Source organism: Paenibacillus rhizoryzae (assembly GCF_059686995.1).
On the sequence record NZ_JCAALT010000008.1, the window covers coordinates 230686 to 346028 of the forward strand.

Sequence of the window (115343 nt, forward strand, 5' to 3'; positions counted from 1 at the left end):
TGCTGCGAGTTTGTTGCTGCGCCTGTCGATTCGTCGTTCGTGTTCGTATTCTTGGCGTTGTCCGAGCAGCCAGCCAGCAGCCCTCCGGTTAGAAGCACCGAGCCTAATACCAAAGCCGTACTTTTTCTAAACTTCATCCTTTCATCCCCCTAACAAAATAGTGTTTCGCTCGAGCTGCAATGTTTACATGACTTATACTAGGGGACATGAATGGAATTGAGGATGTACATATCTTCACGAGTATGTGTTATTCATCACTGCAATGACAGCGTTTACACGAGCTTCCGATACTCGCTTGGCGTTACGCCGGCGACCTTCTTGAACAGCTTGGTGAAATGCGGGTAATCCGGATAGCCTACGCGTTCGCCAACCTCATAGGTTTTGAGCTGTTTCTGCTGGCTCAGCAGCTGCTTGGCTTGCTCAATCCGGTATTCAATCAGGTAGGAGATGAACGACTTGCCTGTCTCCTGCTTGAACATATTATAGAAATGCGTGACGGAGATATTGAGTACCGAGAGCAGTTCATCAAGCTTAAACTGCGGATCGGCATAACGAGCCTGAATAACGGCAATGGCCTCGTGAATGGCGGAGTGCTTCCCCCAATTTCGGCTGCCTCTTACTTGACCCAGCTCATGAAGAAGCATGTCATGAAAGTCCTGAATCATCTCAGAGAGCTGCTCTCTCCAAACAAGCTCGAAGGCAAGCGGCGTGCCCCGCTCTTCCGATTGATGCCGGATGGCGGCAGCGGTATCGAGCAAGCTCTCTTTCTTCTGCTCGTCGGGCAGTTCATAGCTCAGAATCATCCGCACGACCTCTTGGGCCGCTGCTTTCACGCCGGGCTCGTCCACCTTCCAAATCAGCTCGAACAGCCCTCCGGATGCTTGCAGGCATTGGAACATCAGGTCGCTCTTCGTATGGCAGCACTCGATTTTCTCCCGATGCTTCTCGTAGAGTCCGGTCATAAGCTCTTTAACGGCGGAGACGCGAATCGGCTTTAGTATATAATCGGCTACGCCATATCGCAGCGCTTCCCGCGCATAATCAAACTCGCCATAACCGGATAGAATCACAATCTCCGGCTTCCAGCCCTTCTCGTGTATAGCGCGGATCAGCTCCAGCCCGCCCATGACGGGCATGCTGATATCCGTAATAATGACATGCGGCTGTTCGCGCTCCGCCAATTCCAGCGCTTCTTGACCGTCCATTGCATCCCCCACAATGACGAAATCGGGATGCGTATCGGTTAATATTTTGCGCATGCTCAGCTTGATCATCGGTTCATCATCAACCAGCAAGATGCGGTAGCTCATCGGTCATCTCCTCCTTCGATTTCGCCTGCAGCGGCAGCACCAATTGAATCGTCGTTCCGTTCTCGTCCGAAGCGGCAATATACAGGCCAAACGGTTCTCCGAAGAGCATCCTCAGGCGTGAATGTACATTGTGAAGCCCGATCGATAGCGAGCCCTCTTGGGGATTGAAGCGATTCGATGAGTCGGCTTCATTTTGCGAGAAAGCTGCATTGTAGCGCTCCATCACTTCAGGCGGCATTCCATTGCCGGTATCCGTGATCTCTAGCACGAATCGATTGCCATCCACGATATTGCCCGCAATTCGTATCGCGCCGGGACGGAGCTTGTGGCGTTCATAGCCATGCTTGAAACAGTTCTCTACAATCGGCTGGAGCGTCGAACGCACGGCCGGAATCGAAGCCGCTGTTGCACGATCAACATCAATGCGGTACGTAAACGTTGGATACCGCTCGGACTGAATCGCCAGATAAGCTTCAATATGCTGGATTTCATCAGCCAAATGCACGCCGCCGTTCGGATTTTGCACATTGTAGCGGAACATGTCTCCCAAGGAGACAATCATATTGCTAATCTTCTCGTTCCCTTCCACGATGGCATTGGAGTTAATAAATTCAAGCGTGTTATATAGAAAATGAGGATTGATCTGCGCTTGCATCGCATGCAGCAGCGACTCCTTCTGCTTCACTTCAAGCTCTTTCTCCCGTAGCTCTGACACATGCACAATTTCAATGAGCCGTTTGATTTCCTCGACCATTTTATTAAAGCCGCGATATAAGCTGCCAATTTCGTGTCCGCCCTCATTCGGTGCCTTCACGGTGAAATCGCCCATCTCCGCGCTCTTCATGAGCTGCAGCAGCTTCACTAGGGACTTGGTAATCGAGTACACAACCCCGCTGGCAGCCAACATCGACAGCAGGAAGAGCAATACCAGCACCACAATCGAGATCCGGCTTACGGTCACGATCGATTGATTCAGCTCCGATAGCAGCACCTCGGAGATCAAAGTCAAATCGGTGCGGTCCGAGCGGATAAACACGACCAGCTTCTTGCCTTGATCCGTGTTCATCGTGAAGGTGCCGCTTTGCTTCGTGCCCATCTCCTTCAGATAGTTAGCCGGGACAACCTGCGACAGCTGCTCATCCTGAGGATGATAGATGACTTGATTGGCGGAATCGGCTACCCACACAAAGCCTGTCCGCCCAAGCTGCACCTGCTGAATGATGTGCACCATCTCGTCGCGCTTGAGGTCCACGATGAGCATCCCCTGCTTCATCGTGCTTTGCGGCGGATTAAACTTCATCGCCATCGCCACTACCCGGGTACTCGGCGTCCCTTCGAAACCCATGACGCGGAATTGGCCCGGAGACTTCAGCCGTTTGAGATAGAGCGAATAACGCTGCTCTGCCAGCATAAAGCTGGAGCTTGAAGTCGCTTTAACTCTATCGGAGATAAGCGAGATCCCCTGAATATCCTGCCGGTTCATGACGATCTTGGCAAACAGCTCTTTCTCGATGCGATAAGAAAGCTCATAGCGTTTAATGGGGTCATCATCCTGATTGTTGAGGAATGCCCCTGTCAGATCGCTCGCCAGCATCGGCAGCATCGTCCGCTGCACTTCCGTGAAATAGGTTTCCAAATGCAAATTGACCTGGTTCACCATCTGGATGCTGGAATCTACCGCGTTGTTCTCAATGACCTGGTAAGTCCGTTCATACCAAATCCAGCCGAGAATCGGCAGTGGAAAGTAGAGAAATATCATAATGAATAGCAGCTTCTTCTGAAGTGAAATCGGCTTCAATCGCTTCATGGGTAACCCTCCGATAAGGACGGCCGCCGCCGTCTTAGACGCTGATCGCGAGATCAGTCGATATGATGCATGAACAAAGAAATGATTAGAATTTGAATATAATCGATAATCTATGAAAGCGCTATACGTAATCAATTGGGCAGCGGGCCTCTCCGGACTGGGCATAACTGGAATGTTCATCCGCCCCTACCCATACAATGATGGATGAGTCAAAAGTCTGCGCGCTGCCTCTGCGGCGGTGCCCTTCAAACGGTGGGATGAGCTGAAATGGCAGATACCATTGTGTTGTTCCCGCATCGTACATGGGAAACGTTTCCTTATCGTGCAATCGTTGAATCCGCCGGCCGCGGGCGGGATGTCTATGTTGTCTCTTCGGCGGCTGCAATGACGGGTGCTCCGGAGAGTTATCGCACCATTGCGCCGGAGGCGCTTGCCGATATTCCGTGGGCAAGTACGGCTGCGATCGTTACGCACCCCTGCTGGATTTATGAGATTGCCGGCAGGCAGCCGAAAGCTTTGATTATGCTTCTCCCCGCTGAGCTTGAACAAGGGGATGAAGCTTATTTGCACTGCCGCGACGCCTTGTGCGCGGCGGCTTCGCTTGTCATGGTCGGCTCGGAGCCCTTCTACTTCGAGCAATGGTTTCGGCGCGGCCGCGTCTTCATGCAGGATGGCATCGACACGGCGGCGGATGCGATTGCCGCCGCAGCCATCAGCGATGCGATTAGCGGGAAGAGCGTTGCTTCGCTGGCGAGGCTGCAGCTGCTGCGCAGATGCGATTTTCGCGAGGAGCAATCGAAGGTGCTGCTGCCTTCGGCGATGCAGACTTTTTTTCAAACGGTTTATTCCTATTTGCTTGGTGACGCCGATAAGGCCGAGCAGTTGGGTAAGGCAGCGTTCGAGCGGGCGATCTTCACGGGTGATTCCGGTGCGATTACGACTTATTTTCGCTTCTTGTCTGCCGTCAGGCTGCTGCAAGGACGGATTTCGGACGCGATAGATACGTATGGGATCAGCGTAGTCACCGATCACGAACGCGACGCTTTCTCGGAGCTGGTCGGATTGCTGGCGGCAGGCAGGGATAAGCTCGCCTCGGCGTTGCTCTATCGGCTGAATGACGATTTCCGGCATGCCGCCGAACTGCTGGAGCTGCTTGTTGGCAGCAGCGATCCGGATACCGATGCCAGGAGACGCGCAGCGGAGCTGTTAGTTGAGGTTTATTTGCTAAGCGGACGGCCTGACGCGGCTTTACCTCTGCTGGAAACGTCGCCCGGTAATGTACAAAGCCGTTTGAAACGGCTGCAACTGGAAGGCACCGTTCTTGCGCTGCAAGGAGAGCGGCATGCTGCCGTGCACGCGATGCTGCAAGCCGCTATGACCGGTATGGAACCGCTAAAAGCAATAGCAGAGCTGGCCGCAGTCGACTATAAGGCCCACCAGCTGGCAGAGGGGGAATATGCGTGAGCGATGATGTGCCTCGGCCACTTCGTAAGGCAAGCGGCAATAAACTGACGGCTATGATGCAGGTTCGAAATGAAGCCGGTCGATATCTAGAGGCCGCACTAGCCGACTTGTCCGACTTTGTCGATGAGATCGTCATCGTCGACGATGCGAGCGATGACGGGACGCCGGATATTTGCAGCTCGTTCCCTAAGGTGAAATTGCTGGTGCGGCTGGAGCAGCCGCTGTTCGGTCAGGAAGCGCGGTTACGCCAATTGCTGTGGGAAGCGGTCTTGCGGACAGAACCGGATTGGCTGCTGTCCATCGATGCGGATGAATTTTTTGAGCGGAAAGCCAAGTCGCAGATTCGGGCGCTCATCGACCAGGATCGGTACGACTGGGTTGCTTTTCGCATGTACGATTTCTGGGGCTCGCTCGCTTACTATCGGGACGACCCGTTATGGCAGCTGCACAAACGGCATACGATGATGCTTGTCCGCTATTTGCCGCTCTACTCGTACTTCTATCCGGCTTGGGATCATCATGTGCCGCGTCTGCCGCTTTCCTGCTCGCTACTTACAGGTTTTCAATCCGAGCTTCGAGTCAAACATTACGGCTGGGCCGGGGATGACGCGCAGCGAAGGGCCAAATATGACCGTTATATGCAAAATGATCCCCTCGGCAAATGGGGCAGCTTGGAACATTACGCCTCCATTCTCGACCCCCACCCCCATCTTGTGCGCTGGCAGGAGGATGAGGAAGGCGGTGGAAAAGCATGAGGACGGTTACTATTCTGACGCATAGCTACTTGAATGGTTATTCGGAGGGAGAAGCTTATTCGAAGCCGTTCGGAGGCGGCTTGGAGCGGTATATTTTCGACTTATGCGGCGTTATTCAGGCGCGAGGCTGGCGTGCCGTCGTGTATCAGCTGTCGTATTTTCGCAGTTTCGAAACGACCTATAATGGCGTGGCCGTGCGGGGTTTTGCCTATGAACTGAATGATATTGCGGGGGCATTCGAGCGGATGGCGGCCGAGGCTGAGGGGCTTATTATTTATGGGAGCTGCCTGTGGCATCCGATTCGGTATGTACCGGGCAGTATTGGCATTTGTCACGGGGTCAGCTGGGATTGGCATGATATGAGCGAAGTGGTCAAAGCGGATGTCGCAGTGATGATTCAGCGGGCGGTCAGAGGCTTGGAGCGGATTGTGACCGTCGATTCGCATTTCCAGACGTACTGCCGCTCCTGCTGCTCGTATGATGATGCGGAGCGGCTCGTGCTGCTGCCGAATGCGGTGGATACGGCGTGGTTCACGCCGAGGGGTGAGCTGGAGGATGACTTGGAGGACGAGGAACCGCTGGATAAGGAGCCGGAGGATGAGGCGGATGCGGAAAAGGTAGTGCGGCTGGGAATTGTGACTGAGGAGGACGGCGAGCGAGCATCGGAGGATCGAGATGGGGGTTTAGCGTTAGAGGATGCCGATCGCACCGGAAGCGGTGCGGAAGCGTCGAGTGACGGCAGGGATGAAGGTGCAGCGGCGAGCACGAATGAGCCGATAAAGGCTGCCATACACCTATTTCTTCAGCCTGAGTCTATTTCTCGCAGGCTGCGACTACTCTATCCAAGGCGGCTGAGCTACGAGCGCGGCATCGTGCCGATGATGCTCATTGCCGATCGACTGCTGGCTGAGATGCCGACGCTGACCGTGGAGTTTGCAGGCGAGCTTGTCGAAGGCACGCCGGTGGCGCTGGCTTTCTACACCTGGCTGAAGAGTCACCCTAACCGCGATCGAATCGTGCATCACACCTATGCTTTTTCATCTGTTCGGGATGCTTATCGCGCTGCGGATGTCGCCGTCATTCCGACGGTATACTCGGAGGGAACCTCCCTCTCTTGCCTGGAAGCGATGAGCTGCGGCGTTGCCATTGTCGCCACTAATGTCGGCGGTCTCAACGACCTTATTACCGATGGCTTCAACGGACGCCTTGTCCCGCCAACCGAGAATGCCCTGTATACAGCTGTACGTGAACTTCTCATGGATAAGGAACTGAGACAGCGGTACGGGGCGGATGCGCGGCGCACGGCATTCGCATTCGATATCGGCAGATGGCAGCAGCGGTGGAGTGCCTTGTTGGAGGAACAGTTTGATCGGCGGGACTCAGGTTACTGAACACTACTCCGGCATCGCGATAAACCTTTGAAATTCTAACGAATCCCACAGGCCTTATTCACTTCAAAACCATCGATTTGAAAATCTAACGAACCCTACAGGCCTTATTCGGTCAAAAACCCGCGCAATTCTACCCATTTCGGCTAAATAAGACCTCTGTGGTTTGTTAGCATTTTAAAGATGCCTATTTCTCCAAAATAAGGCCTCCACGGTTCGTTAGCGTTGAGAGGGTGTGAGCACGAAATCATAAGCCGCGACACCATCGAGATTTGCAGCCACCTAAGTGTCGTCACGGCGACCCTCTCGATATAGATAATAAGGAAGCAGCCCGGATCGATGATCCGGGCTGCTTCCTTCATTTCATGCTTATGCCGAGCAGCAAATTATTTCGCGGCCTGCTCGCCGCCGCCTGTTCTTGGCTGGTATTGATGGCTGACCGAGGCTTCCTCGATATCGCCCGCAGCCCAATGATTATCCGGAACGTCCTTCCATGGGGAATGCGCGATTCCGTAAAGCGGGCCTCTGCCCAGTACGCGGTTTATGATGGTTACCGCTTCGGCGCGCGTGAGCGTGCTGCCCGGATGGAACGTACCGTCTGCATAACCTTTTAGATAGCCTGCGCTTTGAGCGGTCTTGATGGCCGCTTCGGCCCAGTGGCCGACCGTATCGGAATAACCTGCTCCTGCAACCTGGTTCTTCGGAGCGAAGCTCGCCGTGATCGCAGCCATCTCGGCACGGGTTACCGGCTGCTCCGGCTTGAAGCTGCCATCCGCATAACCGTGCATCGCTCCCATACGCGTCACTTTTGCAATCGCGTCGGCTGCCCAATATCCGGACTTCACGTCAGCGTACGCACGGCTGCTCTCTGTCTCGGACTGCGTGGAGATGCGCGACAGAATCGTTGCCAACTCTGCACGGGTGATGCTGCCGCTTGGCTTGAACAAACCGCCGTCGTAGCCCTTCACGTAAGGCGCATGTGAGAAAACAGGTGAATCGCCTGCGATCTTCATCAGCGCGAACGTACTGAACCTGTTCGTCGTAAATTGAATGCTGCGTACGCCGTTAATCGTCGTCAGCGTACCTTGCTTGAACTCAGTTGTGCCGTCGCTGTGTTCAATGTACACGCCAAGCCGCGCCAGATTCGCTTCGCTGATGGTTGCATCCTCGATCGGAAGGACAAGCGTGACCTCGCGATTTTGCAAATTCGTCTCGATTTCAACCGGATGACCAAGCAGCGTCGCTTGGCTGCCGCCGGCTGCCGCAATCACGATCTTCGCGCTATTCGCGCGTTTCTCGAGCTCCTTCCCTTTATCCGCTGCTTTCACAGGAACGAGGTTAAAGTAAGCATCGTCTTTGAAGTCCTTCAGCGAAGCGTTCGGAATTTGAACCGTTACGCCATTCGCCGCAAGCTTCACGCCGAGTGTGCTCTCCGAGAGCTGGCTAATCGTTTCTTTCGGCAGCGTGATGCTCGTTAAGGAGACTTCATCCTTCGATACCGGAACCGAGATAATGATAGATTTGTCGCCCGCGGTTTTGGCTTTGTCGATTAACGCTTTCGCGTTGTCGCCGGATAAGTTCACTTCATCCTTGACTGTACCGTCAGGCAGTGTCGAATGCACGACGTTGATTGCGCCCGGATCCGTGTATCCGCCGCCACCGCCACCGCCGCCGCCGACCGGACCAGGGGAACCGGAATTCGCGGAAATATTGAATTTGAGCGCATCGACAAGCATAAGCGCGCCAGATTTCTTAACGACTTTCAGCGTGTGAGCGCCGTCTGTCAGCGACGAGATGCTGAACAAGCTGATCATCGCGTTCCGGGTTGCCGAATTTGCGCTCACAGCCGCCTTCAGTTCGCCGTCAATAAAGACAGCCATGTTGCCTTGCTCCGGTCCTGTCGGGGACAACAGCTCGACCCCTGTGCCCGTGAACTGATATTGGAAGAAATCGTCGTTTGCTGCTGTCACGTGCACATCATTGGCATTGTCACCGGTGAATGCGAACGTCAGCTTCGTCGTACCGACCGGCTGAGCCGCCAAGTACGCCTTCTTAATCGTGACTTGATTTCCTGCAATGCTATAATCAGTGCCGTTCACGAGCGTGTACGCGCCGTTTGAGATTTCCTTCAGGCTGCCGATGCTGCCAAGAACGTTCACACTCACGTCGGCTTGCGCGGCGATGTTCTTGTCGAAATCGGCAACGGATACATCGATTAGATCTGTTAAACGCACTTTCAGCGCATCGAGCAGCATGAATTGGCCGGACTTCTTAACCGCCTTCAGCGTATGGATACCCGGTGTCAAACCCGATACCGTATAGACGGTCTGCTGCGGCTTGTTGCTCGCATTGGCTTCATACGTGCTGACCGTTTTGTCGAGTGCGCCATCGATGTAAATTTCCACATCGCCTTGGCCTTTATCAACCTCGGTAATGTACGAAATTCCCGTTCCGTTGAATGTATAAGTGAAGAAACCGCCGTTCGTTTCGAGATAGTGCACGTCTTTGTTATAGTCGTCAAACGGGCGGCCGGTGCTGCGGTTCCATGAGCCCGTAAATTTAATATCCGGGTTATCGTCGTTGATCATCGCATAGCGTCCGGGCGAAGATGAATTGATGACGTTGATGGCCAGCGTCTGCGGACTGCTCACGCTAAATGCAAAGGTCAGGTTGGTCACGCCGACCGATAGTTGCTGCAAATACGATTTTTTGATCGTCACGAGACCGTTTGCGATCGTGTAATCCGTCCCCTCCGTCAACGCATCTGCGCCGTTCTTGATCGCGGTCAGACTGTTGCCGCCGCCAAGCGTCAGCGTCGTCGTGACGTCGGCCTGGGCCGATGTTTTCAAATCGAAGGTCGCGGATAACGTGCTGAGCGAGGTACCCGTAACCGCGATCGATATCGACTGCGTATCGCCGCCGGCAAAGCCGAAATTCAGCACGGCCGATTGGCCGGAAGGCTGCTGCATGAGATAGCTTTGCTTGATCGTCACGTCGCTGCCGTTAATCGAATAATCGGTATTGGCTGCAAGCGGTGCCGCTCCGTTCTTGATGCCCGTCAGCGTGCTTGCTCCATACGGCAGATGGACCGTAATATCAGCAGGCACGTCCTTGCTGAAGCTGGATGCGGACGGCTGGTCAAGAAGTGAGTCCGTCGTGACCTTCAGCGCATCAAGGATAAAGTAATATTGGCCGTTGCCATTGCGTACGACGCGAATGGTATGCGCGCCCGGTGCCAGGTCGGTCTTGCTGAAGACGGCGTATTGGCCAGCCTGCGGCGTACCTTCGGTATCCACCGTTACAGCCGCATCGCCGTCGACATATACGTCCAGCTTGCCGTTGCTGCCGCCTTTCTCGGACCACAGCTCAATTCCGGTGCCGTTAAAGCTATACGTGATTTCGGGCTCTGTCCCATTATTGGGCTCACCGTAATGAACGTCGTTCATATAATCGGACAGTCCGTTCCTGCCGCTGCTATAGCCCCACTTGTTGGTATAGGAAATGGCCGGATCATTGTCGTTGAGTATGACCGTGTGCGATACTGCCGCAATGCCAACATCCGAAGTGGACGGCTGCGAATTGTCGCCATTATCCGCATCTTGCGTAATGTTCGCAATCGGGGCAGCGGACGAATCCGTTACAGCGATGGACAGATCCTCTGCATCGCCTGCCAGCTCTTTGCCGCCGTTGCGGGTCCATGTGCCCGTATAACGCATGCCCGTATCGTCGTCATTGACAAGCGAAGTTCCGGCCTGTGCCGTTACCTTAAACAATCGCGAAGCATGCGGCTCAAGCGTAACCGGACCGAAGCCTGTCTCAAAATTGCCCAAATCCTTATGCGCCCACAGATCACGGACGGAAGCAGCGCCAGTAAGGCCGATATCCTTCCAGTTCACGTTCACCGCGGCTGCCTTGTTGCCGAGATTGTACAATGCGACCGTATATGTGCCGTCACCGTTATTGGCATACCATACCTGCTGATTGGTAGACATGGATACCGGATGCGCCGGGTGGCCCGCCTGATTGACGGCGATAACCTCGTCGTTCGTCAGCAGCTCAAGTCCGTAATCATCCAGATTGCTGAGATCGTCACCGGTATAGAGCTGCGCGGAAGAAGCGGACCACAGCGTCATTGCCGTCTGCCGTTCGTCCTTCGTCAGCCCCGATGTCATCCCGTTGCCGATGTCGATGGAGTCGAAGTCGTTCCAGCCGCCGGGACCTGCATCCCGCCACCATAGCGCGGCATCCGGGAATAAGCGGGCAATGTTGGCCCACTGCGTCATGCCGATTTCGCGGTCGTAGGATTCAACATCCCAGTCTACGCGCCAGCCGTTTGCGTATTTCTTCCAGAAATCCACGTAGTTATGATCGAGGGCCCATGAAAGCTCGAACCAAATATGGCGTTTGCTAAGCGCCTCAGACCACGCTTTAACATCGTCCCGCGCGTCAATCGACGTGTCGTTATGGCCGGAACCCGGCGTAACGCTGTCGAACTTCACGAAGTCCACGCCCCACGCAACCAGCTGGTCCGCGACGGAATCGACGTATTTCTGCGCGCACGGATTGCTGAAATCAACCTTATAGCCCATGCCCCAGTAATCCGCAGTCTTGTGAGGCGTTACGGCGATATCGTTAACGAAACAATCCGTCGTGCCATAAACCGGAATCCGCGTAGGCGAATCAATGGCACCGGGAGAGATACCCGGGATCATGTAAATCCCGATTTTCTGCCCGTTGGCATGGACATACTTGACGAGATTCTCGAATCCGCCCGGATAGAGCGTCGTACTTGGAACCGGACGTCCATATTCGTCCATGCTGCCGTTCCAGCCGGCATCAATATTAATATAGTTATAACCGTGCGACTGCAGCTTCTCGTGCATCGCATCGGACATTTGCTTGATTTTCGCCTCGGAAACCCAATTTCCCGACGGACCATCATATACCTGCATGCTGTAGCTGCTCCAGCCCATGTACGGCTTCAACGCTAATCCATTGTCGGCTGCTTCCGCCACGTTGGCGTGCGGAGGCAAATAGCCGATCTGCGCGACGGCGATAATAGCTAAGAGAAGGCTCAGCCAGATTTTTCTTCGGCGCTGCAATTTGTTTTTCATTTCCTTCAGTCCCCTTTGTCATTAGAAAATAGGCTCTTGCTGCACCGACGGCATTCATCCGCGGTTATGTACGGCGAGCGGACGCTGCCATTCCCCCTTTCTCCCGATATGACACCTTGCATGAGCGACGACGACAACCGTGATAGCCAATCTGAAAGCGCTTTTATTGCTCGGTAAAAAAATCGCTGCCAAGCTTCCAGCAGCGGATAACGATCAGCTTAGCTTGTATGACAGCGCTTTCCACACGACCGATTATATAAGAACGGTTCACGGCGGAGATAGGTACACTTCCGTCTAAAACCGTACGAATTGTCCGATTACAGGGGTACAAATCATCCCCCGCAGGGCCTCATTTGCTGTTTTTGCGGTGGCTTTCACCCTCCGATCCTCATTCTCTACGGCTGACGAAACGCGCGGACGGCAGCGTATAGCCGTTGGCTGGCCGAGATTAAGCGATTCTCGGACAATCAGCAGCCGGCATATCGGGATGGGGGCGGCTTGTACAACGTGAATGCCGGAATCAAGCCATGCTTCGGCGCGGATTCAGGGCCATCGAGGGGCGATCGAGCAACTACCGAGAGTTTATGCTCCCTGTAAATCTAACGAACCGTAGGGGGCTTATTTGCTCTAAAATGTTTGTTTTGACATTCTAACGAACTCTACAGGCCTTATTTACTCCCTAACCCGTGCTTTTCTGCTATGTTTGGCTAAATAGGGCCTCTGTGGTTCGTTAGAATTTTGGAGGTGCTCATTTCCCCAAAATAAGGCCTCCACGGTTCGTTAGAGCCGCGAGGAGCTAGGGAGACGCTGAAGAGGTGACCGGGAAATCTGAAGGATGCTGCTGTAAAGTGACTGCGGGGGAACTTTCGAGGGATTGTCATTGGTGTCGAGAGAGTGTCGAGAGAGTGTCGAGCGACTGTCACCGAAACTATCGAGAGGCTGTTGAGCAAAAGTCACCAAGCGGCTGACGAGAATTTATGCTCCCTGTAAATCTAACGAACCGTAGGGGGCTTATTTACTCCAAAATGTTCATTTTGACATTCTAACGAACCCTACAGGCCTTATTTACTCCCTAACCCGTGCTTTTCTGCTAAGTTTGGCTAAATAAGGCCTCTGTGGTTCGTTAGAATTTTGGAGGTGCTCATTTCCCCAAAATAAGGCCTCCACGGTTCGTTAGAGCGGCGAGGAGCTAGGGAGACGCTGAAGAGGTGACCGGGAAACCTGAATGATGCTGCTGCAAAGTGACTGCGGGGGAACTATCGGGGGATTGTCGAGCGGCGATTGAGCGACTGGCATTGGGTAACTATCGAGAGAGTATCGACACCGAGAGACTTCAGACCATCACCGAGAGACTGCTGAGTGACTGTCGAGTGACTGGTACAGAGAAACTATCGAGAAACTGTAGAGCAATCGTCGTCACCAAGCGACTTCAGAGCGACTGCAAGCGACAGGTCCGCAGCCGGTTAACAAAACAACGGGCTGACTTTAGTTCGCAAGCACAGTGGTCCCAACCAGCAGCTCGAGCATTTCCTCGCTGCGAAGCTGGGGCAGCAGCTCCGCGCCGCAATATGCCCTCGCCCGTGCGGCAAATGCGGCGGCAAGCCCCGCCGCTGCAGCTCGCTGCTGCCATGGGCGCGCGCCCGCGACACCGGTCGCAGCGGCAAAACCATCCGCCGCTGCCCGCCAATCGCCGCCCAAGGCGGCGGTCCAACCATCGGCTAAGCAGCGCTGCGCCTCCGCCACCGGTGACCGCGCCGTCACAGCAGCCGGTCCGCCCCATGCCTCAAGCAAACCTAGCCCTTCGCCCTGCCAAGCGAGCCAGATACTTCTGAGCAGCGGCCTCACAGCAGCAACGGCACCGCCAAAGGCACCAGCAGCCGCACCCGAATGCCGATCCGCCTCACCTCGCCAGAGCGCCCCAATAGTCTCCATCTCATATTTGTCCAAACCGAGATCACTAAGTATGGCTTCCATCTCGCCTAATAGATACCGATCACCAGCCGCGGACGACCCGCTTTCTGAAGAGGCGTCCGTTAGCCATTCTAACGCTTGCCGCCAATGTCTCCGAATCGGGACATGCAGCAGTCCCAGCAGCACTAGCCGCCGCCAAGCCGGCCAGTAATCCGGCTTATGTGCAAGCGCCGATACATACGCCTGCGCCGCCTCCTCGAACCGATACAGCCGCTCCAGCGCAATGCCTCCCATATAGCGTGAGCGATACGTCCCTGCACCTTCGGCGGTCGAATAATAAGACGGTACCTCGCCTATAGATGACGCGGCTACCGCACATCCAAGCGCGGCCTCCGCGTCGTCGAGGTCAAGCAGCACCTCACCTCTGGCAGCATGCATATCCGCGAAATCCGGATAGCGCAGCGCTCCAACCTTAGCGTACCGCGCGGCTTCCCCCGATCGGCCTACAGCCCTGCACCCGTGGATGATTTTGAGCAGCAGATCGGAGCCATAACCTTGATCCTGCACAATGGCCGCATCCACAAGCGGTTCCAACCACGCCAGCGCCTCGCTGTACCTGCCGGCTGTAAATAACTCCGTTCCCGCCGCATAACGCAGAAGCGGATCGTTCGGTTCATTCGCTAAAGCAAGCGAAAGCAGCCGCCCATTACGAGCAAATTTCCTTCGCTCCGCAATAATTTCATCCCGATACCCTTCATGCCAAATTTCAATGCCGGAAGCAAGTCCAACACTCTCCTCGCCCCCGAGCTCGATCATGCTCGATGCCGCTTCTTCGTGGATAATACCGCGGAAACGAACCCGTTCATCCTTGCGAAATAGCCTGCATACCGCGTCCGTCACGACACTTATGGAGCCCGATCCCGAGCTGCCCCCTACCCAGCTATGCAGCTTGACGTAGTAACCCCACTTGGACGAGTCGGCAAGCAGGGCCGCCCACCTCTCCATCGAGGCGACCGCTAATCGTTCATCGGCGTCCAGCACCAGAATCCATGGCTGCCCAGCCGCGGCAAGCGAAATATTTCGAGCCGCGGCAAAATCGTCCTGCCACGCAGACCGCAGCACTTTGGCACCGCAAGCTTCCCCGATGGCAATCGTATCGTCCGTGGAGCCGGTATCTACCACGATCATTTCCGCGACATACGGTGCCGCAGAGCGCAGACAGTCCGCCAGAAATCGGCTCTCGTTCCGCACAATCATACACAGGGAAACGGGCAGCATCATCGCGCTCCTCCCGCTAAACGAATCTCGCCGCTCTACCATCGCTAATGATCACTCCCGGCCGGCAGCAGCAAGCGAATGCTCTGAGCAGCTTGTATTTGAGAAGAAGCATCACCCTGCTGCAGCCGGCTCAGGTGATAATCCGCAAGTCCGCACAGTGCCTGTACAGAAGCACGAATTCCCTTCTCAGAACCCGAGCCATCGAAAGCGGCAGGCGGTTTCACATCTAGGTATTGTCCGATTATGGACCTCACCTTTTCATTCACTTGCTCAGCTTGTAACGACGACTTCTCCCGATCCCGCAACATCTCACTGCTTCGCAGCAAAAGCGGCAGCCAACGAACCGCAGAATCCGGATACTGCTGCTGATCTCCAGCTTCATGTAGCCACGACGCAACAGCCGAAAGCTCCGCCGCGAACGCCGACCCCGTCACGGCCCCCTTATGGCCAAGCCCATTCTCCAGTAGCAAGCATGCCTCCGCCAATGCACGCCAAGGCATTAACACAGCACGTTCCTCGTCTGACGCCACCTCAAGCCGATAGTCCAGCCATTGCTGCAAGGCGCCGTAACAGCCGTGATTCAGCATGATACCCGCCAGCTTCGTCGCCGCCTGAGGTGAATCCACGATAAACCGTTCTTTTGCAAAAGCAGCCAGCTGCTCCGGCCCACTCGCAATGCGCATCATATGGCACAACCGCTGAAGCGGCAAAAGCAAGCTCCCCCGATACCGAACCGCTTCCGCATACCAATGGGCCGCTGTCTCGAAATCAAGCTCCGCTTCATGCATCGAGCCCAGCCAATAAGCGGATTGATACGAGCCCATCCCATCCTCCGTATGATACATCGCCGGCGCACGCCCGATATGAATAGCCGCTGCGAACGCTTCAGCCGCCCTGCGCCATTTGCCGAGCACTGCAAGACTTACCCCTTTGGCATGCCACAAGTCCGGGTAATCCGGATACCAGATCAAACTCTCCTCCAGCAGCGCCAACGCTTCCTGCCATTTTCGAAGAGCTTGCAAGCCATGAACTTCATGCTTCACAAGCAGATGTGCATAGCTTAATGATGCATAATCAATTCCTTCCCTTGCTCTGCGAAAAGCACCAACCGCTTCCTCCACTTCACCGCCGCGAAAATATTCCACGCCAAGGTTATACCAATTAAACCGATTATCCGGATCTTCCTTGATCGCTTGCTCCAGCAGCTTGCGGTTGCGTTGCAGTTTGTTTTTGGCAGCGACGACTTCTCGTTTATACCCATAGTGATGAATAATGACATCGCTGATATGAAACCTCGCCTGCGGCGTATGCTGCGTAATCGGACCGGCAATCTGCTCATGAATGCGTCCCTCGAATCGGTAACGCGGGTCGTTGCGAAACATGCGCAGCACAGGATTGATAGTCGCACCTTCACTCCGGCCGTCGCTCATGTAATTCCAGATGTTCAGAAAAAAGCCCGTAATCTCCGGCTCCAGCGCAAGCAGACGAAGCTGCCTGCCGGTTGCCTCGTCCAGCTCTTCATCCGCATCGAGAAATAACACCCACTCGCCTTGGGCGCGGCCCAACCCCTTATTGCGTGCAGCTGCAAAATCCCCCGTCCACTCGCTGCGCACAACAATCGCACCATACTTCCGCGCAATGGCAACCGTAGTGTCCGTCGATCCCGTATCCACGACGATTATTTGATCTACGACACCTTGCACGCTTTGCAGGCAGCGCGGCAAATCCCGGGCCTCGTCTTTGACAATCATGCACAGTGTAATTAAAGGCTTCGATTTAACCGGCTTGGACATGAGCCCGCCTCCTTTGTGCGGCGCTGAACCGCGTCCGCCAGCCTGCTACCTGCACACGGGTCAACGCCGTACCGATTTGCTCCAAATCCGAATGCGGCCAGCCGCCGCCAAATTGCTGCGATTGCGAGGAAGCAGCAGCGGCCCATGGCAGCAGCGCTTCCCTGGCCAGCGACAATGAACAGGCAGCTGCGCCAAACCGCGCCCGCTCCGGTGCCGCACCATGCCGCAGCGCCTGCTCGAATAAGGACAACGCCTCGCCGTACAGCTGTTTCCCATAGAGAATTTCACCTAAGCAAAATAACTCCGTTGCCCGCAGCTGCCTGCTCTCCATAGCAGATAGCAGCAAACCAGCCGCCGCATGGGTATAACCGTTCAGGTATAACCGTTCCGCATACCCTTCCCGCAGCTCGGACCCGGCTTCTTTCAGCTTGCCTGCCAATGGCAGCATGCCAAGCTGAAGCGCACGCTCCAGCAGCAGACTCGCAATATCAGCCCGCAGGGACAATCCGCTGACTGTTCCCGCCAGGAACCCATCCATTGCAAGCAGCATCGCTTCCAGCTGCTGCACCTCAGAATCCGCGCTGCCATGAAGCAAGCTGCGCAGCTCCTCATGGAGTGCCCCACCTTCAGTCCAGCAGCAAAGTGCCGCATCCACGCAAAGCTCTAACCAGTACGGCTCCGTCGATGACAGCAAAGGTTGCTGCTGCCCGCCTTCCTCGCTCGCGCCATCCGCGACCCCGAGCGCTCCCAGCAGCACCGCCCGCGCTTCGCCCGCGTGTCCGGCGCCGGACAAACACGCCGCGTACTCGCGCGCGTCCGAGGGCGCGAGCGGCTGCGCCGCGCGCCATAGCGGCAGTGCGGCGGCATACGCGCCTATGCCGCCAAGCACCCGGGCCTGCAGCGCCAAATCCCCCGGCGCCGCAAGCCCCACACTCGAAGCCAGCGCTGCGCGTATGGCTTCATCGCGCTCGCCCGCGGCCTGCTGCTGCTCCGCCCAGCCGGCCAGGGCAGGGCCAAACCGCGGCGCCTCACGGGCGGCCGCCGCATACAAGCGCTGCGCGCTATCGCCCCGGCCGAGCGCCGCCTCGGCCGCGGCCAAACCGCAGCGGGCGCGATACGTCCCCGCGCCCGCCTCTGCCACATACCGGGCGGAGGCAGACCCCGCCGCCCCCGCTTCCAGCGCCGCCTCGTAGGCGCTGCGCGCTTCCATGACGCGCCGCTGGCGCATCAGGCTGTCGCCGTAGAGCAGGTGCACGTCAGGGTAGTCCGCATAGCGGTCGACCTCACGATGCAGCAGCGCGGCAGCTCCGCCGGCATCATCCAGCGCAAGCAGCGCCTTCGCCCAGTCCCGGATCAGCACGGGGCGATACGGCGCTTCTGCGCGCGCAAACAAATAAGCCAAAGAGAACGCCGTGCAAGCATCCTTTGGCTTATGCAATTGGCAAAGCGTAACGCCTTTGTTATAAAGGTGAAACGGATCATCCGGCTGCAGCTGCAGCGCTTTTTCGATAAGTCGTAAATTGCGCTCCGCCTTCCCCTTACGTGCAATGATTTCAGGCATGTACCCGTCATGCTCCAAAGTCAGCCTGCAAAGTTGTCCGTCAACGGCAGTGGGACTTGAGCCCGGGTGGACAAGCTGCTCATGAATAACGCCTTGATAACGCAATCCACGATCCGCCCGGAATAGCCTCACGGCTTCGTGGCTGACCGTCTCTCCGGTCTCGCCGCCGAACCGATTCTCAATCGTCACGCGGTAAGCATCCGTATGGGCTGCGCGCAGCAGCTCCCGAAGGTCTGTCCGCTGCACACCCGCTCTAAGATACTCATCCGCATCCAGGACAAGCACCCATATCGTACGAGCCGCATCCAGCCCGGCATTACGGGCCGCAGCAAAATCATCCTCCCACGCCTGATGAATAACCCGTGCCCCGTACGTTTCCGCAATAGCGGCCGTACGATCCACAGAGCCGGTGTCCGTAACGATGATTTCGTCTGCAAGCCCCTGCACGCTTCGAAGACAGCGTCCAAGAACGTCCTCTTCGTTGCAAGCGAGGACATGAATGCCGAGCAGCATGCGATCACACTCCCGTTCGTTGCATTAAGTGCCTTGGCCGTTAAAGAATACATCGATCGTCGTTGGATTTCCGGCAGATGCTGATTTGTAGGCCAACCGCGTATATTTGAGGAACCGCTGCGGCACTAGGACATCTACGCTGCCTACGGAAATCCCTGTCGACGTATCGACATCCGCGTACCAGTTGGAACCGTCAGCGCTGATTTCCACGCGTGCATCGGCTTTATTAGGTCCACGGTTGTACACGAAGAACGAATACGTGCCAAGCACGCTGGTTGTCACAGCATTCAGCGCCGTATAGGCAGTTGCCGTTGTAAGCAGCGGATTGGACAGCTCCATGAAGCTCTTCTGCGAAATCGAGGTCACGCTGCTCAGTGTACCTGCTGTAATCGTCGCTCCCATTACGCTGGTGATCGTACCGTTAAGCAGGTTCGTCAATGTCCCGGCTGTAATCGTTGCTCCAAGCACGCTAGTGATCGTACCGTTTAACAGGTTGGTCAGTGTTCCAGCCGTGATCGTTGCGCCCATCACACTCGTGATTGTACCGTTAAGCAGGTTCGTCAGCGTTCCGGCTGTGATCGTCGCTCCCATTACACTCGTGATCGTACCGTTTAACAGGTTCGTCAATGTGGTCAATGTTCCCGCCGTGATTGTCGCTCCCATTACGCTTGTAATCGTGCCGTTAAGCAGGTTCGTCAGCGTTCCGGCTGTAATCGTTGCCCCTAGCACGCTGGTGATCGTACCATCTAACAGGTTGTTGATCGTTCCGGCCGTAATCGTCGCTCCCATCACGCTGGTGATCGTACCGTTTAACAGGTTCGTCAATGTTCCAGCCGTAATCGTCGCTCCCATTACACTCGTGATCGTACCGTTTAACAGGTTATCAATGGTACCCACCGAAACCGTTCCGCCCGAGATGGTGACCCCGGAGATACTGCTGATGGTACCGTCCAAAATAATATTCAGTATATGACCGGCCGAATCGGTTGCTACCGCTCTCGCGGTTTCAGTGTCATCATGACCAAATATCAGCGTCCGGAGGTTGTCCGGATTCGGGTTAAAGCTTGAAAAGTTCGGCATCGCTGTTCACTCTTTCTTTTCCCAAAATTACCTGCAGCGCTTTCTGCAGTACTCGTCTTCACCTTGCCTTCTGTGATTGAAAATAAATACAGAGCTTGGTCGGTTTACCGGGCTGCTCCGACTTGACCGCAAGCCGCGCATACCGAAGAAATCTGGATGGCACGATGACGCCCATCCCTTTTATCTCCACAACCCCTTCCGTCTCGACTACATAATCCCTCCCGTTAGGACCAATCTCAAGCAGAACGGCTGCAGGCTCGCAGCCATCGTTTACAATGGCATACGAATAGACCGTTTTATTGGATGTGTCCTGTGAAGGCAATGGAACAAAGTCGTCCGTCGTCTCGACATTCATAAATGTGCGCTCCGAAAACACCCCATTCTTGGAGGGTCGGCACTTCTTGCTGCCTGTCGATTGTCGATCGCTTTGGTTATATACACCGTCCCGTTTGGAGCATGGAAGAAGTAGAGGCTTGCTTCCCTTGGTACGGCGCCGCGAGTGCTTGCTGCTCATGACATCTTCCCCTTAGCAATAACGCTTCTCTACTCTATGTACATCCGGCAAGGAATGAAACGGCGACTGTCCTTGAAGTGGCAGACAAAAGCCTATTCTCTTAAAATCCATATTAATCTAGGGGCAGAGCACGCGCCCGTTTCATATAATGGTATAAACATCAAACTCCGTCAGTCTGCCAATCTGCCAAATAAGAGGTGCTGCATGAACAATTACAACGTGTTTAATACCGAACATAACCCCATCTATATGCAGCAAAATAACCCCTACACCTCCCCCGGCGTTAACGAAAGCCCGGAGGCCGATGCCGCCAAGAGCGGCTTTCTCTTTATTCTGAGCACCGGCAGTACAAGCGTGGGCTCGGGAAGCTCCCTTCTGCTGCAAGCGGCGAATCCAAATGGCAGCGGGAAGAAGCTTTACATTTCACGTATTACGGGCGGAACGACTGCCGCAGCAACCTTAACGATTGCTTCAGGGGGAACGATTACCGGCGGTACGACGCCGCCCCCTTTTAACGCTTTGTTCGGAAGCTCTACGACGAGCGTTGTCACTACCAAGCAAAATACCGGCTCACTTGGCGGCACCCCAACCACCTGCACGGTTCTTCAGGTTACTTCCGGGCTCTTCGTCCTTGATTTCACTGGCTCGCTTATCGTGCAGGCCAACCAGACGATTTCCGTTACGCTCGGTACGGGCACCTTGACAGGGGCGCTAAATTTAACCTGGTGGGAGGTATAAAATCCGCTTATGCCCAATCATTTCGTATTCGACCAATCGAACAGCAGGTTCTACGGCCAACTGACCAACACCTACGTGTCGCCGGGAATCAACACGCCCCCCGACTACGGAGCGGCGGTGTCCGCACGTGAATTTATAGCAACGTTCAATAACTCTTCAACGCTCAGTATATTAGGCGGTACGGTTATCGCAACCCTTCAAATCTCCAATCCCAATGCCAGCGGCCGAACGCTCTATGTCTCTCGTATATCAGGCGGTGTCGGCGTTGGCCTTAGCTTACTTTCTTCCTTCAGCGGCTCCTTGACGATGACGAGGGCAGCCACAATAAGCTCCCCCTCCACCTTGACTCCCTTCAATACGCAGTTCGGCAATTCAGCGACCAGTGCCATGACGGCGAGATCCTCCACAAGCGCCGCCTCCGGGGGGACAGCCTTCCTTTCATTGCCGCTCAACCCCGGTATGTTTTCTTTCGACTATGTGGGCGGACTAATCGTGCCGGAGAATCAAAGCATTTCCATTACGGTCAGCAGCTCGCTCACCGTAGCGGGCACGCTTACCTCCTTCGCCAACATTTCTTGGTGGGAAGCATAACGCCTGCTGCCCGTTTCCCGGGAAATAATCGCTGCGCCCAGGATATAAAAAAGAAGACCATTTCAGCCTCTATGCAGCGCTGAAATGGTCTTCTTTATGATTAGATACAAGCTTATAATTGACCGCAAGACTGCTCATGAACAGCTGTGGTCAGCTTGCGAAGCTGTTCTCGAAGCTGGGTAATTTCCTCGGTAGGCATGTTGGTCTGGCAGAACACGCGCTCCGGAATCGATACCGCCTTCGTCTTCAGCTCGCGTCCTTGGTCGGTCAATCGGACGATGACGCTGCGCTCATCCTCAGGATCGCGCTCCCGTCGAATGAGTGTCATCCCTTCGAGCTTCTTTAAGAGCGGCGTGAGTGTGCCGGAATCCAGGTACAGCCGGTTTCCCAGCTCCTTCACAGGTACGCCGTCCTTCTCCCAGAGCGCAAGCAAGGTTACATACTGAGTGTACGTAATGCCTAGTTCATCCAAATACGGGCGATACAGCTTCGTTACTTCGCGGGCGCAGGCGTAGAGGGCGAAGCAGAGCTGATTGTCGAGCTCCAGCTGAGCACCTTTTTCCATTGCAGTCTTCCTCTCTGCGGCTTAGGCTAGCAAGCCAATCTATACTGAATAACACAATTAAATTGCATGCAATTTATGTCGTTAGAATACCAGTTGCCGCAGGTACTGTCAACTGCTACACCGCGCCTTTCCGATGGGAAAGAAGTAATTCCGAAATGGCTTGATGCCCGCTGCGTCTCGCCCATGCCAGCGGCGTTGCCCATTCCGGCACATCTGCCGGCTCGATCGCCGCTCCTTTGCGAAGCAGGTAAGCCGCCATCTCGACTTGCCCGTACTTGGCCGCCCAGCCAAGCGGAGTCGTATTATATTCCTCGTCCACGGCGTTAAGCTCAGCACCATAGCGAAGCATCAGATCGGCTAGATCGGTGTCGCCCTTCTTGGCGGCCAAATGCAGATAGCTGATACCGAGCCAATTCCGAACGTTCGGATCCGCATCATGACGAAGCAGAAGCTCCACCATCTCCTGGTCTGCATAGCTGAAGGCATACACCATATAATTGCTGGCGTACCAAGGTCCGTTCAGCTCGACATTATGCCGCAGCAGCAGCTTTACGATGTTGGTGTATCCGCAGCTTGCCGCCTGGGCGAGCGGTCCGTAGTCGCCATCGTTGGCAGCAGCCGGATTAAGCGCGAGCATTTCGCCAACCAAGTCGATGCGGCCTATTGCGCAGGCACCGGTCATCGTGACGGTACCGCCATGTTCATAGAGCAGCTCTAGCAGCTCCTGTGCGCCTTTCTGCATGGCGGCAAACACGGCATTGCCCGATGCATCGATCTCTGCGTTTGGATTCGCTCCATGCGCAAGCAGCAGCTTCACGCATTCGGTATGGTCGCCTCTGACCGCCGCATAGAGGGCCGCTCCGCCCGGTGCATCCCGCTCAGGCAGGTTCGGGTCGGCGCCACCGGCGATCAGCATGCGCACAACCTCTGCATAGCCATGCTTGGCCGCATAATAGAGCGACGATCGGCCCGACGTGTCTGTGGCATTGGCCAGCTGTGGATCCTGCGCCAGTTGCTCCTTCACTCGCATAGCGTCGCCCACGGCAGCCGCGACGAAGATATCGTAAGGGATTCCTTTTCCAATGAGATACCCCAGTAAGAAACGTTGATCCCGAATCGTATTCGAGGGCAGGTCGCGATTGCCTCTGTAGAAATAATCGCCTTCCATCGCCAGATGGACAGCCTGACTCCCGTCGGCTCTTCGCGCATGAATATCCGCGCCGCGTGCCAGAAGCAGGTCGATCAACTCCAGCTGCCGTGTCATTACAGCCCAGTGCAGCGGCGTGTTGCCACGTTCATCACCAGCATGAATCGTCTCCGGATGCTGCTCGAACCAGGCCAACAGTTCATCGCGGTTGTAGGCGCGAATAAGCCCCGCCGTTACATCGCCGATCGGCTGCACTTGAAGCGTGCGCTGAAGATGCTCGCGTAGCAGCTCCGCGATCTCTGCGTAACCGCGATCCTGCGCCTTCTGCAGCAGGGAGTCCTGCCAGCTTAGAACAGGCTTGTCCGCAGCATCTGCGCCATAACGGAGCAGAAGTGCTGCCGTATCCAGATGGCCTTCCCGGACCGCGACATGCAGAGGCGAGAAGTACCCCCAATTACATTTGGCCAAATCAGGATCTTGCTGAAGCAGTTCTTCTACCATCGAGGTTTCTCCGGCTGCGCACAAATCAAACATTCGTCTTATGGATTCAGGCATCGTTATCGTCATTGGGCTTACCCCCGTCGCATGAGTTTAAGATACGATTGAAGCATTGCGATTCTCCAGACTACAATCATCCCGAAGGCAAGCACGAAGAACAGCGCTCCCGTTTGCGGGATACTGACAGCTTGCTCCACTAGATCATGAACGAGCAGACGTACGATAAGAAGGCCGAGCAGAATGAAAATAAACATTTTGGACCGTTTCAATACGATCGTGTCCCCAACCCTCTCCAGCTTCGAGGTACGGATGAGCGGATAAGCGAACAATACCGCTCCGACGGCAAAAGCGGTAATGCCCCATAACCACGGCACATGCGTAACCGGTGCGACAAACATCAGGAAGCCGGTCGACATGCCGATCGGCGGAATAATGATTTTGCGCATTGTCGTTGGCCGATTGCTAGCGCGCAATCGCAGGAACATTACGGCTATGCCTGAGAGCAGCGTGACTACAATGGACGCCACGTGAGGGAGAGAGAATGATTGAGGGAGAAAGCTCATGTGGACGCAGCTCCTTTATTTCCGGCTGTTTCAAGAAGACGACGAATGACTTCATTCGGGCTATTCCGTGCAACTCTTCTTAGAAAGCGCTTGTTTTCTCTAATCCTACCCATTTTACTGCTGGGTTGCAAATAGATCGCGATGCACCTTCACGACCGCCTTGCGGATCGGAATATCTTGTTCGACCGAGCAGTTGGGTCTGTGAATATCGGTCGGAAACAAGACAACGAAATCACCCGGCACCATATCAATCGTATTCTCGTTATGTACTTCATCATAGAAAGCGATGTCCTGCGTCTCATAGCGGTCGTCTGTAATGGCCTGCTCCTCCGAAACTTTGGCTACTCGCATCCGTTCGCGGCCGCTAAGCAGCAGCTGAATGTCCGTATGCAGCCTATGCGTCTCCGGCTTCACTTCGCGCCAATCTCTCGTTACGGGCTCGTTAATAAGCAGAAACATGCCAGGCTCGCCAAACTCATGCCGCCCGGCAGGAAGCTCGTCCAGATCCATCTGCTGCAGCTTTTCTATCGCACGGCGCACCGGCGCGGGGAACGTATGCTGCTCCCGCTCCCAATTCGTTAAATCGCTGAATATCATAGACGTTACGCCCCCTCTACGATTGATTTCACCCGGCCGACATCGCCGGTTTGCAGACGCACTTTAATCCCATGCGGATGGTTGGGCGAGTTCGTCAAAATATCCTTTACGATGCCGCGGGTTGTTTTGCCTGTTGCTTGATCCTTCTTCAATACAATATCTACAGTAAGCCCCGGACGGATTGCAGAGCGTTGTTGTCCATTTGTACTCATGGTTCGTTACGTACTCCTTCAAACGTTGGATTTATTGCTCCCATCATATGCCAGTGAATGAGTGAAGTAAAGATTTTCGCTGCAGCGATGCAAGAAAGGATTGACAGTGAGAATGAGAATTACTATCATTGTTGTAGAGCACGATAACACCACCAGAGAGGTCGGGAACAGGGCGGATGAAAAAGATCAAGTACTGCTGCAGGAACTTCAAGCACGGCTCCAAGTCTGTTTTCAAAACCTTAAAGCAAGAATTTCCCGACTTGAAGCAGAAGAAGAAGGATTGCCTTAGCAACTGCAAGCTGTGTTCCAAGCAATGCATGGTCATGATCGGAAAATCGGAAGTCGTTGTAGCCCCGACAGCAGAAGTGTTGTATGCCAAGCTAAAACACCGGATAGGCTGATATGGCATAGTATGGTAATATAGGAGACGAAGTAGTCCATACTCCTTAGCGGAGTTTGGTGCTTCGTCTCTTTTTATTTTATAATATAGTTGGAAAGGGAGGTGCGGCCGATGATGAACGACACACTCAGCCAAGCTTTGAACGATCAAATGAATTTCGAGTTTTATTCTGCGCACGTGTATTTGGCAATTGCCGCTTACTGTTCCGGAGAAAGCCTCGACGGTTTTGCGAATTTCTTTATTGTTCAAGCCGAAGAAGAACGCTTCCACGCGATGAAGATGTACAAGTATCTGAACGATCGCGGAAAACGCGCTACACTGATCGGCATGAGCACACCTAACAATGAATATAGCTCCATCCTCGATGCCTTCCAGCATGCTTACCAGCATGAGCAGGAAGTTACTAAGCGGATCTATCACTTGTCCGACCTTGCGATGAATGATCGCGAGCATGCGACGATTCAGTTCCTCAAATGGTTCATTGATGAGCAGGTAGAGGAAGAGTCGATGTTCGACAGCATCATTAACAAGCTGAAGCGAATCGACACGGATAGCAATGCCTTCTTCATGCTCGACAACGAGTTTGCACAGCGGACATTCGTTCCACCGACTACGGCTTAAGCATGGTTGGAAAAAGTGGCTGAACAGGGGTATCCCCCCGCTCAGCCACTTTTTTGTATTCACTTAATCGCCGCGTGAGGCGGCAGTTCGAACCTCGGGCCACTTGCTGTCCGATGTCCGATGACCAACTAACCACTATCCGGCAATCGGCCACTCGCCACTCGCGACCAACCACCAGCCTCTCGCTACCACACGATCCGATGACCAACCATCGACCACTGGCCACCTACTCCTGTCCAAGCGGCAAACACTGCAAATCCCAACTTTCACAAACCCCGGGAATTCTAACGAACCCTAGGGGCGTTATTTCAGCAAAATAACCCGATTCAAAATTCTAACGAACCCTACAGGCGTTATTTGGCCGAAAAGTGCCCTTAGCCGCCTCATTTCCCCTAAATAGCGCCACTACGGTTCGTTAGAATCCATTAGAGGTGATTTTCGAGCAAATAAGGCCTGTACGGTTCGTTAGCGCTTAAACATGGCGACAAGAGCGTGCATTCCAGCGCTGCACAGACACTCCACATAGAGAAAGCCGTCTCCAAAGTCGCGAAGCGCATTTTGGAGACGGCTTTTTGTTGGTTCTAACGACGACGGTTAGTCAGGATCGTCACTGCGAACCTAGGCAGCACCAGCTGGCGGCGCCAGCGGGACGGCTGCTTGAGCAGTCGGTACAGCCACTCGACGTTCAGCTTCTGCCAGATTACCGGCGCGCGTTTCACCTTGCCCGCGATGACATCCAAGCTGCCGCCGACACCGAAGGCGATCTTCGCATGCAAGCGGCTCTTGTGCTTGTAGATCCAGCGCTCCGCATTAGGTGCGCCAAGCGCTACGATCAGCACATCCGGACGTTTCTGTCCGATATCGGCGACAAGCGCTTCTTCCTGCCCGTCCTTGAAGAAGCCGTTATGTCTGCCGACAATGGTGACGCCTAGGTATTTGCTCGCGATGATTTCAGCCGCTTTCGCGTTGGTCTGCTCGTCCGCCCCGACGACATAAAGCGTGAAATGATGCTGCTTCGCTTCTTCGAACAGACGGATCAGCAAATCATAGCCCGTTACACGCTCAGGGATATGTTCGCCCTGCCATTTAGCGGCAAGGACTACACCGATGCCGTCCGGCGTAATGATATCCGCTTCATCCACGATTGCCTGCAGCTGCTTCTCCGAACGTGCAGCCATGACAATCTCCGGGTTCGCTGTAATCAGATGAAATAACGGCTTATCCTTCGCCGCGATTTGCGCTTGTACGAGCGCCACCGTATCCGAAAGCGTCCGCTTCGAGAACGGAACGCCCAATATATTGACTGTATTCATCCTACACCTTCCTCTATACGCTCATGCTGTCTATTATTGTAGCACAAAGCCGAAATCGGTTGAAACCTAGCGGAACAGCCCGGCAATCCATCTGATAAAGTCGCCCACAATCGGCACAAGGCCAAATCCGTGCTGACCGATGGCGACAATGCCATAGACGCGTTCACCGATCGCTACCACGCCAAGAACATGCTGACCAATGGCGACGGCTCCAAGCGCATTTTGACCGATCCCTACCGCACCGACAGCAGACTCGCCGATAGCCACCGCCCCGATCGCCAGCTCCCCAATGGCTACAGCCCCTGCAGACAACCCGCCTGAAATGGCCACTGCGCCAAGCGCCAGAAGCCAGCCTACGGCCACGGCTCCTACCGAAATGACGCCGACTGAGACCGCCCCGCCGGCCACAAGCCCGATCGCCACATCGCCGAGTGCGATAACGCCAATGGCGACTTTAGGTTTGCCCTTGCCAACGCTTGTCCGAATGCTGATGAATGGGAGCTTTGCAGTAGGCCACTGGTAGTCGATTTCTTCTTGCCCATTGCCCCTTATGTATCTGTTAAATCGAAGCAATCGCTGCCACTCAAACATGAATGCGCACTCTCCTCGCTTATCCGATTATTATCCGTTCTGCCTGTACCGAATGATTCAAGCTGTTATCCCAAGCGTATAATAATTTAAGAAGCGCAACAAGGATGAAGCGTGAAATATTGCGATTTCATGCTCACAGAAAGTAGATGATTCGTTATGAACCTTAAATCACTGCTATACGGGACCCTAGTGACTCTATTGATGGCCTCGGTCTTGCTATCGGGCAGCGGGAAGCAAGGCATCTATATGTCGAACGCGGCTGCTAGCAGCGAGCCGTCTGCTAAGCAGCCATCCGAGAATAATATAAACCAACAGCCGGCGAAGGAACCCGTTCCAGACGCAGATAACAGCGACACCGCTGCTTCTAACAGCCCAAACTCTCCGAAGGTTATAGCAAGTAACGAAGCCTTTAAAGTCTATGAACCGGCGGAAGAGAGCATTGTCGGAAAATCGTTCGTCGTGAAGGGGCAAGCCCGCGTCTTCGAAGCGGCTTTCAGTTATTCGTTCGAGGATGGACATAACGTCCTTGCCGAAGGGAATGTCGTGGCGGATCAAGGAGCACCGGCATGGGGGAATTTCGAGTTCACCGTTACACTCGCAAGGGCGCCAACCAGTCCGACTGGCGTGCTGACGATCTATGAATCGAGCGCAAAGGACGGTTCGCACATCCATAAGCTGAATTTGGCTTATCACTTCGAGGACGGCTTAGTGGAGCTCGATAACTAACGTAAAGAGCCGTTCAAGACTGCGCGCCAGCGCGCCATGTTTTGAACGGCTCTCTTGCTCTAATGGCCCGGCTGTGTGGCAATTTGCCACCGGACGCCATACTTGTCCTCGATACGTCCAAACATACTCCCCCAGAACATCCGCTCAAACGGCATGATGATTTTGCCGCCATTCCCCGACAGATTGTTAAAGGCATCCTCCGCTTCTTCCTCGGTCTCGAACTCCAAAGTAAGGTCAATCCCATTGCCGCGATTGATCGGCCCCGCATCCGCCATATAGAAGAGGAGACCCGCCGCCTGCAGCACCAAATGCATAACCCTGTCTTTATCCTCCTCAGAAGAGCCCGGCATCATTTCGCCGTACGTTTGCTGGCTTATAATCTCGCCGCCAAGAGCTTCTACATAGAACTTCGCCTGTTCAAGTGCTTGCTCGCTGTACAGGTATGGACGAAGTTTCGTCATCGTAATCGATCCCCCTTCAATTGCGGTTTCACTGAAACCGATGCCTGCCTTGTACCATGAGTGTACCAAATCCACCTGATCTCCGCTATTCGACGCGGTGAATCCAGAATCGTTTGACGACATTGCCGTGTGCTTCCGTGAAGCTCGATTCGAATCGCCCGCCATTTCGCAGAATCGTGCGTTCCGATCCGATATTATCATGATCGCAGATGACCAACACTTCGCGCAGGCCGAGTGCATCCGTCTTCTGGAGCGACAAGGCAAGGAGCTGTGACGCGTAGCCCTTGCGGCGCTCTGAAGGGATGATGCCATACCCAATGTGTCCGCCGCTCTCAAGCAGCTTCTGATTTAACCGGTGGCGGATATTCGCCGCACCGACGACATGTCCGGCTTCGTCCAGCAGCCAATAGGTGGAATGTGGCACCCAGCCTTCAGGCGTGTTCTCCTCTTTATGGGCGTCATTCAATTGAGAGATATATGCCGCAAAATCGCTCGGATCTTGGCTCACCACCCAAGGGACAATATCTTCCCCGCTCTCGATCCATTCCCGGTAGAACGCCAAATAAGCTTCCTGCAAAGCAGTTGACGGCTTTACTAACTGCACCATTGTTCCCACGCTCCTCTATAGAAAAAGAAGCAAGGCAGCGACAGTATATCGTCTTATGCCTTGCTTCATCGGTTGATTATGAATGGATCTTAACGCGACCCTTTGCGCTGCGGACGACCGCCCGAGCCTTGTTTCCCGCCGCCGCTGCGGCCGCCTTTGAAGCCGCCGCCCGCGGACGGTCGGCCGCCTGAGGACGGTCGGCCGCCACCCGAAGATGGTCTGCCGCTCGAGGAAGACCGGGCGCGGTTCTTATCGCCGCCCCCGTTCGGGAATTGCGGTGCGCCTGCACCGCGGCTGCCGAATTCGCCGCCGCGGCCGGTTCCGCCGCGCTGCGGGGAATCCCCGCGCGAAGCTGCTGCGCCGCCGCCGAACTCGCTGCGCGGTGCCGAAGCGCCGCGGGATTCGCCGCGTTGCGCAGAACCGCCACGGCTGCCGCCGAACTCACCGCGTGACGCCGATGCGCCACGGGATTCGCCGCGGGATGCCGAAGCTCCGCGACCGCCGCCGAATTCGCTGCGGCCAGCCGATGCGCCGTGTCCGCGTGACGAGTCGCCGCCGCGACCACGCGATGCGTCGCCACCGCGCCCGCCGGTGCGCTCAGCTGCGCCAGCGCCGCCGAATTCGCTGCGGCGCGCGTTGTCGCCGCGTCCGCCTTCTTCGCGGGACGGCGTGCTGTAGCGCCCGCGTCCTGCCGGCGCCGCGCCATCGCGCGAGCCTGCTCCGCCGCGTCCGCGCGGTGCTTCCGCTCTTGCCGCGCCCCATTGCGGCGCCTCTTCGGCACCGCGTACGCCCGCTCCGCGCGATTCGCCGCGCTTCGCCGCTCCACCGTACGCGCCGCCGCCTGAGTTGGCCTTGCGGCTGTCGATGTTGCCTCCGAAGCCGGATCTGCTCTTGCGGCCTTCCTGGCCGGAACGGCCGCCCTTAGGCGCCCACTTGCCGGAAGCCGACTGGCCTGACGTTCCGCCTCTGCGGCCGGAGCCGCCGGATTTGCGTTCGCCGCCTTGGCGGTCCGGCATATCGTCCATCACCGATGTGCGAATCGGTGCACCGCCGCGATTCTTCTCGCGCGGAATCGGCTGATTGATGCCTTTCTCAATGGCAGCAAGCTCCAAACGATCATGCGGAGATACAAGGGTAATCGCAAGACCATCTTCGCCTGCACGGCCTGTACGGCCGATCCGGTGAATATAGCTCTCTGCATTCTCCGGAATGTCGAAGTTGAATACATGCGTAATCCCTTCAACATCAAGGCCGCGTGCCGCAACGTCGGTCGCAACCAGCAGATGGATCTTCGCATCGCGGAACTTTTTCATAACCTGCTCGCGTTTCGATTGCGTAAGATCGCCATGCAGCTCGTCGCTGTTAAAGCCATTCTCTTGCAGGAATTCGTTAAGCGCGCTTGCCCGCTTCTTCGTACGGACGAAAATAACGCCCAAATACGGGTTGTACTCGCCCAAAAGCCGCTGCAGCTGCTCCATCTTGTCTTTCGCGCCGACTTCAACCGTCAGCTGGCGAATCGCCTTCAACGTCACTTGCGGTGCACGAACCGTGATGTCCTTCGGTTCGATCATGAACCGCTGCGCCAGCGAGCGCACGCCGCCCGGCATGGTAGCCGAGAACAGCATCGTTTGCTTGCGGTAAGGCATTTGGCTCAAAATTTCCTCTACTTCTGTCAAGAAGCCCATGTGCAGCATTTGATCGGCCTCGTCGAGCACGAGCATTTTGACCGAACCAAGCTTCACTGTGCCTCTGCGAATATGATCAAGCAGCCTGCCCGGTGTAGCAACAACAATATGAACCGCACGCTGAAGCTTCCGCAGCTGCGATTCCACATCTTGTCCGCCATAAACGGCCAGCACGCTGAATTCGTCCTTCGTTGCAAGCCGTTTCTTAAGCTCTGTCGTAATTTGCAGCGCTAGCTCACGCGTCGGCGTAAGGATGAGACCCTGCAGATCTTCGCGCTCCGGTCTGATTTTCTCCAGCATCGGAAGCAGGAACGCGAGCGTTTTGCCCGTACCTGTCTGTGCCTGACAGATTACGTCGCTGCCCTGCATAATAACGGGTATTGCGCCTTCTTGAATCGGTGTCGCTTCATGAATTCCTTCATTGCGCAGCGACTGCGACCGTTCCTTGGCAATACCTAATTGTTCAAAACCTGCCAATACATCCACCTCTTTTAGTTATAAAAACCTTCCCGTTCGAAAACCGGCATTTCTATCGTACCACATTACGGACATGCTCATGTACCGATTCTTCCCATTCCCAGTAAAAATGTCGCTTCCCGACCATTTTTCTCCATTGTTTATCCTTATTTTGTCCGTATCGCACGCCAGCCAACCTAACCATTACGACTCGTAAGGAGCCTTTTGAGCAAAATAGTTCGGTTTCAGCTCGGTGTCCTCATATCTATTGTGAAAAATAGCCGTTGTCGCCGGGGAAAGCGGCGGAATCAACCAAGACCATCGTCCGGTCGGCGTTCGGCCGTTTCGCTGTTCCTTCTCTGTAAACAGAGCGAACTGCTTGCTCGCGGTATGGTGATCGACGATCGTTACGCCTTGCGCCTTATAGGAGTGCAGCACCGCTACATTCAGCTCTACGAGCGCCCGGTCCCGCCACAAAGTGCTCTCTCTGGTTGTATCCAGCCCCATTAATGCGCCTACTGCCGGCAGCATGTTGTATCGGAATGGATCGGCGAGATTGCGCGCGCCGATTTCGGTGCCCATATACCAGCCATTAAACGGAGCCGCCGTATAATGAAGACCGCCGATTTCAAGACGCATGTTCGAGACGAACGGAACGGCGTACCATTTTAGCTGCAGCTCTTCGAAAGCCGGATAATCAGGGTGGACTAGCGGCACCTCAAGAACGATCTCGCTTGGGATGTCGAACCACTCCGGCGGCCGCGAGCCGACTTGGATCACAAGCGGCAGTACGTCGAAAGCAGTTCCGGAACCGCGCCAGCCCATCTCCGTGCACGTTTGCGTGAGGGTCAGCGAAATCGGATCGCCCAGAACGGAGCCATCCTCCATCCGGTAGCCCGCGTAACGGATCAACTGATCGTTCCAGATTCGGATATGAGGCGAGTCGGCGTCCGTGCATGGGGCGAAAACGGTAATAGAAGGTAATATTTTGCCTCCGCCTGTGGCATATTCAATATGGCGAAAAACCGCTTTGGCTATTTCGGCCGCGGTGGTCGCATCTCGCGCATCCTGCACGGACAACGAATCCCAAAACAGCCGGCCGATGCACCGATTGCTGTTGCGCCATGCCAGCTTAGCCCCGAAGGCAAGCTCCTCCAAGGTATGCGTATACGTCCCGGTAGCCGCGATCTCCGCGGTAATCACCGCTATTCGTGCCGCTGTCGTCTGCTCAGCAATAGCCAGCTCGCTCCCGACTTGTCTGATGAACGCCTCAGCCTCCTGAAGCAGCTCTACATTACTCATGATTGTCTGTTGATTCTGCATAACTTCTCCTTGCCTGCCCGATGATTAGTTATCTCTATTATAACGGATTCGCAAGACGAATTCCCGTTTCCCAGCTTGTGGAAGGAATTTCACTTTCAAAATGTAAGTGGCAGGGGTATACTGAGGCTGAGCTTACTGTTGAATTGCTGTTTTAGATATTCAAATTTGAAGGAGTGGAGCATGTTGAACCGATTAGCAGAACCTTTTGCGCTGAAGAGTCTTTCTCTCAAAAACCGCATCGTTATGGCGCCGATGTGCCAATATTCCGTAGAAGCGAAGGACGGTACGCCTAACGAGTGGCATTATATCCACTACGTGACTCGCGCCGTTGGCGGTACGGGTCTCATCATTATGGAAATGACCGATATCGAGCCCGATGGCCGCATCACCGAGCGCTGCCTCGGTCTATGGACGGATGAGCAGATCCCGGCTTATCGCCGGATTATTTCGGAAGTGCATCGTCAAGGCGCGAAGATCGGCATTCAAATTGCCCATGCCGGCCGTAAGGCCGATGAAGCGGTAGAACCGGTTGCTCCTTCCGCTATCGCATTCAGCGATGCCTACCGTACGCCGCGCGCGCTGACGACCGATGAAGTGAAAGCTATGGTGGTAAAATTCCGGGAAGCGGCTCGCCGAGCGGTAGAAGCCGGAGTCGATACGATCGAGCTCCACGCCGCTCATGGCTACTTAATCCACCAATTCCAATCACCGGTGACGAACCGACGTGAGGATGAATACGGTCAGGACCGCCCACTATTCGGCGTGGAAGTTATTCAGGCTGTAAAAAGCGTCATGCCTGCTGATATGCCGCTAATCGTGCGGATTTCCGCAGCTGAATTCTCGGAGGGCGGCTACAAGGTAGAGGAAGGCATTGAGATTTTCCGGCGCTATCAAGAGGCCGGCGCCGATATCTTCCATGTCTCGAGCGGTGGCGAAGCCCCGGTTACCGGCGCCAATCGCCCGGCGATTTATGCCGGTTATCAAGTGCCGCTTGCCCGCGCAGTGAAAGATGCGCTGAATGTGCCGGTCATCGCCGTTGGCTTGCTCGATGAGCCGAAGCTGGCGAATACCACCATCGCGCACGGCAACGCGGATCTCGTGGCCGTGGCCCGCGGCATGCTGCGCGACCCGTATTGGGCGCTGCATGCGATTCAAGCGGTAGCCGCGAAGGGCTCCAGCGAGGCAGAGGCGTTTCTTCCGCGCCAATACCAGCGCGGCTATTAAGACGGCGGACTAGTTGGTATGAAAATGATAAACAAGCTGAATGCGGAGCATTATGTGTGGGGCGACGTGTGCGACGGCTGGCATTTGGTCAAAACTGACCGGCTCAGCATCATCCACGAGCGGATGCCCGCCGGTGCCAGCGAGGTGCGGCACTATCACGAGCAGTCCCGGCAGTTTTTCTTTATGCTGTCGGGCACGGCGACGCTTGAGGTCGACGGCGTGCCCGTCGTCCTCTCCCCACAGGAAGGGGTCGAGGTGCCGCCGCTGACCCCTCATCAAATGCTCGGCTCCACCACCGAACCGGTGGAGTTCCTCGTTATTTCATCGCCGACCACGCGCGGTGACCGCGTGACGGTCTAGATGGTTGTGAAAAAAGCTGAGAAGGTGAGCGTTTGCGCCTTCTCAGCTTTTTGTGTTTTTGTGGTTTGGGTCGGCAGGGTATGGTGCTCCATCCCAACTGATTTCCGTTAAACGGCATACCAGTCCAAGAAATTCGTAGGATGAGCTCGCTTCGTCACGACAGCCAGCTCGTTAAGCGGTATATCCGCTATCGATGCTCCAAACTAGCTAATTTCTGCGCCGTAAGCGGCATATCCGCTTAAAGTCTATGACATGCGCATGTTGAGCTCATTTCGACCCGTGAACCGACTCGATAAGCGGCATATCCGCTTACATGTATCATTCTGTCTCGAAACAGAGCTGAGAGCCGCTTTTCCCGACTCTCACCGCCCAACTAAGCTACCCGCTCAGCGCGTTCCGAACCGCGAGAATATACTTCGCCTGATCGAGCGGGTTGACGCCGCGCCGTTGGCGCGACACGTCAACGTCCGGCGGGCATTCGCGATAGCCCGCGAAGAAGGTCGTGAGCGTGCCGCGGCCTTTCGTCATGGAGCCGAGGCGTGCCGGGAAGTCGAGCGTCGTCGCGACGGGCAGCGTGCCCTCCAGCTCCATTCGCTCTTGGCGCACGATAGGCGCGTCAAACTCGCCGCGCATCAGGACGAGCTCGTTCATCAGCTTGCCGCCGTACTCCTCCGGCACGGAGAGCCGAAAACGAAGCAAAGGCTCCAGCAGCTTTGTTCCCGTATTCGCAAGACCATTCATCATGCCCATTGGCGTTGCAATGACGAAGTCGAGCGGATGCGTATGCCACACATGATGCTCGCCTTCGATTAATGTGACGCGCAGATCCGTCACTTCCCAGCCGCGCAGACCCTGCTGCAGCGCTTCCGGTACGCGCCTCGCCACCTCGTTCTGATAACTCTCCAGCAAACGTTCGTTGCGAACAAGCGACTTATAAACGAGCCCGCTTCCCCGCTCGCCCGGTTCAATTGCAAAACGCAGGATCGCCCAGCAAGGCTTCGGCATCAAATACGCGACATACCCTTCGCCAACCGATGCAGGCGTTTCTTTATAAATAACCGATGGCGCGCCGAAGCTGACGTCTAGCTTAAATCGACTCAGCAAGATGGAGGTCAGCACCTCCATCTGAATCGGCCCCATTACCTTCAAATGCAGCTCCCGTTCATCCTGCAGCCACTGCAAATCGAGCAGCGGATCCTCATCCGCAAGCTCCTGAAACGCCGCAACGACAGCCGGATACTCAGCCTCGTTCTTCCATTGCACCTGCACGGTGAGCAGCGGCACTGCAAGCCGTTTCTCTCCCGGCACGCCCTCAGGCGCGCCGATGACATCGCCGATTCGCGCGCGGCTCCACCCATACACAGCCGCGATATCGCCAGCCTTCAGGACGCCGATATCTTCGGTTTTCTGCCCGGTCACACGCCGAATTTGCGTCACTTTATCCTGCATGTCCCGGCTGTAATTAAGCACCGTATCGCGGTTGCGGATAACTCCTTCGAAGAGGCGGACATACGCGATTTTGCCCATCACAGGGTCTCGCTCCATCTTGAAAATCACACCCGAAACCGGAGCCTCCTCCGACCCGCTCGGAGCCGGCAGATACGTCAAAACCGCATCCATCAGCTCCTTCACGCCAATCCCGCGGTTCGATGCACCGAACAGAACCGGAAACAGCGTGCTGCGATGAACGCCTTCGACGAGCACTCGTCCAAGCAGCGCGTCATCCACAGCCTGCCCTTCAAGGTAGGCATCCAGCAACGACTCGTCCTGCTCAGCAGCCGCTTCCACCAGCATGCGCCGATATGGCTCTGTCCACGGCTGCTGTACCGGCACCTGCTCGTCCAACACCGACACAGAACCCGCAAAATCCGCCTCCGCTCCAATAGGCGCCGCAACCGGCACCGCCTGACGCGACAGCAATCGCTGCAGTTGACCTAATACTTCCAGAGCATCCGCTCCTACTCGATCCATTTTGTTGATATAGATAAGTGTTGGAATCGATAGATCGCGCAGCGCCTGCCAGATCACTTCCGTCTGCGCCTGCACGCCTTCAACAGCCGATACGATCAGAACCGCACCGTCCATGACACGAAGCGATCGCTCCACCTCAGACAGAAAATCGACATGGCCGGGCGTGTCCACGAGATTAATCGGCGTATCCTTCCATGCAAACCGCGTTACTGCGGCACGCACCGAGATACCCCGCTCCCGCTCGACATCCAGCCAATCGGTCTGTGTTGTTCCCGTATCCACGCTGCCCAGCGCGCGAATATGCCCGCTCTGATAGAGCATCTGCTCGGTCGTGGTCGTTTTGCCTGCATCGACATGAGCAAATATGCCAACATTACGCATCTTCGCGCTCATAGCTCCCTAATCTCCCCCGCTGTTAGCCCTTATCGTCGTAATAAACATGATCGGCTGCCAGTAATGCGCCGCCTTCTATAGTGAAAATGCCAAAGGAATATTGCTTCTGTCTGCGTTTATCTGTCGGCGAGCCCGGATTAAACAGCAGCACACCGCTTCGCTCCCGAATTAGCGGAACATGAGAATGCCCAAACACAATCACGTCCACACTGCCCTGCTCGAAGGACCGGTACGCATTCGTTTCCGTATCCTCGCGCTTGCCCGCGCCCAGGTGACCGTGCACCAAGCCGACACGAAGTCCGCCAACATCAAGCACTTTGCGGTGGCCGAATTTGGCGATAATCTCATCTCCGTCATTGTTGCCCGCCACGCCCTCCGTCCGAGCATACGCGCGCAGCATATCCCAGACCGACAACGTCATCCAATCCCCCGCATGCAGAATGGCATCCGCATCCTGAAGCTCCTGAATCAACCGATCCGGCAGCTTCTTTGCCATTCGTGTCATGTGCGTATCCGAAACAACGACTACTTTCATGTCCTCCACTCACCCTTCACTTTGGCATGGTCAACCACAACGCCGCTAGTGTCTTCCGTCTAAATCTTATTACCTTCATTATTGTGCAAAAGCACCCTGTATTCAACAATAAACAATTTTATTCTTGTAACCTGACATGAATATGCCGCAAATAAAATATTCCATCCTTAACCCCTTCAAATCGCACAAAAAACTGTCAATCACCCCTTGTTTCGTGTTAGATTATATTACATATAAAGCATTTGCTTGCTCACAGTCCGTTTAGGAAAAGGAGAGAATGCTATGTTCAACATTAGGCGTTATTCTACCGCAGACCATGACGATATCTGGCGGCTTCATCTTCTTGTTATTTCCGCAGCAGGCGTAGAACCGACTCATCAGCATTATCATGATATTTTCCATATCGACGAGCAGTATCTCGAGAGCGGCGGCGATTTTCTTGTCGGAACGGGTCAGAACGGCGTCGTAGTAGCGATGGGCGGACTCAAGAAGCTCGACGAAGAGACCGCTGAAATTAAACGGCTGCGCGTCCATCCGAACTTTCAGCAGCGCGGCTTTGGTCAGATGATGCTGACGAAATTGGAGCAGCGCGCGAAGGAGCTCGGCTTCCGCCATATTTATTTGGACGCTCTAACGAACCAGCTAGGCGCCAAAAGGCTGTTCCTTAATAACGGCTACGCCCATCGAGGCGCTTCCGTCATCGACGGCTTCTGGATCAATGTCTACGAGAAATCGCTCACCGAGGCTAAATAAAATAGAGTAATAATAAAATCGCTCAAACCGCTGGGCTTATCTCATCGTTACCTCCTAATAGAACGACTATTTCGAGGAGGAAGATCGATGAATAAAGCAAGAAGGTTTGGGCTATTTTTGCTGACATTAACGGTATGTCTGGCCATGCTGCTCCCTGTGCTAAATGCATCAGCAGCGGAAAGCTCCCCAGCGGTTACAACGGATGCGGACACGGCTGCTAAGCTTGGCCTGTTATTAGGCGACGGCGACGGTGTGTCCGCCGCTTATCTCAGCAAGACGTCCACAAGACTCCAGGCTGCTATTATCTCGTTACGTCTTCAAGGAAAACTAACCGAAGCACAAGCATTTACAGGAACAGGCAACTTTAAAGATGCTTCTCTCGTAAGTAAAAGCAACCAAGCTATTCTGGCTTATTTGAACGCTCACGCAGAGCTCGGCTGGAACGGTACGGGCAACGGCAGTTTCAATCCCCTCGTTTCCATCACCGCGCAGCAGTTCTACAAAGTGCTGCTTGAAGCGCTGGGCTACAAATCCGGCACAGCTTTCCAATACAGCGCTACTTTCGCTTTCGCTAAAGGAAAAGGGCTGAAGAACATTGCCGGCGCGGCTGAGCTGACCAATGCCGATATCGCCACAGCACTGATCGAAGCATTAAACGCATCGAACGCAAAAGGCGCTACACTGTTCGCTCAATTGCAGCAGGCAAATGTCATTGCCGCTTCTGCCGTATTGCCAACAGGCGAGCATATCGGAGTTGGCGCTACGGATAAGCTCGGCTCCTACTTAACCGACAGCAAAGGCCGCACACTCTACTACTTTACGAAAGACGCTGCTAATCTGGAGTCCTGTCAAGCCGGCTGCCTGCAAGCATGGCCAATCTTCCATGCGGATCAGCTGCAAATCCCTACTTCCCTGAACGCGGCTGATTTCGGGATGTACATGCGCGCAGACGGCACGATGCAAACGACGTATAAAGGATGGCCGCTTTACTATTTTGCCAAAGACATGGCTCCCGGCGATGTAAATGGCGAGGCTGTCGGAGGCGTATGGTTCGTAGCCAAATCCGATTACGCCGCTATGCTCGGCACCTCCACGACTCTAGGTAACTACTTAACCGATGCAAACGGACGCACCCTGTACTATTTTGACAAAGATACAGCTGGCAGCAGCGTTTGTGAAGGCACTTGTTTGGCCAACTGGCCGGCTTATCTCGCTACCGGTGCAAATGCGCCTACCGGCGTTGCAAGCTCTGATTTCGGCACGATTACCCGCACGGATGGCAGTAAGCAATCCACATATAGAGGCTTCCCGCTCTATTACTTTGTCAAAGACTTGGCGCATGGCGATGTTAACGGACAGGGCTTGAACAAGGTTTGGTATGTTATCGATCCTGTTGCTTTCAAAGGCACGACTGCCAGCGCAGAAGTCAAAACCTATCACGTAGACATCAAAGAATATTCCTTCGGTACCGGCCCGCTGACGGTGGAAGCCGGCTCCAAGATCGTCTTCACCAATTATGACGATATGAAACACAACGCAGTTGCGGTCGACGGCAGCTTCAGCACCCCGTTGTTAGCGAAGGGCGACACGTTTACCATTACGATCAGCAAACCGGGTACGTATGATTATTTCTGCGAGCCCCACAAGAAGTTCATGACGGGCCAAATTATTGTGAAATGAGTGAAGTCTTATGCAGAGGAAAACGAAGAGTAACCGAGTAGGAGCGAGGTGGAACAAGGGCTATCTGTCAGCCGCCTTGTGTTTGCTGCTTTGTCTGTTGGCGTCTGCTTGCAGCAGCAATCATACTGCCGCTACGCAGAATCACGACAATCACGGCGATATGGTGATGAATGATGCACCAGACTCGTCTAACTCCGGTGAGGACAGCTCTGTTAACGCCTCGGCAGACAACAGCTCAATAGCACAGCCTGACCCCGCAACTGATGATACACAAGCAGACGACAAGGGCGGTAACGCTTCAACGGATGGCGGAACTGCCCCGGCTACAGGGCCCAAGACGGACGATTCGAAGGCCGCGACAAAGCCTGATGATGACAATACAGCTCCGGAACCGGCAACCGATGATAAAGGCGGCACGAAAGGCGATTCTTCGGACGATACGCAAAAAGATGACTCGAAGACCACGACGCCTGCCGCCAAGCCAACGCCGAAACCGGCAACGAAGCCGGCCGCGAAACCGGAGACGAAGCCGGCTCCAAGCACAACGACGACGAAGCCCGATAAACCGGCTGCGGGCGATTCGAAAGCCGAAGTGAAGAGCAAAACCTATGTGGTCGAGATTAAGGAGTTCGCTTTCACCGTAAGCAGTCTGACCATCCGCCCGGGCGATTCCGTGAAATTCATCAATCGGGATAAGGTCAAGCACAGCGCCACGGCAGATGATGGCAGCTTCGATACAGGTCTCCTCGCCCTCGATGAAGAGAAACTAGTCACCTTCGACACCGAGGGAGAATTTTCGTACTACTGCTCGCCGCATCCGGCGATGCAGGAAACCATTATCGTTTCTGCCAAATAACTTTCTACCGGACAACGTTTTGCAGGGTAGCCGCAGCTTAGGCGGTTACCCTCTCTGCGTTAGTTTGGTACACTTATGATTAATTATCGACGTCTGTTCTGGAGGCTTGCCGGTATGCACAATCTTGCTGATCATGAATTGATGCTGCTCATCAAAGCCAAGCAGCACAAGGCGCTGTCTGTTCTATACGATCGTTACGCGGCACTTGTGTATTCGTTCGCCTTGAAGTCGCTGAAGGATGAACAGTCCGCAAGGGACATCACGCAGTCCGTGTTCATGCGGCTGTGGGCGACCGAGTCGGACTACAACCCGGACAAAGGCCGTTACACCAGCTGGCTGCTGACCGTAACGCGAAATATGACGACCGATTGGCTGCGCAAACAGCGGCGTATTAACGCTCCGCTTGTTCCCTATGTGCCGGAGGAGCTCGAGCGTATTCCTGATGCTGCCGTTACTTCTCCTGAGGAGAGCGCAGAGCGCCAATCACTCAAAGCGCAAATTCGCAGCGCCTACCGCCATCTATCCTCGCAGCAGATTTTGCTGCTGGAGCATTTCTACTGGCAGGGGTACAGCTTAAGCGAGCTCGCTGCTGCCTATAATCAACCGCTCGGTACCGTGAAGAACCGATTGCATCAAACACTCAAAATATTACGCAGACATTTGCCGGCAGAAGAGGAGGGATTGTGATGGAGAATAAAGATACATTGCCAGCATCCCCTTGCGAGCTGTGTCTGGAATACGTCTCCGGCGCATGCAACGAAGAAGAATCGCTCGCTTTCGAGCTTCATCTCCCTCACTGCGACGCCTGTCAGAAGGAGCTGCTGGAATTGCGCACAGCCTGGGAAGCACTGCCTACCGATATTGAATGGATCGAGCCGCCTCAAGATCTGAAGCAGCAAGTGATGGATGCCGCGCTTGCGGTCCGACCGGAGGAAGTGACGCATCGCGACGAACCTGCAGTCAATCGCATCGCGGAATGGCGGCCAAGAAAGCCCAGAGCTCGCTTTGGCAAGCTGCTCCCCGCCCTGCTGACCGCTTCAACCGCAGGAGTCGTGCTGCTGTCCATATGGAATATCCAGCTGCGCCATGAGCAGCAGATTGCGCCGCTCCCGGTAGAGCAGGCGCTGCAAGTATCCGCCGCCCAGATCAGCGAGCTTGTTCCGCTGAAAGCGCAAGGCCCGCTCGCCGGCAAGTCCTCCGGAGTTGCCTGTATTGTCGATAACGGCCAAAGCCGGCAGTTCGTCGTGTATTTGTTCGGTGCGGCAGCAACCAAAGGCGCAGAAGCCTACCAGGTCTGGCTCGTTAAGGACGGTGTCCGTACGAGTGCCGGTACATTCCGTGTCGGCCAAGCGGATCGCGGAATCGGCCTGCTCGCGATGCCTATCTCCTCGGCGAAGCTCGATTACGACAGCATCGGCATTACCATTGAGCCCGATGATAAAGGCAATCAACCGCGCGGCGCGAAGGTGTTTGGATCCATCTGATCTTCATTAGCACGCAGCACACGGTAGTTAAGCCACTCCGGCGGCAGAAGCCGGTTATACTGGGGCTGCAGGTAGCGGTCGTCGATCAACAGCAAGCTTCCGCGATCATGCTCCGAGCGGATAAGACGCCCGCCCGCCTGCAGCACTTTATTCATACCGGGATATAGGAACGCATAATCAAATCCATTGCGGTCAGTCCGGTCGAAGTAAGCCTTCATGATGTCACGCTCAAGTCCAACCTGCGGCAGTCCGACGCCTACAACAACAACGCCCGTAAGCCGATCCCCGACAAGATCAATTCCCTCAGAGAAAATGCCGCCCATTACCGCAAAACCAACCAGCGTTTCCCCCGAACCTTCCTGAAAAGCAGCCAAAAAACCTTCCCGCTCCTCCTCCGTCATCCCCGGTCCCTGCACCATGGTCCTCACCGAACTCGAACTCGAATCCGAATTCGAACCCAAGCTTGAATCAATAAGCAATTGATATTGCTCATACGCATCATTCATATAGGCATAGGACGGGAAGAAAACCAAATAATTGCCCTGTTTCTCCTGTGTCACCTTCGCGACGAGCGCGGCAATCGGAAATTTCGTCCGTTCCCGATCCTGATAGCGGGTAGATAATGGCGCAATCGTCACTTCCAGCTGGTCCGCCGAGAAAGGGGATGGAATGACAATGCTATAGCTCCCCTCGCTCTCACCGGCGCCTAGCATATCCATGTAGTAGTTCAGCGGCGTCAGCGTAGCCGAGAAGAATACCATCGCATGATATCCCTTGCTCATCACCCCAAGCAGATGCGAAGGATCCAAGCAGAACAGCTTCGTACGCATATCTCCCCGCAAGGACTCTGTATAGGCTACGAATCGCTCATCGAACAGCTCCGCAATACGTACGAAGCTTTGACTGCGAAAATACAAATCAAGTAGTTGCGGATTCACGCTGCCCCCAGCCGGTGCAAGCAGCTCCTTCTCTGCCGCCGCCGCAAACTGCTCCACCAAGCCAACAAGCGGCTCCGGCAACGACTCTGTCACCTCTTGCCGCTGTTCCCCGAGTGCTTTACGCTGCGCAATGTAGTATTGATTCACCGCTTTGGCCGCGCTGTGCACCTCGGCGTTTATGCCTTTGAATGCCCGCTGCATCTCTAGGAAGTCTGCTTTACTCAGCTCACTCGAATACATTTCCCGTGCCCGATCCACAAGGTTATGCGACTCATCGATCAGCAGCGCCGTTTGCCGTTTCTGCTCCTCGAACATGCGCTTCAAGCTGACACGCGGATCAAAGACATAGTTATAGTCGCAGATCATCGCATCTGCTCCATAAGCCGCATCCAGCGCGAATTCGAACGGGCAGACCCTATGCTTACGCGCATATACTTCCACCACTTCGCGAGTGATGAGCGTTTCATGCGAGCGCAAATCAAGCAGCGCCTCATTAATCCGGTCGTAATAACCGTCCGCGTATGGACAATGCTCCTTCGAGCATCGAACTTCCTCTTGAAAACAAATCTTCTCCTTCGCCGTCATGGTGACCACCTGCATATGCAGGCCGTTTGACTGCAGCAGCGCAAAAGCCTCTTCCGCCGCTGTGCGCGTAATCGTCTTCGCCGTTAAATACACGAAACGCTGCAGCAGTCCCGCCCCGATCGCTTTCACGGACGGGAAGATCGTAGAGATCGTTTTGCCGATGCCCGTCGGAGCTTTCGCAAACAGTTTATGGCCTTCGGCGATCGTCTGATAAACAGCACCCGCCAGCTTCCGCTGTCCTTCCCGATAGGCGGAAAACGGGAAAGCGAGCTCCTGAATACTGCGGTTTCGAAGCTCCTTATGCCGCACTTGCTGCGCAGCACACGCATAAAAAGTTCTTACCATTTCGTAAACGAACTGCGTAAGCTCCTCATAAGTAACCCGCTGTAGAAATCGCCGCTCTTCCTCGCTCTCCACTTGCACATACGTCAGCTGCACCGCCAGCTCCTGAAGCCCCCGATCCTTGGCAATAATATAGGCGTAGCACTTAGCCTGTGCCCAGTGAACCAGGTATGTATGGTCGATCTCCTCGGGTACCCGACCGGAGGTCGACTTAATTTCATCTATAATAAGGCCGCCATCATCTTCGGCGACGAGCAGCCCATCACAGCGTCCATCAATGACAAAGAGAAGATCATCCATGGCGATCTCCGTGCTTACATATACTTCCTTCTGATCTTGTTCGCCATATTGCTTCTGGATGCGTTGATGCGCCTTCGTACCTTCCGTCATCGAGCTCATCACATGGAACCCTGATTCAATGTCGCCGCTCCGATACGCATATTCCACCAAAGCACGGACAGACAGCTGTATATGATCTCCCATGGCATCTCCTTCAAGCCGATCGAATCGAACATTTGTTCCTTAATTGTACCATCTAACCCCGTATACGCGCAAAAAAAAGCCGTCCCTGCAAGGGACGGCTAATTTTTTGAGCTTTTTAACGAATTGTTGTTGTTCAATGCCGGCAGCATTTTCATGCTTTTTACCATAGGCGTATGATGCACATGGCAGGAAGGAGCAACATCGAAGGCGAAGTTATCGCGCATCCAGCTTTTGCAGCCTTCTGTCTCACAGCTCCAAATGGCTGTGTTCTCTTCAGGGATATCCTCCACGATTTTCTTGCGATTATACAAGGCGCATCCCTCCCGGAATTATAAAAAAACTGCCCTCAACTTTCGTTAAGGGCAGTTTGTTGTTGTTCGCTATAAAACTACAGTTTTACAACGTTTTCTGCTTGTGGTCCACGGTTGCCTTGAACAACGTTGAACTCAACGCGTTGGCCTTCGTCAAGGGACTTGAAGCCTTCGCCTACGATTGCGGAGAAGTGTACGAATACATCGTTGCCGCCTTCAACTTCGATGAAGCCGAAACCTTTCTCTGCGTTAAACCATTTAACTGTTCCTGTTTGCATTAGGAAAACCTCCAAAATTAAATTAACATGTACTTTTTATTCGTTTAGCAAATAAAAAAATCACACATTGAAAAAGGTACCATCTCGCTTTATGACAACCCTTTTCAATATGTGAATTCAGGTCTTTTCTTACTAAGATCATATTAGCATATCTATATGTGAAAAGCAACGTGATTCCATTTCTTAACTGTTATTGTCTGGATTGTTCTTCACCTGGTCATTTGCAAAGTGCAAGCTATTTCGCTTGCCCTCTGCTATTATGACCGGCACTTGCTTCTTCCATACGCAAATTTACAAAAAATTTACGAAACCATTTAACGAACGTAAACGACTAAACTTGATCGTTATAAGATCTTGATCTCCGCGTTATTTTATCCCGAGTGCCTGCAGTTCCTGATCGACGCGCTGCTTCAGCGCCTTCTTCTCCGAGTCCTCGAGGAATGCCGCATTTACCCCATTGCGAATGATTGTGGCCAGTTCCGCGTCCGTAAAATCAAACTTCTCCGAAACAATCCGGTATTCGCGTGTTATATCAGTACCCGAAACGCTTGGGTTATCCGTATTGAGCGTGACGATCAGCCCTTGCTCGAAATACTCGCGGATCGGATATGCATCCCAGTCCGCAACGGCTTTCGTCTGGATGTTGCTGACCGGGCACATTTCAAGCGGAATGCGCTGCTCCAGCATCATCTGGAGAATTGCCGGGTTCTCCCGCAAGCGAACACCGTGTCCGATCCGCGACGCTCCCAGATTCTTCACGGCTTCATATACATTCTCCGCTCCTGCGGCTTCACCCGCATGAATCGTCACAGGCAATGACCGCTTGTGAGCCAGCGCGAACACTTCGCGAAACAGCTCCGGCGGGAAAGACGCCTCGTCCCCTGCCAAATCAACGGCAACCAAACCGCGCCCGGCATATTGGGCCGCCGCTTCGATCACTTCAAGATTATCTTCTCGGCCATGGTGACGCATGCAGATCGCAATGGCTCGGCCTTTAATGTCAAACTGCTGTTCGGCCCGCTTCATGCCCTCAATAACATGATGGATGGTTTCCTCCGGCCGCAGCCCGCGAAGTCTGTGCAACTGTGGCGCGAAGCGCACCTCGATATAGCGGCAATTGTGAGAGGCAGCTTGCGCCAGCGTCTCATAAGCTACACGTTCCAGTGCAGCACCCGATTGCATGAACCGAGTCGTAAAAGCAAACTTGCTTAAGTACTCCGGCAAACTGCGGCATTCATCGTCAACCTGCATATATGGAATCAGCCCTGCCGCATCGCCCGCAGGCAGCTCGATGCCTTCCGCTGCAGCGATATCAAGGACGGTGGCTGGCAAGAGACTTCCGTCCAGATGAACATGAAGATCTACCTTCGGCAATGGATGCCATCTATTCATACGGTTGTTCATCCCTTCTCTATGTAGTGAACATCATAGGTAACGCAAATCGCTGCACCATTGTTGCTGCTAGTGTCGCCCTGTGGCAGAGATTTGATAATAAGACAGCATATTATACCGAAGAGTGGAGGAATTTGTCGATTCATGACGAATTGATAACGACTGGTTATTATTTCCCCCTTACTGCTTGAGAGGAGTTCTGCACCCTTGTACAACTTAAATGACGACACGCAATTGCGGTACACGACTCCCCGCAGGACATGGTTTATACTGCTTCTCAGTGCGCTTGTTCTTGGCAGTTGCTTCTGGTGGATCACCAATGCCTACAGCCGCTGGCTGCATAATGAAGTGTATCACGATGCATCCGTGGAGCTGTCGGCCAACGCCTCGTCGCTAACGCTGGCTCTCGAGCGCAGGCTGCTGCTCTCGGACGGACTTAAAGCATTTGTTGATACTTCTCTGATGGACTCGCATACGCTGGATGCTAACCATTTTAACAGTTTCGCCAAAAGTTTCATCGGTCCTATCCAGGGCATTCGCAATTTATCCGTCTATCCCGGCGGCATCGCTGAATACGTCTATCCGCTTAAAGGCAATGAGAACGTCATTGGGCTTGATCTCTTTAACCATTCCAATCCTGATATCCGCAAGAATGCACTGCGCACGCAGCATCTGAACGCCAAGACGATCGTCGGTCCATTCGAGCTTACACAGGGCGGGCTCGGGCTATTGTCCAGACAGTCCATCTTCGTAGAACGTGAATTCTGGGGTTTCGTCTCCATCGTACTCGATGTACCGCCGATTCTGGAAGAGGCCGGTCTGACGAAGGTGAACAAGGGCATTGACCTGGCTGTAAAAGCGGGCAAAGATGTGATCAACGGCGATGCAGGGCTCTACAATCGGTCCCCGCTGCTGGAGAAGGTATATCTGGCTGAAGGCAACTGGGAGATTGCCGCTCTTCCTAATAAAGCGAAGCTAAGCGCGATTGATACGAAGGTCCAAATTATCCAGACGATTTTCCTCCTGGCCTTGATCCTGCTTATCTACTTCATTTATATTCAATTGACCCAGAAACATAAGCTGCAAGTGATGGTGAACGAACGGACGAATAACCTGACGCGCACCAATCAGCAGCTGGAAGCAACCTACGAGGAACTCATTGCTACTGAGGATGAGCTGCGAACCCAGTATCGGCTGCTGGAAGGCACCGAGCGATCTCTTCGTCAAATGGCTTACCGCGATACGGTAACCGGGCTCAAGAACCGGGTTTTCTTCCAAGAACGACTCGAGGAAACGATCGTATCGTCCAGCAATAAGAATCGCCGCTTCGCGCTGCTCTTCATCGATCTGGATCAATTCAAGCTCATCAACGACATGCTCGGCCATTCCTACGGCGACTTGCTGCTTAAGGAAGTCGGCGAGCGAATGACGATGCTGCTGACCAAAGGGGAATCGTTCTCGCGGATCGGCGGCGATGAATTCACGATTATTTTGCCCTTTCTGAAGGATCTCGCGCATTTGCACCATATGGCGCAGCAGGTCGTGAACTTGTTCCAGCAGCCATTCGTCCTGCAGGGGATGGAGTATTATGTGACAGCAAGCATCGGCATCACGGTCTTCCCGGAACATAGCGAAGATGCGGAGCTACTCATGAAGTATGCGGATGCGGCGATGTACCGTGCGAAAGAAGAGGGCAAGAACAACTACCGGATTTATGACGATACGCTGAATGCCGATGTGCAGGAGAAAATTTATATCAAGAACAGCCTGCGGCGCGCCCTTGAGAATAAAGAATTCGAGATTTACTACCAGCCGCAGCTGGAGATTAAGACGAGAAAAATCATCGGACTAGAAGCACTCATCCGGTGGAATCATCCGAAACGCGGGCAAGTATCGCCGGCCGTTTTTATTCCGATCGCGGAAGAATGCGGCTTGATTGAACCTATAGGAGAGTGGGTCCTGCGTACGGTGTGCGCGCAGAGCAAGGTGTGGCAGGACTCCGGCGCTGAGCCTATTCGGGTCGCTGTGAACTTGTCCGCCCGCCAATTCAACCAGCGGAACAAGCTGACAGAGCTTATTAAATCGATTCTGGCGGAGACCGGACTCGATCCCGCCTATCTGGAGCTGGAAATTACCGAGAACCTGGCTATGCAGGATGAGAACGCGGTAGCCTTGCAGGAGCTGCGCAATCTCAATATTACGATTTCCATCGATGATTTCGGGACGCATTACTCCTCGCTCAGCTACCTGAAGCGACTGCCAATCGACAAAATCAAGATCGACCGCTCCTTCGTAAACGGCATCTCCAAGGAGCCGAAGGATGAGGCGATCATTCTCGCGATTATGCTGATGGCAAGCCATCTGGGCCTAACGATCATCGCTGAAGGCGTTGAAACGACGGACCAGCTGTTCTTCCTGCAGCAGAACCACTGCCATGACATTCAAGGCTTCCTGTACTATCCGCCGCAGCAGGCGGATACGATTCTTCGCATCCTGAACAGCCATTCGCCGGATAGCGTGCTGGCAGCAGAGAAGAAGTAAGCTGGTATGTAGTAAAAGAAAGAGCAGCTCTCGGCCGAGAGCTGCTCTTTTCGGTGTATTAGCTCGTATGCGCCGGTTTGTTGCTCTACGGGCTACTCTTTCGCTCATTCCATCAACTTTGCACCGGTTTGTTGCTCTATGTGCTACTCTTTCGCTCATTCCATCAACTTTGCGCTGGTGTGTTGCTCTATGTACTACTCTTTCGCTTATCCCGCCGATGGCCGCTAGAGCATATGCGCCGGAGCGGCGGTGTTCGCCGTCTCGACGCGGTTGCGGCCCAGATGCTTGGCGCGGTAAAGCGCTTCGTCCGCGTCCCGGAACAAGACGGCCGCATCCTGCGCCGTGTCCGGGTACCGTGCGATGCCCATCGACAGCGTGACAGGCCTTCCAACGGGACTGTCCGTTTCTTCCATGACGGTACGCAGATTCTGTGCGTAGACCATCGCCGTCCCCAGCCCCGTTTCCGGCAGCAGCACGACAAATTCTTCCCCGCCATATCTGCAGCAAATATGGGTATCCTCGAACTGCGCCCGCATGTTGGCCGCCAGAAACCGCAGCACTTCGTCGCCCATTTCATGGCCGTACGTGTCATTGACCTGCTTGAAATGGTCCAGATCCAGCACCATGATGACAAAAGGCATCTCTTCCGCAATCCATCTGCGGATATAGAGGTCCATCGTGCGCCGATTATACAGTCCGGTAAGCGGATCGGTTTGTGCCTCCTGCGACAAATGATCGAATCTGCTGCGAATTTGCCTGACGGCCAGTACGAACGCCCGGTGCATCGCATTGGCTTCGCTGTTCCAGGAATGGATGCGCGGCACCTCATCGCGTACCGATTTGTTGGTCAACACGACAGAGGCATAATTAGCGAGCTTCGTCAGCGGCTCGGACATTTTACCAATGAGCCAATAGATGACCAGCAGCAGGAGCGCCAGAATCGGAGCCATATAAAGCGCAACCCTGAGAATCGGACGCTTGGACGCCGTTAAGATGACAGCTGTCGGGGTCTGCGTGACCACGCCCCAACCGGTCTCTTTCATATAGGTATAGCTTGCCAGCATATCGACCCCGCGCGAATTGACGATCCGTTTCACGCCGCTGTGCCCAGAGAGCATCTCTGCGAAGATCGGATTCACGATATCGCGCTCCCCGATACGGCTCTTATCCGGATGATACAGCATCGCGCCGGAGGCACTGACCACGTAGGCGTAAGTACCGTTACCGGACTGTGCGGCATCACCAAGAATCGTATTCAGCAAATTCGTCTCATGCAGACGGATCGTGCCGCCGATGTAACCCAAATATTCACCGCCAGCCCCCCATAGCGGATGACTGACCATAATAATCAATTGATTCGCCGCACTAATATAAGGCTCCGAAATAAGCGGCTTTCGTTCCTTCAGCGCTTGCTTGGCGCCATCCGTTTCAATGGTTTTGCCCTTGAGCCCTGTATCCGTTTCCGATGCAATGCTGATCACTTTGCCGGTTTTATCGACCACGACGACCGCTTTGTACATCGGGTTCGTTTGTAGAATCAGCTTCACCTGCTCGTCCAGGTCAGGACGGTCCAGCCCGCCCTTCGCGATATGCTCGGCATTGTACTTGAGGTTCTTCTTCATCGAAGCGAACAGCTCATTGACCGTTTCGCTGATCTTAGTCGTATACATATGGTTAAGCTGGAAGCTCATCGTCATCAGCGAGTTCTTCTCATTGCGGTAGCTGATTAGCAGACTGATTCCCAGTGTAATCAGTACGGATGCAACGATGAGTACGCTAACCATGGTTCGTATCGAAAATCCCTTAGCTCGGAGCATGCACATGCCCCCTTTCAAGCTGATGAGATATTATTCGACAAAAACCGCCAAAGTTCCTGCATCTCGCACACCCTCGCAAAATAAAAACCGCTCCCTGCAAAGCAGGAGAGCGGCGACCATATATTACGTATGCGTTTTCAACTCCGGAGCTGAATCTTCTCCAGCAGCTCTTCCCGCTCCCAGCTTACGAACTGATCCTCCCAAGCTACGTGGTATAAGCCTTCCCCGGCTTCCATTACGGTACCTCTCGTGCCATCCAGCAAGAACACAACGCAATCTCCGACCTCGAACATCGTTATCACCCCAGTCTGAAAACGATTCCGTGACCACCTTTCGGATATTCCCACTTGATGTTCTGATGCGGACAGCCGATGCGGCAGCTCCCGCATTCATGACAGCCTTCATAGCCGACATGCATGCGGATCTCCTCCCATTTGTACACCTCGGCTGGACAGAAAATGGTGCAGATTTTGTCCGGACAGCTCGACATGCACACCTCGGCATCGAGTACGGTCAAATGCGATTTCGTATCCGCATTAAACCGGAGTAAGTACTGTTTCTCCTCGATGGACTGCCCTTTCGCCAGATCGCTCATTTCACTTCATCACCTTCCAGGCCCGGTACATATCCCGCGCGATTTTCACCTTCTCTTTCGTCGTGCCGATATCCCGCCATATCTTCTTCTGTTTCTCCCGTTTGGAGGTGCCGTCTACCGTGAACATTTGGCTGGCCGCACGGTTCATCATCGGGATGTACTGCTCGAAGAATTGCGGGAATTTGTCAAAATGATGCGTGGAGTCTTTGTACTTCTTCAAGTCCTTCCCAACAAAGCTGCCCATCAGCGATGCCTTGTAATGTTCGAGGAACGCCTCCGAGAAATCTCCGGCTTGCTTCGCCAGCACGACCGTCTCCGCGGCCAGGCGTCCTGACGTCATCGCCATATTGGAGCCCTCGCGATGAATGGCATTGACGAGCTGCGCCGCGTCGCCAACGACGAGCACGCCGTTGCCGACCACCTTCGGCATGGAATAGTAGCCGCCCTCCGGAATGAGGTGGGCGAGATACTCCTGCGGCTCCGCGCCTTGCACAAACGGACGGATCATCGGGTGATTCTTGACATAATCGAGTAAGTGGTGAGGCTTTAGCTTATGCTTGATCATGCCCGAAAGTAACGTGCCCACACCAAGACTGAGCGTATCCTTATTCGTGTAGAGGAATCCGGTGCCGAGAATGCCTTTCGTGGCATCGCCGAACAGTTCAATCGTGCAGCCCTGCCCTTCCTCCAAGTTAAAGCGGTCCTCGATGACCTTCTTATCCAGCTTCAAAATCTCCATCGTCGCCAGCGCCACTTCATCCGGTTTAAACTCTTTGTGGAAGCCGAGCGACTTGGCCAGCAGCGAGTTCACGCCATCGGCGAGCACGACAACGTCGGCATAAAGCTGACCGTCCGGGCGGTCGGTTTGAACGCCCACGACTTTGCCGTTCTCAACAATGCAGGAGAGGACAACCGTCTCATTGATGAGCAGCGCCCCTTGCTCCACCGCTTTGCTCGCGAACCACTGATCGAACTTGGCCCTTAGCACGGTGAAATTGTTATAGGGCTCGCGTGCCCACTCCAGCCCTTTATAACCGAACGTTGTAGCCGATTCTTTATCCATCATCATGAAGCGCTGCTCCACGATGGGCCGTTCTACCGGCGCTTCCTTATAGAACTCCGGTATGATATCCTCCATCATCTGCCGATACAGCACGCCGCCCATGACGTTCTTCGAGCCGGGATACTCCCCCCTCTCGAGCAGCAGCACCTTCACGCCCGCCTTCGCCAGCTCGTAAGCGCAGGCAATTCCGGCAGGCCCCGCGCCTACGACGATACAATCAAACTTCTCAGGCATAGTTACTCTCCTTCCCAAGCGCAAGCTTGAACTGCTCGATCAGCAGCGGCACGATTTCGAAGGCATCACCTACGATGCCATAGTGGCAGGATTGGAAGATTAGCGCGCCGGGATCCTTGTTAATGGCAATAATGAGGCCGGAATTCTGCATGCCCACAATATGTTGAATCGCCCCTGAAATGCCGATGGCAAAATAAATCTTAGGCGTCACCGTCACGCCGGTCTGCCCGACCTGATGATGGTGGCCGACCCAGCCGGCCTCCACTACATCCCGGCTTGCACCGACTGCCGCGCCGATGACATCCGCAAACTCATGGATGAGCTGGAACCCGGCCGGGCTGCCAAGCCCCTTACCGCCGGCGACGATAATATCCGCCTCGTCGATCCGTACCGTCTGCACGGTATTGCGCACGATCTCGAGCACCTTCGTCCGCACATCATCTTCATGCAGCTCGATGGATTCCTCAATAACCGTACCTTCTCGAGTTGTGTCGCGAGGAAGCGCCCGCACCACCTTCGGCCTTACCGTGGCCATTTGCGGCCGGTATTTCTTGCATAGAATCGTCGCCATGATGTTGCCGCCGAAGGCGGGGCGGCTTGCGAGCAGAAGACCTGTGTCCTCTTCCACGTCCAGCTGCGTAGTATCGGCGGTAAGGCCTGTCGGGAGGTCCGTGGCGACAGCGCTTGCCAAGTCCTTACCCGTCGACGTTGCGCCATAGAGGATAATCTCGGGCTTGTATTTCTCCGTACAGGCGAGGAGCGCCCGCATATACGTTTCGGTACGGTAATGCTTGAAAATCGGGGCGTCGTAGACATAAACCTTATCCGCTCCGTAATAGATGGCTTCCTGTGCAAGCGCGCTCACCCCATCGCCAATAATAACGCCGGCCAGCTCGGTTTTGCGTTTATCCGCCAGCTGCCTGCCCGCGCCCAGCAGCTCCCGCGCCACGGGTACGATTGCGCCGTCCTTGATCTCCATGAACACCCAAATCCCGCGGTACTCCTCGAAGCTCATGACGATTCCCCCTTCGCTTGGAACAGTTCCTTCTTCTCCAGCAGCACGCCGATCAGCTGGTTCACCTGCTCGGCAGCGGCGCCATCCAGCATTTGTCCGCCCTGCGGTTTCTGCGGCGCCCAGACCGACGAAACGATCGTCGGCGAGCCTTTCAGACCAAGCTGCGCCTTATCCACATCCTCCAGCTCATTTACGGACCAAATGAACGGATTATATCTGGCTGCCCGCAGCATGTTCGGCATCGTCGAGTAAGGAACCTCGTTAATGTCCTTCTCGACCGAGAATAGACATGGAAGCGTCGAGGAGATGACTTCGTAACCGTCCTCCAGCTTCCGTTGGAGGATCGCGATGCCCTTCTCCTTGTCGATCTCGACGATCTTCTTCACCGAGGTGAGCGGGGGGATGTCTAGGCGCCGCGCGATGCCCGGTCCCACTTGGCCGGTATCGCCGTCTATCGTCATCTTCCCGCAGATAATAAGGTCGATCGGCTTTTCCTTGGCAATTTTGTTAAGCGCTTTCGTTAATGCGTAACTCGTGGCCAGCGTATCCGCTCCGGCGAAAGCCCGGTCGGAAATCATATACCCCTCATCTGCGCCAATCTCGATGCATTTGCGAATCGCTTTGACAGCCGGCGGCGGACCCATGGTAAGCACCGAAACCGTTCCCCCGTAGCGCTGCTTCAGCCGAACCGCTTCTTCAACCGCATGCGCGTCATAGGGATTCAGAATCGCCGGCGCGCTGGCACGATCCATCGTGTTGGTTTTGGGGTTCATCTTGATGATTTTCGTATCCGGCACTTGCTTAATGCAGGCGACAATATGAAGCATCCCTTCAGCACCTCTCGTCTAAATACTAAAATATATAAGAGACAGCCCCAGAAAATGCCTGTCACACAGGAAAGGCTTGAACATTATTGTTCAAGCCTTGGTGAATCCCCACCAACTACCCACGCACCCCAATGCAATCCTACATAAGCTATGTTGTGCATGAATCTCTTTGCGGCCTTCTCTCGGAGGGCTTCTTTTTTTTGTACATAACGCTTCGAAACGATGAAGAGCACCAAGACAACGCCTTGTAATCTTCGATAAAGATTACTTCGGCGCATAGATGGATTTGATATGCCGGATATTCAATAATGTGCTTCTTCCGCCCGCACCGATGAAGTCGATGATGCCGCCGCTCACCTTCTTGATGACGCCCAATTTTGCGGATTGTCCGCCAAGATCGATAACGACCATGTTGCCTTCTTCTTCCTTGCACCGTTCCTCGAAGCTTCTTGATAGAGCGGGCGGCAACGGCTTCATCGAAGGTGTATCTGCGCTTCGGGCGTACGGGAGATGAGAAGTCGGATAAGGAATAAGCCATTTCAAATGATGCAGCGAAACATAAACCGCGTTATAGATGGGTGAGCAGATCACCAGATAATCGTCCATAATGCCTTGCAGGAAGCCATGCATCGGCTTGCTGCCGCTGACGCAGATTTCGACGAACATGCCCTTCGCTTCCTGCAGCACGGTGAGCAGCGAAATCGAATCGGCGAGCAGCATCGCGCTCGGCTCTCCTTGTTGATTATCCGCATTGTCGTCCGAAGCATCCGGATTCAAATTGTGCACATGGATCGTCGGAATATACATATACCGCTCTTGATGATAGAGAACCAAAATATCCGGACCTACATCGATTAATTTTCCCGCTAACTGTTGCTTCCCCGTCACCTCCACAATCACTTTCTCCGCAAGATAAGGTATCAATTGATTCAAGCTAGTCCCTCCTTTACATTTCTATTTGGTTTGGCTTGTCTGGTCAAAAAATCCAACCTACCCAGTACGTTAACAGGACAAGCGTGAACAGCACCGTTACCGGAATAACGAGTACAGTTATCTTTATATACTGGGACCAATTGAATTTCACACCGCCTCTTCGGATGATATGCATCCACATAATGGTCGCCAGCGTACCAATCGGCAGCAGAAGCGAACCGATGTCACTGCCAATAACGCTGGCCAGATAAGAAACTTTTAGCGTAAGCGGATCCAGACCCATATTCGTTAGAGTCAGCGTTCCGACCATTAAAGCCGGATGGTTATTAAACAGGTTGGACATGATGCTCATCAGCACACCCATCAGCACGCTGGCATGCAATAAGCTGCCTGTGACAAGCGGCTGCAAGTAAGCAATCAGCCACTCCGTTAATCCGATGTTGCGCAGCCCGTAAATGATCACGTACATGCCAAAGGCAAAGATCAAGATATACCAAGGGGTTTTCTTCAACATATCGACAGGCGGTATTTTGAGATAAATCCAGCGCCAAGCCAGCAGAAAAGCCGATCCGATGACGGCCATTACCGCAACGGGAAAATGGAGATACGAAGCAACGAACAGGCTGATACGCACACAGAAGACGAAAATAAGCACATTGCGCATAAACTTGCCGTTGTAGCTCTTCTTAGGTGTGTCCCCTTTGAGCGGATGGCTGCCGGGCGTCGATTTCCACGGCTGAATTTCAGGCAGCTTCTTCGGAAGCGTTCGGTAGAAGATTACAAACAAGAGAAGAGACATGAACGCCAGCCCAATGATTGCCGGCACGAACATCATTGCCGTTTGCATGTAAAGGTCCATATGCACAATCTTGAGCGCGATCAGATTGACGATGTTGCTTACCCCGATGGGAGCGCTGGAGGCTGTTGCGATCAGAGCACCTGAGAGGAGATAAGGTATTTTCTGATGGTTTTTGAGCCCCATATTCTTGAGCAGCATCAACAGAATCGGTGTAGTAATCAGAATACTGCCGTCATTATTGACGAAGAGTGTCATGAGAAAACAGAACAAATTCGTAAGCCAAAAGAGACGAATACCGGAACCTCGCGCCTTTCGGGTTAGGATTTCGGCCGCCCAGTTGAAGAACCCGAAGCTCTCCAGCACGATAGCCATGACAATGGTCGCTATGATGGTAATTGCGGCGCCATAGATCGTTTCCGTGATACTCCCTAAGTCTCCAAGTGAAACTGTACCCGTAAGCATAACGATAAACGCACCAACCGATGCCGGAATCGCTTCATTCACGTTCGGACGCCAGAACATAAAACCGATGGTTAGGAAGAACGTACAAACTGTAATGATTGCCATTATGTCGTGCATGTCTTTACCTCTCTTCAAGAAATCGTTTCTCTAGTCTTTCATTCTCCTTTCGAGCCGAATAGAAACGCCATTGCTCGCGATGCTATTTTCATAGATTCCTCCTCTGCATGCCCGTAACTGCAGCGCTGTACTGTATATATATGTACAAGGCAGATGGCTCGTACTGGACAATACCCCCGAATCTATGAAAACCATCTCCTATCAACACTTGATAGATATCCCTGAATGGCAGATGCCGGGAATAGATAATTGCCCATCGCCTAGCGCCATCGACGCATGACTTCCGAGTGAGCCAGCCTCGGGCTGATTGGACAGCAAAAAAGGCGGTTCAGGTTAAATTCCTGATCCGCCTTTTTGTTTGGTTTGTATTTGCTGCACTTGCTAAACCATGTAGATCTCTGGGCAAGCTTCTTGCACCTTATTCGCCGCTTTCGCTGCCATGTAGATCTCTGGGTATGCTTCTTTCTCCATATTCAATGCTTTTTCAGCCATGTAGATCTCTGGGGGAGCTACTTGTGTTGCTCTGGATGCTACTCTCTACTCAATCCCATCGCTTCCCAACCAATGTGTTGCTCTGGAAGCTACTCTTTGCTCAATCTCACTACTTTTCAGCCAATGTGTTGCCCTAGGCGCTACTCTTTGCTCGATTCCACCGCTTTTCCGCGTATGTGTTGCCCTGGATGCTACTCCTTACGCGATCCCACCATTTTTCAGCCAAAGTGTTGCTCCAGGAGAGTCTTTTGTGAATATGCGGACCCGTTACCGAGAAGCCCTCTACTTAAGTACGGTCCAACCTGCGAAACTTCGGAAAATGAATCGTCACCGCGGTATACACGCCTTCCTCCGACGCGATCGACACTTCATGCCCGAGCTTCGCGGCCAGCTGCTTGACCAGATACAACCCCATCCCTGTCGACTTCGTATGAATGCGCCCATTCGAGCCGGTGAACCCTTTATCGAACACGCGATGCACTTCTTCTGGCCGGATGCCAATCCCGGTATCGCGAATGACCAGCCGTCTCTCCCTGCTGTCTTCCTCATAGAATGCCGCCACTTCCCCGCCCTCAGCGGTGTACTGCAGCGCATTGGCCATAATCTGATCGATCATGAACGCCAGCCACTTGCTGTCACTGGCGACGAACATTTCTTCGCTCGGCGCGAGCAGAAACCGGATGCGCTTCGTAATGAAGAGCTTCGCGTATTTCTTCACGCTTCCTTTTACGACTGCCGAAATACCAATCTCGTTTATAAAATAATCCTTGGAGAACGAGTCAATCCGCGAATAGTACAGCGCTTGTTCGACGTAGCTGTCGATTTTGTTCATCTCATCCTCCAGCTTATCAACCAGCTCATCGACCGGCTTATCCTCACTGCCCGACAGCAGCAGCTTGCTTGCGGTAATGGGCAGCTTCACCTCGTGGATCCAGGACATGACAAAGTCCTGATGATCCTTCATCTCCAGCTGCACCTGCTGAAGACGTTTGACGTAGGTCTCCTGCTGGCTGCGAAGAAGCGCGAAGTAAAGCGATTGCGCTTCATTTTGCGGATCCGGCAGCGCTTCGAACCGCTCCAGTTCGCCGCTATGGATCAGCTCCGACAGCTCCCTGTAGAAGGAACGCCGATAATAGTAGCCCGCCACCACATAGATGATGGCGAACACGAGGCAGCTTCCATCGATGTAGACTACGTCACTCCATCCGTTGCCGCTGACGATCAGCATGACGGTCACGAACAGCAGCACAACCGCAAACCAGCTTAAATAATAACGCTTGTCCTTCAAATAAGAGAGAAAGGTCATTCGATCATGTACCCCTGCCCTTTCCGGGTCGCTATGAAGTCTTCTCGGCCGAGTTCAGCCAGCTTCTTGCGAAGTCTCACGATATTGACGGTCAGCGTATTGTCGTCAACGAAGCTCTCGTCCTCCCACAAACTGCGCATCAGCTTCGTTCGGCTGACGATGGACCCTTTCTGCCGCATCAGCAGGCTCATAATGACGAATTCCGTCTTCGTCAGTTCCGCTTTCCGCTCGCCTTGATACAGGGCTCCGTCCTTCAAATTCAGGACAATGCCGCCATGCTCGATGGCGCTCGTTTGTGCGTCCATGTAGGTATACGTTCTGCGCAGCAGCGCGTTAATCTTAGCAATGAGCACGTCGGGGTGAAACGGCTTCTGAATAAAATCATCCCCGCCCATATTCATGGACATAATCATATCCATAGGGGTATTGCGCGAGGAAATAAAGAGGATAGGCACCTTCGACACGGCGCGGATTTCGCTGCACCAGTAGAAGCCATCGAAGACCGGCAAATTAATATCGAGCAGCACAAGATGCGGCTCCTCGCGGGCAAACCGCCCCATGACGTCTTGGAAATCGACGATAGCCGCCGTCTCAAACCCCCACTTGTCCAGCGACTCGCAGATCATCTCCCGTATAGTCGCGTCATCCTCGACGATCATGATTCTCAACGTAGCCTTCGCTCCCCGCAATGGTTTCTTCCCTCATGTTACCTTCGGTCCGAAGAGGAAGCAACCAACCTGACAAATCTGTAAGGTTACCGGCGGAAGCTGTAAGCTTGAGCTAGGGATGATTCCTGTACAATAGAGCTATACCCGGTGCGATGAGCGCCTAATGGAGAGGACAACGGACAATGAAGACCATTCTGGAAGCAACAACGATTCGCAAAGTGTACGGTGCCAAGAGCAACATCTACACGGCGCTGCAAAATATTGATTTAACGGTCCAAGAGGGCGAGTTCGTCGGCATTATGGGTCCGTCCGGTTCAGGCAAAACAACGCTGCTGAACCTGCTGGCCACGATTGATCAGCCGACCTCGGGCGATATCGTCATCGATGGACAGTCGATTCTGCGGATGAATGAGGCGCAGCTATCGGCGTTTCGCCGCAGCAAGCTCGGATTTATTTTTCAAGATTTCAATCTGCTTGATACGCTGACGGTGAGGGAGAATATTATATTGCCGCTAGCGCTGTCTAAGGCGAATGCCGCAGATATGGAGCGCCGTGCCGAGGAGGCAGCCGCCACCTTCGGAATTGGAGCGATCCTCGATAAGTATCCGTATCACATCTCCGGCGGCCAGAAGCAGCGGACCGCCGCCGCCCGCGCGATGATTACGCGGCCAAGCTTGCTGCTGGCGGATGAACCGACAGGCTCGCTGGATTCGAAATCGGCGGCCGATTTGCTGGATAGTCTGAAAGGGCTGAATGAACAAGACCGCGCGACGATTCTCATGGTGACGCATGATGCGTTTGCCGCGAGTTACTGCAAACGGGTTATTTTTATAAAGGACGGGACGTTATTTACAGAGCTGGCACGCGGATCGATGCCTCGCAGTCAGTTCTTCAAGAAGGTGCTTGATGTGCTGGCCGTGCTTGGAGGTGGCTCCGGTGACCTTGTTTAGTTTGGTCAAGAAGAACCTGCTTGGGAATGCGCGCAGCTATTTGCTCTATTTCATCTCCCTGGTCTTAAGCGTCGTTATCTACTTCACGTTCGTTTCTCTCATGTACAGCAGTGAAACCCAGGCTTCGATGGAGCTTCAGGGGGGAATTGACAACATCTTTCTGGGTGCCTCTGTTCTGCTTATTGTGTTCGTAGCTGTGTTCATCTGGTACTCAAACGGCTTCTTTACGAAGCGGCGAAAGAAAGAGGTCGGCCTATACACGCTGCTGGGCGTCCGCAAGCGGACCGTTGGGCAGCTGCTCTTCTACGAGAATCTCATGCTTGGCGCAGCCGCGCTTGCCGCAGGTATCCTGCTCGGGACGCTGCTCTCCAAGATGTTCACGATGATCTTCCTTAAGCTGCTCGACTCCGCCGTGGAGGTCAGCTTTCATTTCTCCGGCGCAGCGACGGCCAACACCATCATCGTCTTTATGATTCTTATCCTGCTCGTGTCTGTGCGAGCCTACCGCCTTGTCTATCGGTTTCAATTGATTGAGCTGTTTCAGGCCGAGAAAGAAGGCGAGCATGCCCCGCGCACTTCGCTGGTTGCTGCAATAGCAGCAGCGTTATTGCTGGCCGGCAGCTATTGGATCGTATTTGAGTCGATCACGACCACCGCGGAGATGGGGCGAAATTTACTCCTGTTCGTAGTTGGCCTCATTGCCGGTACCTACCTGCTGTTTCGTTCCGGCATCGTACGGCTCCTGCAGCTCGCGAAGCGCAACAAATCCCGCTACTACGCAGGGATGAACCTCGTTGCTGTCTCGCAGCTTGTGTACCGGATGAAAGGCAATACGCGCACGCTGACCATGATTGCTCTGCTGAGCGCCATGACACTAAGCGCCGTCAGCACGGGGTACATCATGTATACGGGCAACGGGCAAGCCGCTGAGGAAGCAGCGCCTTTCAGCTATAGCTGGATCAGCCGCGCAGAGCTCAATACACCGGCGGCCGCACTCATCGAGGCCGACAAGGAGCATCCGGTTACGGCCCATATGCAGCTTCCGGTCATCCGCCTTCATGCGGATTTTTCCAAGCTTGCCTATATTCCCGGCGGGTTCGAGGCTACGGAGATGCCGATCAAGGTGATGTCCGCCCGCACGTATAATGCCGCGGCGGAAGCACTTGGCTTCCCGGCTGCCGCTGCCTCGCTGAGCGATGATGAGGCGGCAATCGTTCGCCCGCGCTATACGTCGGATCTTGCTCCATCAAGCTTCATTGGGCCAACGACATTGCATGCCACAGGGCAAGACAACCAAGGAACGGAGACCACGCTCGATTTGTCGATGCTCCTGGATCATCATATGCTGCGCTGGAGCTACCCCGACCTCACGATTGTAGTGAGCGACAACCGGTTTGCCGACCTGGCGAAGATCACCACGCCTATCGCTTACGAGGTCTACAAGGTGAAAGGCGAACGCCAGACCGGTGAGACAACCAAAGCATTGCTGGCACTTGCCGGTCCCCGGACCGACGCCGATGCTGAAGTCCATATAAGCGCGAATGATGATACGGAGATGTCTCCGTTTTATACGGTTTATCGGGAAGGGCTCGAGGGAAGCGGACTCATCCTGTTTATACTCGGTTTCCTTGGCCTCGTCTTCCTGGCAGCTACAGGTAGCATTATCTATTTCAAGCAGCTGACAGAAGCCTACGCAGACCGTGAACGATACGCCATTCTTCGTAACATCGGCGTTAGCCGGCATGAAATTCGCCGAACGATCGCGGTTCAAACGCTGTTTATCTTCGCCTTGCCGCTCATCGTCGGCATTGCTCACAGCGCCATGATTCTGAAGGTGCTTGCAAGCATCAATCTCATCGCGGCCAGCTGGACTGCGGTCGGCACCATGGCAGCTTACATCGTCATCTATGCGATGTATTACGTGTTCACGGTTGCATCCGTGAATCGGATTGTAAACAGCCGCAGCAGCTAGCAAAAAGCCCGCTCCTCGAATAACGAAGAGCGGGCTTTGCTGTATGCCTGTGCCTGTGGTGTTCCGGTTTATTTCATAAAGCCTACGAATTGCAGCCAACGCTTCAGCACAACCGCCGCTTCTGCACGGGTTGCATTGGCTTTCGGCGCGAATGCTCCTTCATGATTGCCTTGAAGAATGCCTGCGCCTGCAGCCTGTGCCACTGCATCCTGAGCCCAGCCTGCAATGCTGCCTTTGTCTGTGAAGGCGAGCGACGCTGCAGCGGATGGTTTGCCCGCAAACTTCAGCGCGCCGGCCAGCATGACAGCCATTTCTTCGCGCGTAATCGTTGCGTTCGGAGCAAAGCTGTCCTTGCTGCGTCCGGAAACGATGCCTGCTTCCACAACGGCATGAACCGCGCTTGCGTACCACTTGTCAGCAGGCACGTCTGCAAACGCAGCAGCCGTATCCGCCATTTCAAGACCGAGTGCTCTGGCCAGCATCGCGGCAAACTCCGCGCGCGTAACTGTGCTGCTAGGCGAGAATGTGTTTGTGGAAGTGCCCTTCACAAGCAGTGCCGAAGCGAGCAGCTCGATTTCTTTCTTCGCCCAATGCGTGTTCACATCGGCGAATGTTTTGGGCGATACTTGAACGATCCCGTAGAAGCTTGCATGAGGAGCCTTAATGACGGCTTCTACAGTGCCTTTGTCATTCGTCACCGTTGCCGGGATGAAGGACAACTCGCCTGTAGCAGGATCAATGAGAACGGCCATAAACGGCTTGCCTGTTCCCTGACCTTCTACAACGATTGTTCTGGTTACATAAGTGCTGCCGAAGCTTGTGATCTCTTCGGACTTACCGCCTGCGGTTGCAGTCACGGTAAAGTTAACGACACCTACAACATTCATGTTGTTCGCTTTCGCGCTGTCGTTAATATGCTGCCGTTGCTCCGTTGTAGGGGCAGTCATCGAAATCGATACCGTCATGCTGCTTAGATCGGAACCAAGCGATTGCGCAAGCCCAATAAAGTCAACCGAGTGAAGAGGTAAATTAAAGCTTCCTTTACCGGTATCCACCGCGATAACCGCGTTTGGATTCGACTTCACTGCATCAGCAAGCACATGAGCCGGCAATTTGAAATCGACGTTGTCTGCCGCTTGATCGATATGGATCGCGATCGTTTGTTTCGATGCAGCATTGCCTTTAAGCGATTCGAATGCTTTCGTAAGATCGTCGGCACTAGGCGATACCGTTACATTGGTTTTGCCATTTTGCGTTTCTACCTTCACTGCATCGCCGCTTGGAGTCAGAACAACACCATCGTTGCTCTCGCCCCCTTGGTCGCCCGTCACCGGAGGAGTCGGCGGTAGCGTTGTCGATGCCGTTGTTTTCGCATGGACTACATTGGAGCTTCTTGTTTCCGGCCCACCTGTTACCGACAGTCTAAACGCATAGTTTGTGCCTGGAGATAAGTCGGTTACCGTTGCGGTTCTGCTGGCAGCAGAAAGCTTTTCTATCGTACTCACTTTACTCCATGTTGCTCCTTGGTTGGTAGACAACTCAAGGCTTACACCTTCTGCACCCGCCGGCATGGAGAAAGAAAATTTCGCAACCCTATCCTGAATACCTGTCAGTGCCAATTGATCGTAGGTTCGCAATAGATTTTGCCGTACAAACTGTACGTCCGTTTCATCCACAGCGCCATCCTTATTGAGATCTTCAATTGCCGCCGACGTTGGCGTGGTTCCGATTAGATCTTGAATGAGCTCCAAGTCAACGGTGTCGATCATATGGTCGCCGTTCACATCGCCGGCATAGTTCAATATTTGAGGTGCGATTGCAAATTCGCCGACCGCTTCACCAAACATCGTTTTGCCCAGCTTCACTGACGCTTTGCCAGTCAAATGGCCGGGAACGTCAACGATAAATTCAGTCTCCTTCTCACTGACCGGGATGTGATCGGCGAAAATTCTACCGTTTTTTTCGATGGCCGCATCATAGGAGGTGCCATCTACATGCAAAGACATTTCGGCACCAATTGTGCTGAAGTCCTTCGTCCAATCCAATTGGCCATCACCACCCTCGAAGGTCATAAGTGCCTCCGGGAATATGGACCCCTCTACCATGGCGTGTTTGGAGATCACCTTGAAACCATCAATGGAACTGAATGCAGGAATTTCGGCAGCCTCTTCTTCTCCAGCTTTCGTGTAGAAGAACTTCTCGATATTTTGTTCGATATTCATGCGATCCAGACCGGTGTAATTCTCGTCATCCACCAATTTGAACGTTACATCAAGGAATGGCATGTCGCCATCGAATCCTGTGAAGCTATCACCGACCAAGGAGGCGCCAACGTTCACCGCATTTTTGGCCCAAGGATACATATCGTCTTCGTGAACAATCGGCTCATCCACGTTAACGGCGATACCCGCTGCGTCTGCTTTTGCTTGGAAAGCAGGGTTTACGGTTACGCCTACAAATTCAAAATTCGTCTTGTAGTAGTCCACATCGTATGTGCCTGCAACAAGATCTTCAACATTGTTGAGGTTAAGCGTCATCGTAACTTCGTCGCCTTGATACAGCTTCTCTTTGTCATACTCCGGAACCATATAAGGCGATCCGGCTTTAATGAATCCGTAATGCATGAAATCAGCGACCAAATAACCGTTGCCTGCTTTATCGATCGGGAATAGCGCCAGTGTCAGCGGTTTATCCTTCAGCGTTTCCTGATCGATCAGATCATCCCGCGTGATGCCGAACTTCACATCTCCGTTCGGATCCATTTTGAACTCCCCATCCGGATATACGTTCTGATTCTGATAATAGAACAGACGATTATCCGACTGGGTAATACCCAGTGGTGCCAGCTTTGCATTGCCCTCATCCGAGAGGTTTGCATGAATCCAAATCGCGTCGTGGCTTACGCCTTCGAGCTCTTCGGTCGTAAACATGGAATCATCCACTTCATATACGCCAGGTGCATAATCCTTGTACGAAAGCGTAGGACGCGTATTATCCACAATAAACATTTGAGCCTTCGTAAAGGTACGGCCTTGTGCATCTTTGCCAACCAAACGTACCGAATACTCGCCTTCCTTCATACGGATAGGTTCTTGAGAAATGGTGAGATCCGTCGGATCTCCAATAAACGGATACAACCATTCCCCGACAGGCAGATAGAGCTCTTCATCGACAGGCGCACCCGGTTCGTAATAGCCATGATAGAAACTGCCAATGTCGTTCCCGTCCTTATCCGAGACGATCGTCATAAGTGTTTCCATCGGGCTGGCCAGTTTGAAGAACATCCCGTTAAAATCGTAAAACGGATGGCTTACGGACGGATACTCCGACATGATAGCCGGATTGTACATATAAAAGGAGTCAATGCCCGGATCAACGATACGAGCGGCAAAAGGAACCTGGTACTTCTCACCCGCATCCGCTTGATTGGTCAGATGCACGTAACCCTCGTACCGGCCGTTTGCCGCCGTAGGCGGAGCGACAATATTCACCGGCAGCGTCACTGCCGTGCCTGCCGGAACTGTAATGGAGCTCTGTCCATCCACGTTTACAGTAACGTTGTTGTCAACCGCACTGGGGCTTCCTTCCGCTGCATAATACTCCACATCAACCGTAAAGGTTTTATCGCTTTCGCCTTTATTCGTGATGGTCATTTCTCTGCTCTCCAGCAGATCCGCATCTGCGGACTTCGCGTGATTGCCGTAAGAAATCGAGCCCGAAGGATTATCAATGGTAATAATTTCGCCATTCTCATCCAAACTTTGCGCCGTATTCAATACTTGAATGGATACATCCGCATTCACGGCTTCCGTTACATCAACCTCGCCGGCACCCACTTGATAAACCGAGTAGTTCCCTTTCAAATCGTCTGCTGTATTCATCATTGCATTTCTAACATCAAACGGCGTGTACTCCGGATGCTTCTGCAAAATAAGCGCTGCAACCCCCGCTACATGAGGCGTTGCCATCGATGTGCCCGAAATCCGTGCATAGGCATGGGAATAGTCGATGCCATCTTCGGGACTATGAATATATTCCGGGTAAGTGGAGTACACGTTTACGCCCGGTCCCACAACATCCGGTTTAATATCGTAGCTGCCATTAACCGGTCCTCTGCCGCTGAAATCTGCCAAATGGCCGCCTTCCGTGACCGTGCTGCCGATGGCGCTGAAGGTAATCTTCGGATCGACCGCCGCTTTCAAAGCTTCGCCGTTTGCTTTGGACGTCGCGAAAGTCGGAATTAATGCAGAGCCGTCGCCGATAAACGGAATATCGCCCTCTACGTTATTCGACATGATCGCAGCGATAGCGCCTGCTTTGGCTGCGTTTTCAATTTTGGTTTGGAGGGCTAGCGTTCCGCGCTGGATGAACGCGATTTTCCCCGTAAGGTCCTTACCCTCGAGATCAGCGGTATCCGCTAAACCAACATCTACGATTTCAAAAGGGAGTGCCGTGTTCAACAAATCCTCTAGCGAAGAATAGTTGTAGGCAATGACTTTCATCGCATCCAGCGAAAGCGAATCTGCTGCTGCCGATACGCTGCCCGTCATGGTTTTCAGCGATATCGCAAAATCGCTGGCACCCACCGTAATCGCGAGCGGCGCCGTACCCGGGGAGCTCATCGTTTTCTCGGCCGGACCTGCATTCCCTGCCGCTACCACGCAAGTTACGCCAAGCAGCGTTGCGTTATTGATCGCAACCGATTCCGGTATGATCGGACTATTAATCATCACTCCAAGCGAGAGGTTAATGACATCCATTCCGTCTGCAACCGCTTTATCAATACCGCCAATAATCTGGCTCTCGGTTCCGCTGCCGTAAGGACCGAGCACGCGGTACACGTACAGGTCGGCTTCAGGCGCTACGCCAAGCGCAGGCGCATCCGTAGCTGTACTTTTAGCGCGTGCGGCGATCGTTCCCGATACGTGGCTGCCATGGTACGTATAGTAAGTGCCGTCACCGAGATGCTCTTCCTGACCGGAAGCCTTCCAATCCTCATAGGTCGTTTCCATCGGATCGGCATCATTATCAATTTCATCCCATCCTTTAACCGATGAGGGATCAATTGTCTTCGGGTCGACGCCTTCTTGAGCGCGATATCCTTTATAGGCATCCGTTAAGTCAGGGTGATTGTAGTCGATCCCTGTATCCAGAACGCCTACTTTGATTCCCTGCCCTTTGATGCCTTGCGCGTGCAATTCTTCAATGCCAGCGAGGGGAATACTGTTATCCGTCGATGGCGCATCCGTCTGCTCGGCCGCAGCTTGAGACACTTCCATTTCTTTCGGATCGAGCTTCACGACGTTGTCCTTGAAAATCCGTTTAACGACGCCGGAACGAAGCAGGCCCTCGAGATCTTTGCCCGGCAGCGTCATGGCAACACCGTTAAAAGCGTGGCGATATTCTCTGGTAATGGTCACTTCTTCTTGTGCTTCAAAGGGAGCCGGGCCTTGCTCCGTCTTCTTGCCTTCTACTAATTGATTCACATAGTTTCTGAAAGTAGTATGGTTGTCTTCTGCGTCTACTTGCGCATCGCTTTTGGAAATATGCACGCCTGCGGACGCTAGTTTAAGCACTTCCACCTCTGCGGGCGCCTGCTTAAATTCAACAATGACCGTTACTGCACTCGAGCTATTGCGGTCAAGCTCAGGTGCAATGACTGGACCCTTGAAATCCAGCTGTTTCAGTGCGTTCTTTTGTTCCGGTGAGAGGTGATAAACGGGATTACCCGCGTTGTTGGGAGCTGGGAGCGAATTTGCTGCAAACACATTATAGGGAAGGGCAAGCGATACTAGCATACTGCCGACGACAACTTTGGAAACAAGCTTCTTTCTGCTGTTCTTGTGCATACCGACTCTCCTTCAAGTAGAAAAAATAATAGACTAGAGCAACTCTATTATGTAAATCTACTTGCTATCCTATCAGCCGACAATGGGGGGAATTTCGGCATAAAAAAACCCCATCCTTAGATAGGACGGGGCTTTCAATTGTAATTATATTTCCATATTTACCAGTTTGACTGCTATTTCTCCATCAAAATCGATAAAAACTGCTTGGTTCGCTCCTGCCGAGGGCTTCCAAATAGTTGCTCAGGTGGGCCTTCTTCGACGATTACGCCCTCATCGATCATGATAATGCGGTCGGCCACTTCACGAGCAAACTTCATTTCATGCGTCACGATCATCATCGTACGTCCTTCTTTGGCCAGCTCGCGGATGACTTTCAGTACCTCCTGCACCAATTCGGGATCGAGCGCCGAGGTCGGCTCGTCGAAGAGCAGCAGCTTGGGGTCGATGGACATGGCACGCGCTATGCCGATCCGCTGCTGCTGACCGCCGGATAGCTGATGCGGGTAAGCATCCGCCTTATCCGCGAGACCTACCTTTTCGAGCAGCTCGAGCGCTCTTACTCTTGCCTGCGTCTTCGATCGGCGCAATGCCGTAATCTGCCCCTCCATGACATTCTGAATGGCAGTCAAATGAGGAAAGAGATGATACGCCTGAAATACCATTCCCGTTTGCCGCCGCAGCGACAGCACGTCGGCTATCTTGGGCTTCACGCCGGGCCGAAAGTCGATGCTCGCATTGCCAATCGCAACCGAGCCTGAGGTCGGAACCTCCAGCACATTCAGGCAGCGCAGCAGCGTTGATTTGCCTGAGCCGGACGGGCCAATAACAACGAGCACGCTGCCTTGCTCGAGGTGCATATCGATGCCTCTCAGCACGGCCGAGGAGCCGAACGATTTGGTTAGATTTTGAACCTGGATCATCGCGCCTTCGTCACACTCCTCTACCCGGCATCATACCGTTCGTAATATCGTTCCAATCGGCGCTGGAGTATGGACAGCACCGTGCACAGCAGCAAATAGATCAGCGCCACTTCGCAATAGATGAGCAGCGGCTCGTAGACGGCTGCACTAATTTGCTGGCCTTTCTGAAACAACTCCGTGAGCGTGAGCGTCGCCGCCAGCGACGTATCCTTCACCAAGCTGATAAACGAGTTCGACAGCGGCGGAACCGACACTCGTGCTGCCTGCGGCAGGATGATCCGGCGCAGCGCTGTCAACCTCGTCTGCCCGAGTGAATACGCCGCCTCCCACTGTCCCCGCGGAATGGAGATGATGGCGGCACGAATGATTTCCGAGCCGTATGCACCCACACTCAGCGAGAAGCCAATCACCGCCGACGGGAACGCATCAATCGTAATCCCCACACTTGGCAGGCCGTAGAAAATAATAAAGAGCTGCACGAGCAGCGGCGTCCCGCGGACAATCCAAACATAGAAGCGCGCCAGCTGTGCCAGCACGCGCATCTCCGACAGCCGTACAAGCGCGGTCACGACGGCCAGCAGCAGCCCAAGTACAAACGAAATAAGCGTCAATGGTACGGTAAACGCTAATCCCGCGTGAAGCAAGGGCAGAAAAGAATCCAAAAAGATCTGCAGCAGCCGCTCAGTGCGATCGCTCATGATGATCAACCGCCCTCTTTACTGCGATACATCCTCGCCAAAATAGGTTTTGGAAATCGTCAAATAGGTGCCGTCCGCTTTCATATCAGCTAATGCCTTATTAATGGCAGTGACCAGCTCCGCATTGCCCTTATGGAGCAGCAAGCCGCTTTGGGATGCAGTATTCGTCTCGTCGACGACTTTAATCGGAACATCCGGACGCTGCTTTTTCAAGTCCAAGAAGCTCAGCTTGTCGTTGATGGTCGCATCAATCCGGCCCGAGGTGAGCAGATCAATTGCTTGGTTAAAGCCGTCTATCTGAACAATCTGCGCACCGTTTGCTTTTGCAATATCCCCCAGGTCGCTCGTTAGCGACTGCCCCGACTTCTTGCCTTTGAGATCCGCCAGCTTCTTAATGTCGGTGTTGCTCTCCTGCACGATCAGCACGGCCTTAGAGACAATATAAGGATCGGAGAAATCATATTTCTCCTTCCTGTCATCCCGAATCGTGACCTCGTTCGCCACCATATCGAAGCGCTTCGCATCAAGGCCGGCAAGCATGCCGTCCCACTTCGTTTCGATGAACTTCGCTTTTACGCCAAGCCGCTTGGCCACTTCTTCCGCGATCTGCACGTCAAAGCCCGTAAGCTTCCCGTCTTTATCGTGAAAGGTAAATGGGGCATAGGTGCCCTCCGTACCAATCGTAATCTCGCCGTTCGACTTGATGGTTTCCAGTAGATTGGTGCCCGGCGCATCGGCATGATTGTTTGATTCTTGCTTGCCGCAGGCGGGCATAGTAAAGGTCAGCAGCGCAGCTGCCGCAAGCGTCATATAGAAGCGGTTTGATCTTGTATTCATCGTTGTCATTCCCCCCTTATTCTTTGGGGATAGTATGCTAACTTCTTCCTTGGTTCATTCCTCCTCTTAGGCCCAGGATTGTATATATCAAGGCAATAATCGGAGCGCTCGTTCGTTGACAGTCCGAAGGGGTGAACTATAATAAATAGAGCTACTTACACGGCTAGCAGAAAGGAAGTCACCTTATGAATCAACTGACAGGCGAAACCGCCGGCATGCCGCGCTCAAGACGGCTCTGGACGGCAGCCGTGCTCGGCTCGCTGAGCGCATTCGGACCGCTGTCGCTCGATATGTATTTGCCCGCGCTGCCGAAGCTGGCAGACGATTTAAACACGAGTACCTCGCTCGCGCAGCTCAGCCTGACCGCTTGCCTGATCGGACTTGCGCTCGGACAGCTGTTCGCAGGCCCAATCAGCGATGTGCGCGGCCGCAGGCAGCCGCTTCTTATTGGCTTGCTGCTTTACACAGTATCATCTCTGTTATGTGCAATCGCGCCATCGATCGGCACGTTCATCGTGCTGCGATTCGTACAGGGTTTAGCCGGTGCCGCAGGTATCGTGATCGCCCGCGCGATCGTGCGCGACTTGTATACGGGGCCTGAGCTGACCAAATTCTTCTCGCTGCTCATGCTTGTCAACGGCATTGCGCCGATCGCCGCCCCGATATTCGGCGGGCAGCTGCTCCACTTTACGACTTGGCACGGCGTGTTTGTCGTGCTGGGTGCAATCGGTCTTATTATGTTCCTTGCCGTATTACTGGGTCTTCCTGAGACACTCCCGATCCATCGACGTGCGAAAGGCGGGATATTAAACACGCTCTCGACGTTCCGCGGATTGCTGACGAACCGCTCGTTCATGGGCTACGCATTGGCGCAGGGCTTCGTCATGGCCGCGATGTTCGCTTACATTTCCGGTTCGCCGTTCGTACTGCAGGATGTGTATGGCGTATCTCCGCAGGTATTCAGTCTCTGTTTCGCTATTAACGGGCTCGGCATTATCGTGGCCAGCCAAGTCGCCGGCCGGCTGGCAGGCCGCGTGAACGAGGCGAAGCTCCTCGTCACCGGACTTTGCCTGGCTGCAATCGGCGGCGTCACATTGCTGCTTATGCTGCTTATCCATGCGCCGCTGCTGCTCGTATTGCTTCCGCTGTTCTTCGTTGTCGCAAGCGTCGGAATCGTGACCACGATGGGCTTCTCACTCGCGATGCGCAGCCAAGGCCATGCCGCTGGCAGCGCCTCCGCGCTGCAAGGACTCATGTCGTTCATGTTCGGCTCCATCGTTGCGCCGTTCGTCGGTATCGCGGGCAGCAATACGGCAATTCCGATGGGCATCATCATAGCCGCTCTCGATATTCTGGCGCTCTTGATCTTCCTCGTATTGGTCGGCCAATCGGCCAATCGGCAATGACGGCATCACCGGCACAAAAAATCCCCTTCATCCGGGCAGCAGCGCTAACTTGCGCTGCATCCTCCGGTGAAGGGGATTTTTTCGATTGGCATATTCGCTTAGCCAAACACCCGCTTGATCGCTTCCAAATACGCCATTCCATTCTTCGTATCCGGCTCCAAGTAGCTGCCTTCCGTCCACTCGTTCCATGCGTTAACCGTAAACGCCGGGAAGCCGTTCTCCCCGCTCGTCAGAAACTGCTTCATCCTCACAAGCGACAGCTCGAACTGTGCCGGCGTGTTGCCGGACAACATGCCCATATAGGGATAGCCCAGATTATCATACGCATCCGACTGCACGGTTCGCGGCGAAGAGTCCCAGCCCATCGTCACATTCGGCAAATAAGGCAAGCCGTACATCGCGGAGAATTTGGACCAATCCTCAGCCGATTTCAAGCTGATCTCGGCATAGGGCGTCTCCGGAAAAGTCGGCAGCTCCTGATGGTGAATCCATACGTACGAGGAGATACTGTCGATACCTAACGCAGCCAGCAGCTCGTTGCCGTTGGTGATCTTCTGCTCGCCGGGAAGAATCTGCACGCCCCATACAACCGCATTCAGATGCAGCTCGCCCAGCCCAGCCGCGCGTACACGAGTACGGAAATCCTCAAGCGCCTCTCTCGTCGCCTCGATGCTCCCAAGCCCTTTGACCAAGCTCATCAGCTCGTACACCGAGAAATACAGCTTCCCATCCACGCGCCAATAGTTCGACCGAGTGAAGTACGTCCGAATCATATGATCCGTTGCCTGCGTAAATGCCTCCCGGCTAACCGTACCTTGCGCCAAAATATTGTACGGCGTGCTCCGCTGAGCCGGATGGATATCCATCCAATCATGGTTCGCCCACATTAGTGCAAACTTCAACCGGCTATTGTTGTCCGCGCCAAGAAAACCTTCCTCCAGCGCTCGATCCAAATACGGCCCATCCTCGTACCAGTACCAGTCGAAAATAAACGTATCCACGCCATGGTCGGCAGCGGCATCGATTTTGCGCGCCATGACGGCAGGGTCTGCTTCATCCTCATAGCCCCACAGCGGCACTTTCGGCTGATCGTGTCCAGCAAAACGCGGCTCAGCGCGCTTCGTCAGCTCCCACTCCGTCCACCCTTTGCCATGCCAGGCTTCATTGCGTTTATCCACGTGATAGTTCGGAAAATAATAGACGGCTACTTCAACCGGTTTGCTCATCGTATCAATCGGCCTCCAAACGAATAAAAGGATCATCTGCTAGGTCCATCCTACCCCAGCCGCGATGATCCTGTATTTGGAGCGCAGGCGTTATTTTTTGCACAAAAAGCGAAAGAGGCGGTTAGCAGAGAAGTTGCTTAAAAATAGCTAGCCTCGCCTAAAGGGTTCCGCGCAGAGAATCGCCGTACGCTCGCGGCGGTATCCCTTCAAGCTTCTTGAAGAGCCGGCTAAAATAATGCAAGTCCTCATAGCCGCACAATACAGCAATTTCGCCGACGGACAATTCTCCCTGCCTTAGCAGCTCTTTGGCCCGCTCCATGCGAAACCGCGCCAAGTAGCGCGTCCAAGAGAGGCCGGTCGCTTGTTTGAAGAGCGTGCGGGCATACTTGGCCGTCATGCCGTAGCTGCGCACGAACGCGTCTATGTCGAGCTCCGTGCGATAGCCTTGGCGCATCAGCTCAATCATTTCCGCAATCATGGACTTATGAGGACTGTCCTGTTTAATGCCTTCGGAGGTGTGCGTGTCTGCAAGCAGCAGCCCGATCACATCGAGCAGACAGGCGCGCATTCGCACCTGATAACCGAATGGTTTGTCGGTGAACAGGGCCAGCAGTTCGGCGAACCGATCACCGAATCGATGCGATTGCGCTCCGGAATGGTAGACAGCCGGCAGCTCGAAATCGGTAAACTGAAGCGTCTGCCGCTCCAGTAGTCCCTCCTGCACCGGCACCTCGGGTAGATTCGCATAGTCTACTTTGACATAGACGTCGTCCGGGAAATCCTGTTCCTGCCCCAGGTAGATCGGATCAAAATGGCAGGCGTAATACGCGAAAGAACCACCTTCCCGTACCCTGCACGCATTAACCGTGAGCGGAGGAATGATGTGCAGATCGCCCGCACGCAGCACATATTCCACGTCGCCGAGCGTGTAGCAGGCACTGCCTCGCGTCACATAGATAAATTCATAATCGTAGATTATTCTGCGCGGCACGCGGTAGCGGCCATCGCCTTCATTGTAGTGAACATACCGCACGTATGGGGCCAGCTGCAGCAGGCCGATCGGTATAGGTTGCGACATGCAGCGATGCCTCCCGGTCGAATAGGATGATTTTATTATAGGCTAAGTCAAAATCATGCGCACGGCAAACAACGCAAGCGCTGCGCACATTATGCGAATGAGCAGCTTGCTGCCGATTTTGCGTGAGATGATCGCTCCTACGTAGCCGCCAATCAGCGCTCCCGGGGCAAGCGGCAGCACAAGCTGCCAATCCCACTCCCCGCGATACAGATGCATGCCGCTGCCGAACAGTGCCGACACCAAGATGACGGACATCGACGTCGCAGTCGCGATATGCGGCGGAAACCGGAAGAGCAGCACCATCGCCGGGATAAGCAGTACGCCGCCTCCGATGCCAAGAAGTCCTGAAATCAGGCCGACTACCCCTCCGATAAGGAGTGCAGGCAGCATACTGTAGCCGTATTCGAGCTGGGCTCCGCTTCCGTCCATGTATGACTTGGCGTATCGCCATTTTCCGCGAAAAGGTTTGATGCGGCTGCGAAGCAGCAGCAATACCACCATGAACAGCATGAAGAACCCGAACGCCCGGCGGAAGACGTCAGGCTCAAACAGCGAGGTTAAACTGGCACCGACCACCGACATCGGGCCGCTCGAGATGGAGAAGAAGAGCGCGCAGCGCAGATCGGTTTTGCCCTCTCGGTAGAACGTGATCGTCGACGTCAACGAAGTAAATACGAGTACGCCCAGCGAAACGCCGACCGCCAGCGTTGTATCAATGTCCATGCCCAGCATGGAAGGGCCGAGCAGCAGCAGCGCAGGTATAATGATGACGCCGCCTCCGAGACCGACGACGGCACCGAAGGTTGAAGCGACTAATCCAAGCGCGAACAGAACGAGCAGCGTGGGCAAGTCCCACAAGAATGAATCCGGAGCCATCAGCGTGTGCAGCCTCATTTCTTATTGTGTTGTAGCCTTTGCCTCCTATTATACAAAAATAAGAGCTCCCCCGCGTCCATTAGCAGACACTCGGGAAAGCCCTTATTGTTTATAAGAAATGATGAATATCATTATTCCGTTTCTCCATCTGCTGCTTGTTCTTCGGCAGCAGCCTCTTCCGCAACTTCTTCGGATTCTTCAGCTTCTACAGCTGCTTCCTCTTCAGACGATGCTTCTTCTTCAGATGCTTCTTCCTCGGATTCTTCTGCCGCTTCCTCAGCTTCCTCAGCTGCTTCTTCGGCTTCCTCGGATGCTTCAGCTGCTTCTTCTGCAGCTTCTTCGCTAGCTGCAGCTACTTCTTCAACTGCCTCCAGCTCGCTTGAGATTTCTTCTGAAATGATCTCTTCCTCATGGCTCATAGTAATCACCTCCTGGGTTGTTGTTACTATTATTGTAGCGCTTTCATAGAAGGAAACAAGAGTGTAAAATGTCGGAAAATAGCAGTTGCAAACTTTATTTTCCGATATTCATAGATTGTGACGAAAAGGCGCAAAAACTGCGTGAAATAGGCGTTTCTTGCATGTTTGCAGCCGGGTCTGGTCAGACTAACAGAGGCGAATTCCGAAGGAGGTAACCACATGGATCAAACGAGCGATTTCGTGAACAAAGTGCACGACACACAGGCCAAAGCCGAAGGCAATAAACAGCGCCAGGGCAAGGGTGCCCCGGCCAAACAGCTGGGCAACAAGCAGCACGCCACGAACAAGTAACCTCGGGCGGATAAGGCAGCAAAAAGGCGGTGCAGGTGAAATTCCTGCTCCGCCTTTTTTGTTGGTTGGCGCTTCGTAGCATGTGGATCTCTAGGTGAGCTTCTTGCTCGAAATTTGCTGCTTCCGCTTCCATGTAGATCCCTGGGCGTACTTCTTGCGTCATATTCGCTGAGTTTGCTCCCATGTAGATCTCTGGGTGAGCTTGTTGCGCTATATTCGCTGAGTTTGCTACCATGTAGACCTCTGGGTAAGCCTGTTGCGCTATATTCGCTGAGTTTGCTACCATGTAGACCTCTGGGTAAGCCTGTTATGCTATATTCACTGAGTTTGCTTCCATGTAGACCTCTGGGTGTGCTTCTTGCGCCATATTCGCCGCTTTCGCTCACCATGTAGACCTCTGGGTGTGCTTCTTGCTCGATATTCGCTGCTTCGCTCGCCATGTAGACCTCTGGGTGTGCTTCTTGCTCGTTATTAGCTGCTTCGCTCGCCATGTAGATCTCCGGGTAAGCTTCTTGTGTTGTTCTGGGAGCTACTCTTTACTCGTTCCTGCCGTTTTTCATCGAATGTGTTGCCCTAGGAGCTACTTTTTACTCGTTTCCGCCAGCTTTCGGCTAATGTGTTGCCCTAGGAGCTACTCTTTACTCGGTTCCACCGCGTTTCGGCGTATGTGTTGCTCTGGGAGCTACTCTTTACTCGTTTCTGCCGACTTTCGGCCAATGTGTTGCTCTGGAGGCTACACTTCACTCGTTCCCGCCGTTTTTCATCGAATGTGTTGCCCTAGGAGCCACTCTTTACTCTTTTTCTCTGGCTTTCGGCGAATGTGTTGCTCTGAGAGCTACTCTTTACATGCTCAACTAGCGACTTCTAACTCAATTCCACTACTTTTCATCGAATGTGTTGCTTTAAGAGCTACTCTTTACCCGGTTCCGCCGACTTTCGGCCAATGTGTTGCTCTGGAAGCTACTCTTTACTCGTTCCCGCCAGCTTTCGGCGAATGTGTTGTTATGGGAGCTACTCTTCACTCACTCTCCTCCGTCTGAAGCGCCTCCATGATCTCCTCGGCGGCGCGCTCGCCGCTTTCGACGGCACCGTTCATGTAGCCTTGGAAGACGACGGAGGTGTGCTCGCCGGCAAAATGGCAGGCACCCTTGCTGCCCTCGCGCTCCGCCTCAATGCCTGTGAACTTGGTATACTGCCCGACCTTACGGTAGGCATACGAACCGAGGGAGAACGGATTGCCCGGCCAATAGTCGCGCGTCACCATGCCGTTCCAGCGCTGCGTAATACCCGGTATCACCGGCTCCAGCTGATGCAGGAACTGCTGCGCTCGCTCCGGCAGCGAGCCGAGGTTCATCCCCTCTGCCACGTTGCCCCCCGTATACGCGACCAGAATACCGGATTTGCCCGGCTGTCCGCGGGTAACATCGAACGTATTTTGATAGCCGCCATCTGTGATGGTGTCGCCGTTACAGCCGGCCGACGTCCAGTGACGGTCGGTGAACTGCACATGAAGCTTGCTGTTTGATCCCATGCCGAGCTCCTCAATCGCTGCAAGCTTCAGCGGCCGAAAACCCGCCTTGCCGTAGTCCACGGAGCTGCGCAGAATCGAGAACGGAATCGTGAGCACCACATGCTCCGCGATCACCTCATGCGTGCCGCTCCGATCTTGCATGGTCAGCATGTAGCTGCCATCTGACGCTTGCGCGATCGCGATTAACCGGCAGCCGCGCTGCAAAGTGCCGGGCGCAAGCCTGTCCAACAGGCGATGCATAATTTGATCGTTCCCCCCGCGCACATGGTACCGCTCATCCGACACGCCAAACACACTGAACTTCTCCCCATCAGGGATATAATCGTGAAGATATAGGAAGTTCAAAGCACTTTGCTCCGAGGACTCCGCCCCATACTCAATGTTGCAGGCGATATCGATCAGCTTCCCGAACTTGGAAAGCTTGCCGCCTGGCACACTCTCTTCAATCCAATCCACGACCGACATCCGGTCGAGCTCAAGGCCCCGAGGCGTATGTTGGTTATACAGCGTTGGGAATCCTGCAGCCTTCAAGTCCGCATTTAGCTTCGGCACTACAGCCTGAAAGTCTCGCGTCGCATCCGCCAGCGTGTAAGGTACTCCGTCAAAATAATAACAAGGCTCCGTACCCTCCACCTCGGCAAGCAGCAAATCATTCAGCGTAAGGCCAAGCTCGTCAATTAGCCTGCGCAAAGCAACATGGCCGGTATCAATTAGCATCCCGCCGCGTTCAATCGACTGCCCATCGTCAAAAGCGCCGCGCCGGGTATCGACTCGGCCGGGAATCTTTTTATGATCAGCCTCGAACACGATAGGTGCGAAGCCTGCCTGCTCCAGCCGATACGCACAAGTCAGACCTGCCAGACCCCCTCCAATAATGGCAATTCGGGATGCAAACTCAGATCGCGAAGCTTGCACCGGGGGATGAAAAGGGGAGGTAATCGGCTCGGCATGAGGCAGCGCAAGCGGATGAGCGGCTTTTCGTTTCCATTCGTATACGACCTGTTCAAACGGGATTTTTCTTTGGTTAGCCTCTTCGAGAACGACATACATGTCTTTAAATAATCGAGCCAGCGCGGTATGAGGCATACGATCCTCCTTCATGGACTTTTCCACTATCTATCAATCTAGTACTATGTATGTGCAATCGATAAGAAAGAGGAAACGGCACTCTACCCGCAACTTGATATTTTTTCGCGCATAACAAAAAAGGCCCACAACTCTTCAAAAGAGTCATGGGCCTCAGCCTCGTTTAGATACGATTAGTCGACGTAGCCGGCAATGCCTTTATCCATCAAATATTCCATCTCAACGTCCAAAATCGTTTCCACCGTCAGCTCGTCCAGCTTCAGCCCCGGCCGGCTCAAAATATAATCCACCAGCTCATCGCTGTCGATATTCACTTCGCCATTCTTGTCCTCTTGCGCATTGTTGATAAACGTCTGCTCATGCTGCAGCACTTGCTCGATGCTGCTCGGTGCAGCTTTTGTTTTGCCGGCGATGAACTGAATCAGCTCTTGCATGTTGATTTCTTCACTCATGTGAGTCAACTCCTAGTCGGTTAATTGTGGTAAAGCCATTGTATCATCACAGTTAGGGGATCAGCAAAATTTTGCCCGTACTCGCACGGCTCTCCAAGTAGCGATGCGCCTCAGCGCCATCGGCTAGTGCGAATGTTTTGGGCTCTGACAGGCGAAGCCTGCCCTCCAGCATATCCGTAAACAGTGCGTTCCCACGCCTGCTGCGTTCCTCCGCCGATGTAATGTGGTTCCAGAGGTCGCCGCCGGTGAGCGTTTTGCTCGTATCCATCAGCATCCGCGGATCAACCGGTGCCGGATCGCCTCCCGCCATCCCGAAGAAAACGACCGTTCCTTTGATGCGAACCGCTTGGAAGCTGTCCATCAACGTAGAGCCTACCGAGTCGTAGGCCACATCGAGACCTGCACCCGCAGACCACTTCAACACGTCACTCACCCAGTCCGTATGGTAAAGAAATACTTCGTCTGCCCCTGCGGCAAGCGCCGCATCACGTTTCTCAGCGCTGGAAGTAAGGCCGATGACTTCGGCTCCTCTTGCCTTACACAATTGAATGAGCAGCTGGCCAACGCCGCCCGCAGCCGCGTGAACAAGCACCTTATCCCCCTGTTTCACCGCGTAGCTGTCGTTGGCAAGATATTGCGCCGTTAGCCCCTGCAGCAGTACAGCTGCGGCTGCCTCGAAGCTGATGCCTTCCGGAAGCTTGATGACCCGGTCAACAGGAACAAGGACAAGCTCCGCATTCGCGTGCGGCACATCCGCGAACCCGACGCGGTCCCCGACTTGGATGCCCTCCACATCAGATGCAACCTCCTCGACCACGCCCGCTCCTTCATAACCCAGTATGTATGGCGGCTCACCGACCAGATGGTAGTTGCCGCGCCGCCGATAGATATCCGCATAATTGAGACCGATCGCTCGTGTCCGGACTTTTACCATGCCGGCCTGAAGCGCCGGCTCCGGGATATTTTGAAGAGTCAGCACCTCTGGCCCTCCGAATGTATGGAAAACTAAAGCTTTCATATTATCGTCTTTCACCTCACCATGGATTCAACCTATAGCTTACTCTTAACGCGTGCCCGGCTCAAGTTGACCAGCTAAAGCGTAACCCTCCGGCTTAGGATATCCACTTAAAAAATGTTACAATACTCTCTACAGTAACGTTCGGTCCATACCGTTTCAGCGTGAGTAAGGGAGATGTTCATGGTGATGCCAAGCAATGGGGAAAAGAAAGAGAAAGATACTCGTCGCATCTTAATTGTGACGGCTGTCGACGCCGAGCGTGACGCCGTGCTGCGCGGGCTCGGCGAAGAGGCGGCGCAGTTTCATGTGATCGCCGCCGGTGTTGGCCCGGCGATGGCCGCGGCGGTAACAGCGGCGACACTGGCGCTGGGCGGCGGAGCCGGTGCGGCGCGTGCCGCTGAGGCGGGCGGCCAGGCGGCAAGCGCGGACGCTGCTGAAGGCGGGAGCTCCGCCGGTGCAGGGAGCTTCGGCGCAGCTGCGAGCACGGCAGCGAGCCCTGCTGCCGCCGCGACCGCGGGCGGGTACCGCCTGGTCGTCAGCGCAGGCATCGCCGGCGGCTTCGCCGGGCGGGCCGCGCTCGGCTCGCTTGTGGTCGCGAGCGAGATCATCGCCGCCGACCTAGGCGTCGAGACCCCGGGCGGCTTCGCCAGCGTAGATGAGCTCGGTTTCGGCTCATCCCGCTTCGGGGTCTGCGCGCGCAGCGCGAGCGCTTTGGCCGCGGCGCTTAGCGCGGCCGGTCTGCCGGTGGTCACGGGGCCGGTGCTCACCGTGACCACGGCAACAGGCACAGCCGCCACAGCTGCGGAGCATCTGCGGCGCGTGCCGGAAGCCGCAGCCGAAGCGATGGAAGGCTGCGGCGTGGCAAGCGCAGCCCGGCACTTCGGCGTGCCCGTGCTGGAGCTGCGCGCGATCTCGAACGCGGTCGGCCCGCGTGACCGCGAAGCGTGGCGCATCGGCGACGCGCTTCAGGCACTTGAGCGCGGCAGCGCAATTCTTAAGGAGGTGCTCCAATGACAATGAATATCGCGTTCTCTCCATGTCCGAACGATACCTTTGTATTTCACGCCTTGGTGCACGGATTGATTCCGGGCGCACCGGCGTTTGACGTGACCTACGCGGATATCGATATTACAAACAACTGGGCGGCAAAAGGTGCCGGTCCCGAAATACTCAAAATCTCCTACGCCGCTCTGCCATGGGTGTTGGACGATTACGCCCTGCTGCCTTGCGGAGGCGCGCTTGGCCGCGGATGCGGTCCGCTCGTGCTGACCAAAGGCGAGGCTGGCAATCCGGCCGCGCTTGCCGGCAAACGCATTGCCGTGCCAAGCGATCGCTCCACCGCTTACCTGCTCTTCCGTCTATGGGCCGCGCAGCTTATCCCTGACGGCAATATGGAAATCATCGTCATGCCATTCCATGAAATCATGCCTGCTGTCCGAGACGGCTCCATCGACGCGGGTCTCGTTATCCATGAAGCCCGCTTCACGTACCAGAACTACGGTCTCAACATGGTGGCTGACCTCGGCAGCTGGTGGGAATCCGATACCGGACTGCCCATTCCGCTCGGCGCCATCATCGCCCGCCGTTCCCTCGATGCAGCTTCACTTACGTCGTGGATCACGGCCTCTGTCGAATACGCATGGGCACATCCGGAAGAGTCTGCTGCTTATGTCATGCAGCACGCTCAGGAAATGTCGCCGGACGTTGCTAAACAGCACATCGCGCTGTATGTCAACGACTATTCGGCGAACCTCGGCGAGAGTGGCTACGCCGCCGTCGAAGCGCTTCTTGGACGAGCTGCCCAAGAAGGCCTCGTGCCTGCATTCGACCTAGCCAAGCTTCGCCTCTAAACCAGCCACAAACACAAGAGCTGCCCCAAAAGTGAACGACTTTTGAGACAGCTCTTATTTGCATGCAACTAGTTCTAAGTTGCAGGGCGATATTCTAACGAACCCTATAGCGCTTAATTCAGCCAATTGAGGCGATTTGAAAATCTAACGAACCCTACAGGCGCTATTACGTGTCCACTTGCCGCTTTCCGACCCATTTCCCCATAATAACGCCCTCACAGTTCGTTAGAATTATTTAGCAGCTGTTTTCGAGCAAATAACGCCCCCACGGTTCGTTAAAACGATTTAACGGCAGAAAGGCTGTTCCAGCTGTATCCTCAGCTCTTAACCCCTAGCTCCCGCTCAAACAACTGCTGATTGCCCAAGTGGAACTTGCGCAAATTGCGCGGGAACGGACATCCCTCAATCAGCGCATCAACGGCTGCCTGATCCCCTGCCGCGACAGCTTTCCGCATGGCCGCTATGTAAGCGAAATCCGCAGTTTGGCGGCGTTTCATCTCATCGCGATCGACGGTCGAATTTCCGTGACCCGGGATCAACCGCGCAATGGAATGTGCAGCCAAGATCGTATCGAGCTTGCTGATGCTTGCCTCGTACAACGTGCTGCTGAAATAAATGTACGGAAACTCAATATCCGACCAATAATCGCCGGCAAGCAGCAGTCCAAGCGGCTCCACTACGGTGTACATGCCATCATCATTATGCCCCGGCGACAGGTAGAAAGTCAGCTTTGTCCCGTTGCCAAGCTGCAGAACTTGTCCGTCGTACTCCGCCCGGTGCTGTACAACCGGATAGACGATCTCGTAGTCGCGCTCCAAATAGTAGCTGTCTTCGAAGCCCCGAATTTGCTCGAGAATCGCTTCCTTGTCTATCTCGTTCTTATCCGCCAATGCAGCAGATGCAATCACTTCCGCATCCGGGAAAGCCCCGTAACCGATAATATGATCGTAATCCGAGTGCGTAAATAACACATACTTCGGCCTTCCGCCCGCAACCTCTTCAGCATACAGCCGAATCTCTTCGACCTCATGAGGCAGCCAGCATGGATCAACAATTATAATCGCATCCTCGGTCTCAATGACCGCGGACATCGTTTTATAGAGCGCGCTCTCGAACAGCGTCAGAGCGCCGTCTTTTCGTTTAATCATAACAAACTCAGCCTCCCAAATTTGTACCGGAATGATCACTATGTATCTCATTTCTATTTTACTCGTACTTTCACTTGTACCTGCATTCGCACCTACAACAAACAATCGCCCTCCAAGCTGCGCTTGGAGAGCGATTCATCTCTTACAATTCCACAGCCGGAGCTGTTTGCGCAACGCGCATCAGCCGCTTCATGTCGCGGAAACCGATTAATCGCTTGCTCGGCTCATGCCACAATCGGAAATTCAGCGAGCTCAGGCTGGTAAGGATCGTAATCGTCCTCACTTCCTGCATGCGCGGGTTCGTTTCATGAACCGCTTCCAAATTGTAATTCGGAATCCGCGGGCTTAAATGATGAATATGATGGAAGCCGATGTTGCCTGTGATCCAGTGCAGAATGCGCGGTAATTTATAATAAGAACTTCCATGCATGGCAGCCTTTACAAAGTCCCATTCGGCATCCGCCTCATAATACGACTCCTCGAATTGATGCTGCACATAAAACAGCCAAATACCTGCAACACTTGAGATAAAGAAGATCGTACCTTGGATCAGAAGAAATGCTTGCCAGCCGACAGCCCAGCACAGCAGGGCAGCTACAGCTGCAATTCCGGCATTCGTAATATGCGTGTTAATCCGTTCTTTCGTGTTGGCACGTTTACGATTGAAACGGTAATCGATCAAGAAGATGTAAATCGGTCCGATGGAAAACATAATAAGTGGATTGCGGTACAACCGGTACACGAGACGACGCAGAGGTGAAGCGCTCAAATATTCGTCTACGGTCAGCGTCCAAATATCGCCTGTTCCCCGACGATCGAGGTTGCCGCATGTCGCATGATGGACCGTGTGGCTGTGCTTCCATTGCATATAGGGTACATAAGTCATGATGCCGGTAATAGTGCCGACGATATCATTGGCTTTGCGATTTTTGAAAAATGACTTGTGACAGCAATCATGGAAAATAATAAAAGTCCGAACGAGAAATCCGCCCGCAATAATGGATACACCGACTGTCAACCAAGGGGAGATTGATAAGCAGAGGTAAGCCGCGAGCCATAGCAGCACTACAGGTCCGATCGTGTTGATGAGTTGCCAAATACTGTTCTTGAGCTTCGGTCGTTCAAATGCTGCAATTTCTTTACGCCAATGGCCTTGCTCAGCTTCTATCATTAGGTTGTTTAGTCCTCTCTCCACGCTGCTTTTCTCATCTATATTGTATCAATAACGGTACTACGAAAGATAGGCACAAGTCGTTCCATTAATTCTGACGAACTTTAGGAGGTGCCCTTGATGGTTTATGACTGCATCATCATCGGCGGCGGAATCGCCGGACTGCAGGCGGCTATTCAGCTGGGACGGTATGCGATGCACGAAGTTCTTGTCATCGATTCCGGTGATGGGCGCTCCAAAATCTGCCGCAGCTATCGAAATCTGCTGGGATATCCTGGCGGCGTGTCCGGCGATACCTTACGGCAGGCAGGTCTTGCACAGGCAGCCAATTATGGGATCGAGGTCATAACGGATACCATTCTCGAAGCTCGCGGCATTGCCGCCGACTTGTTTGAACTCCGCGGCAGCAAGCAAGGAAACGCGCCTTACCGATCGCGGACGCTGCTAATCGCCACAGGAGTCATGGACCGGCTGCCGGATTATCCGGAGCTGCGGCCGTGTCTGGGGCTCACCGTATTCGTCTGCCCGGATTGTGACGGCTACGAAGTGCGGAATCGCAGCACTCTCGTGCTCGGTGCAGGCGATGTCGGTGCCCACATGGCGCTCACGCTGCGGACGTGGACAGACAAGCTGCTGTACATCGACCAAGCACCGCTGTCGCAATCCGTAAGCGCCCCAATACAAGAGCAGCTCGCAGCCGCTTCGATCGCTTATCGAAGAGAAGAACAACTTCGCGTCAACGCCGATTGCGACGGCAATCTGAAGAGCGTCACCTTGCAGGATGGCACCGTCATTGAGGCAGATCGCGCTTTTCTCGCTTATGGCGGCAACGAGGTGAGATCCGCGCTCGCCCGTCAGCTTGGCGCCAAGCTGCACGAGAACAGCCATATCTGGACCGATCCGCGCAGCAAAATGACCAGTATCTCCGGTGTTTGGGCAGCCGGGGACGTTGCCGTACATTCCGAGCAGGTGTCCATCGCAATGGGCGAAGGCGCACAAGCTGCTATCTGGATTCATAAGACACTGTTGAAGATGAAGCAGCCGCAGCCGTAGCCGCAGCCACATATCCGGATCAGCGAAGCTCCAATACTCCATCGAGCATCACTTGTTCGCAATATGTACTTTGAGTACCTTCCCTTTCACGGTCGTATTCTTCATCGCCCGCAGGACCAGGGAACCTTTACCGTTCAAAATCTCCACGAAGGTCGCGCTATCCTCAATCGTAATAATGCCGATATCTGCTGCAGTCATGCCTTCCAGCTTCGCGATCGTCCCGACGAAATCCACCGCCCGCAGCTTCTTCTTCTTCCCCCCGCCAAAATACAGCTTCGTAATATCCTGGCTCAGCAGCTCGCGTTTATCGAGACGCGGCGCGTCCATGGCGCTCAGCTTCTCTTCGAAGGCTTCCTTCGATTCAGCAACCCGCGCTGCGCTTGGCGGCTCTGCGCGAGGCAGCTCAAAGCCGATGTAGCCTTGAATATCGTCGAGGTATCTGCCCTCACTTGGCGTTGCGAACGTAATCGCGATACCGCTCTGTCCTGCCCGCCCAGTTCGACCTGTACGGTGCACGAAGTTTTCTTTGTCCATCGGCAGGTCATAGTTGATGACATGCGTAATATTCTCGATATCGATCCCGCGTGCGGCCAGATCGGTAGCCACTAAGTAGCGGAACTCCCGCCTACGGAAGGCATGCATGACGCTGAAACGATCATTTTGCTCCATACCGCCGTGAATTTTGTCGCAGGGATATCCGCTTTGTCGCAGCATACGGCTCACTTGGTCAACGGCTTCCTGCGTGCGGCAGAAAATCATGCAGCTGTCCGGGTTTTGAATCGTCGTGACGGCCTTGAGCAGCTCCGGCTTTCGCTCATCCTTCACGATGTACAGCGTATGCGCGATCCGATCCGTCGTAATGCCTGCGGTTTCGATCTCAATATCAATGGGGTTCTTCATATGCCGATGGCATAGCTGTTCCACATCCGGCGGCAGCGTTGCGGAGAATAACAGCGTCACCCGATCCTTGGGCAGCTCCTTAATAATGGACTCCACTTGCTCGATAAATCCGCGGTTCAGCATCTCATCGGCCTCATCGATGACCAGGTAACGCAGCCGATCGACATCCAGCGTCCCGCGTTTGATATGATCCAGCACACGTCCGGGCGTACCCGCGACGATATGAACCTTCTGCTGCAGCTCCAGCTTCTGCTGGGCGAACGGCTGCTTGCCATAGATCGCAACGGCTTTAATGCGTTTGAATCTGCCGATATTGATCAGATCCTCTTTGACCTGCCCCGCCAGCTCCCGCGTTGGCGTCAGTACGAGCGCCTGCGGTCTGTTCTCCTCCCACTCCACGAGCTCACAGATGGGAATGCCGAAGGCGGCCGTCTTGCCGCTTCCGGTTTGGGATCGGACGGTAAGGTCACGGTGCGCGAGCACCTCCGGGATGACTTTGCTCTGAACCGGTGTCGGCTCCGTATAACCAAGATGATCTAGTGCACGAACGATTTCCTCGCTTAATGGATACGTATGAAATGGGTTAACTTGCATGGTTGCTCCTTCGCCGAATCATTGGGATGCTATTAGTATAGCCTAATTTTACCTCGACGCCGTTGTTTTGGTACAATAGTCTTACCACGAAATTGTGACAGCCAGGGAGGTCATCCCAGTGCATGAAGGGAAAATCATTAAATTTTACCGCGAAAGAGCAGAATTAACGCAAGACCAATTGGGACTTGGCATCTGCTCGGACACCCATATCAGCAAGATCGAACGGGGCATTACCGATTACTCCCAAGAAGTGCTGGACCTGCTGTGCGTGCGGCTTGGCATCAGCATGGATTGCGAGCTGGCAAAGTTCAGCAACATCAAAAAAAGGCTGTACGACTGGCATGATGCCATCGTGAAGCAGTTATCCGCGGACATGGAAAGCATTAAGGCGGAGCTCGAGCAGGAAGCGCTTCTGCAAATCTCCGAGTATGAAACGCTTTATTTGCTGCTTCAAGCGAAGTACCTGCTGCTGAAGAATGAGGTGGAGATGGCGCTGCGCATCATCAATCGCATTCGCAAAACGGCGGAGCGGCTGCCCGACTTCGAAAGCAACCTCCTGAAGCATGTAGAGGGCATCTATCATTTATCCAAACAGAATCATGTAGAAGCCGTCGCAATTCTCAAGACCATAAACGATAAGGAATATAATAATCCGGAGTATTTTCACCATTTGGCTATGGCTTATCATACGATGAAGTCTGAGGTCATGGCCTATTTCTACGCCGAGAAGGCACGGAATTTCTTCAAGGAGATCAACTGCTTCCTCCGTGTCATCGATGCGGAGATGCTGATGCTCATTCAGGTGCAGGATGATCCGCAGCATGATTTTAAAGAAGTGATCGCACGGTTCGAGAATTTGATTCAGAGCTGCGATATGTGTAACGCGCCGGACCGAAAAGCCAAAGTCGTACATAATTTAGCCTATGAGTATTTGCGTCGTAAGGAATATAAGAAGTCGAGCGGCTTCTACAAACAATCCATGGAGCTTAAGAATCCCCGAACGCTTCCTTATTTGCTGTCATTGGAAGGCTATCTTCGAAGCTGTTTCATGGGCGGTCTGCTGCAGGCGGAAGAGCTGGAGCGGCTGGCCCAGGCGGGCCTGACGGGCGCTAAGGCCTTAAAGGATCAAGTCTTCATCTTACTCTTCACGATGCTGCTCCTCCTGATCAATGGCAAAGAGGCGGAGTACTATCAGTATATGAACGACGAGGCGCTGCCGGTCTTTCGCAAATTCGGCTATGTGTACCTGATCAGACGGTCCGAACAGCAATTGTTTCATTATTACGCGAGAACAGGAAATGCGGAAGCGGCACTTCGAATGGGGCATTATCTCATTCAAGATCAAGCTATCCTCTAATGCCTTACTAAACAAATGACCCGCGGCAGGAACACTTCGTTTTAAAGTGTCCCTGTGCGGGTCATCGTTTTTAAGAAAGACTATTTTCTGGTGCGTTTTTTGGAGGAAGTTTTTGTGCGTTTGCCGCGTTTTACGCTCGAAACCATGACATCTTTCTCGGAATACGTGTAGCAGTGTTGGTATACCGGGCAGCAGTGATGCTGTTTGACGACTTCTACGGCGTGAACAACGTTTACAAGCTGCGGATGGAAGACATTCTCGTATTGCGTTACCGGAGGATCATAGATGGTTTGTGTAGGGCAGTCCGGACAAAATTGGTCGTTCATGCCTCCCACGTTGCCTGGCCCCATATTGTTTGGTCCCATATTGTTTGGCCCCATGTTTGGTCCCATGTTTGGTCCCATGTTTGCACCGGCAACTTGGCCCATATGTGGATAATTACGTTTCAAGGTATTATCTCCTTCCTTGTTATGGAATACATCACATTGTATTCACAGACGAGCAAGGCGGCCTGTACGCTTGCCATGGAAGGCGATGGCCTTCCGCATTTACGCGGGTTTCCACTAGGGAGAGATGCCGGGGAGCCTCATGAAGACACGAAAAAAGCCGCTCAGCATCGCAGCAATGTCATTAAGTGAAGTAACATAATGACATTGCTGCATCGCTGGCGACTTTACTTTATATAGACAAATTAGAGCGTCTTGACCTCAAGCAGCTCATACACGATAACGCCCATCGGCGCATTTACATGAATCCGGCTGCCTACTGCTTTCCCCAGCAATTCCTTGCCAAGCGGGCTTTCGTAGGAGATTTTATTATCCTGCACATCCGCTTCCGCCGGAGCTACGATTTGATATTCAATCCGTTCGTTGAACTCCACATCGTTCAAGATGACGCTCGAGCCGATTTGAACCGAGCTCGTATTGTTCGGATCCGTCTCCACGATACGAGCCGTATTGAGCATTTTCTCTAAGATGATGACGCGTGTTTCCAAGAACGATTGGTCATTCTTCGCAGAATGATACTCGCTGTTCTCTTTCAAATCCCCATAGCTAATGGCAAGCTTAATCCGTGCGGCCAGCTCTTTGCGTTTCACGTACTTGAGGTCATCAAGTTCCTCCTGCAATTTAGCAAAGCCCTCTTTAGTCAAAATCATTTCTTCGTTAGACATCGTTACAGCTCCCGTTCCATGGTATTCCTCTATTCTACCTGATATGGGGCCATATGTCGCCTCGATGCCCACCCCAATAATTGTTGACAAAAAAAAGGTTCCCTATAAGAGGGAACCTTTGTAAAAATTGTTAAGGTGTTTTCTAGTTAAAGATCGATCGCCACATGCGGTTTACTGTAATGGCTCACGCCTCCGCCGCCTACCAAAACCTTGCCCCCACTAGGGAAAACAAGCAATTTGGAAGCGCCGGTGCTCAGCAGCACCGTAACCTTCGCATCATTTCGGGTTGCCGTATACACGACATACCCGCTTCTTGTCAGAGAGGTTCGCCAATAGTTACCAAACTCCGAGCGGACCACCCGGTTGGAGTAAACCTGATTCTCGCGTTTGACCACCTTGGCATGTCCTTTAGCTTTGGCCATCACTCGCATCCATCCTTCATCGCGTAGTTAATCCTACGCTATCCTATTCAGATGATGGATCGTCGACTGGACATAATGGCACATAGATATCGAGCTCCGAGTCCGCGCGGCCTTCTTGAAAACGAGCATCGTAGTATTCATGGATGCGCCTGCTTAATCTGGTTGTTTATACGGTAGCTTTGATTTGCTTACTGCGCAGTTGGCCGCAGGCGGCGTCGATGTCCGTTCCGTGCTCCAGACGGACACTGACGCTGACGGACTGCTTCTTCAATGTATCGTAGAAGATGCGAATCGATTCCTGCTCGCTGCGCTGATACTGGCTGTGTTCGTCGACCGGATTATAGGGAATCAGGTTCACGTTCACAAGCTGACGGCGGTCGCCGACAAGCTCTGCCAGCTGCAAGGCATGCTCCTTCTGGTCATTGACATCCTTGAGCAAAATATATTCCAGCGTCACACGGCGCTTATTCTTGCTGAGGTAGTAATCGATCGCCTTCATCAGCGGCTCAATCGGAATGGCGCGATTGATCTTCATGATGCGCGTGCGCAGCTCATTGTTCGGCGCATGCAAGGAAACGGCCAGGTTAACGCCTAGGTTTCGATCGGTGAACGCTATGATTTTGTCGGCCAGACCGCTTGTAGAAACCGTAATATGTCTCGCCCCGATGGCAAGACCCTTATGATCCTTGACGGTTTCGATAAAGTCGACCATGTTCTCGAAGTTATCGAACGGCTCCCCGATGCCCATCACCACGATGTGGCTTACCAGTTCACCCTGCCGAGCGGCATCCAGATGCAGCTGCACCTTCATAATCTGCCCGACGATTTCGCCTGCTGTCAGATCCCGGCTCTTGGCCAGAAGGCCGCTTGCACAGAAGCTGCAGCCGATATTGCAGCCGACCTGCGTAGTTACGCAGACGGACAGCCCGAATTTATGCCGCATCAGCACGGTTTCGATCAGATTGCCATCCTGCAGCTTAAGCAGGAACTTAATCGTGCCGTCGGCCGATTCTTGTTTCGTATGTTCGCCGAGCGTCTGAATGTCGAAGTGCTCAGCCAACAGCTCCAGGCAAGCGCCGTTCACGTCAGTCATCGCCCCGAATGTCGTAACCCGCTTCCGGTACAGCCAATCCCATACTTGCCGCGCGCGCGACGGTTTATGTCCATACTCCCCAAGCCAGCTGGTCAGCTGATCAAATGTGAAGCCATATATGGATGGTTTATGCATATCCGTTATCCTCTTTTCAACACCTTGAATTTCGTCCCCATGAACTCTCTGACTAGTATTGTCCCAAAATTCCGAGGCGAACACAAGGGCGGATCACGGAGGCTGCCATTCTAGCCTATGAATTCGGCAATTCGCTTGTTCACCGTTTCCCGCAGGTTCAGCAGCCATTCACTCTCTGCAGGGTAGCTGCTGAACGTAATGTTGCCAATAAGTGCTTGCAGCTCATCCTTCCCGCCCAACTCTTCCAGCAGGGCAAAAGCTCTCATATCTTGCAGCGCCTCATAGAACACTTCCATGCGGATGGACTCAATTGGCCCCTCTTCTCCCGGGTAAACAAGGAAGGCATCTCCCGATGGGAACGCATGGCCGGCGTCGGTTGTGATATAAGGATTGATCGGCTTGATCGAATATTGGCTGTACCAGAAATTAAAGCCCCAGTGCAGGAAGCCGGTAATGCCGAACTTGTGCATCTGCACGCCGAGAATCCGGTTTCGAGCGGACGGGAACGTGAAGAACCGGTTCGACACTTCCTTATATTGGCCGCAGCAGTAATACGTCCACAAATCCGGAACGCCTGCTTCAAGGAACGGCTCGATATGATTCGTCGCCGGAATCGGCCGCGGAACAAGGCCCGATTCATAGAACTCATAATCGGACAAAGCGTCGATAACCGGATAACCTTGCAGCATCGGTCTGAGCCAGTCGCTCGCTTGGCGATAATCCTCAAGCGCGCTCATGCTTGGCTCATCGGAAATGTGGAAGTAGACCTGCTTCTGAAGGCCGCGGCTCTCTACCCATTTCAGCAGCTCCGGAATGAGCTGTCCCAGGAAGCTGCGATAGTCCTCGCCGGAAGCTTCCGTTTCCCAGCCGAAAATCCGCTTGTACTCGCCATTCTCATGGGCCATGATCTTAGGCGCGTGCTTCGCACCCCACTGGGTGTACAAGTGGGAGAACTCGAAGTAACGAACGCCAACGGACAGACACAAATCCGCCCAGCGGTCCAGCTTGTCGAAACCGAATGTATACTGGCCGCCTGTTTTCTCGACATCCACCAGCTGCACGGTAGGGCGCTCTCCGCCTACAGCCGTATCGAGCGGCGGCGTGAACAGCGGCGTCAGCAGCAAGTTGATGCCGTGTCTCACTGCTGTACCGATAAAGGCTTCCAGCAAGCGCCAGTGCTCTTCGCTGAACACCGGTACGTTGTATTGGGTCGCGATACAATCGGTATGGAACCACTCGGTGTGAATCAGCTTCTGCTCGGGAAGCTCGCACGGAATGACCGTGAGCGCGAAGCTCTCTTGAGCGAGCGCTTCCCCTTCCGACGATTCAAAAGCTATAGCGATGCCGAATGTTCCGCCTTGCTCGGCGCGGTCTACTTGTACGGTCACCCATACGGAGCTCCACACATTCGGGAGTGCTGTTATCCCCGTTGTAATCGGATAAAGCGGATCGGGAAATAGCCCCGGCGTCGCTTGGTAGATCCGATCATCATGATCGGCATACATCGGCATCTCCGACGGGACAAGTCCGACGGAGCGGACGGTGATCGTACTATTTTGCAGCTGGGAAGTGACGGTCAGGTTGATATTCTTGCGCATCTGTGCACTGCGGTAGGCGACTTGAAAGGAGTAGACTTCACCCCGGAGGGCGCTGCCCTTCTGGTATGCAGGCTCTTGGAGCTGGCCGTCTTTGGCGAAAATTTTGACGAGTGAGCTAACGCACCGCGTCTCCAGCTGATTATGGTTCAGGTTCATCGTTATTTCCTCCTTGGAAAATAATTAAATGAGTACAAGCGTGCCAAATCGTTGCGGCTTATGAAAGTTAACCAGCCCTGTCGGCTGCCAGGCTTGATATTCCCGGATGCCATCCGGCCGTTCGTCGATCCGGTAGAAGTTAACCCGCCAGCGGAGTCCGGCTTCAAGCGGCTTGTTGAACGTGCTCGCCGGAATGCGGATGTCATACAGCCATTGCCCGGGTTGAACCTCGCTCACCTCGGTATGCAGCCCCTCAATGTCCCAGTCCGTATCGATCCCGACCGAGCCGCTGCCATCATTGGTAATCCGCGCATCGAAGATAACGTTGCGGGGACTGATCTCCAGCTCTATGTAATGCGTGCCTCTGCCATCCTCATCGATAAACACTTCAACTACGTCTTGGTTATACAGCGGCTCATCGCGCTCGCTGTAATCCGATACGATATGTGCATCCTCGCAGTGAAACTGAATCAGCAGCTCGTCTGCCGTCCAGCCGCAGCGAACCTTTGTCCATTCTGTCGGCGCATCCCCGCCGACCGTATCGCGCAATAGAATCCATTCGCTATCCATACCGTTTGTCCCGCTGATTTGCTTGCATTCGTAGACTTGCTGCTCATTAGTGTCCAAGATAAGGCCCACCTCTGCTCCCATAGAATCTTCCATCTCCCTCTCATCATCATAGCTAATCCCGGTGCCGATTGATTTAGCATAAAGGGATAAAATTTAGACGATTCCGAGATCACGCGGACGCGGGCAAGCAGGTATAGATGCAAAAAAACTCCCTGAGGGAGTTTTCGCTTGCAGCATAGCAGCGGGTTTAGCTAGTGCCCGCTTCGGGATGAAGTTTGTTGCTGCTCGCGGCCAGATCAGTGTAGAAGCAGTAAGTGCCCCTACCCCTTGTTTTGGCCTCATACATCGCTTGGTCCGCGCATTGGAGCAGTTTTGTCCCATCCATGGTGTCTTCCGGATAGACCGCGATGCCGATGCTGGCCGATACCTGAATTCGTTTGCCATCCACAATATCAAGCTGGCGGATCGCGCCGATGAGATCCAGAGCCAGCTCTTCCGGCTTCGTGTCGCCCACTGCTTCATCCACCAAGACGATGAACTCATCGCCTGCCCAGCGGGCGCAGGTGCCGTAGCCCCCCATGCCGTTTTTCAAAATAATCGCTACTTCCTGCAGCAGCCGGTCGCCCATCTCATGCCCCAGTGTATCGTTGACCCGCTTGAAGCCATCGAGGTCCATGAAGAAGACGGCAAACGAACTCCCTGCCTCCGATGCTCTTCGCATGGCAATGCGAAGCCGCTCATCAATGTATCTGCGATTCGGCAGTCCGGTCAGATCGTCGTAATGCGCTTTGCGCTCTTCATCCGTTCGGTCGCCGAACGTGAAGAGATGGCCATGCAGCAGACCGCCATCCTTGCTAATGATCGGGCTGACATAACATTCGTAATGCCGCATTTCGCCGCCTTCCTTATGGAAGGCAACACGTTCCCGGAACGGCTGCAGCCGCTGTTCAAAATATTGCTTAATCTGATCGCCGAGGCTGCCGTAATCGGCCCGCATCTCTTTGCAGTAGCTCGCCAGCGACTGTCCGACGGAGAGTTCCCGTCCGAACATCGTTTTGAAACGGCGATTGACGAAGACGACACGTCCATCGCTGTCACACATCGCAATCGATTCGTGGCTGGATTCCAGCATCCGTTCGATGATTTTGTTCTGCTCGGCGATGGTTTGCTCACCTAGTCGGCTCTTCGCGAAGAGGGTTTTGTAGCGGCTCTCGCTGTCCGTTACTTGCGTGTAGAGCTCGGTCATTTTGTAATACATCTTGGTAAACTCATAGATCATACCCGCTAATACGATATTGGCGCAGATGAAGGTGTCCAGCTTGGAGACGTACCAGCCTACGCTGAATCGATTGCCGCCGCTCATATTGATGCCCACATCCAGCACGGTTGCAAGGAGCGCGACGCATAGCCAAGAGGAGGTTACGGTGCTCCCTCTGGTCATGTAATAGTAGAGGGCCAGCGCAAGCAAGCTGATCAACAGCGTAGACAGGCCAAATCCGTACATGGCGAGCAGCGTGATGCGGCCATGATCCATTAGAACGGGCAGCTTGTCGTGCAGGGCCAGCGACACATAGCCAATCACCGCTACCGCAATTAGCACAGTTGCCCCGGTCAGCATCGTCATCAGTCGCGCGGTTTGATCGCGAAGGCGAACCTGCTTGTACTTCACCTCGACAGCCATATGAAGCAGGATCGCGATGGGAAAGCCCAAATGCCAGAGGGCATAAATATATTCGGCAGACTGGTTGCCTCCGAATAGGAACAGGGGCTCGGGGCCATGCCCCATTCCCGGCTGAGGACCGGGACCGTTAGGGCCGGGACCGAAACCATTCGGAGGCACGATACCCGGAAAGGAAAACAAATAAAGAATCGACATGCAGGCCGAGTAGAAGTACCCTCCTGCCAATATGAGAATGGATGGGGAACGGCTGACTTTGAACTGGCTGTACAGGACGAACACGGTGATGAGTTCAAAGCAGATAACCGTTGAACAGAGTGCGGACAAGAACGCGTTATTATTGGGTACCAGGATATGCGCAAACGGTATGGAAGCAAGCGAGGCAAGCGCTATGATCGCACCAACGATAAAAGCAAATCGGCGCTGTGAAGGGTTGGACTCTAACGTAAATAACGTATAGGCGAGCGTGCCTGACGATGCTGTTTTCTTCATGTCGACCTCCACAATAAATCTGTGGTGACATCATTCGACATCCTCCCCAGGAAACCCTCTTTATGGCAGATCGCGGCAAGTGCGGTGCCCAAAAGGAGGGTGAAAAAGGCTACCTCGCCCATCCGGTAAACGCGGATGAGGAGGCAACCTTTGGCACTCTACACGCCAATCGATGTCAGCAGCGATTGTAGATTTTGCTGCAAGGTCAGTACTTGCTGCTTCGCCTGAATAATCTGCTCCTTAAGCGCGATTATTTGTGTGAGCTCGGCTGTACCCGCTTTTATGTTGCCAGCCTGCTTAGCTGCCTTAACCTGTGCCCACAGCGCCTGCTTCTGCGTCCGAAGCGCGCGAATCGAGGCATGCTGCGTTTCGATCTGCTGCGCCAGCTGCTTCAACGACGACTTCAGTTTCGCTCTTTGTTCCTTCGGCATGGCCTTCACCGTCGACTTGTTGACGGCGTGCAGCGACTTGATTTGAGCCGCCAGCGCTTGCTGTTCCGTACGTAAAGCAATGAGCTGGCTCTTGCCTGCAGCCGTCTGCGCTTTCCACTCCGCATGCTGCCCTTTTCCTTCGGGTGCAGCACTGCTGCCTGCATTTCCGCTGTCTGCGAATACCGCCTGTGCGGATCCCGCTGTAAGCGCCAGTCCAATAACGACTGCCGCTATCTTTTTGCTGAGCATTCTCATCTTATTCTCCTCCAATTGCCTATGGATTTGACTTACATGCTCAACTCTACCGCGTAAATGTATCAAAAGTTTGTCATGACCGTTGCAAAGGCAGCTCGACTCTCATCACGGTTCCTTCACCAAGCGTGGACGCCGCCGTAATCGTCCCGCCATGTGCCTGCACAATATAACGGGAAATCGTAAGCCCCAGCCCCGAACCTCTGGACGTGCGGCTGGATTCCGCCTTATATAACCGCTCAAACAGACGCGGCATATGCTCGGCAGCAATACCGCGGCCATTGTCCGCGACCGATAACACAGCCAAACCGCGAGCATCGGCACGAAGCCGGACATGAACCGTTGTTCCGGCAGGGTTATGATCGAGCGCATTGCCGATTACATTCAGAATCACTTGCCGCAGCCGCTCGGGATCTCCCTGCAGCATGACAGAAGCAGAGGAGTCGATATCCGCCTCCAAGCGCATCCCGATCTCCTTGGCCTTAAGCGTACACTGCTGTACCGCCCGCAAACAGAGCTCCGTGAAATCGAAGGCCTTCATGTCATACTTGATCTGATGTTCTTCGAAAGCAGACAGCTCACTCAGCGTATCGATCAACAGGTTCAGCCGCAGCAGCTCCGCCAAGGAAAGCTTCACAAACTCCGTCTGCTCACTTTCAGTCAAAATGCGATCGGACAGTGCCTGCAGCGTCCCGCGAATACTCGTGAGCGGCGTTCGAAGCTCATGCGCAATATCCATGAGGAGTCTTCTTCGCTGCTCCTCGATACGTTCGATGCGTTCGGCCATCATATTGAAAGAAACACCCAGCCTTGCCAGTTCGTCATCGCCTCGGATGTCGACCCGACTGGAGAAATCACCCCCGGCCACTTTATCCGAGGCCTCGCTCATCCGCTGGATAGGCCGCACAAATCTACGCGCGGCATACCAAAGCAACACGATTAGCGGCCCTGCGCACAGAAGCACCACAAGCCAAATACTTCTGCGTATCGGCGCGGCAAGCTGCTTGGCATCGGCTACAGAAGAGTAAAGAAAAGCGGACGCAATCACTTGCCTGCCACGCTGCAGCGGAAAGCCGATAATGAGCATTTTCTCGTTATCCTGCTTGCGGAACTTTGCAATTTTCTCGACGTGATTCCCTTCGCTGACGCTCACAATCCAGCTGTTCACGTCCGGGCGCACCCCAACCTCGTACAGCCCCTGCTTCAGATACTTCACTCTCTGGCCGACAATGCTGATCTGCACTTTATTTTCCTGCTCGATCCGTTTCAGCTCTTTGCGAAAGCCACTAACTGTCATGTCGCCCTGCTCCAGCTGCTGGTACGCTGCCTCTACAGTCGTCGCCCGTTCATGAAGTCGATCCAAGCCTTGTCGGTAGAAATCTCGCTGGACCAACCAACTGATCACAACAGTCAGCAGCAGCAATATCGCAATGGTGATGCAAACAGAAGCGACCAGCCATTTGCGAAATATCGAATTCAGCCTCATGGGCTCACCTCAAACTTATAGCCGACTCCCCACACCGTTGTCAGTTGCCAGCCTTGTCCCGCTCCAAGCTTGCGCCGAATGCGCTGAATATAGAGATCGACGACACGATCCTCACCTTCATAATCCCAGCCCCAAATCTGAGCGATGAGGTCCTCCCTGGTATACACCCGCTCCGGATGAGCGGCAAGCCATGCCAGCAGGTCAAATTCACGTCGTGTCAAGCTGACCGCCTCCTTATCCATCGAAACGGTGAAAGCATCAAGCCGCAGCTTGAGGTTGCCGACAGACAGCCATTTGCCCCCTTCTTTATCGTCCCTATCCCGCTCCGGGTCTCTGTCTGCCTCTATATCCCGCCCACTTTGATGCCGCTCCTCTCTTCGCAGAAGCGCATCTATACGAGCAAGCAATTCATGGGGATCGAATGGTTTTACCACATAATCATCTGCGCCGATTTGAAGACCCTCAACTCGATCATGAACTTCACTCCGTGCCGTTAACATAATAACAGGCGTGTAATCCCCCGCTTGCCGCAGCTGTTTGCAGACAGCCCATCCGTCCAATCGAGGCAGCATAAGATCAAGCACGATCAGTTGAAAACTGCACGCTGCAATCTTCTCCAGCGCTTCCTGGCCATCGTGAGCCTCCTCCACCTCGTACCCGTTCTTGGTTAAGTAGAGTGTCGTGATCTTCAAGATCGAGGGATCATCATCTACGAGCAATATACGTCTTGGCATTGGCGCCACCTCCTACCCAGTTCAATTCATATAGCCAAATTATAAGCGACCTTCCTGCTCCATGTGTGAATTCATCCAGACAAAACAAAAAACCCCGGCGGCGACTCATTGGAGCCGATACCGGGGTTTACTCAATTGCTCCTTGCACGCAATAATATAACACTAACGTTAACGTTACATTTTGAGCCAAAAAAAGGACGTCCCATCAGCATTTGATTAATGAGCTTCTGCCTCATCCACATGCTTCAAATGTTTGCGGTTCAGCCAGATGACGATAACCGCCAGCACGACGAACCCGCCGCCAATGTAGAATGGCGCGTGGAAATCAAACCACTCCGCGAATTTAACCGCATAGTAAGGTGCAAGCGCACCGCCGATGAAACGCAGGAAGCTGTAAGCAGCCGATGCTGTCGGACGCTCAACCGGAGCAGCGTTCATTACCGCAGTTGTAATAAGCGTATTGTTATTGCCCAGGAAGGCGCCGGCCAAGATAACCATGCAAATAATGACCGTTTTATCCGTGGTCCAATACCCCATCACGAACAAGGTAGCCGCGAACAGCAGCAATTGCACGCACATCGATTTCACTGTCCCGTAACGCTGCTGCAATTTTGGAGCCGTAACAACGGAAGTAAACGCCAGCAGCAGTCCCCATCCGAGGAACACGTAGCCAAGGCCGTGTACATCAACGTGATGCAGGTGACCAAGCACAAGCGCCGCATAGACAAGCAAGGTGAAGAATCCGAAGTTATAAAGGGCAGCCGAGATGCCAAAGACCAGAAGCGCGCGATGCTTTAGCGCACGGAAAGGATCCAGCAAGGAAGCTTTTTTCTTAATCGGTGTCACAACGGCAGACGACTTGGCAGCCTTCGGCATCATGAACAGGATGAGACAGAATGCCAGAACCATTAAACCGGCAACGCCGTAGAAAGGGCTCCGCCACGAAATCGCGCCCAGCTCTCCGCCAAGCAGAGGGCCAACGGAAATACCCAATCCGACCGCTACCTCGAACAAAATGATCGATTTCCCGACACCAACGCGGGATAAAGAAACGATGGCGGACAACGCAGTGGCGACGAAGAATGCATTCCCCAGTCCCCATCCGGCGCGAAGCCATACGATTTCCATTACATCGCCTGCACTACCCGCAAGCGCAGAGAACACTGCGATTAGTACGATACCGGCAAGCAGCATTCGCTTAATGCCAAGACGGGAGGAGATGACGCCCGTAATCAGCATGGCGACGGCCATAACCGCGTTATAGCTCGTGAACAGCAAGGTCAACTGGCTGTCAGAGGCATGCAGCTGATCCTTCATCATCGGCAGAATCGGATCGACCAGACCCAATCCCATAAAAGCGATGATACTTGCAAAAGCGATTGCCCACACGGCAATCGGCTGATTAAACATGGAGTTGCTCTTCGGCGCACTCGGCTGCAAAGGGGCTTGCGGCGCGGCTTTACGTGCTGTATTAGGTGTTGACACTTTTACTCCTTCTTTCTACGTAGTCATTTGATCAAGCGCGACATTGACGCGTTTCTTGAGCGCTTCAATTTCCTTGCGGAATTCCTTCATTTTCTCCAGCTTGTGATCGATCATCAGCAGCTGCTTATCGATCATCCGTCCTGCTTCTTCAAGCTGATTGCGCTTCTGCTCCACTTCCTCGGCTTTCCTGTAAGCATCGCCGTGTTGGACGAGTTCCTCGCGCAAAGCGACAAAATCAATAATTTCCTGCAGGGAGAAGCCGAGTACATCTCTTGCATTGATGATCTGCTTTAGCCGTTCGATGTGCATGCGCGCATACAAACGCGTCCCGCCTTCCGTCCGCTCTGGCGGCGGCAGCACGCCGATCTCCTCGTAATACCGTATCGTACGTTTCGTCAGGCCGCTCTCTTTGGCAACATCATCAATCTTATAACGCTCTCCCATCTGTATTCCTCCTCCCTTTCGTCAAAACAATTGGTTCCTTTGATTTCATCTTACTCCTTCTATAACGTTAACGTCAACGTTAGATTTTGTCATCATGCAAATTCCTTCCCGTTAGTATAACGTTATCTCTTCTTTCGTATGTAAAAAGGCCTGTTCACAGCATCAATCCGTCGCTGCAAACAAGCCTTTACAATTATTGAGCAAGCTTCCCGCTCCACGCGCCAAGTCCGCCCTGCAAATGGGCAATTTGCGAGTAGCCGCCTCGCGTCAGCTGCCTTGCCGCTGTTTTACTGCGCATGCCGCTTCGGCAGTACAGTAGAAGCTTCTTATCCTTAGGCAGCTCGCCAAGCCGGGATCCAAACTGGGACAGCGGAATATTCCGCGCTCCCGGAATGTAGCCGCTCTTGTATTCTCCTGCCTCACGCACATCAATTAGCAGCATATCCCCAGCGCCTGTCTCAAGCTCCCGGCGGAAATCCGCTGCCTGCAGCGTGCGGAGTCCCTTTACTTTGCCGAATCTCGAATAGCCAAACCAAACCACAACGACAACAAATAATAGATTCAGCGCGATATCCATCTTCGCTAACCCCCGCTCTTATTCTCCTGTCAGCTCGCCCGTCCAGCCCAATAGACCGCCTGACATATTCACGACCGAGAACCCTCTCTCGCCAAGCAGCTCGCAGGCCAGCCCGCTTCTACCGCCGGCCTTGCACATCACGATGATCTCACGCGCGCCATCCAGCTCGTCCAATCGTTCAATCAGCTGTCCGAGCGGAATGTGGACGGCGCCCGCCAGATGACCGGCCGCCCATTCCGCAGGCTCGCGGACATCCAGCATATATAAACTTTCACCTGAACCGAGGCGCTTCTCAACCTCCTGCGGTGTCATTTCTTTCGCCGCTTGAAATCCCATTGCACATATCTCCTCCCTTAGCGATCACGCTAATATACCCCTATGGGTATGTATTTTAGACGACTCTACCATCCCTGTCAACGCACATCAAGCGGAATTCCGCTTCCATAATTTGCGAGTACACCTGTAAGTGAATCTGAATCAGGAACCACGCGCTGGGTAACAATACCATTGGAGTTCACATTTTACTGCGAAAGGAGCTTGGCACTTGGAAAAGGATACCGATCAAACGCTCACGACCCGTCAGGGCCATCCTGTAACGGACAATCAAAATATACGAACGGTTGGCAGCCGTGGACCGAGCACCCTGGAGAACTATCATTTTATCGAGAAAATCACTCACTTTGACCGGGAACGCATCCCCGAGCGCGTCGTTCATGCCCGCGGAGCCGGCGCTCACGGCATCTTCGAGGCTTACGGCAAAGCCGGCGATGAACCGGTCTCGAAGTATACGCGCGCCAAGCTGCTGCAAGAGGCCGGCAAGCAGACACCGGTATTCGTTCGATTCTCCACCGTCATTCACGGCAGCCATTCACCGGAGACGCTTCGCGATCCTCGCGGCTTCGCAGTCAAGTTCTACACCGAGGACGGCAATTGGGACATGGTCGGCAACAACCTGAAGATATTCTTCATCCGCGATCCGCTGAAATTCCCGGATATGGTGCATGCATTCAAGCCGGATCCGCTCACGAATGTGCAGGATATGCAGCGCTTCTTCGACTTTGTCTCGCTCTCGCCGGAAACGACTCATATGATTACGTTCCTATTCTCTCCTTGGGGCATTCCCGCCAACTATAGGCAAATGCAGGGCTCCGGTGTTAATACATACAAATGGGTCAATCAAGACGGCGAAGCGATGCTCGTGAAATATCACTGGGAGCCGATCAAGCAAGGGATCAAGAACCTGCTGCAGCGGGAAGCCAACGAGATCCAAGGGCTTAATTTCAACCATGCCACGCTTGATTTGTACCAAGCGATCGAGGCCGGGGACTATCCCGAGTGGGAGCTGTGCATGCAGCTGATGACGGATGACGAGCATCCGGAGCTGGATTTCGACCCGCTTGATCCGACGAAGCTGTGGCCGCCGGAGCAGTTCCCTTTCCTGCCCGTTGGCAAAATGACGCTGAACCGCAACCCCGAGGACTATTTCACCGAAGTGGAGCAAGCGGCATTCGGTACCGGCGTGCTCGTGGACGGTCTGGACTTCTCCGACGACAAGCTGCTGCAGGGCCGAACATTCTCCTACTCCGATACGCAGCGCCACCGGGTGGGAACCAACTACTTACAGCTGCCGGTTAATGCACCTCAGACGCATGTCGCGACCAATCAGAGCGGCGGGCAAATGCAGTACCGTCCCGACCGTTCCGCGGGGCAAAACCCGCATGTGAACTACGAGCCGTCGTCCATGGGCGGATTGCAGGAAGCAGCCCGCAGCGGCAAAGACCATGAGCCGCACTACGATGCGAAGCTGACTCGGCAGAAGCTCGAGCGGACCAACGACTTCAAACAAGCCGGCGACACGTTCCGCGCCTTCGAGAGCTGGGAGCAGGACGAGCTGATCGACAACCTGGTCGGTGCGCTATCGATATGCAAAGAAGATATCCGATCGCGGATGATCGGATATTTCACCGAGGCGGATGCCAGCTACGGGCAGCGCGTCGCAGAAGGGCTGAAGCAATCCGATGGCCGCAACATTGCAAGCGGACAGTCACGGCCTGAGCAGGCGGTCGAGCAAGCGAATCAAATGGGACACGAAGTGGACCCTTATTAAACGATAAAAAGCCGCAAGCGGGATGCTTGCGGCTTTATTTTTTATAAGTGCATTATTCGTGTTTATCCGGCAGTTGACTAACGTAGCTGTCTGATAACGTCAGCAGCTTCAGCGTACGATTGTACTGATCCTCGGTAGCACCCTCGCCATGCTCTTGCTCCCCGTCATCCCGAATCGAGTAATTCGTGCCATCGGCATAATCAATGCCCGGCAAGTACATATCCTCATCCGTAATGACGGAGCCTGATGGCAAGAAATGACGCATCGGCAGCATATTGGAGCTCTGATTCAACAAATCTTGGCCAAAATAAATCTGATTGCTAAGCGATACGCCCAGTAAATTCGCAGCCGTCGGCAGAATATCGATCTGACCGCCGGTTTGTTCCCGCACGGAAGGCCCAGTCACGCCGGGAGCATGTAGAATCAGCGGGATACGGAACATGTCGGTATACCCATACTCATGGCCGATCATGCCAGCCACCAAGCTCTTCTCGTTGCGGTCAAGCGAGTACAAGGACAACCCTTGATGGTCGCCGTAGAACAGAATGACACTGTCATCCCATAGCCCGCGCCGCTTCAAATCGTCGATGAACTGTCCGAGCGCGTAATCGGCATAGTTCTGGGCATGAATATAGTTACCGACGATGGTGTCGTCGAACTCTTCCGGCAGCGTCATTTTATACTTGGATTCCGGAAGATTGAACGGATGGTGGGCGCTCATCGAGATCACTTGCGCATAGAAAGGCTGTTCGCTCTCATCCAGCTTCACCAATTCATCAATCGTCTTGTTGTAGAGCACTTCATCCGATGAACCAAATGCAATATGATCTTCGTCGCCGAAGAAGGATTTGTCATAGTAACGATCCCAGCCGATTGCTTTGTACAGCTCCGTCCGGTTCCAGAACGAAACATCGTTCGTATGGAACGTCGCGGTCGTGTACCCATTCGCGTGAAGCAGCTTCGGCAAGCTCGGCAGCGCCTTATCCACATTGTGGTCAGTCGCCGCATCGTGCTGAGGCACATATAGCGATGTATTCACCACATACTCGGCATCCGAGGTAGTTCCTTGACCAACCATGGTGTAGAAATGATTAAAGTGCATGTTCTCCTGCGCAAGCTTGTTGATGTTCGGCGTTACTTCTTGACCGTCGATCTTGAGTCCGATCAAGAAATCCTGGAAAGATTCCATCTGCACGATAATAAGGTTCTTTCCTTTATTCGCTCCAAAATATTGCGGCTGTGGCTGCGGCTGCACCGTACCTTTCAGCTCATCAATCGCGCTCTGCGTAATGTCCGCCATCGGCACCATTTCGTCCTCTTTACGGCTATCAGCAAAAATCGTATAGATCTCGTAGTTGAGCAGCCCCATCTCTTCGGCCTGCTTATTCTCATTCATACTGGCACGGTTCGGCCAAATATTCAGCAAACAGAGCAGCGAAGACACGATGAACATAATGGTGATGCCTGTTTTCTTCACGGGTCTCATGCTGACGCGATGCTGAATATGTTTGTGCTTCGGTCTCCATAAGATGAACGCCAGCACAACGATATCCAAGAAGATGAACAAGTAATAGGGATCAAGGAGCGAGTAGGTGCTTTCTCCAACCTTCGTTACTTTATCGGCCTGGGCTAGCGCGTGATAGGTGACGATAATGCCATAATATTTGTAATACATGAGTACGGTAAAATAGAGCAGCGTAAGCAATAAATTGACGATCATATAGTACAGCATCTTCCGTTTGCCCGCTAACCATTCGATTAGACAGAACACCACCCAGAAGAACGGAATTTCCGTTACGAGCGTCATCCAGGACGGTCCTTCGTCAAATACAACCGACCAGGCCAGAATACCCTTCACCAAGAGAATAATAGTAAAGTAAAAAAATCTGCGATTAAGCAGTCTCATTAGAAGAGACACTTTTAACAACTCCTTCCCCGGCAGCAAGCGACTACTCTCGCGCCGGACGTTCCTTGTAGTTATACCTGCTAGTTAAGCAAATGGTTTTCCGCCAATCCGACCACATGCGCGAGTTCGAACAGATGCAAACTAGGCGGCTTCGGAAGCACGCCGCAAACCGTCGCCATCATGCCCGGCGCAAGCCCCCGCCCAAAGGCGCGAAGCACCTCTTGCTTGCGGAAAATCGCTTGAAAATGACGCCTGCTCTCGAATTGCCCGACATGAATCGCCAGTCGATTATCGCGGCTGACCAATAAATTCGTCGAGATATAACCAGGCTGCTTGCGTACATACGGCATCGTGCGCTCGAAATTCCGAATCATCACTTCGCGTTTGCCGGGAGCGAGCTGTACGATATTCAGGAAATACAAACGTTCTGTCCCTTGTCCTTCCTCCACCTTAGAAGAAAGCGGAGCTGCAATATGATCGCTGTATTCTACCGTATACCGATTCGGACCTGAAGCTTCCCCCGCTTGTGCATCGACAAGCGCAAGTGAAACCACATGTTTCCCCCGAGTACCTCGCAGAACAGCGCCGCTCTGTACAGCTCCGTCTTGCCATACCCGTTCCATCGCCGATATGGCATGGTTCACTTGTTTCAGCTGCTTGTGCCGGCCAGCAACTTGAAACACCTTAAGCCGAACCAGTGCGCCAACCTTCATATCCTGCATAGACAACAGACCCTCTGCAGTTAACATGGGCGATAATGAATGTCCTCTATGGTTTAACGCTAAAAACTCCGATTGCGTTTCATTTTCCATCATTGCAGCGTTCCTTTCACGTTTTTGCATGTGAAATTTATTACGTACTGTAGTATAGTTGTATCATGCAACTATGTCTATTCGTAATTATACAAGGTATTTAGTAGCTGTCAATCGGTCTATCTCTTCCACTTGCACGGCATAAATTGAAGCGATATGCTGGAATAAATACGATTCATAAACCAAAGAAACGGTGAACCCAACATGAACATAGATCTAGATAATCTGCATCGAATCGAGCATGAAATGGCTATCTTTATTCGCAGAGCCGAAGCTGCCCGTATCGCTTATTTTAATAATACCGGGCTTGACCGCTCTACTTATTTATTGCTAAGGCGGCTGTTTGACCATGGACCGCTTGGTATAAAGGCGCTTGCCGATACTTTTCAATTAGATATTTCGACAGCCAGCAGGCAAACCGCCTCGCTTGAAGCGAAGGGGTATGTGGAGCGCACCGTGGATCCGAAGGATGCCCGGGTCAGCCTGCTCCAAGTCACCTCCTCGGGCAGCGAGATGCTGCTTAAAGTAAGACAGCTGCGCCAGACCTTCTTTACCGATGTGCTGAAAGATTGGACAGAGGAAGAATCCACCCTGTTCGGAGAGCTGCTTCAAAGGTTCAATGAGACGGTGGAGGATCATTTGAACTGCAATAAATGCGTGTAGAGGAGAGGTTTGCGTCTATGAAGGATAATACGAAACGGTTCTCAGATCGCGTGGAGCAATACGTGAAGTATCGACCCAGCTATCCGTCTGCGGCTTTAGATTTCATCTATCATGAGGCGGCTCTGAGTCCGGCTTCCGTAATCGCCGACATTGGAGCAGGTACGGGGATTTTCACCCGACTTCTGCTTGAGCGGGGCAGCACTGTAGTGGGAGTGGAGCCCAATACCGAGATGCGGTTGGCGGCAGAGGCTCAGCTTGGCGGTTACGATCGCTATCGTTCCGTCGACGGTTCGGCGGAAGCGACGAAGCTCAGCGATGGCTCGGTGGATTGCATCGTATCGGCGCAGGCCTTTCATTGGTTCGAGCCGGAATCGACTGGGCTTGAATTTCGCCGCATTCTGCGCGCTGACGGCAACGTGGCACTGATCTGGAACACGCGCCTGACCGATGATCCTTTTGGAGCTGAATATGATCAACTTCTCTTACACTACGCACCGGATTACAAAGATGTGAACCATAGACGTCTTCATCACGAGGACTTTGCCTCATTCTTCCGAAATGGCAGCTATAAGAAAGCGGAGTTTGCGAATGAGCAGCTGTTTGATTTCGAAGCTCTTAAAGGGCGGACCCTCTCCTCCTCTTATGTCCCGCTTGCGGGTTCGCCTAGCTACGAGCCTTATATGGAAGCGCTGGAACTATTGTTCGGCAAGCATCAACAGGATGGCATCGTCGGCTTCCAATATAGAACGGACATTTATTTCGGTTCGGTATAACGGCTGCTTCTCATAGGGTTGACATTCAGGAGCTGCTGCGGCGGCTCTTTGTTTTTTCGGTTGGGATCTATGCTATAATTCCTATATCATTTTCATAATAGAGGAGTTACGTCACCATGAGCACACTTGTGATTGTCGCACACCCTAATATGCAAGAATCCCGCGTCAACCGGATGTGGAAAGAACGTCTGGAGCAAGAAGCCGGTATTACCGTACATGACTTATATCAAACGTATCCGAATGAAATGATCGATGTCGAGAAGGAACAGCAGCTTCTGCTGCAGCATGACCGAGTCGTGTTCCAATTCCCGTTTCACTGGTACAGCACGCCTTCCCTGCTTAAGAAATGGCAGGACCAAGTATACACCTATGGCTTCGGCTATGGGACAGGCAATCAGCTAAAGGGCAAGGAGTACGTGCTGGCTATCTCCGTTGGCCGCGCCGAAGAATCCTATCGCCCGGATGGCGAGAGCCTCTACACGATGGAGCAGCTTCTGCTGCCTTTGCAAGCCACGGTCCTGCTGACCGAGATGAAGTATGTACCGCCGTTTATGGTGTTTCACGCGCCGCGCCTGACCGATGAAGAAGTCGTCCAAAGCGCGGACAAGCTGGCCGCCTATTTGACAGCGCCTATTGGCGCTTATGCTGCTGGCTAGACGATATCTGCCTCCACCAATTCAAACATGGCCGTTCCATCGCAACTAGCCACAATAAAAGGTCAGCCAGTAACAACTGGCTGACCTTTTATTGTGCTAGGAAGGATCCAAGCCTGCATCGAGAAGGCGATCTTGCAGATTTATTATTGACCTTTGGCATTCTGTCACACGAGAGTGAAACTTTCCAGTATTTTCCCGATTGCAGGTGTTTTGAAGGATATGAAATAATGGTCGAAGCTTGTACGAGGACGTCTATTTTCATCTCTAACAGGGAAACCGATAAATTTGTACTCTAGATTCCGATCATATGAAATTCAAAGCGCTTTCATGTTCGTGATAAGGTAAATCCATCATTAAATAGACTTCAGTGGGGTGAGGGTGCATGAACAGTAGATTGAAGAAAACATTGCTTGGCTGTTTTGCCGTATTAATCGTATCCGGATCGGCATTTCCGGGTACTGGCGCGGGTATTGCCCATGCCAGCGTACCCACAACCGAAGTAACGCCCGGCTCGTTCTCGGATTCGCCGCAGCCGGGACAAATCCGGATCTACGCGGGAGCGGATGCGGGTAATTCCGATACATCGGGCAGTCGGATGGTCGGCTCAGTCGTAAAGGAACTGTACTTGGAACAGAATAGCGGCTCGGAAGCCAAGATCGAGAGCCAAGGCAACGGAGTGGCGGATTTCGCTCGTTACGGCTGGCATAAGAAGGTGACAAAACGGGTTGCAAATGGAAGCGCTTATTTCTCCTATAAGATTCCCGTAGATCCATCGCAGACGGCTCCTCTCTATCTGGCGATGGAAGGGATCGGCGAAATCAAGCTGACAGCCGAAGGACAGACGCTGCTCAACACGGGGAACAGCGGGCTCGGCGTTCAGACGCCATGGGAATTCACGCTATCGGATCCATCCCTCTGGGCCGATGGTTACGTGGAATTGAAATTCGAGGATGCCGATCCGACGGACGGAGAAGGCGTCAATCTTCACTGGCTCGAGCTCGGGCCATCCTCCGTTTGGCGTGACCGCATCAGCCACATCGTATGGGACACCTCCAAAGTCTTGTGGCAAGCAGGTTACTATGAGGGGACAAGCAGCGAGTTTAAAGGGAGCTCTACGAATCTCTCCCTGCCGGCTTCCGGGACGGCTATTTCCGCACTGAGCCAATCGGGAACGGTCGTTCTGAACTGGAATCAACCGGCCCCGGCTCCCGGTAAGAAATACTACTTACTGGCGGGACTAATCGGCGGTACGGGTAACCATACCTTCGACTTCGGCGCAAACGGTTCGATCGAAGCCACGAGAGAAGCGAGCAAAGAACGGATTACGGATATGGACGTTACCTCGTATATCACGGGTGGAGCGAATTCCGTAAGAATAGCTACGGCAACCGGGTCCACCATTGATTTCGTGAGCCTCGTGGAAGTGACGGAAGGCGCAACCTCCGACGACTCGCTGAAGGTCGTGTTTAAGGGCAACGAGATGGCCGAGGATTGGACCCGTCTCGTCAACAACACCATGTACTTCCATATGGACATGATGACGGAGAAAAGCACTGGCTTCATCGATTCCTCGCTGCCTAACGGGATCTTCCCTCTCTTGTATTGGGTAGCCGACTCGGCTCCGGCAATGCTTGAGATGGCGAGATGGGGATATGTCGACGAAGCAAAGCAGGCCTCATTATTCCGCAGCGCCTCGAATCATTACACCGGGGATAACGGAGCTGCCGGACTCGTATTCTCGACCATTGCTTATTTGATCAAAGGCGACAACTATGTCGGCGATTACGTGAATAAAGCTTGGCCGGTGATGAAGGATGGACTGGATTATTACAAGGATCAAATCAGCAATAATAGCTATCATCTAATCAAAGGTACCGGCCTCGAAACGACCAACAAAGGCTACGGTATCTACAATAACTCCATTGCTTACTTCGCGTTGTTAGCCGGTGCTGAGGTTGCCAGCAAAACAGGTCATGCCAACGAAGCGGCGGCCTGGTTAGCTTCCGCTGATCTTCTCGCTCAGGGAATCAGCGATAATCTGGTTGCGCATACGGATCTTACATGGCTTGGCCATACGATTAAGAAAGATACTTGGCGCTATTCGTTGGATGGCACCAAAACCGACGGCAGCGATGCTCCTTGGATCAATGCAGGCTGGTTCGGAGTCGGCAGTCAAGAGGAATTGTACTATGGCTACAAATCGCCAACGGATACGCGCAACAGCGCGGTCGAAGATTGGCGTCAAATTACAAACAACACATTGGATTACCACTCGGAAAACTTCTGGGCGGATTGGAAGCTATACGGTCATAATCGCGGCTTCGGTACCGATTACGGGGTGCTGTCCGAACGCGGAGGCTGGCCTCTCCTATCCATGCTGATGGGCGATCGAATGGATATGGCAAAGAAGAATTTGCAGCACGTGATATGGAACAGCACGGATTTGAACTTCGCTCACGATAATGAAGGCGTTCAGGAGACTTCTCCTTGGCTGCTCGTTCGCGAAGTGAACAAGTCGGACCACGGGATTGCCGAGCAGAACGAAATCGGCAACGGCGGCGCCAATGAAGACATGAACTTGGTTGAGTATATCGTCGCATTGAAGAACGTGCGCGTGATGGCAGGCCTCGACGACGCGCTGGAAGGCAACTCTAACTTGAACATCGTGCCGCGCATTCCTAGCAGCTGGGACGGCGTTAAAGTCAACGACTGGTTGGCACATTATCGCGACGGCTCCGGGAACATCGGCCAGACCGACATTTCCTACGACTATTCTATTCAACCGGAGCAAGCTACTCTTCGAGTATCTGCCGCGAATGCGGTAGAAGGATCTCAGTTCCGCTTCGGTCCGTTCGCCAAGGATGCTGCTGTCACGGCGGTTACCAAGAATGGAAGCGCGCTTAATCCGAGCGAGTACAGCGAGGAAATTTCCGGCGATTCCAAGTGGGTGTGGGTGAACGGCAGCATTGGTACGACCAGCTCCACTTACGCGGTTCAAATGGACATCCCGCATCTGAGCTTCGAGAATAACTTCGATTCCGCTAATCTGTCCGACTGGAGCTCGCTAAACAGCGATTCATGGACAGCAGGCAGCGGCAAACTTGAAGCCCAAAGCGCGGACGGCGATCTCTTGCTTAACGATTCCACGCAGGAAGATCTGATCTATAGCACGGACATCAAGCTGAATGAGGAAGGCGCAGCGGGACTAAGCTTCCGGACGAATGAGACCGGCGAGGATGGCTACGACTTCATACTGGATTCCAAAGCAGGCAACGAAGGCGAACTGAAGTTGGCCACCCGCCAAGGTCAGGTGCTTTACTCCCAGCCGATGAACGTAAACATGAACAGAACCTATACGTTAAAGGTCATTGCGGCTGGTCCGATTCTCATGGGTTATCTGGATGGCACGAAAGTATTCCACATTGTTGATTCCACCTACGGGGAAGGCCATGCGGGCTTGTATGCGCAAGGGCGAGTGAGTTTCGATAACACATTGGCTAACGACAGCGCCAGCTCAGTGGCCATTCCTTCACTAGTCAGCGTCAGTATTTCCAGCTACAAGACGAATACGATGCTCATGACGCAGGAGAAAGAAATTCCGGTCATTGCGACGTTCGATAACGGCGAAACGCTGGATGTCACCCATGTCCCGGCGCTGCGCCGATACGTCATTAGCGATCCGACGGTGCTTATGGAGAATGATGAGTTATTGAAGGCAACGAAAGTTGGCACGGCGAACGTGTCCGCTTCGGTAACGATTAACGGCGTTACCAAGCAATCCAATTCGCTGGCCATGAAAGTCGAAGATCTAAGCTACGCGGAAATCTATTACAAAGACGATAAAGAAAGCATGAACCTCATGGTGAACGAGACGGTACAAGTATGGCCGTGGGCGAAGCTGAAGGATGGCATATGGTGGTTCCTCGGCTATATGCCGGCAAGCACGAAAATTCATTACATCAGCTCGAATCCTGGCGTAGCCACCGTAACCCATGATCCGGCCAATGCCGATCCGGAAAGCCGCAGCATGCTGAAGGCTAACGGAGCGGGAACGGCAACGATAACGATGGAAGTCACAGTTAACGGGATAACCGTAACTTCTCCGAATTCCATCAGCATTACCGTTATCGATCCGAGTCAATTCACGGGCTTCGCGGATAACTTCGACGATGGAGATCTTGTCGGTTGGGCAAAGAGCGGTCCTGGTGCCTGGAGTGTTCAGGACGGCCAGGCCAAGGTGAGCAATCCGCAGCCAACGGGCTGGGATTCCTGGAATATTATGAATGCCCAAGGCAAGGACTTCGTATACAGCGGAGACGTTACGTTCAAGAATGGCCAAGCGGCCGGCCTCAGCTTCCGAACGAACGATACGGGATCGACCGGCTACGATCTCATCTTGGACAAGAACGAAGGCTTGAAGCTTGCGGGCCGACCCTATCGTGCCTTCAAGACCGTACAAACTCCTTTCGCGGACAATCAGACGTACCATGTCAAGATTGTAGCTAAGGATGACAACATTAAAGTGTACTTAAACGGCGCTTTGAAAATGGATTATAACGAAACCGTATACGGCTATACATTCGGCAAATTCGGCATGTTCTCGTTCCAGAGCGAAGCTTCGTTCGATAACCTGAAGGCAGAAACAACGTTTAAGTTGGATCAAGCAACGGCAACGCTTGCGGATTCCTCCCTGCTTGTCGGCCAGTCGACGCAGCTTCTAACAACAGGCAAGCTGAATACTGAAGAAGAAGCTGACTTGTCGGCGGCAACTTATGTCTACGCAAGCAGCGACGAATCGGTCGCGACCGTGGATGCTAACGGTGAAGTAACGGCAATTGGCGCAGGTACCGCAACGATCTACGCGGATATTACGCTTAACGGTACAACCGTGCGCTCAACTAGCGCGGATCTTGTCATCACCATTGACGATACTGTCGCTCTATTAGACAGCGTTTCGGCTTCGGTCTCCACTCCGCAGATGAATATCGCCGCAATAACGACAGTTGCGGTAAGCGGAACGATGACGAACGGGACCGTAGCGGATCTCAATGGCGCAACAATTACCTATGCAAGCGATAATGCAGCGGTAGCGACGGCAGCGGCCGACGGTACTGTAACCGCGAAGGGCTTCGGAACGGCGAACCTTACGGTGACCGTGAAGCTTAACGGTGTCACGAAAGTCTCGAATTCCGTAGCGATCACGGTAACCGGAACAGAGACATTCACGGAGAACTTCGATGATGGGGACACGTCCGGCTGGGCTCCGAATGGCGGAGTATGGAGCAATACAGGCGATCGTATGAGGGTCGACTATTTGACGGCCAACAGCTGGTTCGACGCTTGGAATATTTTCGACAAGCAAGGACAGGATTTCGTCTATAGTGCGGACGTGAAGCTGATTAACGGCAACTCCACGGGCATTAGCTTCAGAACGAACGTTAATGGAACGCAGGGCTATGATGTCATCCTTAGCGTATATGACGGACTTAAGCTGGCGAAGAGACCTTATTCGGAGATTATTCGGTATACCTCCTTTACCAAAGCGTTAAATCAGACCTATCACCTGAAGGTCGTCGTCAAGGGTTCCAACATCAAAGTCTATCTAGACGGCGTACTTGCCATTGACAAGAACGATTCGACGTATGCTTCCGGTAAATTCGGATTGTTCGCATTCCAGGGAACTGCCGAGTACGATAATCTTCAAGTCCATGTCTGGGATGTCGATGCTCCGGCTTGGACAGGTGCAAGCCTAACCGCTTCGAACGCGACAAGCACTGGTATGACATTGAATTGGAACAGCGCAGTTGATACCACAGGCGTTACACAGTACCGCGTGTATCAGAATGGCCTTCCTATAGCAACCGTTGCAGGGAACGTTCAAAGTTATTCGGTAGAAGGATTAACACCTGAAACTGAATACAGCTTCAAGGTCGAAGCCGTCGATGCGGTGGAAAATTGGAGCACGGACGGACCATCGGTGACAGCAAGCACGCTAAGCGAAAATACACCTGGCGAACCGGATGTCTTGGCGCCGGTATGGACGCCGGAATCTTCCTTGAGTGCAGCTAACATCACTAAGACCGGGCTGCAATTAGCTTGGAGCACTGCAAGCGATGATACAGGAGTTACGCACTACCAAATCTATCAAGACGGAACGTCAATCGCGACGGTAGCCGGTTCGATAAACGAATATACGGTAGATGGGTTGTCGAGCGGCACGGAATATCAGTTCAAGGTAGAAGCGGCGGACGCGGCAGGCAACTGGAGTTCCGACGGCCCATCGGCAACTGCTGCGACGCTGAACGAAGATGAAGAACCGGGTAATTCCGACATTCTCGCACCGGTATGGAGCGAAGGAGCAACTTTCGAAGCGACCAACATTTCTCAAACCGCCCTGCAATTAGCTTGGAGCCCGGCTAGCGACGAGGTAGGAGTTACGCAATATCGGGTCTATCAGAACAATGTCCTGCTCGCAACGGTGTTGGATTCCGTCCAAAGTTATACGGTAACGGGCTTAACTAGCGGCACGGTATACGACTTCAAGGTTAAAGCAGCGGATGCGGCAGGGAACTGGAACGACGGCTTGTCCGCTAGCGCAAGAACGCTGGATATTCCTTATATCTCGATTCCCGTTCCACCTACGCCTTCCGTGCCTAACACGGTAGCCATTATTCCAGCGGAGCAATGGCAATCTCCTCCGAAGGACGGCATTCACTTGCGTTTGCCGCAAGGCAAAGATCAGGTCCTGCTTCCCGAGGGCGCTGCAAGCAAATTAGGAAACAGCTCGCTTATTATTGAAGACGGAACGAGCACGATTACGCTTAACGCAGCAACGCTGCAAGCGGCTGAGAAGCTGCTGGCTAGCACAGCCGGTCCAGGCGCACAGCTCGTCGTCGGAATCCGCTCCTTAACCGGTGAGCAGGC

The 115343-nt window shown here is 53.7% G+C and carries 95 protein-coding genes (2 of these 95 only partly in view); 29 read left to right on the plus strand and 66 right to left on the minus strand.

The genetic code is table 11. The features are described 5' to 3' along the window. The 3 genes from AC6ESO_RS23405 to AC6ESO_RS23415 all read right to left on the minus strand — a co-directional run. Positions 1 to 137: the start of a type 2 periplasmic-binding domain-containing protein gene (locus AC6ESO_RS23405; protein ID WP_497093500.1), read on the minus strand. Its footprint begins 1570 nt before the window's first position; only the first 137 of its 1707 coding nucleotides appear in the window; the start codon lies at positions 135 to 137; its stop codon lies beyond the left edge, outside the window. A 135-nt stretch (positions 138 to 272) separates the two neighbouring features. After that, positions 273 to 1310: a response regulator transcription factor gene (locus AC6ESO_RS23410; RefSeq protein WP_497093501.1), complete on the minus strand. Its 1038-nt coding sequence runs from the start codon at positions 1308 to 1310 to the stop codon at positions 273 to 275. Then, positions 1285 to 3117, minus strand: a complete 1833-nt coding sequence (locus AC6ESO_RS23415; RefSeq protein WP_497093502.1) for a sensor histidine kinase — start codon at positions 3115 to 3117, stop codon at positions 1285 to 1287. Before AC6ESO_RS23415 ends, AC6ESO_RS23410 begins: the two co-directional genes overlap by 26 nt. A gap of 267 nt (positions 3118 to 3384) precedes the next feature. On the opposite strand from AC6ESO_RS23415, the gene AC6ESO_RS23420 reads away from it, so the two are divergent. The 3 genes from AC6ESO_RS23420 to AC6ESO_RS23430 are packed head-to-tail and all read left to right on the plus strand — an operon-like array spanning position 3385 to position 6727. Continuing rightward, positions 3385 to 4581, plus strand: coding sequence for a hypothetical protein (locus AC6ESO_RS23420; RefSeq protein WP_497093503.1), 1197 nt, complete (start codon positions 3385 to 3387; stop codon positions 4579 to 4581). After that, entirely contained in the window at positions 4578 to 5336 is a 759-nt protein-coding gene (locus AC6ESO_RS23425) for a glycosyltransferase (RefSeq protein ID WP_497093504.1), read from the plus strand. The genes AC6ESO_RS23420 and AC6ESO_RS23425 overlap by 4 nt, the downstream gene beginning before the upstream one ends. Further along, positions 5333 to 6727 (plus strand): glycosyltransferase family 4 protein, encoded by a 1395-nt coding sequence (locus tag AC6ESO_RS23430; protein WP_497093505.1) that lies wholly within the window; start codon positions 5333 to 5335, stop codon positions 6725 to 6727. The genes AC6ESO_RS23425 and AC6ESO_RS23430 overlap by 4 nt, the downstream gene beginning before the upstream one ends. Positions 6728 to 7110: 383 nt before the next feature. Here AC6ESO_RS23430 and AC6ESO_RS23435 read toward each other — a convergent pair whose 3' ends face one another. From AC6ESO_RS23435 to AC6ESO_RS23460, 6 genes are all read right to left on the minus strand, one after another. Continuing rightward, positions 7111 to 11838: a X2-like carbohydrate binding domain-containing protein gene (locus AC6ESO_RS23435; RefSeq protein ID WP_497093506.1), complete on the minus strand. Its 4728-nt coding sequence runs from the start codon at positions 11836 to 11838 to the stop codon at positions 7111 to 7113. A 1485-nt stretch (positions 11839 to 13323) separates the two neighbouring features. Further along, positions 13324 to 15030: a glycosyltransferase family 2 protein gene (locus AC6ESO_RS23440; protein ID WP_497093507.1), complete on the minus strand. Its 1707-nt coding sequence runs from the start codon at positions 15028 to 15030 to the stop codon at positions 13324 to 13326. Between the two features lie 41 nt (positions 15031 to 15071). Continuing rightward, entirely contained in the window at positions 15072 to 16820 is a 1749-nt protein-coding gene (locus AC6ESO_RS23445) for a glycosyltransferase (RefSeq protein WP_497093508.1), read from the minus strand. Next, positions 16804 to 18894: a glycosyltransferase gene (locus AC6ESO_RS23450; protein WP_497093509.1), complete on the minus strand. Its 2091-nt coding sequence runs from the start codon at positions 18892 to 18894 to the stop codon at positions 16804 to 16806. The genes AC6ESO_RS23445 and AC6ESO_RS23450 overlap by 17 nt, the downstream gene beginning before the upstream one ends. 24 nt (positions 18895 to 18918) lie before the next feature. Beyond that, complete coding sequence (locus AC6ESO_RS23455) at positions 18919 to 19974, minus strand: DUF6385 domain-containing protein (RefSeq protein WP_497093510.1); 1056 nt, start codon at positions 19972 to 19974, stop codon at positions 18919 to 18921. A 58-nt stretch (positions 19975 to 20032) separates the two neighbouring features. Next, positions 20033 to 20488, minus strand: a complete 456-nt coding sequence (locus AC6ESO_RS23460) for a DUF6385 domain-containing protein (protein WP_497093511.1) — start codon at positions 20486 to 20488, stop codon at positions 20033 to 20035. A 204-nt stretch (positions 20489 to 20692) separates the two neighbouring features. Here AC6ESO_RS23460 and AC6ESO_RS23465 point away from each other — a divergent pair, with 204 nt between their 5' ends. Both AC6ESO_RS23465 and AC6ESO_RS23470 read left to right on the plus strand, forming a co-directional pair. After that, on the plus strand, positions 20693 to 21226 hold the full coding sequence (locus AC6ESO_RS23465; RefSeq protein ID WP_497093512.1) for a hypothetical protein: 534 nt from the start codon (positions 20693 to 20695) through the stop codon (positions 21224 to 21226). Between the two features lie 9 nt (positions 21227 to 21235). Further along, on the plus strand, positions 21236 to 21817 hold the full coding sequence (locus tag AC6ESO_RS23470; protein WP_497093513.1) for a hypothetical protein: 582 nt from the start codon (positions 21236 to 21238) through the stop codon (positions 21815 to 21817). Between the two features lie 112 nt (positions 21818 to 21929). Here the strand turns inward: AC6ESO_RS23470 and AC6ESO_RS23475 are convergent, their stop codons facing one another. The 5 genes from AC6ESO_RS23475 to AC6ESO_RS23495 all read right to left on the minus strand — a co-directional run bounded on the left by AC6ESO_RS23475 (position 21930) and on the right by AC6ESO_RS23495 (position 25399). Beyond that, positions 21930 to 22382 (minus strand): MarR family winged helix-turn-helix transcriptional regulator, encoded by a 453-nt coding sequence (locus AC6ESO_RS23475; protein ID WP_497093514.1) that lies wholly within the window; start codon positions 22380 to 22382, stop codon positions 21930 to 21932. 115 nt (positions 22383 to 22497) lie between these two features. Then, positions 22498 to 24096, minus strand: coding sequence for an ankyrin repeat domain-containing protein (locus tag AC6ESO_RS23480; RefSeq protein WP_497093515.1), 1599 nt, complete (start codon positions 24094 to 24096; stop codon positions 22498 to 22500). A 5-nt stretch (positions 24097 to 24101) separates the two neighbouring features. Beyond that, positions 24102 to 24590: a CcdC family protein gene (locus tag AC6ESO_RS23485; protein WP_497093516.1), complete on the minus strand. Its 489-nt coding sequence runs from the start codon at positions 24588 to 24590 to the stop codon at positions 24102 to 24104. 114 nt (positions 24591 to 24704) lie between these two features. Further along, on the minus strand, positions 24705 to 25187 hold the full coding sequence (locus tag AC6ESO_RS23490) for a NanQ anomerase/TabA/YiaL family protein (RefSeq protein WP_497093517.1): 483 nt from the start codon (positions 25185 to 25187) through the stop codon (positions 24705 to 24707). Between the two features lie 5 nt (positions 25188 to 25192). After that, positions 25193 to 25399, minus strand: a complete 207-nt coding sequence (locus AC6ESO_RS23495) for a YwbE family protein (protein WP_497093518.1) — start codon at positions 25397 to 25399, stop codon at positions 25193 to 25195. Positions 25400 to 25575: 176 nt separating this feature from the next. Here AC6ESO_RS23495 and AC6ESO_RS23500 point away from each other — a divergent pair, with 176 nt between their 5' ends. Both AC6ESO_RS23500 and AC6ESO_RS23505 read left to right on the plus strand, forming a co-directional pair. Then, complete coding sequence (locus tag AC6ESO_RS23500; protein ID WP_210660950.1) at positions 25576 to 25800, plus strand: DUF1450 domain-containing protein; 225 nt, start codon at positions 25576 to 25578, stop codon at positions 25798 to 25800. Positions 25801 to 25913: 113 nt separating this feature from the next. After that, on the plus strand, positions 25914 to 26420 hold the full coding sequence (locus AC6ESO_RS23505; RefSeq protein WP_494819635.1) for a ferritin-like domain-containing protein: 507 nt from the start codon (positions 25914 to 25916) through the stop codon (positions 26418 to 26420). Between the two features lie 581 nt (positions 26421 to 27001). Here the strand turns inward: AC6ESO_RS23505 and AC6ESO_RS23510 are convergent. After that, complete coding sequence (locus AC6ESO_RS23510) at positions 27002 to 27733, minus strand: WecB/TagA/CpsF family glycosyltransferase (protein WP_497093519.1); 732 nt, start codon at positions 27731 to 27733, stop codon at positions 27002 to 27004. Between the two features lie 66 nt (positions 27734 to 27799). Next, positions 27800 to 28324 (minus strand): hypothetical protein, encoded by a 525-nt coding sequence (locus tag AC6ESO_RS23515; protein WP_497093520.1) that lies wholly within the window; start codon positions 28322 to 28324, stop codon positions 27800 to 27802. A gap of 156 nt (positions 28325 to 28480) precedes the next feature. Between AC6ESO_RS23515 and AC6ESO_RS23520 the strand changes: the two genes are divergently transcribed. Further along, a complete protein-coding gene (locus tag AC6ESO_RS23520; RefSeq protein ID WP_497093521.1) occupies positions 28481 to 29050 on the plus strand; it encodes a Gmad2 immunoglobulin-like domain-containing protein in 570 nt (189 codons plus the stop codon). A gap of 59 nt (positions 29051 to 29109) precedes the next feature. Here AC6ESO_RS23520 and AC6ESO_RS23525 read toward each other — a convergent pair whose 3' ends face one another. The 4 genes from AC6ESO_RS23525 to AC6ESO_RS23540 all read right to left on the minus strand — a co-directional run bounded on the left by AC6ESO_RS23525 (position 29110) and on the right by AC6ESO_RS23540 (position 33561). Continuing rightward, a complete protein-coding gene (locus tag AC6ESO_RS23525) occupies positions 29110 to 29511 on the minus strand; it encodes a VOC family protein (protein ID WP_497093522.1) in 402 nt (133 codons plus the stop codon). Between the two features lie 85 nt (positions 29512 to 29596). Then, a complete protein-coding gene (locus tag AC6ESO_RS23530; protein WP_497093523.1) occupies positions 29597 to 30118 on the minus strand; it encodes a GNAT family N-acetyltransferase in 522 nt (173 codons plus the stop codon). 89 nt (positions 30119 to 30207) lie between these two features. Continuing rightward, positions 30208 to 32280, minus strand: coding sequence for a DEAD/DEAH box helicase (locus AC6ESO_RS23535; RefSeq protein WP_497093524.1), 2073 nt, complete (start codon positions 32278 to 32280; stop codon positions 30208 to 30210). Positions 32281 to 32463: 183 nt separating this feature from the next. Then, positions 32464 to 33561: a nitric oxide synthase oxygenase gene (locus AC6ESO_RS23540; protein ID WP_497093597.1), complete on the minus strand. Its 1098-nt coding sequence runs from the start codon at positions 33559 to 33561 to the stop codon at positions 32464 to 32466. A gap of 201 nt (positions 33562 to 33762) precedes the next feature. Between AC6ESO_RS23540 and AC6ESO_RS23545 the strand changes: the two genes are divergently transcribed. Together AC6ESO_RS23545 and AC6ESO_RS23550 are read left to right on the plus strand one after the other, a co-directional pair. Then, entirely contained in the window at positions 33763 to 34806 is a 1044-nt protein-coding gene (locus AC6ESO_RS23545) for an NADH:flavin oxidoreductase/NADH oxidase (RefSeq protein WP_497093525.1), read from the plus strand. An 18-nt stretch (positions 34807 to 34824) separates the two neighbouring features. Continuing rightward, the gene (locus AC6ESO_RS23550) at positions 34825 to 35166 is read left to right on the plus strand and encodes a cupin domain-containing protein (protein ID WP_497093526.1); all 342 of its coding nucleotides are present in this window, start codon (positions 34825 to 34827) and stop codon (positions 35164 to 35166) included. Between the two features lie 378 nt (positions 35167 to 35544). Here AC6ESO_RS23550 and AC6ESO_RS23555 read toward each other — a convergent pair whose 3' ends face one another. Together AC6ESO_RS23555 and AC6ESO_RS23560 are read right to left on the minus strand one after the other, a co-directional pair. Then, entirely contained in the window at positions 35545 to 37530 is a 1986-nt protein-coding gene (locus AC6ESO_RS23555) for a GTP-binding protein (RefSeq protein WP_497093527.1), read from the minus strand. Positions 37531 to 37552: 22 nt separating this feature from the next. Then, positions 37553 to 38065 carry a YfcE family phosphodiesterase gene (locus AC6ESO_RS23560; protein WP_494819449.1) on the minus strand — a complete coding sequence of 171 codons (513 nt, stop codon included), beginning with the start codon at positions 38063 to 38065 and terminating at the stop codon, positions 37553 to 37555. A gap of 282 nt (positions 38066 to 38347) precedes the next feature. Between AC6ESO_RS23560 and AC6ESO_RS23565 the strand changes: the two genes are divergently transcribed. From AC6ESO_RS23565 to AC6ESO_RS23585, 5 genes are all read left to right on the plus strand, one after another. Then, on the plus strand, positions 38348 to 38818 hold the full coding sequence (locus AC6ESO_RS23565; RefSeq protein WP_494819450.1) for a GNAT family N-acetyltransferase: 471 nt from the start codon (positions 38348 to 38350) through the stop codon (positions 38816 to 38818). 87 nt (positions 38819 to 38905) lie between these two features. Next, positions 38906 to 40498 carry a plastocyanin/azurin family copper-binding protein gene (locus AC6ESO_RS23570; RefSeq protein WP_497093528.1) on the plus strand — a complete coding sequence of 531 codons (1593 nt, stop codon included), beginning with the start codon at positions 38906 to 38908 and terminating at the stop codon, positions 40496 to 40498. 10 nt (positions 40499 to 40508) lie between these two features. Further along, positions 40509 to 41354 carry a plastocyanin/azurin family copper-binding protein gene (locus AC6ESO_RS23575; RefSeq protein WP_497093529.1) on the plus strand — a complete coding sequence of 282 codons (846 nt, stop codon included), beginning with the start codon at positions 40509 to 40511 and terminating at the stop codon, positions 41352 to 41354. A 114-nt stretch (positions 41355 to 41468) separates the two neighbouring features. Next, a complete protein-coding gene (locus AC6ESO_RS23580) occupies positions 41469 to 42041 on the plus strand; it encodes an RNA polymerase sigma factor (protein WP_497093530.1) in 573 nt (190 codons plus the stop codon). Next, entirely contained in the window at positions 42041 to 42838 is a 798-nt protein-coding gene (locus AC6ESO_RS23585) for an anti-sigma factor domain-containing protein (protein WP_497093531.1), read from the plus strand. Before AC6ESO_RS23580 ends, AC6ESO_RS23585 begins: the two co-directional genes overlap by 1 nt. On the opposite strand, the gene AC6ESO_RS23590 is transcribed toward AC6ESO_RS23585, so the two are convergent. From AC6ESO_RS23590 to add, 4 genes are all read right to left on the minus strand, one after another. Next, on the minus strand, positions 42802 to 45186 hold the full coding sequence (locus AC6ESO_RS23590; protein ID WP_497093532.1) for an ATP-dependent DNA helicase: 2385 nt from the start codon (positions 45184 to 45186) through the stop codon (positions 42802 to 42804). The two genes, AC6ESO_RS23585 and AC6ESO_RS23590, sit on opposite strands and share 37 nt — an antisense overlap. Positions 45187 to 45284: 98 nt before the next feature. Continuing rightward, positions 45285 to 45497: a cold-shock protein gene (locus AC6ESO_RS23595; protein ID WP_090980204.1), complete on the minus strand. Its 213-nt coding sequence runs from the start codon at positions 45495 to 45497 to the stop codon at positions 45285 to 45287. Between the two features lie 77 nt (positions 45498 to 45574). Beyond that, positions 45575 to 45775, minus strand: a complete 201-nt coding sequence (locus AC6ESO_RS23600; RefSeq protein WP_025337122.1) for a cold-shock protein — start codon at positions 45773 to 45775, stop codon at positions 45575 to 45577. Positions 45776 to 46141: 366 nt separating this feature from the next. Beyond that, positions 46142 to 47167 (minus strand): adenosine deaminase, encoded by a 1026-nt coding sequence (gene add, locus AC6ESO_RS23605; protein WP_497093533.1) that lies wholly within the window; start codon positions 47165 to 47167, stop codon positions 46142 to 46144. A 207-nt stretch (positions 47168 to 47374) separates the two neighbouring features. Between add and AC6ESO_RS23610 the strand changes: the two genes are divergently transcribed. After that, the gene (locus AC6ESO_RS23610) at positions 47375 to 49708 is read left to right on the plus strand and encodes a bifunctional diguanylate cyclase/phosphodiesterase (RefSeq protein ID WP_497093534.1); all 2334 of its coding nucleotides are present in this window, start codon (positions 47375 to 47377) and stop codon (positions 49706 to 49708) included. Positions 49709 to 49932: 224 nt separating this feature from the next. Here the strand turns inward: AC6ESO_RS23610 and AC6ESO_RS23615 are convergent, their stop codons facing one another. From AC6ESO_RS23615 to AC6ESO_RS23660, 10 genes are all read right to left on the minus strand, one after another. Next, positions 49933 to 51525, minus strand: coding sequence for a sensor domain-containing diguanylate cyclase (locus AC6ESO_RS23615; protein WP_497093535.1), 1593 nt, complete (start codon positions 51523 to 51525; stop codon positions 49933 to 49935). A 137-nt stretch (positions 51526 to 51662) separates the two neighbouring features. Further along, the gene (locus tag AC6ESO_RS23620; protein ID WP_177246116.1) at positions 51663 to 51818 is read right to left on the minus strand and encodes a hypothetical protein; all 156 of its coding nucleotides are present in this window, start codon (positions 51816 to 51818) and stop codon (positions 51663 to 51665) included. 5 nt (positions 51819 to 51823) lie between these two features. Further along, a complete protein-coding gene (locus AC6ESO_RS23625) occupies positions 51824 to 52120 on the minus strand; it encodes a ferredoxin family protein (RefSeq protein WP_090980218.1) in 297 nt (98 codons plus the stop codon). A gap of 1 nt (position 52121) precedes the next feature. Continuing rightward, positions 52122 to 53417 carry an FAD-dependent oxidoreductase gene (locus tag AC6ESO_RS23630; RefSeq protein ID WP_494819459.1) on the minus strand — a complete coding sequence of 432 codons (1296 nt, stop codon included), beginning with the start codon at positions 53415 to 53417 and terminating at the stop codon, positions 52122 to 52124. Then, complete coding sequence (locus tag AC6ESO_RS23635) at positions 53410 to 54432, minus strand: FAD-binding protein (RefSeq protein ID WP_494819460.1); 1023 nt, start codon at positions 54430 to 54432, stop codon at positions 53410 to 53412. The genes AC6ESO_RS23630 and AC6ESO_RS23635 overlap by 8 nt, the downstream gene beginning before the upstream one ends. Further along, a complete protein-coding gene (locus tag AC6ESO_RS23640) occupies positions 54429 to 55259 on the minus strand; it encodes an electron transfer flavoprotein subunit beta/FixA family protein (protein WP_497093536.1) in 831 nt (276 codons plus the stop codon). Before AC6ESO_RS23640 ends, AC6ESO_RS23635 begins: the two co-directional genes overlap by 4 nt. A 264-nt stretch (positions 55260 to 55523) precedes the next feature. Continuing rightward, a complete protein-coding gene (locus AC6ESO_RS23645; RefSeq protein WP_497093537.1) occupies positions 55524 to 56192 on the minus strand; it encodes a YwrJ family protein in 669 nt (222 codons plus the stop codon). Positions 56193 to 56235: 43 nt separating this feature from the next. Further along, entirely contained in the window at positions 56236 to 57570 is a 1335-nt protein-coding gene (locus tag AC6ESO_RS23650) for an arsenic transporter (protein WP_497093538.1), read from the minus strand. Between the two features lie 778 nt (positions 57571 to 58348). Beyond that, positions 58349 to 59368: a sensor histidine kinase gene (locus AC6ESO_RS23655; protein WP_497093539.1), complete on the minus strand. Its 1020-nt coding sequence runs from the start codon at positions 59366 to 59368 to the stop codon at positions 58349 to 58351. After that, a complete protein-coding gene (locus AC6ESO_RS23660; RefSeq protein ID WP_497093540.1) occupies positions 59365 to 60036 on the minus strand; it encodes a response regulator transcription factor in 672 nt (223 codons plus the stop codon). Before AC6ESO_RS23660 ends, AC6ESO_RS23655 begins: the two co-directional genes overlap by 4 nt. Positions 60037 to 60218: 182 nt before the next feature. Here AC6ESO_RS23660 and AC6ESO_RS23665 point away from each other — a divergent pair, with 182 nt between their 5' ends. Both AC6ESO_RS23665 and AC6ESO_RS23670 read left to right on the plus strand, forming a co-directional pair. Continuing rightward, the gene (locus AC6ESO_RS23665) at positions 60219 to 60986 is read left to right on the plus strand and encodes an ABC transporter ATP-binding protein (RefSeq protein WP_497093541.1); all 768 of its coding nucleotides are present in this window, start codon (positions 60219 to 60221) and stop codon (positions 60984 to 60986) included. Next, on the plus strand, positions 60973 to 62958 hold the full coding sequence (locus tag AC6ESO_RS23670) for an FtsX-like permease family protein (protein ID WP_497093542.1): 1986 nt from the start codon (positions 60973 to 60975) through the stop codon (positions 62956 to 62958). Before AC6ESO_RS23665 ends, AC6ESO_RS23670 begins: the two co-directional genes overlap by 14 nt. 68 nt (positions 62959 to 63026) lie before the next feature. On the opposite strand, the gene AC6ESO_RS23675 is transcribed toward AC6ESO_RS23670, so the two are convergent. From AC6ESO_RS23675 to AC6ESO_RS23690, 4 genes are all read right to left on the minus strand, one after another. Continuing rightward, complete coding sequence (locus tag AC6ESO_RS23675; protein ID WP_497093543.1) at positions 63027 to 68807, minus strand: S8 family serine peptidase; 5781 nt, start codon at positions 68805 to 68807, stop codon at positions 63027 to 63029. A 173-nt stretch (positions 68808 to 68980) separates the two neighbouring features. Then, the gene (locus AC6ESO_RS23680; protein WP_497093544.1) at positions 68981 to 69727 is read right to left on the minus strand and encodes an amino acid ABC transporter ATP-binding protein; all 747 of its coding nucleotides are present in this window, start codon (positions 69725 to 69727) and stop codon (positions 68981 to 68983) included. Positions 69728 to 69747: 20 nt separating this feature from the next. Then, positions 69748 to 70425 (minus strand): amino acid ABC transporter permease, encoded by a 678-nt coding sequence (locus tag AC6ESO_RS23685; RefSeq protein ID WP_497093545.1) that lies wholly within the window; start codon positions 70423 to 70425, stop codon positions 69748 to 69750. Positions 70426 to 70443: 18 nt separating this feature from the next. After that, the gene (locus AC6ESO_RS23690) at positions 70444 to 71235 is read right to left on the minus strand and encodes an amino acid ABC transporter substrate-binding protein (protein ID WP_497093598.1); all 792 of its coding nucleotides are present in this window, start codon (positions 71233 to 71235) and stop codon (positions 70444 to 70446) included. 212 nt (positions 71236 to 71447) lie between these two features. On the opposite strand from AC6ESO_RS23690, the gene AC6ESO_RS23695 reads away from it, so the two are divergent. Beyond that, positions 71448 to 72668: a multidrug effflux MFS transporter gene (locus tag AC6ESO_RS23695; RefSeq protein WP_497093546.1), complete on the plus strand. Its 1221-nt coding sequence runs from the start codon at positions 71448 to 71450 to the stop codon at positions 72666 to 72668. 98 nt (positions 72669 to 72766) lie between these two features. On the opposite strand, the gene AC6ESO_RS23700 is transcribed toward AC6ESO_RS23695, so the two are convergent. The 4 genes from AC6ESO_RS23700 to AC6ESO_RS23715 all read right to left on the minus strand — a co-directional run bounded on the left by AC6ESO_RS23700 (position 72767) and on the right by AC6ESO_RS23715 (position 76267). Next, positions 72767 to 73894 carry a glycoside hydrolase family 99-like domain-containing protein gene (locus AC6ESO_RS23700; RefSeq protein WP_494819472.1) on the minus strand — a complete coding sequence of 376 codons (1128 nt, stop codon included), beginning with the start codon at positions 73892 to 73894 and terminating at the stop codon, positions 72767 to 72769. A 157-nt stretch (positions 73895 to 74051) separates the two neighbouring features. Further along, entirely contained in the window at positions 74052 to 74972 is a 921-nt protein-coding gene (locus tag AC6ESO_RS23705; RefSeq protein ID WP_497093547.1) for a helix-turn-helix domain-containing protein, read from the minus strand. Positions 74973 to 75014: 42 nt separating this feature from the next. Continuing rightward, positions 75015 to 75848 carry a sulfite exporter TauE/SafE family protein gene (locus tag AC6ESO_RS23710; protein ID WP_497093548.1) on the minus strand — a complete coding sequence of 278 codons (834 nt, stop codon included), beginning with the start codon at positions 75846 to 75848 and terminating at the stop codon, positions 75015 to 75017. Positions 75849 to 75979: 131 nt separating this feature from the next. Next, entirely contained in the window at positions 75980 to 76267 is a 288-nt protein-coding gene (locus AC6ESO_RS23715; protein WP_494819475.1) for a hypothetical protein, read from the minus strand. Positions 76268 to 76486: 219 nt separating this feature from the next. Here AC6ESO_RS23715 and AC6ESO_RS23720 point away from each other — a divergent pair, with 219 nt between their 5' ends. Then, complete coding sequence (locus AC6ESO_RS23720) at positions 76487 to 76618, plus strand: DUF4023 domain-containing protein (protein ID WP_090980254.1); 132 nt, start codon at positions 76487 to 76489, stop codon at positions 76616 to 76618. A gap of 1018 nt (positions 76619 to 77636) precedes the next feature. Here AC6ESO_RS23720 and AC6ESO_RS23725 read toward each other — a convergent pair. From AC6ESO_RS23725 to AC6ESO_RS23735, 3 genes are all read right to left on the minus strand, one after another. After that, on the minus strand, positions 77637 to 79250 hold the full coding sequence (locus AC6ESO_RS23725) for a flavin monoamine oxidase family protein (protein WP_497093549.1): 1614 nt from the start codon (positions 79248 to 79250) through the stop codon (positions 77637 to 77639). A 158-nt stretch (positions 79251 to 79408) separates the two neighbouring features. Beyond that, positions 79409 to 79687: a hypothetical protein gene (locus AC6ESO_RS23730; RefSeq protein WP_497093550.1), complete on the minus strand. Its 279-nt coding sequence runs from the start codon at positions 79685 to 79687 to the stop codon at positions 79409 to 79411. 52 nt (positions 79688 to 79739) lie between these two features. Next, on the minus strand, positions 79740 to 80705 hold the full coding sequence (locus AC6ESO_RS23735) for a quinone oxidoreductase family protein (protein WP_497093551.1): 966 nt from the start codon (positions 80703 to 80705) through the stop codon (positions 79740 to 79742). Between the two features lie 180 nt (positions 80706 to 80885). Here AC6ESO_RS23735 and AC6ESO_RS23740 point away from each other — a divergent pair, with 180 nt between their 5' ends. Together AC6ESO_RS23740 and AC6ESO_RS23745 are read left to right on the plus strand one after the other, a co-directional pair. Next, a complete protein-coding gene (locus AC6ESO_RS23740) occupies positions 80886 to 81719 on the plus strand; it encodes a futalosine hydrolase (RefSeq protein ID WP_497093552.1) in 834 nt (277 codons plus the stop codon). 2 nt (positions 81720 to 81721) lie between these two features. Continuing rightward, positions 81722 to 82555 carry a 1,4-dihydroxy-6-naphtoate synthase gene (locus AC6ESO_RS23745; RefSeq protein ID WP_497093599.1) on the plus strand — a complete coding sequence of 278 codons (834 nt, stop codon included), beginning with the start codon at positions 81722 to 81724 and terminating at the stop codon, positions 82553 to 82555. A 317-nt stretch (positions 82556 to 82872) separates the two neighbouring features. Here AC6ESO_RS23745 and AC6ESO_RS23750 read toward each other — a convergent pair whose 3' ends face one another. After that, positions 82873 to 83703, minus strand: a complete 831-nt coding sequence (locus tag AC6ESO_RS23750; protein ID WP_497093553.1) for an MBL fold metallo-hydrolase — start codon at positions 83701 to 83703, stop codon at positions 82873 to 82875. 142 nt (positions 83704 to 83845) lie between these two features. Beyond that, complete coding sequence (desA, locus tag AC6ESO_RS23755) at positions 83846 to 84874, minus strand: Delta(5) desaturase DesA (RefSeq protein ID WP_497093554.1); 1029 nt, start codon at positions 84872 to 84874, stop codon at positions 83846 to 83848. 120 nt (positions 84875 to 84994) lie between these two features. On the opposite strand from desA, the gene AC6ESO_RS23760 reads away from it, so the two are divergent. After that, complete coding sequence (locus AC6ESO_RS23760) at positions 84995 to 85927, plus strand: NAD(P)/FAD-dependent oxidoreductase (RefSeq protein ID WP_497093555.1); 933 nt, start codon at positions 84995 to 84997, stop codon at positions 85925 to 85927. Positions 85928 to 85975: 48 nt separating this feature from the next. Here AC6ESO_RS23760 and AC6ESO_RS23765 read toward each other — a convergent pair whose 3' ends face one another. Next, positions 85976 to 87421, minus strand: a complete 1446-nt coding sequence (locus AC6ESO_RS23765) for a DEAD/DEAH box helicase (RefSeq protein WP_497093556.1) — start codon at positions 87419 to 87421, stop codon at positions 85976 to 85978. A 118-nt stretch (positions 87422 to 87539) separates the two neighbouring features. Between AC6ESO_RS23765 and AC6ESO_RS23770 the strand changes: the two genes are divergently transcribed. Next, the gene (locus tag AC6ESO_RS23770) at positions 87540 to 88778 is read left to right on the plus strand and encodes a helix-turn-helix domain-containing protein (protein WP_497093557.1); all 1239 of its coding nucleotides are present in this window, start codon (positions 87540 to 87542) and stop codon (positions 88776 to 88778) included. An 80-nt stretch (positions 88779 to 88858) separates the two neighbouring features. Here the strand turns inward: AC6ESO_RS23770 and AC6ESO_RS23775 are convergent, their stop codons facing one another. From AC6ESO_RS23775 to AC6ESO_RS23840, 14 genes are all read right to left on the minus strand, one after another. Further along, on the minus strand, positions 88859 to 89227 hold the full coding sequence (locus tag AC6ESO_RS23775; protein WP_497093558.1) for a hypothetical protein: 369 nt from the start codon (positions 89225 to 89227) through the stop codon (positions 88859 to 88861). 242 nt (positions 89228 to 89469) lie between these two features. Next, positions 89470 to 89949, minus strand: coding sequence for a transcription elongation factor GreA (gene greA / locus AC6ESO_RS23780; RefSeq protein ID WP_494819486.1), 480 nt, complete (start codon positions 89947 to 89949; stop codon positions 89470 to 89472). A gap of 146 nt (positions 89950 to 90095) precedes the next feature. After that, positions 90096 to 90371: a hypothetical protein gene (locus AC6ESO_RS23785; RefSeq protein WP_497093559.1), complete on the minus strand. Its 276-nt coding sequence runs from the start codon at positions 90369 to 90371 to the stop codon at positions 90096 to 90098. A gap of 166 nt (positions 90372 to 90537) precedes the next feature. After that, positions 90538 to 91599, minus strand: coding sequence for a dual-specificity RNA methyltransferase RlmN (gene rlmN / locus AC6ESO_RS23790; protein WP_497093560.1), 1062 nt, complete (start codon positions 91597 to 91599; stop codon positions 90538 to 90540). 110 nt (positions 91600 to 91709) lie between these two features. Next, positions 91710 to 93353, minus strand: coding sequence for a DUF4091 domain-containing protein (locus AC6ESO_RS23795; RefSeq protein ID WP_497093561.1), 1644 nt, complete (start codon positions 93351 to 93353; stop codon positions 91710 to 91712). A 24-nt stretch (positions 93354 to 93377) separates the two neighbouring features. Next, complete coding sequence (locus AC6ESO_RS23800; RefSeq protein WP_497093562.1) at positions 93378 to 94004, minus strand: carbohydrate-binding family 9-like protein; 627 nt, start codon at positions 94002 to 94004, stop codon at positions 93378 to 93380. Positions 94005 to 94170: 166 nt separating this feature from the next. Next, positions 94171 to 96093: a diguanylate cyclase domain-containing protein gene (locus AC6ESO_RS23805; RefSeq protein WP_497093563.1), complete on the minus strand. Its 1923-nt coding sequence runs from the start codon at positions 96091 to 96093 to the stop codon at positions 94171 to 94173. Between the two features lie 158 nt (positions 96094 to 96251). Then, positions 96252 to 96779, minus strand: coding sequence for a hypothetical protein (locus AC6ESO_RS23810; protein WP_497093564.1), 528 nt, complete (start codon positions 96777 to 96779; stop codon positions 96252 to 96254). A 73-nt stretch (positions 96780 to 96852) separates the two neighbouring features. Beyond that, positions 96853 to 98262 (minus strand): sensor histidine kinase, encoded by a 1410-nt coding sequence (locus tag AC6ESO_RS23815; RefSeq protein ID WP_497093565.1) that lies wholly within the window; start codon positions 98260 to 98262, stop codon positions 96853 to 96855. Then, positions 98259 to 98996, minus strand: a complete 738-nt coding sequence (locus tag AC6ESO_RS23820; RefSeq protein ID WP_497093566.1) for a response regulator transcription factor — start codon at positions 98994 to 98996, stop codon at positions 98259 to 98261. Before AC6ESO_RS23820 ends, AC6ESO_RS23815 begins: the two co-directional genes overlap by 4 nt. Positions 98997 to 99212: 216 nt before the next feature. Beyond that, on the minus strand, positions 99213 to 100406 hold the full coding sequence (locus AC6ESO_RS23825; RefSeq protein WP_497093600.1) for an MFS transporter: 1194 nt from the start codon (positions 100404 to 100406) through the stop codon (positions 99213 to 99215). Positions 100407 to 100496: 90 nt separating this feature from the next. Beyond that, positions 100497 to 100925 (minus strand): MerR family transcriptional regulator, encoded by a 429-nt coding sequence (locus tag AC6ESO_RS23830; RefSeq protein WP_497093567.1) that lies wholly within the window; start codon positions 100923 to 100925, stop codon positions 100497 to 100499. 193 nt (positions 100926 to 101118) lie between these two features. Continuing rightward, positions 101119 to 101502 (minus strand): rhodanese-like domain-containing protein, encoded by a 384-nt coding sequence (locus tag AC6ESO_RS23835; protein ID WP_497093568.1) that lies wholly within the window; start codon positions 101500 to 101502, stop codon positions 101119 to 101121. 18 nt (positions 101503 to 101520) lie between these two features. Further along, a complete protein-coding gene (locus AC6ESO_RS23840) occupies positions 101521 to 101838 on the minus strand; it encodes a rhodanese-like domain-containing protein (RefSeq protein ID WP_497093569.1) in 318 nt (105 codons plus the stop codon). A 208-nt stretch (positions 101839 to 102046) separates the two neighbouring features. Between AC6ESO_RS23840 and AC6ESO_RS23845 the strand changes: the two genes are divergently transcribed. Then, positions 102047 to 103609: a catalase gene (locus tag AC6ESO_RS23845; protein WP_497093570.1), complete on the plus strand. Its 1563-nt coding sequence runs from the start codon at positions 102047 to 102049 to the stop codon at positions 103607 to 103609. 52 nt (positions 103610 to 103661) lie between these two features. On the opposite strand, the gene AC6ESO_RS23850 is transcribed toward AC6ESO_RS23845, so the two are convergent. Beyond that, positions 103662 to 105527: an LTA synthase family protein gene (locus AC6ESO_RS23850; RefSeq protein ID WP_497093571.1), complete on the minus strand. Its 1866-nt coding sequence runs from the start codon at positions 105525 to 105527 to the stop codon at positions 103662 to 103664. A gap of 68 nt (positions 105528 to 105595) precedes the next feature. Further along, the gene (locus AC6ESO_RS23855; RefSeq protein ID WP_497093572.1) at positions 105596 to 106237 is read right to left on the minus strand and encodes an antibiotic biosynthesis monooxygenase family protein; all 642 of its coding nucleotides are present in this window, start codon (positions 106235 to 106237) and stop codon (positions 105596 to 105598) included. A 294-nt stretch (positions 106238 to 106531) separates the two neighbouring features. Here AC6ESO_RS23855 and AC6ESO_RS23860 point away from each other — a divergent pair, with 294 nt between their 5' ends. The 4 genes from AC6ESO_RS23860 to AC6ESO_RS23875 all read left to right on the plus strand — a co-directional run. Continuing rightward, positions 106532 to 106990, plus strand: a complete 459-nt coding sequence (locus tag AC6ESO_RS23860; protein ID WP_497093573.1) for a MarR family winged helix-turn-helix transcriptional regulator — start codon at positions 106532 to 106534, stop codon at positions 106988 to 106990. Between the two features lie 17 nt (positions 106991 to 107007). Continuing rightward, positions 107008 to 107763: a class I SAM-dependent methyltransferase gene (locus tag AC6ESO_RS23865; RefSeq protein WP_497093574.1), complete on the plus strand. Its 756-nt coding sequence runs from the start codon at positions 107008 to 107010 to the stop codon at positions 107761 to 107763. Positions 107764 to 107879: 116 nt separating this feature from the next. Continuing rightward, complete coding sequence (locus AC6ESO_RS23870) at positions 107880 to 108419, plus strand: NAD(P)H-dependent oxidoreductase (RefSeq protein ID WP_497093575.1); 540 nt, start codon at positions 107880 to 107882, stop codon at positions 108417 to 108419. A gap of 382 nt (positions 108420 to 108801) precedes the next feature. Further along, positions 108802 to 115343, plus strand: the 5' portion of a protein-coding gene (locus AC6ESO_RS23875; protein WP_497093576.1) for a fibronectin type III domain-containing protein. 865 nt of this gene lie beyond the right edge of the window; only the first 6542 of its 7407 coding nucleotides appear in the window; its start codon is at positions 108802 to 108804; its stop codon lies off the right edge, out of view.

Excerpts from the sequence above, each read along its gene's own strand:
- AC6ESO_RS23730 (WP_497093550.1), bottom strand. The coding sequence starts at position 79,687 with ATGAGTGAAGAAATCAACATGCAAGAGCTGATTCAGTTCATCGCCGGC.
- AC6ESO_RS23460 (WP_497093511.1), bottom strand. The coding sequence starts at position 20,488 with ATGAGCAGCAAGCACTCGCGGCGCCGTACCAAGGGAAGCAAGCCTCTA.
- AC6ESO_RS23650 (WP_497093538.1), bottom strand. The coding sequence starts at position 57,570 with ATGCACGACATAATGGCAATCATTACAGTTTGTACGTTCTTCCTAACC.
- AC6ESO_RS23420 (WP_497093503.1), top strand. The coding sequence starts at position 3,385 with ATGGCAGATACCATTGTGTTGTTCCCGCATCGTACATGGGAAACGTTT.
- AC6ESO_RS23870 (WP_497093575.1), top strand. The coding sequence starts at position 107,880 with ATGAGCACACTTGTGATTGTCGCACACCCTAATATGCAAGAATCCCGC.
- AC6ESO_RS23495 (WP_497093518.1), bottom strand. The coding sequence starts at position 25,399 with ATGAGTACAAATGGACAACAACGCTCTGCAATCCGTCCGGGGCTTACT.
- AC6ESO_RS23620 (WP_177246116.1), bottom strand. The coding sequence starts at position 51,818 with ATGTTCGAGGTCGGAGATTGCGTTGTGTTCTTGCTGGATGGCACGAGA.
- AC6ESO_RS23465 (WP_497093512.1), top strand. The coding sequence starts at position 20,693 with ATGAACAATTACAACGTGTTTAATACCGAACATAACCCCATCTATATG.
- AC6ESO_RS23515 (WP_497093520.1), bottom strand. The coding sequence starts at position 28,324 with ATGTTTGAGTGGCAGCGATTGCTTCGATTTAACAGATACATAAGGGGC.
- AC6ESO_RS23545 (WP_497093525.1), top strand. The coding sequence starts at position 33,763 with ATGTTGAACCGATTAGCAGAACCTTTTGCGCTGAAGAGTCTTTCTCTC.
- AC6ESO_RS23480 (WP_497093515.1), bottom strand. The coding sequence starts at position 24,096 with ATGACGATAACGATGCCTGAATCCATAAGACGAATGTTTGATTTGTGC.
- AC6ESO_RS23415 (WP_497093502.1), bottom strand. The coding sequence starts at position 3,117 with ATGAAGCGATTGAAGCCGATTTCACTTCAGAAGAAGCTGCTATTCATT.
- AC6ESO_RS23840 (WP_497093569.1), bottom strand. The coding sequence starts at position 101,838 with ATGGGATTTCAAGCGGCGAAAGAAATGACACCGCAGGAGGTTGAGAAG.
- AC6ESO_RS23715 (WP_494819475.1), bottom strand. The coding sequence starts at position 76,267 with ATGAGCCATGAGGAAGAGATCATTTCAGAAGAAATCTCAAGCGAGCTG.
- AC6ESO_RS23615 (WP_497093535.1), bottom strand. The coding sequence starts at position 51,525 with ATGCTCCGAGCTAAGGGATTTTCGATACGAACCATGGTTAGCGTACTC.
- AC6ESO_RS23800 (WP_497093562.1), bottom strand. The coding sequence starts at position 94,004 with ATGGGAGCAGAGGTGGGCCTTATCTTGGACACTAATGAGCAGCAAGTC.
- AC6ESO_RS23475 (WP_497093514.1), bottom strand. The coding sequence starts at position 22,382 with ATGGAAAAAGGTGCTCAGCTGGAGCTCGACAATCAGCTCTGCTTCGCC.
- AC6ESO_RS23720 (WP_090980254.1), top strand. The coding sequence starts at position 76,487 with ATGGATCAAACGAGCGATTTCGTGAACAAAGTGCACGACACACAGGCC.
- AC6ESO_RS23455 (WP_497093510.1), bottom strand. The coding sequence starts at position 19,974 with ATGCCGAACTTTTCAAGCTTTAACCCGAATCCGGACAACCTCCGGACG.
- AC6ESO_RS23435 (WP_497093506.1), bottom strand. The coding sequence starts at position 11,838 with ATGAAAAACAAATTGCAGCGCCGAAGAAAAATCTGGCTGAGCCTTCTC.
- AC6ESO_RS23565 (WP_494819450.1), top strand. The coding sequence starts at position 38,348 with ATGTTCAACATTAGGCGTTATTCTACCGCAGACCATGACGATATCTGG.
- AC6ESO_RS23440 (WP_497093507.1), bottom strand. The coding sequence starts at position 15,030 with ATGATGCTGCCCGTTTCCCTGTGTATGATTGTGCGGAACGAGAGCCGA.
- AC6ESO_RS23855 (WP_497093572.1), bottom strand. The coding sequence starts at position 106,237 with ATGCAGGATATGAAGGTTGGCGCACTGGTTCGGCTTAAGGTGTTTCAA.
- AC6ESO_RS23585 (WP_497093531.1), top strand. The coding sequence starts at position 42,041 with ATGGAGAATAAAGATACATTGCCAGCATCCCCTTGCGAGCTGTGTCTG.
- AC6ESO_RS23555 (WP_497093527.1), bottom strand. The coding sequence starts at position 37,530 with ATGAGCGCGAAGATGCGTAATGTTGGCATATTTGCTCATGTCGATGCA.
- AC6ESO_RS23710 (WP_497093548.1), bottom strand. The coding sequence starts at position 75,848 with ATGGCTCCGGATTCATTCTTGTGGGACTTGCCCACGCTGCTCGTTCTG.
- AC6ESO_RS23695 (WP_497093546.1), top strand. The coding sequence starts at position 71,448 with ATGAATCAACTGACAGGCGAAACCGCCGGCATGCCGCGCTCAAGACGG.
- AC6ESO_RS23490 (WP_497093517.1), bottom strand. The coding sequence starts at position 25,187 with ATGATATTCAGCGATTTAACGAATTGGGAGCGGGAGCAGCATACGTTC.
- AC6ESO_RS23520 (WP_497093521.1), top strand. The coding sequence starts at position 28,481 with ATGAACCTTAAATCACTGCTATACGGGACCCTAGTGACTCTATTGATG.
- AC6ESO_RS23745 (WP_497093599.1), top strand. The coding sequence starts at position 81,722 with ATGAATATCGCGTTCTCTCCATGTCCGAACGATACCTTTGTATTTCAC.
- AC6ESO_RS23630 (WP_494819459.1), bottom strand. The coding sequence starts at position 53,417 with ATGCCTGAGAAGTTTGATTGTATCGTCGTAGGCGCGGGGCCTGCCGGA.
- AC6ESO_RS23685 (WP_497093545.1), bottom strand. The coding sequence starts at position 70,425 with ATGAGCGATCGCACTGAGCGGCTGCTGCAGATCTTTTTGGATTCTTTT.
- AC6ESO_RS23500 (WP_210660950.1), top strand. The coding sequence starts at position 25,576 with ATGAAAAAGATCAAGTACTGCTGCAGGAACTTCAAGCACGGCTCCAAG.
- AC6ESO_RS23560 (WP_494819449.1), bottom strand. The coding sequence starts at position 38,065 with ATGAAAGTAGTCGTTGTTTCGGATACGCACATGACACGAATGGCAAAG.
- add (WP_497093533.1), bottom strand. The coding sequence starts at position 47,167 with ATGAATAGATGGCATCCATTGCCGAAGGTAGATCTTCATGTTCATCTG.
- AC6ESO_RS23430 (WP_497093505.1), top strand. The coding sequence starts at position 5,333 with ATGAGGACGGTTACTATTCTGACGCATAGCTACTTGAATGGTTATTCG.
- desA (WP_497093554.1), bottom strand. The coding sequence starts at position 84,874 with ATGATAGAAGCTGAGCAAGGCCATTGGCGTAAAGAAATTGCAGCATTT.
- AC6ESO_RS23540 (WP_497093597.1), bottom strand. The coding sequence starts at position 33,561 with ATGAGTAATGTAGAGCTGCTTCAGGAGGCTGAGGCGTTCATCAGACAA.
- AC6ESO_RS23725 (WP_497093549.1), bottom strand. The coding sequence starts at position 79,250 with ATGAAGGAGGATCGTATGCCTCATACCGCGCTGGCTCGATTATTTAAA.
- AC6ESO_RS23675 (WP_497093543.1), bottom strand. The coding sequence starts at position 68,807 with ATGCACAAGAACAGCAGAAAGAAGCTTGTTTCCAAAGTTGTCGTCGGC.
- AC6ESO_RS23485 (WP_497093516.1), bottom strand. The coding sequence starts at position 24,590 with ATGAGCTTTCTCCCTCAATCATTCTCTCTCCCTCACGTGGCGTCCATT.
- AC6ESO_RS23550 (WP_497093526.1), top strand. The coding sequence starts at position 34,825 with ATGAAAATGATAAACAAGCTGAATGCGGAGCATTATGTGTGGGGCGAC.
- greA (WP_494819486.1), bottom strand. The coding sequence starts at position 89,949 with ATGTCTAACGAAGAAATGATTTTGACTAAAGAGGGCTTTGCTAAATTG.
- AC6ESO_RS23570 (WP_497093528.1), top strand. The coding sequence starts at position 38,906 with ATGAATAAAGCAAGAAGGTTTGGGCTATTTTTGCTGACATTAACGGTA.
- AC6ESO_RS23575 (WP_497093529.1), top strand. The coding sequence starts at position 40,509 with ATGCAGAGGAAAACGAAGAGTAACCGAGTAGGAGCGAGGTGGAACAAG.
- AC6ESO_RS23785 (WP_497093559.1), bottom strand. The coding sequence starts at position 90,371 with ATGGCCAAAGCTAAAGGACATGCCAAGGTGGTCAAACGCGAGAATCAG.
- AC6ESO_RS23525 (WP_497093522.1), bottom strand. The coding sequence starts at position 29,511 with ATGACGAAACTTCGTCCATACCTGTACAGCGAGCAAGCACTTGAACAG.
- AC6ESO_RS23860 (WP_497093573.1), top strand. The coding sequence starts at position 106,532 with ATGAACATAGATCTAGATAATCTGCATCGAATCGAGCATGAAATGGCT.
- AC6ESO_RS23470 (WP_497093513.1), top strand. The coding sequence starts at position 21,236 with ATGCCCAATCATTTCGTATTCGACCAATCGAACAGCAGGTTCTACGGC.
- AC6ESO_RS23530 (WP_497093523.1), bottom strand. The coding sequence starts at position 30,118 with ATGGTGCAGTTAGTAAAGCCGTCAACTGCTTTGCAGGAAGCTTATTTG.
- AC6ESO_RS23690 (WP_497093598.1), bottom strand. The coding sequence starts at position 71,235 with ATGACGCTTGCGGCAGCTGCGCTGCTGACCTTTACTATGCCCGCCTGC.
- AC6ESO_RS23635 (WP_494819460.1), bottom strand. The coding sequence starts at position 54,432 with ATGAGCTTCGAGGAGTACCGCGGGATTTGGGTGTTCATGGAGATCAAG.
- AC6ESO_RS23820 (WP_497093566.1), bottom strand. The coding sequence starts at position 98,996 with ATGCCAAGACGTATATTGCTCGTAGATGATGATCCCTCGATCTTGAAG.
- AC6ESO_RS23865 (WP_497093574.1), top strand. The coding sequence starts at position 107,008 with ATGAAGGATAATACGAAACGGTTCTCAGATCGCGTGGAGCAATACGTG.
- AC6ESO_RS23735 (WP_497093551.1), bottom strand. The coding sequence starts at position 80,705 with ATGAAAGCTTTAGTTTTCCATACATTCGGAGGGCCAGAGGTGCTGACT.
- AC6ESO_RS23830 (WP_497093567.1), bottom strand. The coding sequence starts at position 100,925 with ATGGGAGAGCGTTATAAGATTGATGATGTTGCCAAAGAGAGCGGCCTG.
- AC6ESO_RS23705 (WP_497093547.1), bottom strand. The coding sequence starts at position 74,972 with ATGTCGCAACCTATACCGATCGGCCTGCTGCAGCTGGCCCCATACGTG.
- AC6ESO_RS23450 (WP_497093509.1), bottom strand. The coding sequence starts at position 18,894 with ATGCTGCTCGGCATTCATGTCCTCGCTTGCAACGAAGAGGACGTTCTT.
- AC6ESO_RS23580 (WP_497093530.1), top strand. The coding sequence starts at position 41,469 with ATGCACAATCTTGCTGATCATGAATTGATGCTGCTCATCAAAGCCAAG.
- AC6ESO_RS23510 (WP_497093519.1), bottom strand. The coding sequence starts at position 27,733 with ATGAATACAGTCAATATATTGGGCGTTCCGTTCTCGAAGCGGACGCTT.
- AC6ESO_RS23815 (WP_497093565.1), bottom strand. The coding sequence starts at position 98,262 with ATGAGGCTGAATTCGATATTTCGCAAATGGCTGGTCGCTTCTGTTTGC.
- AC6ESO_RS23700 (WP_494819472.1), bottom strand. The coding sequence starts at position 73,894 with ATGAGCAAACCGGTTGAAGTAGCCGTCTATTATTTTCCGAACTATCAC.
- AC6ESO_RS23835 (WP_497093568.1), bottom strand. The coding sequence starts at position 101,502 with ATGGATATCGCGCTGAATCTATTATTTGTTGTCGTTGTGGTTTGGTTT.
- AC6ESO_RS23655 (WP_497093539.1), bottom strand. The coding sequence starts at position 59,368 with ATGACCTTTCTCTCTTATTTGAAGGACAAGCGTTATTATTTAAGCTGG.
- rlmN (WP_497093560.1), bottom strand. The coding sequence starts at position 91,599 with ATGCATAAACCATCCATATATGGCTTCACATTTGATCAGCTGACCAGC.
- AC6ESO_RS23665 (WP_497093541.1), top strand. The coding sequence starts at position 60,219 with ATGAAGACCATTCTGGAAGCAACAACGATTCGCAAAGTGTACGGTGCC.
- AC6ESO_RS23445 (WP_497093508.1), bottom strand. The coding sequence starts at position 16,820 with ATGTCCAAGCCGGTTAAATCGAAGCCTTTAATTACACTGTGCATGATT.
- AC6ESO_RS23600 (WP_025337122.1), bottom strand. The coding sequence starts at position 45,775 with ATGCAAACAGGAACAGTTAAATGGTTTAACGCAGAGAAAGGTTTCGGC.
- AC6ESO_RS23625 (WP_090980218.1), bottom strand. The coding sequence starts at position 52,120 with ATGAGCGATCTGGCGAAAGGGCAGTCCATCGAGGAGAAACAGTACTTA.
- AC6ESO_RS23505 (WP_494819635.1), top strand. The coding sequence starts at position 25,914 with ATGAACGACACACTCAGCCAAGCTTTGAACGATCAAATGAATTTCGAG.
- AC6ESO_RS23680 (WP_497093544.1), bottom strand. The coding sequence starts at position 69,727 with ATGATCCAGGTTCAAAATCTAACCAAATCGTTCGGCTCCTCGGCCGTG.
- AC6ESO_RS23750 (WP_497093553.1), bottom strand. The coding sequence starts at position 83,703 with ATGATTAAACGAAAAGACGGCGCTCTGACGCTGTTCGAGAGCGCGCTC.
- AC6ESO_RS23740 (WP_497093552.1), top strand. The coding sequence starts at position 80,886 with ATGGTGATGCCAAGCAATGGGGAAAAGAAAGAGAAAGATACTCGTCGC.
- AC6ESO_RS23640 (WP_497093536.1), bottom strand. The coding sequence starts at position 55,259 with ATGCTTCATATTGTCGCCTGCATTAAGCAAGTGCCGGATACGAAAATC.
- AC6ESO_RS23805 (WP_497093563.1), bottom strand. The coding sequence starts at position 96,093 with ATGAAGAAAACAGCATCGTCAGGCACGCTCGCCTATACGTTATTTACG.
- AC6ESO_RS23795 (WP_497093561.1), bottom strand. The coding sequence starts at position 93,353 with ATGAACCTGAACCATAATCAGCTGGAGACGCGGTGCGTTAGCTCACTC.
- AC6ESO_RS23590 (WP_497093532.1), bottom strand. The coding sequence starts at position 45,186 with ATGGGAGATCATATACAGCTGTCTGTCCGTGCTTTGGTGGAATATGCG.
- AC6ESO_RS23765 (WP_497093556.1), bottom strand. The coding sequence starts at position 87,421 with ATGCAAGTTAACCCATTTCATACGTATCCATTAAGCGAGGAAATCGTT.
- AC6ESO_RS23825 (WP_497093600.1), bottom strand. The coding sequence starts at position 100,406 with ATGTTTAATCAGCCGATTGCCGTGTGGGCAATCGCTTTTGCAAGTATC.
- AC6ESO_RS23410 (WP_497093501.1), bottom strand. The coding sequence starts at position 1,310 with ATGAGCTACCGCATCTTGCTGGTTGATGATGAACCGATGATCAAGCTG.
- AC6ESO_RS23760 (WP_497093555.1), top strand. The coding sequence starts at position 84,995 with ATGGTTTATGACTGCATCATCATCGGCGGCGGAATCGCCGGACTGCAG.
- AC6ESO_RS23810 (WP_497093564.1), bottom strand. The coding sequence starts at position 96,779 with ATGAGAATGCTCAGCAAAAAGATAGCGGCAGTCGTTATTGGACTGGCG.